The sequence below is a fragment of the Tenacibaculum sp. M341 genome, from assembly GCF_004337695.1.
In the GTDB taxonomy this organism is placed as follows: Bacteria; Bacteroidota; Bacteroidia; order Flavobacteriales; family Flavobacteriaceae; genus Polaribacter.
This window is the reverse complement of record NZ_SJXJ01000004.1, coordinates 57,672-173,014: the sequence shown is the minus strand read 5'-3', so window position 1 is coordinate 173,014 and position 115,343 is coordinate 57,672. Positions and strand designations below refer to the sequence as shown.

General features: G+C 30.2%; 107 protein-coding genes and 1 tRNA gene (2 of these 108 cut by a window edge). 53 read left to right on the top strand and 55 right to left on the bottom strand.

Going from position 1 to position 115,343, the window contains the following annotated elements:
- Positions 1-177: the 5' portion of a PorP/SprF family type IX secretion system membrane protein gene (locus EYW44_RS06035; RefSeq protein ID WP_132722774.1), read on the bottom strand. 762 nt of this gene lie to the left of the window's left edge; only the first 177 of its 939 coding nucleotides appear in the window; its start codon is at positions 175-177; the stop codon falls past the left edge of the window.
- Between the two features lie 615 nt (positions 178-792).
- Here EYW44_RS06035 and EYW44_RS06030 point away from each other — a divergent pair.
- The 18 genes from EYW44_RS06030 (at position 793) to EYW44_RS05950 (ending at position 24,049) form a co-directional block, all read left to right on the top strand.
- Positions 793-2,631 (top strand): glycosyl hydrolase family 18 protein, encoded by a 1,839-nt coding sequence (locus EYW44_RS06030; RefSeq protein ID WP_132722773.1) that lies wholly within the window; start codon positions 793-795, stop codon positions 2,629-2,631.
- 14 nt (positions 2,632-2,645) lie between these two features.
- Complete coding sequence (locus EYW44_RS06025; RefSeq protein WP_132722772.1) at positions 2,646-2,969, top strand: hypothetical protein; 324 nt, start codon at positions 2,646-2,648, stop codon at positions 2,967-2,969.
- A gap of 6 nt (positions 2,970-2,975) precedes the next feature.
- Complete coding sequence (locus EYW44_RS06020) at positions 2,976-3,554, top strand: DUF4255 domain-containing protein (RefSeq protein ID WP_132722771.1); 579 nt, start codon at positions 2,976-2,978, stop codon at positions 3,552-3,554.
- 6 nt (positions 3,555-3,560) lie between these two features.
- Complete coding sequence (locus EYW44_RS06015; RefSeq protein ID WP_132722770.1) at positions 3,561-4,589, top strand: hypothetical protein; 1,029 nt, start codon at positions 3,561-3,563, stop codon at positions 4,587-4,589.
- Between the two features lie 21 nt (positions 4,590-4,610).
- Positions 4,611-6,272 (top strand): phage tail sheath family protein, encoded by a 1,662-nt coding sequence (locus tag EYW44_RS06010; protein ID WP_132722769.1) that lies wholly within the window; start codon positions 4,611-4,613, stop codon positions 6,270-6,272.
- Between the two features lie 202 nt (positions 6,273-6,474).
- On the top strand, positions 6,475-6,936 hold the full coding sequence (locus EYW44_RS06005; protein WP_132722768.1) for a phage tail protein: 462 nt from the start codon (positions 6,475-6,477) through the stop codon (positions 6,934-6,936).
- 5 nt (positions 6,937-6,941) lie between these two features.
- Positions 6,942-7,388 (top strand): phage tail protein, encoded by a 447-nt coding sequence (locus EYW44_RS06000; protein WP_132722767.1) that lies wholly within the window; start codon positions 6,942-6,944, stop codon positions 7,386-7,388.
- Positions 7,389-7,390: 2 nt separating this feature from the next.
- Positions 7,391-7,549, top strand: coding sequence for a DUF5908 family protein (locus tag EYW44_RS22115; RefSeq protein ID WP_165872165.1), 159 nt, complete (start codon positions 7,391-7,393; stop codon positions 7,547-7,549).
- Positions 7,549-8,229 (top strand): CIS tube protein, encoded by a 681-nt coding sequence (locus tag EYW44_RS05995; protein ID WP_132722766.1) that lies wholly within the window; start codon positions 7,549-7,551, stop codon positions 8,227-8,229. Before EYW44_RS22115 ends, EYW44_RS05995 begins: the two co-directional genes overlap by 1 nt.
- A gap of 9 nt (positions 8,230-8,238) precedes the next feature.
- A complete protein-coding gene (gene vgrG / locus EYW44_RS05990; RefSeq protein ID WP_132722765.1) occupies positions 8,239-10,041 on the top strand; it encodes a type VI secretion system tip protein VgrG in 1,803 nt (600 codons plus the stop codon).
- A 3-nt stretch (positions 10,042-10,044) separates the two neighbouring features.
- Complete coding sequence (locus tag EYW44_RS05985) at positions 10,045-10,560, top strand: GPW/gp25 family protein (protein ID WP_132722764.1); 516 nt, start codon at positions 10,045-10,047, stop codon at positions 10,558-10,560.
- A 28-nt stretch (positions 10,561-10,588) separates the two neighbouring features.
- Complete coding sequence (locus EYW44_RS05980) at positions 10,589-14,182, top strand: hypothetical protein (protein ID WP_132722763.1); 3,594 nt, start codon at positions 10,589-10,591, stop codon at positions 14,180-14,182.
- A gap of 23 nt (positions 14,183-14,205) precedes the next feature.
- On the top strand, positions 14,206-14,958 hold the full coding sequence (locus EYW44_RS05975; RefSeq protein ID WP_132722762.1) for an adhesin: 753 nt from the start codon (positions 14,206-14,208) through the stop codon (positions 14,956-14,958).
- Between the two features lie 15 nt (positions 14,959-14,973).
- Positions 14,974-17,841: a hypothetical protein gene (locus EYW44_RS05970; protein ID WP_132722761.1), complete on the top strand. Its 2,868-nt coding sequence runs from the start codon at positions 14,974-14,976 to the stop codon at positions 17,839-17,841.
- Positions 17,842-17,844: 3 nt separating this feature from the next.
- A complete protein-coding gene (locus tag EYW44_RS05965) occupies positions 17,845-21,969 on the top strand; it encodes a contractile injection system tape measure protein (protein WP_132722760.1) in 4,125 nt (1,374 codons plus the stop codon).
- A complete protein-coding gene (locus EYW44_RS05960) occupies positions 21,951-23,291 on the top strand; it encodes an ATP-binding protein (protein WP_132722759.1) in 1,341 nt (446 codons plus the stop codon). The genes EYW44_RS05965 and EYW44_RS05960 overlap by 19 nt, the downstream gene beginning before the upstream one ends.
- Before the next feature lie 10 nt (positions 23,292-23,301).
- Positions 23,302-23,691: a DUF4280 domain-containing protein gene (locus tag EYW44_RS05955; RefSeq protein WP_132722758.1), complete on the top strand. Its 390-nt coding sequence runs from the start codon at positions 23,302-23,304 to the stop codon at positions 23,689-23,691.
- Between the two features lie 112 nt (positions 23,692-23,803).
- Positions 23,804-24,049, top strand: a complete 246-nt coding sequence (locus EYW44_RS05950) for a hypothetical protein (protein WP_132722757.1) — start codon at positions 23,804-23,806, stop codon at positions 24,047-24,049.
- A 130-nt stretch (positions 24,050-24,179) separates the two neighbouring features.
- Here the strand turns inward: EYW44_RS05950 and EYW44_RS05945 are convergent, their stop codons facing one another.
- From EYW44_RS05945 to EYW44_RS05920, 6 genes are all read right to left on the bottom strand, one after another.
- Entirely contained in the window at positions 24,180-25,031 is an 852-nt protein-coding gene (locus EYW44_RS05945) for an eCIS core domain-containing protein (RefSeq protein WP_256369370.1), read from the bottom strand.
- Positions 25,032-25,908: 877 nt separating this feature from the next.
- On the bottom strand, positions 25,909-26,196 hold the full coding sequence (locus tag EYW44_RS05940; protein WP_132722844.1) for a YciI family protein: 288 nt from the start codon (positions 26,194-26,196) through the stop codon (positions 25,909-25,911).
- Positions 26,197-26,262: 66 nt separating this feature from the next.
- Positions 26,263-26,892: a hypothetical protein gene (locus EYW44_RS05935; RefSeq protein WP_132722755.1), complete on the bottom strand. Its 630-nt coding sequence runs from the start codon at positions 26,890-26,892 to the stop codon at positions 26,263-26,265.
- Positions 26,889-27,848: a hypothetical protein gene (locus EYW44_RS05930; RefSeq protein WP_132722754.1), complete on the bottom strand. Its 960-nt coding sequence runs from the start codon at positions 27,846-27,848 to the stop codon at positions 26,889-26,891. Before EYW44_RS05930 ends, EYW44_RS05935 begins: the two co-directional genes overlap by 4 nt.
- A complete protein-coding gene (locus EYW44_RS05925; RefSeq protein WP_132722753.1) occupies positions 27,845-28,582 on the bottom strand; it encodes a hypothetical protein in 738 nt (245 codons plus the stop codon). The genes EYW44_RS05930 and EYW44_RS05925 overlap by 4 nt, the downstream gene beginning before the upstream one ends.
- A gap of 68 nt (positions 28,583-28,650) precedes the next feature.
- Positions 28,651-29,532, bottom strand: coding sequence for an AraC family transcriptional regulator (locus EYW44_RS05920; RefSeq protein ID WP_132722752.1), 882 nt, complete (start codon positions 29,530-29,532; stop codon positions 28,651-28,653).
- A 148-nt stretch (positions 29,533-29,680) separates the two neighbouring features.
- On the opposite strand from EYW44_RS05920, the gene EYW44_RS05915 reads away from it, so the two are divergent.
- Positions 29,681-30,871, top strand: a complete 1,191-nt coding sequence (locus EYW44_RS05915) for an MBL fold metallo-hydrolase (RefSeq protein WP_132722751.1) — start codon at positions 29,681-29,683, stop codon at positions 30,869-30,871.
- A gap of 205 nt (positions 30,872-31,076) precedes the next feature.
- Here the strand turns inward: EYW44_RS05915 and EYW44_RS05910 are convergent, their stop codons facing one another.
- Positions 31,077-32,030 (bottom strand): 2OG-Fe(II) oxygenase, encoded by a 954-nt coding sequence (locus tag EYW44_RS05910; protein ID WP_132722750.1) that lies wholly within the window; start codon positions 32,028-32,030, stop codon positions 31,077-31,079.
- Between the two features lie 191 nt (positions 32,031-32,221).
- Between EYW44_RS05910 and EYW44_RS05905 the strand changes: the two genes are divergently transcribed.
- The 6 genes from EYW44_RS05905 (at position 32,222) to EYW44_RS05880 (ending at position 37,513) form a co-directional block, all read left to right on the top strand.
- Complete coding sequence (locus EYW44_RS05905) at positions 32,222-33,088, top strand: GNAT family N-acetyltransferase (protein WP_132722749.1); 867 nt, start codon at positions 32,222-32,224, stop codon at positions 33,086-33,088.
- Between the two features lie 98 nt (positions 33,089-33,186).
- Entirely contained in the window at positions 33,187-34,128 is a 942-nt protein-coding gene (locus tag EYW44_RS05900; protein ID WP_132722748.1) for a hypothetical protein, read from the top strand.
- A 40-nt stretch (positions 34,129-34,168) separates the two neighbouring features.
- Entirely contained in the window at positions 34,169-34,588 is a 420-nt protein-coding gene (locus tag EYW44_RS05895) for a hypothetical protein (protein ID WP_132722747.1), read from the top strand.
- A 60-nt stretch (positions 34,589-34,648) separates the two neighbouring features.
- Entirely contained in the window at positions 34,649-35,185 is a 537-nt protein-coding gene (locus EYW44_RS05890) for a helix-turn-helix domain-containing protein (protein WP_132722746.1), read from the top strand.
- Between the two features lie 105 nt (positions 35,186-35,290).
- Positions 35,291-36,802 carry a serine hydrolase gene (locus EYW44_RS05885; protein WP_132722745.1) on the top strand — a complete coding sequence of 504 codons (1,512 nt, stop codon included), beginning with the start codon at positions 35,291-35,293 and terminating at the stop codon, positions 36,800-36,802.
- 99 nt (positions 36,803-36,901) lie between these two features.
- A complete protein-coding gene (locus EYW44_RS05880) occupies positions 36,902-37,513 on the top strand; it encodes a hypothetical protein (RefSeq protein WP_132722744.1) in 612 nt (203 codons plus the stop codon).
- A 4-nt stretch (positions 37,514-37,517) separates the two neighbouring features.
- Here the strand turns inward: EYW44_RS05880 and truB are convergent, their stop codons facing one another.
- The 15 genes from truB to EYW44_RS05805 all read right to left on the bottom strand — a co-directional run bounded on the left by truB (position 37,518) and on the right by EYW44_RS05805 (position 51,600).
- Positions 37,518-38,210 carry a tRNA pseudouridine(55) synthase TruB gene (gene truB / locus EYW44_RS05875; protein ID WP_132722743.1) on the bottom strand — a complete coding sequence of 231 codons (693 nt, stop codon included), beginning with the start codon at positions 38,208-38,210 and terminating at the stop codon, positions 37,518-37,520.
- 4 nt (positions 38,211-38,214) lie between these two features.
- Complete coding sequence (locus EYW44_RS05870) at positions 38,215-39,009, bottom strand: undecaprenyl-diphosphate phosphatase (protein WP_132722742.1); 795 nt, start codon at positions 39,007-39,009, stop codon at positions 38,215-38,217.
- Positions 39,010-39,011: 2 nt separating this feature from the next.
- Positions 39,012-39,257 (bottom strand): DUF3098 domain-containing protein, encoded by a 246-nt coding sequence (locus EYW44_RS05865; protein ID WP_132722741.1) that lies wholly within the window; start codon positions 39,255-39,257, stop codon positions 39,012-39,014.
- Between the two features lie 3 nt (positions 39,258-39,260).
- Positions 39,261-40,139: a cell division protein FtsX gene (locus tag EYW44_RS05860; RefSeq protein ID WP_132722740.1), complete on the bottom strand. Its 879-nt coding sequence runs from the start codon at positions 40,137-40,139 to the stop codon at positions 39,261-39,263.
- A gap of 165 nt (positions 40,140-40,304) precedes the next feature.
- Positions 40,305-41,171: a DUF4349 domain-containing protein gene (locus EYW44_RS05855; protein ID WP_132722739.1), complete on the bottom strand. Its 867-nt coding sequence runs from the start codon at positions 41,169-41,171 to the stop codon at positions 40,305-40,307.
- Between the two features lie 18 nt (positions 41,172-41,189).
- Positions 41,190-41,741, bottom strand: coding sequence for a hypothetical protein (locus EYW44_RS05850; protein WP_132722738.1), 552 nt, complete (start codon positions 41,739-41,741; stop codon positions 41,190-41,192).
- Between the two features lie 113 nt (positions 41,742-41,854).
- Positions 41,855-42,583, bottom strand: a complete 729-nt coding sequence (locus EYW44_RS05845; protein ID WP_132722737.1) for a LytR/AlgR family response regulator transcription factor — start codon at positions 42,581-42,583, stop codon at positions 41,855-41,857.
- 2 nt (positions 42,584-42,585) lie between these two features.
- Positions 42,586-44,340: a histidine kinase gene (locus EYW44_RS05840; RefSeq protein ID WP_132722736.1), complete on the bottom strand. Its 1,755-nt coding sequence runs from the start codon at positions 44,338-44,340 to the stop codon at positions 42,586-42,588.
- Positions 44,340-46,019, bottom strand: a complete 1,680-nt coding sequence (locus EYW44_RS05835; RefSeq protein WP_132722735.1) for a tetratricopeptide repeat-containing sensor histidine kinase — start codon at positions 46,017-46,019, stop codon at positions 44,340-44,342. The genes EYW44_RS05840 and EYW44_RS05835 overlap by 1 nt, the downstream gene beginning before the upstream one ends.
- A gap of 143 nt (positions 46,020-46,162) precedes the next feature.
- Entirely contained in the window at positions 46,163-47,656 is a 1,494-nt protein-coding gene (locus EYW44_RS05830) for a GH3 auxin-responsive promoter family protein (protein WP_132722734.1), read from the bottom strand.
- Between the two features lie 35 nt (positions 47,657-47,691).
- A complete protein-coding gene (locus tag EYW44_RS05825; RefSeq protein WP_132722733.1) occupies positions 47,692-48,561 on the bottom strand; it encodes a M23 family metallopeptidase in 870 nt (289 codons plus the stop codon).
- Between the two features lie 48 nt (positions 48,562-48,609).
- Positions 48,610-49,194 carry a nicotinate (nicotinamide) nucleotide adenylyltransferase gene (gene nadD / locus EYW44_RS05820; protein WP_132722732.1) on the bottom strand — a complete coding sequence of 195 codons (585 nt, stop codon included), beginning with the start codon at positions 49,192-49,194 and terminating at the stop codon, positions 48,610-48,612.
- 13 nt (positions 49,195-49,207) lie between these two features.
- Positions 49,208-49,798 carry a guanylate kinase gene (gene gmk, locus EYW44_RS05815; protein ID WP_132722731.1) on the bottom strand — a complete coding sequence of 197 codons (591 nt, stop codon included), beginning with the start codon at positions 49,796-49,798 and terminating at the stop codon, positions 49,208-49,210.
- A 3-nt stretch (positions 49,799-49,801) separates the two neighbouring features.
- Positions 49,802-50,668 carry a YicC/YloC family endoribonuclease gene (locus tag EYW44_RS05810; protein WP_243643608.1) on the bottom strand — a complete coding sequence of 289 codons (867 nt, stop codon included), beginning with the start codon at positions 50,666-50,668 and terminating at the stop codon, positions 49,802-49,804.
- A gap of 32 nt (positions 50,669-50,700) precedes the next feature.
- Positions 50,701-51,600 carry a DMT family transporter gene (locus EYW44_RS05805; RefSeq protein ID WP_132722730.1) on the bottom strand — a complete coding sequence of 300 codons (900 nt, stop codon included), beginning with the start codon at positions 51,598-51,600 and terminating at the stop codon, positions 50,701-50,703.
- Positions 51,601-51,845: 245 nt separating this feature from the next.
- Between EYW44_RS05805 and EYW44_RS05800 the strand changes: the two genes are divergently transcribed.
- From EYW44_RS05800 to bioA, 6 genes are all read left to right on the top strand, one after another.
- Positions 51,846-52,280, top strand: a complete 435-nt coding sequence (locus EYW44_RS05800) for a hypothetical protein (RefSeq protein WP_132722729.1) — start codon at positions 51,846-51,848, stop codon at positions 52,278-52,280.
- A gap of 107 nt (positions 52,281-52,387) precedes the next feature.
- Positions 52,388-53,530 (top strand): aminotransferase class I/II-fold pyridoxal phosphate-dependent enzyme, encoded by a 1,143-nt coding sequence (locus tag EYW44_RS05795; RefSeq protein WP_132722728.1) that lies wholly within the window; start codon positions 52,388-52,390, stop codon positions 53,528-53,530.
- A 12-nt stretch (positions 53,531-53,542) separates the two neighbouring features.
- Positions 53,543-53,923, top strand: a complete 381-nt coding sequence (locus EYW44_RS05790) for a DUF2007 domain-containing protein (RefSeq protein ID WP_132722727.1) — start codon at positions 53,543-53,545, stop codon at positions 53,921-53,923.
- The gene (gene bioD, locus EYW44_RS05785) at positions 53,920-54,534 is read left to right on the top strand and encodes a dethiobiotin synthase (RefSeq protein WP_132722726.1); all 615 of its coding nucleotides are present in this window, start codon (positions 53,920-53,922) and stop codon (positions 54,532-54,534) included. Before EYW44_RS05790 ends, bioD begins: the two co-directional genes overlap by 4 nt.
- Complete coding sequence (locus EYW44_RS05780) at positions 54,531-55,271, top strand: carbon-nitrogen hydrolase family protein (RefSeq protein WP_132722725.1); 741 nt, start codon at positions 54,531-54,533, stop codon at positions 55,269-55,271. The genes bioD and EYW44_RS05780 overlap by 4 nt, the downstream gene beginning before the upstream one ends.
- Complete coding sequence (gene bioA, locus EYW44_RS05775) at positions 55,271-56,536, top strand: adenosylmethionine--8-amino-7-oxononanoate transaminase (RefSeq protein ID WP_132722724.1); 1,266 nt, start codon at positions 55,271-55,273, stop codon at positions 56,534-56,536. The genes EYW44_RS05780 and bioA overlap by 1 nt, the downstream gene beginning before the upstream one ends.
- Before the next feature lie 193 nt (positions 56,537-56,729).
- Here bioA and EYW44_RS05770 read toward each other — a convergent pair whose 3' ends face one another.
- The 8 genes from EYW44_RS05770 to EYW44_RS05735 all read right to left on the bottom strand — a co-directional run bounded on the left by EYW44_RS05770 (position 56,730) and on the right by EYW44_RS05735 (position 66,241).
- A complete protein-coding gene (locus EYW44_RS05770; protein ID WP_132722723.1) occupies positions 56,730-57,047 on the bottom strand; it encodes a hypothetical protein in 318 nt (105 codons plus the stop codon).
- 19 nt (positions 57,048-57,066) lie between these two features.
- Positions 57,067-57,549: a GNAT family N-acetyltransferase gene (locus tag EYW44_RS05765; protein WP_132722722.1), complete on the bottom strand. Its 483-nt coding sequence runs from the start codon at positions 57,547-57,549 to the stop codon at positions 57,067-57,069.
- A gap of 102 nt (positions 57,550-57,651) precedes the next feature.
- Positions 57,652-58,578, bottom strand: coding sequence for a malate dehydrogenase (mdh, locus tag EYW44_RS05760; RefSeq protein WP_132722721.1), 927 nt, complete (start codon positions 58,576-58,578; stop codon positions 57,652-57,654).
- A 120-nt stretch (positions 58,579-58,698) separates the two neighbouring features.
- Entirely contained in the window at positions 58,699-60,552 is a 1,854-nt protein-coding gene (locus EYW44_RS05755; protein ID WP_132722720.1) for a hypothetical protein, read from the bottom strand.
- A gap of 98 nt (positions 60,553-60,650) precedes the next feature.
- Positions 60,651-61,700, bottom strand: a complete 1,050-nt coding sequence (locus EYW44_RS05750) for a DUF6588 family protein (protein WP_132722719.1) — start codon at positions 61,698-61,700, stop codon at positions 60,651-60,653.
- 160 nt (positions 61,701-61,860) lie between these two features.
- Positions 61,861-63,798: a DNA topoisomerase (ATP-hydrolyzing) subunit B gene (gene gyrB / locus EYW44_RS05745; protein WP_132722718.1), complete on the bottom strand. Its 1,938-nt coding sequence runs from the start codon at positions 63,796-63,798 to the stop codon at positions 61,861-61,863.
- A 426-nt stretch (positions 63,799-64,224) separates the two neighbouring features.
- Positions 64,225-64,851 carry a leucyl/phenylalanyl-tRNA--protein transferase gene (gene aat, locus EYW44_RS05740; protein WP_132722717.1) on the bottom strand — a complete coding sequence of 209 codons (627 nt, stop codon included), beginning with the start codon at positions 64,849-64,851 and terminating at the stop codon, positions 64,225-64,227.
- A gap of 10 nt (positions 64,852-64,861) precedes the next feature.
- Positions 64,862-66,241: a short-chain fatty acid transporter gene (locus tag EYW44_RS05735; protein ID WP_132722716.1), complete on the bottom strand. Its 1,380-nt coding sequence runs from the start codon at positions 66,239-66,241 to the stop codon at positions 64,862-64,864.
- 64 nt (positions 66,242-66,305) lie between these two features.
- Between EYW44_RS05735 and EYW44_RS05730 the strand changes: the two genes are divergently transcribed.
- The 4 genes from EYW44_RS05730 (at position 66,306) to EYW44_RS05715 (ending at position 70,058) form a co-directional block, all read left to right on the top strand.
- Positions 66,306-67,862, top strand: a complete 1,557-nt coding sequence (locus EYW44_RS05730) for an NAD(P)/FAD-dependent oxidoreductase (protein ID WP_132722715.1) — start codon at positions 66,306-66,308, stop codon at positions 67,860-67,862.
- Between the two features lie 87 nt (positions 67,863-67,949).
- Positions 67,950-68,561 (top strand): YqaA family protein, encoded by a 612-nt coding sequence (locus EYW44_RS05725; RefSeq protein ID WP_243643607.1) that lies wholly within the window; start codon positions 67,950-67,952, stop codon positions 68,559-68,561.
- Between the two features lie 82 nt (positions 68,562-68,643).
- Entirely contained in the window at positions 68,644-69,804 is a 1,161-nt protein-coding gene (locus EYW44_RS05720) for an MFS transporter (protein WP_132722713.1), read from the top strand.
- Positions 69,805-69,824: 20 nt separating this feature from the next.
- The gene (locus EYW44_RS05715; RefSeq protein ID WP_132722712.1) at positions 69,825-70,058 is read left to right on the top strand and encodes a DUF1456 family protein; all 234 of its coding nucleotides are present in this window, start codon (positions 69,825-69,827) and stop codon (positions 70,056-70,058) included.
- 7 nt (positions 70,059-70,065) lie between these two features.
- On the opposite strand, the gene EYW44_RS05710 is transcribed toward EYW44_RS05715, so the two are convergent.
- Both EYW44_RS05710 and EYW44_RS05705 read right to left on the bottom strand, forming a co-directional pair.
- Positions 70,066-71,676 (bottom strand): Ig-like domain-containing protein, encoded by a 1,611-nt coding sequence (locus tag EYW44_RS05710; RefSeq protein ID WP_132722711.1) that lies wholly within the window; start codon positions 71,674-71,676, stop codon positions 70,066-70,068.
- A 39-nt stretch (positions 71,677-71,715) separates the two neighbouring features.
- Entirely contained in the window at positions 71,716-72,408 is a 693-nt protein-coding gene (locus EYW44_RS05705; RefSeq protein ID WP_132722710.1) for a ComF family protein, read from the bottom strand.
- A 54-nt stretch (positions 72,409-72,462) separates the two neighbouring features.
- Between EYW44_RS05705 and EYW44_RS05700 the strand changes: the two genes are divergently transcribed.
- From EYW44_RS05700 to EYW44_RS05685, 4 genes are all read left to right on the top strand, one after another.
- Complete coding sequence (locus EYW44_RS05700) at positions 72,463-73,026, top strand: class I SAM-dependent methyltransferase (RefSeq protein ID WP_243643606.1); 564 nt, start codon at positions 72,463-72,465, stop codon at positions 73,024-73,026.
- 36 nt (positions 73,027-73,062) lie between these two features.
- Positions 73,063-74,253: a GTPase HflX gene (gene hflX / locus EYW44_RS05695; protein WP_132722709.1), complete on the top strand. Its 1,191-nt coding sequence runs from the start codon at positions 73,063-73,065 to the stop codon at positions 74,251-74,253.
- Between the two features lie 179 nt (positions 74,254-74,432).
- On the top strand, positions 74,433-75,146 hold the full coding sequence (locus EYW44_RS05690; protein WP_132722708.1) for an energy transducer TonB: 714 nt from the start codon (positions 74,433-74,435) through the stop codon (positions 75,144-75,146).
- 99 nt (positions 75,147-75,245) lie between these two features.
- The gene (locus EYW44_RS05685; RefSeq protein WP_132722707.1) at positions 75,246-78,107 is read left to right on the top strand and encodes a TonB-dependent receptor domain-containing protein; all 2,862 of its coding nucleotides are present in this window, start codon (positions 75,246-75,248) and stop codon (positions 78,105-78,107) included.
- Between the two features lie 127 nt (positions 78,108-78,234).
- Here the strand turns inward: EYW44_RS05685 and EYW44_RS05680 are convergent, their stop codons facing one another.
- The 3 genes from EYW44_RS05680 to EYW44_RS05670 form a co-directional block, all read right to left on the bottom strand.
- The gene (locus EYW44_RS05680; protein ID WP_207893755.1) at positions 78,235-78,489 is read right to left on the bottom strand and encodes a hypothetical protein; all 255 of its coding nucleotides are present in this window, start codon (positions 78,487-78,489) and stop codon (positions 78,235-78,237) included.
- 65 nt (positions 78,490-78,554) lie between these two features.
- Positions 78,555-79,517 (bottom strand): succinylglutamate desuccinylase/aspartoacylase family protein, encoded by a 963-nt coding sequence (locus tag EYW44_RS05675; RefSeq protein ID WP_132722705.1) that lies wholly within the window; start codon positions 79,515-79,517, stop codon positions 78,555-78,557.
- Positions 79,484-80,386 (bottom strand): RimK family alpha-L-glutamate ligase, encoded by a 903-nt coding sequence (locus tag EYW44_RS05670; protein ID WP_132722704.1) that lies wholly within the window; start codon positions 80,384-80,386, stop codon positions 79,484-79,486. The genes EYW44_RS05675 and EYW44_RS05670 overlap by 34 nt, the downstream gene beginning before the upstream one ends.
- A 144-nt stretch (positions 80,387-80,530) precedes the next feature.
- Between EYW44_RS05670 and EYW44_RS05665 the strand changes: the two genes are divergently transcribed.
- The 3 genes from EYW44_RS05665 (at position 80,531) to EYW44_RS05655 (ending at position 83,845) form a co-directional block, all read left to right on the top strand.
- Complete coding sequence (locus EYW44_RS05665; protein WP_132722703.1) at positions 80,531-83,362, top strand: VPS10 domain-containing protein; 2,832 nt, start codon at positions 80,531-80,533, stop codon at positions 83,360-83,362.
- Positions 83,362-83,724 (top strand): dihydroneopterin aldolase, encoded by a 363-nt coding sequence (folB, locus tag EYW44_RS05660; protein ID WP_132722702.1) that lies wholly within the window; start codon positions 83,362-83,364, stop codon positions 83,722-83,724. Before EYW44_RS05665 ends, folB begins: the two co-directional genes overlap by 1 nt.
- Before the next feature lie 50 nt (positions 83,725-83,774).
- Positions 83,775-83,845: transfer RNA gene (locus EYW44_RS05655), tRNA-Cys, on the top strand.
- Between the two features lie 608 nt (positions 83,846-84,453).
- Here EYW44_RS05655 and EYW44_RS05650 read toward each other — a convergent pair.
- From EYW44_RS05650 to EYW44_RS05625, 6 genes are all read right to left on the bottom strand, one after another.
- On the bottom strand, positions 84,454-85,512 hold the full coding sequence (locus EYW44_RS05650) for a CNNM domain-containing protein (protein ID WP_132722701.1): 1,059 nt from the start codon (positions 85,510-85,512) through the stop codon (positions 84,454-84,456).
- A 75-nt stretch (positions 85,513-85,587) separates the two neighbouring features.
- Complete coding sequence (locus EYW44_RS05645) at positions 85,588-86,514, bottom strand: DUF3078 domain-containing protein (RefSeq protein ID WP_132722700.1); 927 nt, start codon at positions 86,512-86,514, stop codon at positions 85,588-85,590.
- Between the two features lie 73 nt (positions 86,515-86,587).
- A complete protein-coding gene (locus EYW44_RS05640; protein ID WP_132722699.1) occupies positions 86,588-87,496 on the bottom strand; it encodes a DUF3078 domain-containing protein in 909 nt (302 codons plus the stop codon).
- A complete protein-coding gene (locus EYW44_RS05635) occupies positions 87,444-87,959 on the bottom strand; it encodes a DUF2480 family protein (RefSeq protein ID WP_132722698.1) in 516 nt (171 codons plus the stop codon). The genes EYW44_RS05640 and EYW44_RS05635 overlap by 53 nt, the downstream gene beginning before the upstream one ends.
- A gap of 1 nt (position 87,960) precedes the next feature.
- Positions 87,961-88,281 (bottom strand): DUF59 domain-containing protein, encoded by a 321-nt coding sequence (locus EYW44_RS05630; RefSeq protein ID WP_132722697.1) that lies wholly within the window; start codon positions 88,279-88,281, stop codon positions 87,961-87,963.
- Between the two features lie 12 nt (positions 88,282-88,293).
- The gene (locus tag EYW44_RS05625; RefSeq protein WP_132722696.1) at positions 88,294-88,719 is read right to left on the bottom strand and encodes a SufE family protein; all 426 of its coding nucleotides are present in this window, start codon (positions 88,717-88,719) and stop codon (positions 88,294-88,296) included.
- A 138-nt stretch (positions 88,720-88,857) separates the two neighbouring features.
- Between EYW44_RS05625 and EYW44_RS05620 the strand changes: the two genes are divergently transcribed.
- The 7 genes from EYW44_RS05620 to EYW44_RS05590 all read left to right on the top strand — a co-directional run bounded on the left by EYW44_RS05620 (position 88,858) and on the right by EYW44_RS05590 (position 97,335).
- Positions 88,858-89,784, top strand: coding sequence for a PfkB family carbohydrate kinase (locus EYW44_RS05620; protein WP_132722695.1), 927 nt, complete (start codon positions 88,858-88,860; stop codon positions 89,782-89,784).
- Between the two features lie 66 nt (positions 89,785-89,850).
- A complete protein-coding gene (locus EYW44_RS05615) occupies positions 89,851-91,752 on the top strand; it encodes an amidophosphoribosyltransferase (protein WP_132722694.1) in 1,902 nt (633 codons plus the stop codon).
- A 141-nt stretch (positions 91,753-91,893) separates the two neighbouring features.
- On the top strand, positions 91,894-93,273 hold the full coding sequence (locus EYW44_RS05610) for a tail fiber protein (RefSeq protein WP_132722693.1): 1,380 nt from the start codon (positions 91,894-91,896) through the stop codon (positions 93,271-93,273).
- A gap of 94 nt (positions 93,274-93,367) precedes the next feature.
- The gene (locus EYW44_RS05605) at positions 93,368-94,738 is read left to right on the top strand and encodes a hypothetical protein (protein WP_132722692.1); all 1,371 of its coding nucleotides are present in this window, start codon (positions 93,368-93,370) and stop codon (positions 94,736-94,738) included.
- Positions 94,739-94,883: 145 nt separating this feature from the next.
- Entirely contained in the window at positions 94,884-96,068 is a 1,185-nt protein-coding gene (locus EYW44_RS05600; protein ID WP_132722691.1) for a peptidogalycan biosysnthesis protein, read from the top strand.
- Between the two features lie 40 nt (positions 96,069-96,108).
- Positions 96,109-96,975 carry an acyl-CoA thioesterase gene (locus EYW44_RS05595; protein ID WP_132722690.1) on the top strand — a complete coding sequence of 289 codons (867 nt, stop codon included), beginning with the start codon at positions 96,109-96,111 and terminating at the stop codon, positions 96,973-96,975.
- 15 nt (positions 96,976-96,990) lie between these two features.
- Positions 96,991-97,335, top strand: coding sequence for an SdpI family protein (locus tag EYW44_RS05590; protein ID WP_132722689.1), 345 nt, complete (start codon positions 96,991-96,993; stop codon positions 97,333-97,335).
- A 2-nt stretch (positions 97,336-97,337) separates the two neighbouring features.
- Here the strand turns inward: EYW44_RS05590 and EYW44_RS05585 are convergent, their stop codons facing one another.
- Positions 97,338-98,012 carry an SCO family protein gene (locus tag EYW44_RS05585; RefSeq protein WP_132722688.1) on the bottom strand — a complete coding sequence of 225 codons (675 nt, stop codon included), beginning with the start codon at positions 98,010-98,012 and terminating at the stop codon, positions 97,338-97,340.
- Between the two features lie 153 nt (positions 98,013-98,165).
- On the opposite strand from EYW44_RS05585, the gene rseP reads away from it, so the two are divergent.
- Positions 98,166-99,509 (top strand): RIP metalloprotease RseP, encoded by a 1,344-nt coding sequence (gene rseP / locus EYW44_RS05580; protein WP_132722687.1) that lies wholly within the window; start codon positions 98,166-98,168, stop codon positions 99,507-99,509.
- A gap of 12 nt (positions 99,510-99,521) precedes the next feature.
- Here rseP and EYW44_RS22110 read toward each other — a convergent pair whose 3' ends face one another.
- A complete protein-coding gene (locus EYW44_RS22110) occupies positions 99,522-99,686 on the bottom strand; it encodes a hypothetical protein (protein WP_165872162.1) in 165 nt (54 codons plus the stop codon).
- Positions 99,687-99,888: 202 nt separating this feature from the next.
- Positions 99,889-100,761 (bottom strand): cupin-like domain-containing protein, encoded by an 873-nt coding sequence (locus tag EYW44_RS05575; protein ID WP_132722686.1) that lies wholly within the window; start codon positions 100,759-100,761, stop codon positions 99,889-99,891.
- Between the two features lie 121 nt (positions 100,762-100,882).
- On the opposite strand from EYW44_RS05575, the gene EYW44_RS05570 reads away from it, so the two are divergent.
- The gene (locus EYW44_RS05570) at positions 100,883-101,476 is read left to right on the top strand and encodes a methyltransferase domain-containing protein (protein ID WP_373681047.1); all 594 of its coding nucleotides are present in this window, start codon (positions 100,883-100,885) and stop codon (positions 101,474-101,476) included.
- Positions 101,477-101,520: 44 nt separating this feature from the next.
- Here EYW44_RS05570 and bioB read toward each other — a convergent pair whose 3' ends face one another.
- Both bioB and EYW44_RS05560 read right to left on the bottom strand, forming a co-directional pair.
- Positions 101,521-102,636 carry a biotin synthase BioB gene (gene bioB, locus EYW44_RS05565; protein ID WP_132722685.1) on the bottom strand — a complete coding sequence of 372 codons (1,116 nt, stop codon included), beginning with the start codon at positions 102,634-102,636 and terminating at the stop codon, positions 101,521-101,523.
- Between the two features lie 52 nt (positions 102,637-102,688).
- Complete coding sequence (locus EYW44_RS05560; protein WP_132722684.1) at positions 102,689-103,840, bottom strand: beta-ketoacyl synthase N-terminal-like domain-containing protein; 1,152 nt, start codon at positions 103,838-103,840, stop codon at positions 102,689-102,691.
- Positions 103,841-103,975: 135 nt separating this feature from the next.
- Here EYW44_RS05560 and EYW44_RS05555 point away from each other — a divergent pair, with 135 nt between their 5' ends.
- A complete protein-coding gene (locus EYW44_RS05555) occupies positions 103,976-104,416 on the top strand; it encodes a cytochrome c oxidase assembly factor Coa1 family protein (protein WP_132722683.1) in 441 nt (146 codons plus the stop codon).
- A 60-nt stretch (positions 104,417-104,476) separates the two neighbouring features.
- Positions 104,477-105,361 (top strand): hypothetical protein, encoded by an 885-nt coding sequence (locus tag EYW44_RS05550; protein ID WP_132722682.1) that lies wholly within the window; start codon positions 104,477-104,479, stop codon positions 105,359-105,361.
- A gap of 15 nt (positions 105,362-105,376) precedes the next feature.
- Here EYW44_RS05550 and EYW44_RS05545 read toward each other — a convergent pair whose 3' ends face one another.
- From EYW44_RS05545 to EYW44_RS05510, 8 genes are all read right to left on the bottom strand, one after another.
- Positions 105,377-106,279 carry a 2OG-Fe dioxygenase family protein gene (locus EYW44_RS05545; protein WP_132722681.1) on the bottom strand — a complete coding sequence of 301 codons (903 nt, stop codon included), beginning with the start codon at positions 106,277-106,279 and terminating at the stop codon, positions 105,377-105,379.
- 81 nt (positions 106,280-106,360) lie between these two features.
- The gene (locus tag EYW44_RS05540) at positions 106,361-106,897 is read right to left on the bottom strand and encodes a hypothetical protein (protein WP_132722680.1); all 537 of its coding nucleotides are present in this window, start codon (positions 106,895-106,897) and stop codon (positions 106,361-106,363) included.
- Between the two features lie 47 nt (positions 106,898-106,944).
- Complete coding sequence (locus tag EYW44_RS05535; protein WP_132722679.1) at positions 106,945-109,671, bottom strand: AAA domain-containing protein; 2,727 nt, start codon at positions 109,669-109,671, stop codon at positions 106,945-106,947.
- Positions 109,672-109,797: 126 nt separating this feature from the next.
- Positions 109,798-111,693, bottom strand: coding sequence for an AAA family ATPase (locus EYW44_RS22455; RefSeq protein ID WP_207893754.1), 1,896 nt, complete (start codon positions 111,691-111,693; stop codon positions 109,798-109,800).
- Between the two features lie 134 nt (positions 111,694-111,827).
- Complete coding sequence (locus EYW44_RS05525) at positions 111,828-113,288, bottom strand: hypothetical protein (RefSeq protein WP_132722678.1); 1,461 nt, start codon at positions 113,286-113,288, stop codon at positions 111,828-111,830.
- Between the two features lie 81 nt (positions 113,289-113,369).
- Positions 113,370-114,179, bottom strand: a complete 810-nt coding sequence (locus tag EYW44_RS05520; protein ID WP_132722677.1) for an ABC transporter ATP-binding protein — start codon at positions 114,177-114,179, stop codon at positions 113,370-113,372.
- A gap of 2 nt (positions 114,180-114,181) precedes the next feature.
- Entirely contained in the window at positions 114,182-115,153 is a 972-nt protein-coding gene (locus EYW44_RS05515; protein WP_132722676.1) for an ABC transporter permease, read from the bottom strand.
- Positions 115,153-115,343 carry the 3' portion of a phosphate ABC transporter substrate-binding/OmpA family protein gene (locus EYW44_RS05510; protein ID WP_132722675.1) on the bottom strand. It continues 1,366 nt past the right edge of the window, so the window shows 191 of its 1,557 coding nt (coding positions 1,367-1,557); its start codon lies off the right edge, out of view; the stop codon is at positions 115,153-115,155. Before EYW44_RS05510 ends, EYW44_RS05515 begins: the two co-directional genes overlap by 1 nt.

Below are 115,343 nucleotides of genomic sequence, written 5' to 3'. Positions count from 1 at the left end.
TTGTGTCCGTCCTAATACAGTAATCACCGTATGATCATTAGATCCTGCATAAGCTGGATTTACACTCATTGTATTATACATGTAATAGGTATAATGAGGGTCTTGCTGTGCACTAATAAGCTTAACAATTAACAACAAAAACAATAATAGCCCCCTATCAATTAATTTTTTTTCCATAATGATATTACTCTAGCTCCTTATTTGGTACAATAAAGTATGCATACAAAAAGAATTTGAACATAAAACTCATTAAATCCTAAAATATCGTCTGTAAATAAGCATGTCAACTAAAAAATTGACACATATAATTACTAACATTAAACTTATTTAGTAGTAGGTAGTTTTGTTTGGGTTTAGGAGGTAACAAATTTCAGCAAAAAACAACTTAAACACACTGTTATTTAATTACATACAAAAGATAGTAATTCCTATTAAATTAACAAAATAAATTAATCTCAATGTAACATTAATAGCAATTATTACTCCGTTATGAGTGTTAACAAACAGAGTAAATACTTAAAAAAGTAAGCTTTATAAAATATTTACATAAATATTAGCTTCAAATAGTCGGTTTTTTATTTTAAATATGTTAATTTGTGGTATTAAATAACCAAACAACTATTAAAATCAAAAAAATCTTAACTGTATAGAAACACTCTTTAAACGCTACTACTAAACTTAATACTTCCAAATAATTGTAAAATCTTTACAAAGTATTTCTCGTGTACTTGTTGAGCTTTATAGGCTACTTCTTACATATTGATTTTTAAGATATGTTTTAAATCATTTTTAATGAACTATAAAAGTGTCTTTTCTATTCTACTTTTACTTTTTATAGTAAACACAACTGCTTTTGCACTTCAGGATATGCCTAAAGAAGTAAAAAAAGAGAAGAAGATAGTGAAGTTCTTTAAGAATCTATTTAAACATAATGATTCTGCTAAACAAGCTAGAAAATTCATACATCAGCATCATAAAATACTTAAGGACAAAAAAGCACATGTATTTTCTTCTGTTGACGTTAAAAAAAGTAACCTAAAAAAATTCTTTACACCTAAAGATTTTAAACTGAACTATGAAGTTTTTGGTTGGTACCCGTATTGGGAAAAAGACTATTATAAAAACATTAATTTTTCTTTGCTTTCTACTGTCGCCTACTTCTCTTATGAATTAAATCCTAAGACAGGCGCCCCCATTACCACACATGATTGGTCAACGACTCCTTTAATAGATTCAATAAAAGCTAAAAATAAAAAGGTACTCCTTACGGTGAGTAATTTTGGTGATAAAAACAATCGAATATTTTTAAAAAACGCTAATGCTGTTGAAACCTTGATTGACAACTTGGTTAAGTTAGTAAATAAACGACAAGCAAATGGTGTTTGTATTGATTTTGAAGGTGTAGAAAAAAGAGATAAAAGTCATTATACTAGCTTTCTGCTGAGCTTATCCAACAGATTAAAAAGCGCTAATAAAGATTATCAAATTTATGTTACAGTTCCTAGTGTAAACTGGAGCGAATCTATTGATTTTGGTTCGGTAAACAAAGCTGTGGATTGCTTTGTAATAATGGGATACGATTACTATGGAAAAGGAAGTAAAGTAGCAGGTCCTGTATCACCTTTAAAGAGTGAAAAATTTTGGGAACCGTATAACTTAACCACATCTGTAGATTATTATAAAAGTCATTTACCTAGTAATAAAATCATTTTAGCTTTACCTACTTATGGTACGCTTTGGGAAACTAAAAATTTAGATGTTAAATCGAAAGTAAAAAAATATATAGGTAGTAGAACTTATAGTTATATAAAAACCAATATTGAAAAAAACGAATCTATTTACATTGATGATATTAGTAAAAGTGCTTATAGTGTTTATAGAGTAAAAGGAGATAAAACTACCTACAGACAATGTTGGTTTGAAAATGAAACCAGTTTTAAGTTTAAAACCCAACTAATAAAACAACAAAAGCTAAAAGGACTTGGAATTTGGGCTTTAGGTTATGATAAAGGCTATGATGGTTTTTGGCAATTAATTTCTGATGAATTTGGTCAGTCTCCTAGTATGAATCTTCCCGGAGATGGAAATGGTAGTGGAAGTACAAGTCAAAACAACAGCAATGGATCTAACCAATCAAATTCAACAGATAATGGAAGTGTAAATGGAACAGCAGACTCTAATAGTAATGGTTCTGGAAATAATTCAACTTCTAACGGGGGGAATAATGGTAGTAGCAGTTCGAGCACCTCACCTTCAGTAGTAACAAAAATCGTAGACAACTTAGGTTTAACAGACCCCAACAGTAAAATCAATAAGGTTGAGAAAAAATTAGTACACATTACTAATTACAAAACCATTTTGTTGTACATCATGTGTTTTGTACTGTTTTTTGCTTGTGTTGGTTTTGTTATTGCCATGTTATCACCAAACACCCGAAACAACTTTTTTAATAATAAAGCTTTGCGAAACTATTATATAGCTTTCATGCTAATATTAGCTATTATAATTTTTAGAATGCAAAATATTATAAGTGACGGAACTGTATTTTTAATAGTAGGCTTCTTGCTTGGAATATCCGCCTATTACTTGGCTGATAAAATGATAGAAAGAAAGGAGAAAGATTTGCCATAAAATCTATATTAAAAATGAATGAAAAGAGTATAAAGAAAGAATCAGATAAAATAAAAAAGATATATGCAGCAGTTAAAAAAGCGATATCTAAAGAATTCCTATGGCTGCTGTTTGTAACACTCATATGTATCCCTATATCATTAACTATAGCTTATATCATAAGTGTAGATGCCGAAATTATCAATAAAAAACTGGCAGAAGAAATTGAAGGTATTTCAGAGATTATTACAATTGATCAACCTGCCTTTAGAGTATTATATGCCATCTGTTTTCTAGGTATTTATTTTTCAAGAATGGTTGTTTCAGCTATTAAAACCCAGTTAGGGGATAAAAAATAAAGCATAATGTTAGACAAAGTACTTCTATTTATAAGCGATTTACTAAACAAAGAGTTAAAAATGACTTTTGGCTTAGCTGATGATATAGTTACGGTAAGTAGTTTGATAAACTTAGATGGTAGTATTTCAAAAAATATTGAAAACAAAGTCATTTTATCAGTTATAAATCTCGAACAAGAAAAAACTGTAAAAAACAGAGAAGAATATGTGAGTTCTGGAAGTAGTGCTTTTAACAGGGTAAACCCGAGTGTACATTTAAATCTATATTTATTAATCTCCTCTAATTACAATTCTGAAAATTATATGGAGGCTTTAAAAATGCTTTCAACTGTAATTGGTGTGTTTCAAGCTTCTAGAGTTTTTAAACCAGAAACACATCCTGAATTAGATCCAAGCATAAAAAGACTCACATTTGAAATTTATAATGTTCCTGTGCAAGAACTAAGTCATGTATGGAGTGGAATAGGCGCTAAATATGTTCCGTCAATGGTATATAAAATACGTATGGTAACAATTCAAAAAGGACAAGCAAGAGAGCGAGTAGCAGGAGTTGGAAGTTTAAATACAAATGCTCAAAAACAATAATTAAGTATGCATAAAGAACACATACATTGGTTTACTTTTTTAATAGAACATCTTTATTTTAACAATAAAGAATGTACTGTTTTTGACTTAGTTCCTTTGCAACAAACACAACGTACTTTAAAGAATTACGGAATAAGATTTCAAAAATTAAAAAATCAATTTTTAGCCTATGCAGAAGTAGCTCCTTCAAAAAAAATATGGGATGAATTAGCATATGCAGATGATCTATTTTTTCAATTGATTAATACAGATGCAACTTTTGATAATTATACAGATGTAACCTTGCCCAAAAAAGCAAATACAATCCTTTACGCTACTAATGAAAAAGTAGTCAATCGTTTTGCTGATCAACCAATTATTACCGTAAAAAATACTTTAACTGTTGGAACACTACGATTTTCAGTTCCAGTACCAAAAGAAAAGAGTGTTTCAATAATAATTAAAAATAATGGTGAAGAGATTTTTAATCAAATATCACCAGAAAAACAATCAACTGCTTTTATTAATATACAAGTACACGGAACTGGTGTATATGAATTATGGATAGATAACGAATTAGTAAATACTTTCTTCGGAACCTCAGAAAGATTATCAACAAACTGTTATGGTATTTTACATATAAATATGAGGAATGCTGTAGAATCTTTAAGAGAAAACGCATTGCCTATTGTGCAGTTACATTTTGATGCTAGAGCCACTTTTAGAGAATATGTTGTCATTATTCCGAAGGAAAAAAAGATTGATATTAAAAATATGGAAATTGAAAGTGCTAATAATGAAAAGTACGGTGATGTAGAACAGAAAAAAGTACTTGGTAATGAAGAAGCATCGAATGTATTTACCACAACCAATGCCATTCCCTTGTATCAAAAAGCTAAAGAGCATTCTGTATTAAAAATTCAGTATGCAAATCAATTTTCAGATGTTGTTACAGAACTAGACATTCCAATGCCTGTTCCTTCTGCAACATCACTCATAACCAAACAAGTAAATAATGAGAATGTATACTATTCTCAAACAACAATTTATGTTTAACCTTTTTTAAATACTAACTAAATGTCAGTAACAGAAATGAAAACACCCGGCGTTTATATTCAAGAATTAGACGCTTTTGGTAACGCTGTTGTACCAGTACCTACTGCAATTCCTGCATTTATTGGATACACAGGACAGACTAGTTACAACGGTAAAAACCTGGTAAACAAACCTGTTAGAATTACTTCATTAGCAGAATTCAACGCTATTTTTGGAAGTAAACCTCCACAAATTCAGTTTACCGTAACTCAATCATCAACTGCAGCAACACCTGCTCCAAAGCCAGCATCAGCTGATCCTAAGAAAAAATCTGGAGATACAAAAGCTGCTGACACTTCAGCAACAGCTACACCAGCACCTGCAGACTTCCATCTTGGAGATACAGGAGTAAGTTTAGCTACTAGTACTGTAAATTATAGATTGTACAGCGCTATCAAATTTTTCTACGAAAATGGTGGAGGAACTTGTTATGTTGTATCAACAGGAGGATATGATTACTCTTCAACTGGTTTAACTTCTACTGATCCTTTTACAAATGCTTTAACAGTATTAGAAAAAGAATCTGAACCAACAATGATTGTAATTCCTGATGCTGTAGAATTAATGGATCCTACAGAAACAGATATGGCTAAAAAATATGCTTTATGTTACACATTACAAGGAGAGTTAATTAATCACTGTGGAGAATTAACTACAAGAGTTGCTCTTTTAGACATTCCTGGTGGATACCAAGAACCTTTAGTTGGTACTACAAGTGTTGAAGCATTTAGAAATGCTGTTGAGCCTACATTACCTAAATTTAATAGTTATGCAGCTGCTTACTATCCTTGGTTACACACTACTGTAAATCAATTAACAGACATCTCTTACAAAAACATTGCTTCTGCAAGTTACAATACTGTAAAATCAATGTTGAATGCTGAGTTTCCTAATGTAATTGATCCAAAAACAAAAAATAGCGTTCCAAACCCTATTACAAAATACATTACAGCTTTATTTGCTGCTAAGCCAGCTGCAGATGGAATTACTCCTGATAAAGCAGATTCAGTACTTAAAAATTTAAGTGCTACTTATAAGTTATTATTAAAGCACATGTTAGAGAAATTAAACTTAATGACTCCTAGTGCTGCAATGGCTGGTATTTATACAGTTGTAGATAATAACGAAGGTGTTTGGGTAGCTCCTGCTAATGTAGGTGTACAAGGTGTTGTTTCTCCAGCTATTAAAATTGATTTAAAGGGACAAGAGGATTTAAACATGCCTTTAGATGGAAAGTCTGTTTGTGCCATTAGATCTTTCCCAGGAAAAGGAGTACTTGTTTGGGGTGCTAGAACTTTAGACGGTAACTCTAACGACTGGAGATATATTAACGTAAGAAGAACCTTAATTTACATTGAGCAGTCTGTAAAAGAAGCAGCAAGCGCATATGTATTTGCTCCTAATGATGCAAAAACTTGGGTTTCTGTAAAAAGTATGATCACTAATTTCTTATTAGGATTATGGAATCAAGGTGGATTAGTAGGACCAAAACCTGCAGATGCTTTTACTGTAACTGTAGGGTTAGGAAGCACTATGACTCCGGACGATATTTTAAACGGACGAATGATTGTCGCTGTAAAAGTTGCAGTATCTCATCCTGCTGAATTTATCGAAATTACATTCCAACAAGAAATGCAAAAGTAGATTGAAACTTGAAGTTTGAAGTCAGAAACGAGGAGTAATTCAAACGCTTTCAGCTAACGATTATCATCTTCTAAATTTCAACTTAAAAAACATAAGCTTGAAGCCTAAGATTAGAAGCTCGAAGAAATTAAAAAACTTCTGGCTACCAACTCATAACTTCTAGCTAAAAAACATTTAACCAAAAAATTAAAAACATCATATTATGGCAGATGACGGATCAGCACAAGGATCAATTTGGCCGTTAACTAAGTTTTATTTTACTGTAAGCTTAGGTTCACAAGATAATACGGCCTCTTTTCAAGAAGTATCTGGTTTAGATACAGAAACACAAGCAGTTGAATACAGACATGGAGATAGTAAGACATTTAGTACTATTAAAATGCCTGGTTTAGCTAAATTTAGTAATGTTACTCTTAAAAAAGGAGTATTTGTGAAAGACAATAACTTCTGGAAATGGTACGATGCTATTAAAATGAATACTATTAAAAGAGAAACAGTAGTTATCAAATTATTAGACGAATCAGGTTCTCCAACAATGACATGGACATTAACAAATGCATGGCCTACTAAAATTACTGCTACCGATTTAAAATCGGATGCTAACGAAGTAGCCATTGAAACATTAGAACTTGCTCATGAAGGCTTAACTATTGCTAATAGTTAATATTTATGAGTGATTACCCATTACCAAGTTTTTATTTTAGACTTACATTTCCATTAGAATTAGGCTTATTTGACACCTCTTTCAAAGAAGTGTCAGGTATGTCTATGGAAATGGGTATTGAAGAAATTGCAGAAGGTGGGGAAAACCGGTTTAAACACCGGGTTCCTACTGGAGCAAAATATCAGAATTTAGTATTAAAACGTGGAGTAACATCAAGTATATCAGCACTATCATTGTGGTGTGAAGCTACCATTGGAGGCGGCTTATCTTCTAGTATTATTACGCAAACCGTTATTTTAAGTTTGTTAGATGAAGATAGTTTTCCTATAAAAAACTGGAGTTTTGTAAATGCTTGGCCTGTAAAGTGGGAGTTTTCTCCTTTAAACTCTATGAATAATGAAATTCTGATAGAATCTTTAGAATTAGCATACGATTATTCATTAGTAATTTAATTATGCCCATAGAAATAAGAGAGTTAGTTATAAAGGTAAAAGTAGAGGAAACCATAGCATCTAAACAAGAGACTTTAGACATGAGTCAAATAAAAGAAACCTTGGCAAACCTTTGCGAAAAAGAAGTTAAAAGACAGTTACAAAAACTTAAAGAACGTTAATGTCAAAAGATTTAATGACCATAACTGCGTATTCAGACAATGAATATTCTAGCGAAACAGGAGATAGCTGTACTGTACAAATAAATCCTGCTTCCTATACGCATGAGCATACTATTGAGTACAATAAATTTCAACCTGTAGGTTCTCCAGGAACTTCAGTTTGGTATAAAGGTACACCTCCAGAAAAAGTGTCATTTGATATTTATTTTGACGCAACAGGTGCTATTAGTACCAGTAGTATTAGTAGTTTATTATCATCATCAACTTCTGTTTCTGACCAAGTTGACACTTTTAAAAGTACTTGTTTTACGTATAACGGAAGTATACACGAACCTAACTACTTAATTCTATCTTGGGGTACATTAGTTTTTAAATGTAAACTTACTTCTTTAAACATATCGTACACCTTATTTCAAAGTGACGGAACACCATTAAGAGCAAAATTAAGTGTTGCTTTTGAAGGCGCTATTTCTGCAGATGATATTGCTGCCGAAGCAGATAATCAGTCACCAGACTTAACACACTTTATAGAAATTAAAGAAGGAGATACGTTGCCTTTAATTTGTTATCAAATTTATGGAGACAGTAGTTATTATACTGATGTAGCTAGCTATAACAATATTTTAAACTTTAGAAATTTAGAACCAGGAACAAAACTATATTTACCACCTTTAAAGTAACAATGAATTATGGCAAGTTCACCCATTATTAGTGGCAATAATTTAGTATCATTTACCATTACCTCAGAAGGTGATGCAATTCCGGACACCTATGGTGTAATGAATGTAAACATTACACAAGAAATAGATACCATTGCACAAGCAAGCATTACTATAAGAGATGGAAATCCATCTACTCAAATGTTTGAAATTGCAGATGCTGATACTTTTAAAACAGGAAATGCTATTGAAATATCATTAGGATATGCTACTAGTACTGTTACTATTTTTTCTGGTGAAGTAACTAAACAATCTGTTAAAATAGATGATTCTGGTACTACTTTTCAAATTACTTGTAAAGATAGTATTGTAAAAGCTGTAAAAAGTAAAAGTCAAGTAGTGTTATCTGACTCATTAGATAGCGATGCTATTAATCAAATTGCTGATAATTTAGGATTAGATACTGATGTTACTGACACAACAGTAACCAAAGAAAAAATTATACAATATCAAGCCTCTGACTGGGATTTTATTGTCAGCAGAGCACAACGAAACGGAATGGCTGTAGTAACCGATAACGGTACTTTAGTTGTGAGTGCTATTTCTGTAGATAGCGAAGCCGTTTTAGAACTAGAATATGGTAGAGATATCATGGAAATGGATATTGAACTAGAGTCTGTAGACCAATTAAACTCTGTTAACTATAACTCATGGACTCCTTCTGAGCAAGATTCTGTAAGTTCAGAAGCCAGCGAACCAAGTACTAATGAACAAGGAGATGCAGACGAATCAGACCTAGAAGCCGTAACCGACGCAGATGAAACACTGTATACATCGGTTCCGTTAACTCAAGATGAAACACAAGAACTTTCAGACGCTATGCTACTGCGTTTACGAATGTCTAAATATAGAGGAAGTATTAAATTCCCAGGATCGGCAGAGGTAAAACCAAACACACTGATCTCATTAACAGGCTTAGGCGAACTTTTTGATGGTGATGCCTATGTATCAAAAGTAGCACACAGTTTAACTGGCGGAAAATGGACTACTGAAGTTGAAATTGGTATGATGCCAGAATTTCATAACGAAAAAGTAAAAAATTCTCCATCTGAACCCAATATAAAAGACACTTTAATTGATGTAAAAGGACTACAAGTTGGTATTGTACAAGATGTATATGATGAAGATGGCGGAGAGTACAGAGTACAAGTAGAAATTCCAATGCTAAATGACACTACGGAATTTGTATGGGCGCGTTTGGCTTCTTTTTATGCGAGCAATAGTTTTGGTGCTTTCTTTTATCCTGAAGTAAATGATGAGGTAATACTCGGTTTTATAGATGGTAATCCTGCTTATCCTGTTGTTTTAGGAAGCATGTACAGTAGTGCTTTACCTCCTGCTGACACGTTAATTCCTGCTGATAGTGATAACAACTTAAAAGGACTTATTACCAGAAGTCAGTTACAAATGCAATTTGATGACGAAAATGTTGTAATGACATTTCTTACACCACAAGGAAATACAATTGTTTTAAGTGAACAAAATGAAGGCATTACAATTACTGATCAAAATAGCAATCAAATACAAATGAATGGAGATGGTATTACCATAGAAAGCCAATCTGCCATGACAATAAAAGCGGCTGATGCATTAACCATAGAAGCATCTGGTATATCAATGACTGCTACTAGTGATGATATTAGCCTTACCACAAATTCAGGATCAATTTCGGGATCAGCAAATGACTCGGTAACCATTAATGGTAATAGTGGAGCTACATTCAGCAGTAGTGGAACGACTAGTGTTAGTGGTAGTTCAGTAAATCTTAATTAAGATATGAAAATAAAAAAACAAGACATACGTAATCATAATTTATTCTTAGGAACTGGTTGGAGCTTTCCTCCTACTTTTCATAAAGAAAGTTCTTTAGGTATTGAAATGGTTTCTAATGAAATGGATATACAACAATCGTTACACATTTTATTAAATACAAAGCTAGGTGAACGTATTATGAATCCGAGATATGGTTGTGATATTTACACTTATTTATTTGAGTCTATTTCTAATTCAAGATCGCATGTAATTGTAGAAACTATTAAAACTGCTATTCTTAGATACGAGCCAAGAATTAAAGTAATTAAAATTTACTTAGATGAATCGCAGTATTTAGATGGGATTATAAAAATCAATATCGACTATAAAATACCACTAACCAATACCCGTTTCAATTTAGTATTTCCATATTATAAGATTGAAGGAACTGATATACCTGAATTATATAAGAAAACACCAAAAAGACCTACAAGTATTTCAGACTTAGTAGCGCTAAATAAATTAAAAAACAACAAGTAATTGTATTGTTTATGCAGTGCATAGAATGATGGAAAGACGGAAAGGAACCATACAAAGACAACGAATAAACACCACGTTATTAAACCCAGATTTTCAAATTGACGATCGCTCATTTGATGATCTGTTGGCTTATATTGTATCATATTTAGAGCAAATTAATTATTTTACAACCGAAAATGTTATTGATGGAAATTGGAGAGCTTTAGTTGAACAAGATCCTGTTATTTTTATTATTGGTATTGTAAAAGAACCTATTGACAGTCTTCGTATTGATAGTTATTCGCTTGCTGAAAAAATTAATGTTTTACTAAACTGGTATCGAAAAATAGAACATTGGTACCATACTCTTTTATACTTTAAAGAGCCTATTCTTGCTGATAAAATTAGCAATGTACTATTAGACGTACTTGAGCATAAAAAACAATTATTAGAAAATGTTATTGCACACAACCAAGACAATGGCAATTTTGATAACTCTGATTTTGATGTAGACGAGGTTACACATACGTTTAGAAAAATGATCGTATATATTCAGAATTTCACACGTGAATATTTACAAAAAACCATTTTTTCTAAAAACAACCATATGCCTAACAATGCAATGTATATTACATTTGCATTGTTATTTAAAAAAATTCAAGATCAAATAAATAAGCTTGGTCAACGACATTTAGATTTTTACTATAAAGATGTTTTACAACAAACTCCTCGCAAAGGAATACCTACTAAAACAGTGGTATATTTTGAGGTACTTCCAAACTCTAAAGAAATTTTAATTCCAGAAAACACAGAATTAATTGCAGGAAAGTTGTTTAATAGGAAAAAAAATGTTTTATTTAGAACCGAAAAACCTTTATTAACCTATCCTATACGAGTAAACACTTTACAAACCTTATATTTTAATAAAAGCCCATTTATTAAAATCGGCACTAACGACGCCACAATTTCAAACATTGTTAAAAACAACCTTGTTCTTAATGAGAAAGTAGCCAAAGAAATCGAAAATTATTCCATATTTGGGGCAGATGAAAACTCTATTGTCGACTCAGAGCTTTCTGAAAATAGCTTAACAGATATTGGTTTTATGATTGGTTCAAAAGCACTTTTTCTTGAAGAAGGAGAAAGAAATATCCAACTTACCTTTAACCTCCAACAAGAGTCCTCTGAAGTGACATTTTGGAAGCTATTGAAAGAAATGGCAACCAATTTAAACTTACCTTTAGACGTTGTTTTTAACTCTGTTTTTGAAGAAGCTTTTATCATTTCGTATACCACTACTAAAAAATGGAGAACACAAAAAAAGTATGAACTTTCTTTTAATGAAGAAGACAATTCTTTTAGTCTACATTTTATCATAGAGAAGTCAACACCTCCTGTAGCACCTTTAGCTTCAGAAGCCAGTAAACTTCCTATGGTTAAGATATTATTAGACGAATATGCACCTATTTACGCTTATTCATTTTTAAAAGGTTTACAATTAGAAACAATACAAATAGAGGTATCTGTAACAGGTGCTAAAAATTTAGCTGTTTACAATAATATTGGTAAAATGCCACTTACCAAACCTTTCAATTTATTTGGTACATCGCCACAAATAGGAAATTATTTATTAATTGGAAAAAGTGAATTATTTAAAAAAGAATTATCTGAGCTAATTTTAAATATTGAATGGGATCAAGTTCCTATGGAATATGGTGGTTTTGAAACTTATTATTCAGCTTACACAGAACGTTTTTTTAACGATTCTTTTCGCATAGATATTTCTGCTTTATCTAATGGTTATTGGTTTCCTAGAGAAGAAGAGCGAAGAACACAATTATCTCTTTTTAAAAGTAATGCTGCCAAAACTCCCGAAGGATATGACACTGTTTTAATTGATAAAAACACCAAAGTAATTGTTGATAATTTAAAAAAATATCAACTTACTAAAAACTACAAACTGCAAGATCCAATTGCATACGATATACATACTAATAGTGGATTTTTTAAATTCACATTTACAACCCCTAAATACGGATTTGGAAATGATGTTTATCAGAAAAACTATGTAGAAATAGCTACTCATAATGCTAGAAATGAAGATACACTACCATTACCAAACAAACCGTTTATACCTAAAGTTAAGCAACTTACTTTAAACTACACTGCTAGCGACACTATTTACTTTAACAACACCTATGATGGGAGCCCAGAAGATATTGTAGGTGACTATATTCATATTACTCCTTTTGGTATAGAGAAAATTGTAAATAATAGCAAAGTGTTTAAAAATAGTATAGTTGCCGATTTCAAAGGAGAAGGCTATCTGTTTTTAAAACTTTCTAAAGCAATTCCAAGTAGTACTGTTTCTTTATTTTTCGACTTAAACAATCGTTTTCCAGAACACATACACTACAATAATAATATTTTAATTGAGTATGAAGTTTTAGACCGTTGGATTCCTTTGCCTAAGAAGAATATAATTTCTGACGGAACAGATCAACTAACTAAATCTGGAATTATAGAAATTCTTTTACCACATGCTTATAAAGATGAGGAAAAAGGAGAGTTCAGTTTACGCTTTATTGCTAAAAAAGAAGCCTATAAATATCCAATAATTAATGCTATTCATCCGAATGCAGTAGTAGCCAGCTGTACAAGCGATGATGAAAACATTATTGGTAAACAAATAGCTGCAAATAGTATTACCAAAATGGCAAAAAAAATGCCTAACCTAAAAAAAGTAATACAGCCTAAAAACTCTTATGGAGGAAAACTACCTACTTCATCAGCACTATTTTATACAGAAGTCAGCGAACGATTGCGTCATAAAGACAGAGCATTAACTATCTGGGATTATGAACGTTTAGTTCTTTCTTATTTTCATGATGTTAGAGTAGTAAAATGTACCAATTTAAACGCTCTTTTTAAACCTCAAGCGGGTAAGGTTACTTTATTAGTACTTTCTAGTAAATGGAGATATGATCAGCACCATTACTTTAATAGAAATGAATTGGATAGTATTTATGATTTTATTAAAAGTAAAGCCAATTCTTTTATAAAAATTAAAGTTCAAAACCCTGTTATTGAATGGCTATTAGTTACTTGTATTGCAACTTTTGAGGCAAAAGACCAAGGAGGTTATTATTTAAATGCTTTAAATAAAGAAATCAACGAATACTTATGCCCTGTATCTCAAAAAGATAATAATGGACTTAATAATGTTGTAGTACCAAGAATGCTTAAAAGTCATTTAGAAAATTTACCCTACATAGAATCTATTCAAAAAATAGATATAGAACATATTATTAAAAAAGGATTGGATAATTTTTCAGCAAAAATATACGAAGAGAATAATGAAATAAAACCTTCAAAACCTTGGTCTATGTTAGTACCAAAAATGAAGCATAATATTTATTCATCTGGTATTTTAGAAGATGAAACAATTGAAGAAATAGAAACTCAAAATTTACAAATTGGAGTAGATTACATTATTGCTGGTGATTATGAGGATGAGGAAGAAGAAAAAACAGTTAATAAAAATGAGGTAGTTGTTGTTAAGGAAGAAAAAACTCCTGAAAAAACAACCACTGCATTAAGCTTACAAAAAGCAAAAACTATTCTGACTTTTAAGACAGAATAATCGTTTAACCAAATATAAAGACATTGAAAATAAAGTTATTAAACAGACAGAGTCTTAAAACATTATTTGCCGCAGGAGCCAGACCTAAAGAAAGTAATTTCTTTAGCTTAATAGACTCTATGCTAAATAAAGTAGATGATGGTATTTCGAAAGACGAAAAAGATGGCTTACAACTGGCTCCTAAAGGAAAGGAGTCTGATAAACTTATTAGTTTTTATGAAAATGTAGAAGACGAGTTACCACAGTGGAGTATTGAAGTAGATCAGCAAGATGACAAACGTTTATCTATTGTTGCTCCAGTTACAGAAACTGAATCAACCACCGCTATCACGTTACAAAAAACAGGACAAGTTGGTATTGGTACTTCACAGCCCAGAACTACATTAGAAGTAGATGGTGTTTTAGGTGCTGATACACGTATTGGAACCTACAAAATAGATACCGTACCTGCTGATGGTCATTGGCACGATGTGATTACTGATTTAGATGGTTGTGTAGCTTTTGAAGTTGTAGCTCAAGTTGGTAAACATAAAGCAGGGAGATATGCTTTATTACATGCACACGCATTGAGTACCTTTGGAAAATCGCATCATAAAATTCGAAAAACACAAGCACATTACGGCTGGTTTTGGAATAAAATAGACATTCGTTTTACAGGAAGCACCTACAATTATAAACTTCAATTAAAAACAAAATCGAACTACGGAGCTGATGAGCAAATACATTTTCACATCACAAAATTATGGGATAACGATATGACCAAATTTTTTAAGTAATAGGGGCGCTATTATATGGATACGAATAAAGGATATATTTCTAAACGAAAAAAAGGTGATAGTTTATATGAAGAACTGCATCAAGAAGCTTTAGAACTACTTCAAAAGTTAAGTGGTGGTATTTGGACAGATTATAATGAACATGATCCAGGTATTACACTACTTGAAAACATATCATATGCTATAACTGAAGTAGCACATAAAGTAAATATTCCTATTGAAGATCTTTTACAATCCTCTAAAAAAGCTACTTTAAACTCTGGTGATAATGGATTATTTACTGCATCAGATATTTTAACAACAAATCCGGTTACTTTTAATGATTATAGAAGAATTTGGATTGATCAAATAGAGAATGTAAAAAATATATGGGTATACCCTATTGATGATTACCAAGAAGAATTAGATAACATAAAAGGACTGTTACATGTTTTTGTTGAAAAACATGAATATCATCACAAACCAGAAAATGAAGCAACAGAAAATGAGGCTTTGAAAGCAGAAATTGCACGTTTATATCACGAACATCGTAACTTATGTGAAGGTTTATATGCTATTGAAATTTTTAAACCCTTACCTTTAGTTGTTAATTTTAAAATCATGCTGTCTGATATTGCTAATGCCGAAGAGGTATTGGCTAATATTATACATGCTGTAAATGATTATTTGGCTCCAGAAGTGAATTTTTCATCGTTGAGTCAATTACAAAACGAAGAGCTTTCTGTAAATGAAATTTTTAATGGTCCTAAACTAACAAACGGGTTCATTAAAGAAGAAGATTTAAGAGACCCTGTTGCTACAATTAAAATTTCAGACATACTTAAAATCATTTCTAAAATAAAAGGGATTATCAACATTAGTGATTTCTCGTTAAGTTATGTCGATTTAAAAACAAAAGAGCTTCATGTTATTAAAGAAAGTTTTGACATTCCTAAAAAAATGACCGCTCGTGTATTGTTTCCGAAATCTAATAAGAACTTAATTTTTGAGAATGCTGGTATTTCTTTTCAGCCCGATTTAAGAATAGCCAAAAAACAACTATCTTTTATACAAGCCTTAGATGCAAGTAAATTTAAAGCTGCTTCTAATTCGGAAAATACTATTGCCATACCAGAAGGAAACCTTTTAGATATAGATTACCACTTCCCTATTCGAAAACAACTACCAGAAATTTATGGTGTTGGTGATAGAGGAATCAGTAATGCTGCTACTCCTTTACGAAAAGCTCAGGTAAAACAATTACAAGCATATTTATTACCTTTTGATCAGTTAATTATTAATTTTTTAGCGCAAATATCTAATATTTATACTTTGTATGATATTGATAGTAATCAAGACACCTCTTATTTCACCAACAGTTTACCTGATATTGAAGAGCTTTTAGAGTTATTACAACCTGTAGGAAGTGATTACAGTATAGAAGAAACTAAAAATTATTGGAATGAAATTACTAAAGGTTTAAATGCTTTTTTTGATTCGCATGCATCTGACAGATTAAATAGCATTGCCACACAATTGTTAGCTAGATACAATGAAGCCTTTCAAACCTATACATTACTTAAAATTAATAATATTAGTTATGGAGACGCAGTTAATGAAAAAGGATTTGAAAAACAATTATTAAAAGCAAAACAAAACTATATAAAAGAGTACGCTACTATTAGTTACAACAGATCAAAATCTTTTAACTACAGCGATATTGATACGCTATTAAACGAAAATGATAAAATAGCTATTACTGGCGTTTTAAAAAAGATTGCCATACTGGTTGGCTTAAACAATTCTGAGATAAAATCGTTTACACGATCGGTAGATGAACTAGGAATACATATTCATCCTCAAACATTAGAACTTGATGTAACTATTAGTCATATTGACATTTACACACCAGAAGATCATTACGATATTTTGGAAATTGACGATATAGAAATACATGAAGATATTAAGGAGAATTTATATGAAAGCATGCATTATGTTGGTGAGGAAGACACTATTTTAAACGATGTATTAAAATATGGTATTATTCCTGAAAACTATACCATTATAAAAGATCCTAATAAAGAAGATCATTTTTACATTGTACATAAAAGAGATCACAAAACCTCAAACATTGTTCATATAGCCACTTCGGCAGAAGAAGCTAAAAAATCGGTATATAAAGCTATTCATTTCTTAACAGATTTTAGTCAAAAGAGTGAAGGTTTTCTGGTACTTGAGCATGTATTACTTTTACCTTCTTATTTTGAAGATCATTTCGGATTTGAAATGGATTTTTCATTGTTAGATTCGTCGTTAGATCTAATATTTACCCATGTAACCCAATCTCCTTTTGCAGATAGAGATAAAACTGTAGACGCTTTATTAAATAATTTACTGGCAGATACCATTCAATATGAATCTGTTTTTATTGATGGGCAACATCAAATAGCGTTATGCTTACCTAATGAAGAAGCTATTGCTGTATCTAGCACTAATTTCAGATCTAAAATTGAATTAGAAAAAGCCATTAGTGAACTTAAAGAAGTTTTAAAAAAATGTGATATAGAAGATTTAAAAGCCATAACTAAATGTTTGGTTTTTTATGCGGAATATGCCGTTGATGAATTATTCTTTTCATTTAAAATGAGCTTTATATTACCTTCTTGGCCTGTACGTTTTCAAAATAGAAACTTTCAACAGTTTTTTAAAAACACACTGTATACAGAAATACCAATTCATATTGTCGCCGATTCTTATTGGCTTTCTTATAGAGAGCTTTATGGTTTTGAAAAGGTATATTTTAAATGGTTAAAATTAGTATTAACAAACGATACTAGTAAAGAACGAATGCTTTGTGCATATCAATTAATACGAATGCTACAAAAGTTTGATAAAGGTTATTAATTTTTGAAAGAAGATCAAACACATATTATTAAACGACAACGATATGAGATTGAACTTACCAACGCTTCTAAGAGTTACGAATATCAATCTAAAATAAGTCGATTACAAGAACAAAGCATTCAGTTTGTGCTTCAAAAAGTAATGGATCAACATCATTCTACCAATCATTTAGATCAATATGATGAAATTACGCTAGACTTAGGTTCTATAACTGCTGCTAATTTTGAGCATGAAATTGCTTACAAAATTGAAGAAGCTTTTGTTCAATTTTTTAAAAGCAACACTTACAGTAACGGAAGCTTAATAAAAGGGAAACGAAAATCTATTCACAAAACACAAATAGATCAATTTGTTTTTTTTCTTAAAAACGGTCATCTACATTGGGACACTCCATCAGCTTTATCGCCTAAAGTATTACTATCAGAGGCTTTTAAAAACAATAAAGAAGCATTAATTACTGCTTTAAAGTTAGAAGGGAAAAAAGAATATATAAGAACTCGATTAATTTCTCAATTAAAAGATGATTCTTTAGAGCAGATTGTACTTGCTGTTAAAGAAGATGAAGGGAAATACATTAACGAATCGAGAAAAGAAATTATACAACACCAAGAAGAACAACCTTTGGTGGAAACTAACAAACAGTATTTTAGAAATGCCGTTTGGGAAATTATTCTTGCATATATTTTCACAGAAGTAGCTGGCTATTCAAATCAGAAAAGTTTTTTACAATACCTAATTCGAAAAATAGCTGCTAAATACAATCTTACTTATAAAAACTTACTTAAAAAGATTGTTTTAGGTATTAAAGAGAATAAAAATAAACGTACTGGTTATGCCAATTTTGGCAAACTGGTTTTTCAATTACAAGAAGAGGAAGAACAAAAAGAATTTAAAACTGTACATCGTATAAAAAAGCATGAAACATTACAGTTTCATCAAACATTAAAATATTATTTAGAACACAATTCATTACCCCTAAGTAGTGCAATTAAAACTTACACTTCTTTTGAAGAGTATTTGAAGATATTTATAATTAAAGAACCAGTAGCTTTTCAAAATGTCTTTTTTAATTTTTTACAGCAAAATACGATCAAAGCATTGCAGCTTGTGGACTCTTTTTCCAATGAAATTAGCACCTATATTATTAGTAACACTAATAATGCAGTATTAAATCAGCTATCACAATTTATTAAGGAATTACAAAGTACTGCTAACTCCATTAATAGCGACTCAAACACCTTTAAACAAATTGAAAAACAGTTAGGAAAGTTTTCTTTAAGAGTGTACATAAAAGCGCATCAATCGGGAACCAAACCTGTTGATGAATTTTTGTTAGAAGTATTAAAAACAAGTACACTAGATGATAATTTTATACAGATTTTAAAAAACTTTGCTCAACAAAACAATTCAACAACTGCTAAAAGTAGTAATCAGTTTATTACTAGTTTTATTACTGCTGTTAGCTCGCAACAGTTGCATTCAAACACAAAATTATCAACAGAATTAAAAAGATTTAGTGAAAAATTATATCCTTTCTACGCTAAAAAGGAAACCAAATCATTAGCTATTTTTCAATCTACTATAGCTGCCTCAAATTATACAATTCCTACATTGCAATTAACTACCGTTTTTTTGGATGTTTTCTCTAAAAATACTAGTAGTTCTAAAGAAGTATTAGCAGATTGGTTACATAAACGTTTGTTGGAGTTAGATAAAAAGGGAACAGATATTTTTATTACTATTCATCAAATACTAGAGCTAACCAAAACGCTTACTGTAAACACTAAAATTATTGAAGCTGTTAATCTTGCTAAAAACATCTATGAGCATCAGAAAAAAGTTGAAAAAACACTTTCTAAAGAAAATATTAAAAGTGTTGTAAAATTATATAACTATCATAAGCATACCTCCACTATTTCATTAACGCAGTTTCAAACTAGTTTAATTGATAATAATTTCAAAAAAGCTTCTATTAACTTGTTAATAATATTACTTGATAATTTTCAACAGCATGGAAATTATAGGCAACAAACTATAATTGAAAAGATTCAATCAGAATTATTGTTGTTACATGAGAAAGGAGAAAATATCCCATTAATTTTACACCAAATTAATCAAGTTAGTACTGTTTTAAACATCAACAATGCTATTATTGACGCTATTTTAACCCTTGAAAAATCATATAACAACTCAAAAGAAACGTCAGATTTCTCCAAAGAAACTAGCTCTAGCAAAGCTATTGAAATAAGTGTTTATGAAGAGTTTGTTAAACAAACAAAAACGATACTTTTAAAATACACTCAAGAAAATATTTATACCAATTTAGAAAATCTATTGCGTACATTTTCTAAAAAAAACCATGTTTCTAAAGCACATATTTTAAAAACGCTTCAAGAAAAAAAGCTTTTAACTGATACTCCAGATTTTATTACTGTTATTTTACAACGTTTAGTAAAAAGTGACGTAACTAAAATAGCACCTAAAAACGACCAATATCATTTAGATAGCGTTCAATATTTTTTTAAAAATAATAGGTTACCATGGTGGATTAAAGATAAAACCTCTATTTCATTTAGAGAAAGTATGTCTTTGGTGTTACAAGAATATCCTGATCTTTTTATACAATGGTTTAAAAAATCAAATCAGCAAAAAACAATTGTTGACTTAATGGATGCTAACATCTATCAAACATTTATAAAACAAGTAAATACCAATGTAACACAAACTACATTGGTTACTAAACTACTATTTGAAAAAGTACTCGAAAAAGATCTTAAAGGAATAAAAAACAGCATTCCTAGCTATCAAAAAGAGCTTCAATATTTATTTTTAGAATATGCGGTTCTACATCAGCAAATAACCATTGAAAAAATAGCCGATTTTATAACTCAAAAATTAGCTCAGAAGCTAAGCATTACTAAAGAAGATTTGTACGTGTTATTATTAGGACGAATTCAGGTAGATATTGCTAGCTTTAAAAATTTACATTCTTTAGAAAATTGGTTAAGAAGAAAGATAATTCCCCCTTCGAATACACATACCGATGCCATTGAAAAAATTGAAACTAAAAGACCATGGGCTGCATCTATTACCATTAATAACTCTAAAGAGATAATTGCATCTGTACAAACATTACTTAAAGAACAACCTAAAGAGTTGTTATTCCATTTAAAAAGAGCTTCGTTTAGATCGCAATTAAAAAGTAAACTTAGAGAAAGAAATCAAAAGGAAGTAATTCGTTTGTTTTTTTCTACTGAAAGTCAATCGAAATTGATGACGGTCTTTGAAATTTTCAAACAACTTCAAAAGATCATCAGTGCTAATAATTATGCCGCTATCTGGAGTTACTTTATTGATAAGCTTTTATTAAAAATAGCAATGAGCACTAACACTAATTGGCGTGCTGAATCTTGGAGTTTGTTATTGTTAGATAGCATTACATCGGTTAAACATACCTTATCAACTACACAATTGATACATAAATTAGTAATACATAATCATTCTTTTTCTGAAAAGCTGGTAACATACATGAGTGCCATTCAAAAAGAACGCTCTACTATTTTAGAGGAAATACAAAATGACATTGTTCCTGAGGTAATCGAAAAAGAAACTATTGAGGGAACTGTTTTTATAGAGAATGCAGGAATGATCATTTTAGGTCCGTACATTCCAATGTTATTTCAACGCATGGGATTAGTAGAAAACAAAGCTTTTAAAGATGAAGCTAGTAAGCAAAAAGGAATGTATGTATTGCAATATGCTGTAACAGGAAAAACCGATCCGGAAGAACATTCATTGTTTTTAAATAAAATTATTTGCAACGTAGATTTTCAAACGCCATTATTACCGCTAATGGAATTAACTTCTGAAGAAAAAGAATTAATTGACGGCTTATTACAAGCTTTAATTGGACACTGGAAAGCCTTAGGAAAAACATCTGTAGAAGGTTTTAAAGTTTCTTTTTTAAGCAGACCTGGTAGTATTGTTGAAGAAGAAAAAAAGTTTACACTAGTTGTTGAAGAAAAATCTTATGATATGCTACTAGATCATATTCCGTGGTCTATAGGACAAATAAAGTTAAGTTGGATGGAAAAATTAATAGACATAACATGGAGAACAAACAAATAACGTTACAAAATGATATTTTATGGCTTGAAGCAATTATTGATGCAGCTTTGGCACTATATTTTAAAAATGAAACTCCTTACAGTTCTATATATGAAATACAACCTCCTGCTCTTATTGAAAATGATAACTCTGGATATGCACAAGCTTTAAAAGAGCATTCTTTTTCTTTTGAAGAACGATTGATTTTAATTACCGGATTGGTTCGGTATTTAAAGCCTCAAAGTTTAGATTTATTTTTAATCAAGAATAAAACTTTAGACACTCATTTTTCAGAGTTTGGCGGTGCTCATAACGACAAAGAAAAAGGTTTTACTCCTACCTTAAATACTGTTTGTTTTTTATTGGGTGGTGCTGATAACATGCAAGTTCGAATGAACTTTATGCGAGTTATTTACGACAATAATGTTTTGTACAGAGAGCGTATTTTAATTGCTCAAAAACAACCTGTAGAACTTTCAGAAACCATACAACTATCAGAAGATTTTTTAAGTGTGATTATTACCAATAAAAAATATGTACCTAAATACAACTCAAAGTTTCCGGCAGAAAAAATTACAACTAAAATGAACTGGGAAGATTTAGTACTAGAAATAGGTATTAAAAACCAGTTAATGGAAGTAAAAGAATGGTTACAACATAGTGATCTTATTTTAAACGAATGGAAACTAGATAAAACACTAAAACCTGGATATAGGGTTTTGTTTTACGGACCTCCGGGAACCGGAAAAACATTAGCTGCTACTTTGTTAGGAAAGTCTATCAATACTCCTGTTTTTAGAATTGATTTATCGATGATTGTTTCTAAATATATTGGTGAAACGGAGAAAAATTTAGGACAGTTATTTGATGTTGCTGAATCTAAGGGATGGATTTTATTTTTTGATGAAGCAGACGCATTATTTAGCAAACGAACGGATACAAACTCCTCTAATGACAGGCATGCGAATCAAGAAGTTGCCTACTTACTCCAACGTATTGAAGCTTTTGATGGTTTAATAATTTTAGCTACGAATTTGCAAACCAATATTGATGAAGCGTTTTTAAGACGTTTTCAAAACACTATTAATTTTCCAAAGCCAAAATACAAGGAACGTAAAATTTTATGGAAAAACATGATTCGTAATACCTTTGAAATTGAAGAAGGTCCTGAGGTATTAGATACAATTTCTAAAGAATACGAATTATCGGGTGGTGAAATGATTAATGTAGTACGCTATTGTGCTATCAAAGCTGCTACTAAAGGAGAGAAAAAAGTTAATTTTAGTACTATTATGACTGGAATTAAAAGAGAATATCAAAAATCAAATAAAACATTTAATTAAAAATATTATTATGGCAAATTTAGCTTGTACTGGCGCTTCTATTTCGTGCTCTTTTGGGTCGGCTTCTTCTACATTTACCGTGTTACCTGTAAATATGGTAAATACTGATAGTATGCCTGCTGCAACTATTAACGATTATATTCCGTTAGTTAACATCATGTCTTTTGGAGAATGTTCGTCTACTACAAACCCAACAGTATCATCAATTATTGCTTCTACTAGTGGAGCTACTACTACAGCACCTTGTGTACCTTGTACTGTTACACCTTGGAGCCCTGGAATTTCTGATGTGTTTATTAATAACATGAACGCTTTAGATGATGGTAGCACTTGTAAATGTTTGTGGTTAGGATCTATTTCTTTTGACAATGCTAGCGAAGAGGATGTGAATATTTCTTAATTCCAAAGTTTGAAATTACCTTTTATTAATAATTGTTTTATTTTTATACTTTTAACATTTATTTTTTTTAAGAACCTTCATTAAAATTAAAAACTGATAACCAAACTACTACATGAAAAAAATAATCCATACTATTTCTAAAATTATTGAAAACCCTTACGTTAAGTTAGCTGTTTCTATAGGACTTATTGTTATTGGAATTGAAGAGGTATATAAAGCAGATGTACCTAATATAGAGATTCATTGGAAACATGGTATTAGTTTTTATGCTATTCTAATTTTAATTGAAGCTGTTTTTAAAATTGTGAAAGGAACAGTAAATGCGTATCAGTGTAAATTTCGAAAAGAAGCAGAGTAATTTTAATGCTAAAATGGTTTAAAAGTAAACCATTAAATATGATTGCTAATTGATTTTCTTTTTAGCTTATATTTATTACAATACTTATGCATACTTTAACCAAGTATACATAAGTTTGTTTTTATCAATTTTAATTTCCTAAAATAGCATTTATAAACTGTTGTCTATTATTATAAGTAGTACCAGATTGATTATCATAAACTTCAACCGCAACTATATGCGCTCCTGAATGTAATTTTATTTCATCAGCATCATCTGGATTGGTTAAAAAATCATTTCCTGTAAGATAATCTGTATCAGCTGGTATACCAAGCCCTACAAGTCTTCTTGGTACAACCTGACCAGTTAAATTACCTGTTACTCTATATCTAATGGTAAATCTTGCTTGACCATATACTTCTGCTCCTCCTCTCGTTTTATGAGTATAAAATCCAGCTCCTAGAGCTCCTCCTCCCCAGGCATTCTGAACTTGTCTAACACCATCTGTCATTAAACTTATAGCACCATCTTGTCCGGTGTTATGATATAATGTGGTGCCACTTGCACAGGCAGCAGCAGTCCAACCTACTACTCTTTGAATAATACTTCCTTCATTATTAACTGTGCTTTGCAATCCTTCATTTGATTTCTTTTGCAATGGTACTGAAGCAGCTTTAGCACCCATAACATCTGCTTCTCGCTCTAAACCTGCATCATCATTAATCAGTGTTTTACCTTTTAACTGTGTTGTGGGTTTTACTCTTCCTTGTTTTTGTTGTACCACATGCCAAGCTTCATGAGGTAAATGTTGTTCCTGACCTGGAGCTATATGAATATTATTACCTTGTGCAAAAGCATGTGCTTGCAATTGTGCTGGCTCTGATGAATTGTAATGTACTCTAGTATCACTCATATCAATACCTGATAGTGATTCTATTCCTGATTTTAATTGATCAGGTAAGCCTGTATTATTTTCTTTTCTCTGTACTGTTTTATCAGAAATAGCATCTACTTTATCTTTTTGTTGAATAACTTTAGTGCTATTATTTACAGAATCTTGAAGTCTATCTAACTTTGTATTATCTGCTCTATTATTTTTTAATTGATAATTTTGATTATCAGCCTTTGTATGTGCAAGATTGTGATTTTTATCTGCATCATTTTTTTGTATTCACCCATAATTTTTGGAGGTTAAGGTTATTTTCAAAATAATTCTCATATCAAATATACCTATTTCAAAAGAATATTACCTACTCAATATCATTACATAAAAAGACTTATGTTTAAATTAAAATCAAAAAAAGATCCGATACTGCACTAACATTTAACTAAAACAAAATATTTTACTGCAACTATAGATACAACCAATCACTATTCATTTTTAAAGTTGTATTAATTGTTACTTTTGATTCAAAAGAAAATAAGTTATGATTAATACATTAAGATTTGAAAAAGTTACTTGGTTAAATATTACGAAACACGTATGTCTTTACTTAAATTCGAATACAAATAATCTATACGATTTAGTATGACTGTAACGATTTATGAAATCTAATAAATAAAACTTTTAATTAGAGTTTCTACTAAAAAACCTCAATAATACTCAGGTATTATTGAGGTTTTTTAATGCTTTTTTATAAAAATTGCTGCTGCTGCAATTTTTTTTTGCTGCTTTGCTCTTCACTAACTGAAGCTTTCCTCTTGACTAACTGTAAAGCTACAACTATCCAAAAGCACTTCTGCTCTTAAACAACTGCACCTTTGGAAAAAAATAATGGTACTACTGCCTTTTTTTGAACTCCAAATTGCTTTTTTTCACTGTTACTACAGCAGTTTTATATAATCTTTTTTAGTGTTTTTACTGCAATCAGTTCATGATATTACGGCAGTAAAAACTGTAATTCTTTACAAGTTTTGCTTGGTATAAATTCTGTAAATTCATAGTCAGCTACACCATTTATTTTGAATGGATCTTTGGCTATTATAGCTTCTAATTCTGTTTTTGATGGTATGTTTGATAAAATAATTCCTCCTGTTCTTGGTATTTTTCGTCCTGATGCTAAAAAGTTACCTAACTCGTATTGCTCATTCAAAAATTCAATATGATCATTTAAGAATTGATCTACTTTTTCTAATGCTATTTTATAAGTTAAATCGATAATAAACATTTGGTTTTGGTTGTTAGTGTTAGTAATCATCTTTGATAAGATAGAGATATTCGTCTTTTCTAAAAGCTAACAAGTTTGATGAAAATAAACATACTCCTTGCCATTCCAATAAATTTGTCCACCGCCTAGCTCAGATTTTTCAATTTGTAATGATGGATTCTTAAGAATTAATTCGCCATTTTTTCCAGTTCCCGTATTTTCTTCTAAACCTGGTTCATTAACCTTTTCTCTATTGATCTTCCATATATCAATATAATCCATATTCTCTGAGAGTCCATTTTTTATATTATTCCCTGCTCCAATAATATAAACTTCTTCAGTATTTCCATGGACAATAACAAATCCTACTTTTTTAGATTCAATATGACGAACTGGAAATGTTACATCGAGATGACCATCTCCATTAAAATCTTCTTCAAAATAAAGAGGATTCATTCTGTTATCTATTTTGAATTTATCTTTTATTATAAGATTATCAATGACATTAGATTTTAAATATTTGTCGGGTAATCTATCAATAATATAGTAACTACTTTGAATATATTCATTGGTTTTTGTTACGTAAATAGTATCAACTACAACTTTTTTAATTTTTATAGTGTCTTTGATAATCTGAACTTTCTCTTTACAGCTTTCTTTAGAACTACAAGAAGCAAAGCTCCCAATTATTATAATCCATTTTAATATATTTTTCATTTACTTTTTAGCTTTTTTAATTTAATTCGTTTTCCTGTAAGTATAATTATAGCCACAAAAACACTAAACATAATTCCAGCAATTAATATAAAAAATAAGATTTTATAAAAATGCGGGCTGTACTCAACTTTTTGATATTCATTTAAAACTATTATATACAAACAAGTAATAACTGTAGTAATGTAAATTAAATAGTTAAAATAGAATAACTCCTTAAAACCATATTTATCTTTCCTTTTTCTAAAACAAAAAAGGCTTGACACAAATAAAACTCCTAATATTATAAGAACATTTATAATTCTGTTATCTTTCAATTGCAGAAATAAATCTGAGCTAATAAACAAATAATATAAAAATCCGCTAATTATTCCTATGCAAACACTAAAACCTAACAATTTTAAATTAAACTTGTAACACATTAAAAGGAATAAAAAAAGCACCACTAAAATGAATATATTTCTCAATAAAGGAACAAATTTTATAAACTGAAAACTAACTATCATTACATTGTTAGTTATTCTATTTTCTAAAAAATCAATTTCAAAATCCCAGTCTTGTTTAGAAATGTTATAATCTGTGTCTATCAATACTTTATTTTTTAAAGCAACTCTAGTACTTTGATTACATGCATGCTGATCATTAATTAAACCATAATTGGGATTAGAGTAAATCAACCATTTTTCACCAAGTTTATATGGATAATTACAAATCCCTCCACAGTTATTGAAACCAGAAACAATTTCTGTAATTTGACCTTTGAAAAGTCTTTCAACCTTAAAAGTAAACTCTTGATACCCCCAATTGTCACAATCTTCAACTTCGATTATTTCTCCTATAAAAATCAAAGAATAATTATCATATTCATCCTGAGTAATTTTATCATAACCACAACTACAAGCAATAGCATTACTAGAAATTAAGAGTAATATTATTAATATTAGAATTGTCTTTTTCATTGGTACTTGTATTCAAATACTTTTTTCCTTTTTGTAATTAAATTAGTTATTTCTAACGAATCTATAAGTCCTTTATCTGTGTAGTAATAGATCAATCTATTTTTCCCCATCATAGATTCTCCACAACAAAGAAAAATATTTTCCTGATAATTCAAAATCATCTCTTTTTTAGAATTTACTTTAAACTCTTCTGCATTATCAACCACAAAAGAAAACTGATCATCGGTATTATCTAACACTGTTGATATCTCTCTACTTTCAACTTCATTCTGTTCATTATAAATAGTGTTTATCACTGCTACCAAACTATCATTCTCTACAAACTTATATTCAGTTTCAGCATACGTTTTATTATTAGAACGTAACTTATTAGAAACTTTAATCAAGTTTTCATTCTTATCATAAATAAATTCGAAATAGTTATTCGTTATATTCTCTATTTTAGTAATTAAACCTTTTTTATTAAATTCAAATGAACTATGACCTGAAATATTAAGCTTTGAAATATTATTTTTAATTAAGCTCTTTTTTTTACCTATTAAAAATCCTGAATAAACATAATCTTTCAAGTCTATTGAATAAAATTCGTCTGAATTAAAACTCTCGTCTTTTACCTCTAAAATTTCGGATTCATTTTGTTCTTTTTTAGACTCTTTTTCTATATGCTTTGATTTATCAGTTTGTTTACATTCTGTAAAAACTATAAAAATCGATAAAATTAACAAAGTTCTCATTAGCTATTTTTTATTGATCAAGAATTGATGTTAATGGTTTTAAATTTATAAAAAATGAATATTAAATCTTATTTATTCATTTTGGCTTTCTCTCTTCTGTATTCTTTTGGTGTTAAACCTGTTGCTTTTTTAAAATACTTTGTAAAATAAGAGTTATCATAAAAATTAAAAATAAAAGCTATTTCTTCTATTCTATTATCAGTATAAATCAAATATCGTTTGACTTCTAAAAGAATTTTTTTATTGATGAGTTCACTTGCTGACAAACCTGTTATATTTTTACAAATACGATTTAAATTTTGAGGTGTCATATGAAGCATATCTGCGTACTCTTTTACTAACTTAATAGATCTATAATGTTGTTCTATTAAAGTTTCAAAATCAAGTAACACCTTATTACTATTTGAATTATTTTTTAATTTTAATTGGGCATATGAACGAGATAAATAAGCTAGAATAAGCATAAGATTTGCTTTAATTATATCGTATTTATATTCGTTTTTAGCTTTATATTCACTAATAATTTGATTTATATAACTCCTAAATAATATTTGATCTTTATCCGATAATTTAAGGCTAGGAGTACTATGAACTCTATGAAACAAAGGAAGTGTTTTTAACCAATCAGTTGGTAATAGTAAAAATTCCTTTTTAAAAATAATTCCAAATGCAAGTTCAACATTATGATCATCAACATCAATTACTTGATTTGGGCTTATAAAAACAACATGTTGCGATTCAATAGAATGGTTTTTAAAATCAATAGTTATATTCATTTCGCCTTTCAAAACAAAAATTAAACTGTAAAAATCATTTCGAAAAGGATTTTGTTGTTGGAGCTGTTTAGGCACATGACTTGAATCAAAAACATAAAAATTAGTATTATCAACAAAAAAAGTATCCAAATTTTGTTTTAGTTTACTAATCTTATTAAGATTTATATTTTTCATAGAGACAGTACTTTACTCATAAACTTCTATTATTGACTAAAGTTTTAATAAAGATATTTCAATTATACCATTTTATACATAATTAATACCATTTTTTCTTAACTCTCAACAATAATTTTGCCAGTAACTTAATCTTAAACAATATTTTATGTCTGTAAAATCTACAAAAACAAGTTGGTTTATAACTATAGTTGCGGTTATCGGAATGTTAGTAATGTATTTCCTTCAAGATAAAGATATAGCTCAAGGAGAATATACATTTCGTCCTGTATCTCCATTAACTTCAAAAACAAAACCTACACAAGGAAGAGAAATGATATCTATTTCTGAAGTTAAAGCTTTAAAACCAAATCAAATGATTGATATATCTGAATATCCTGTTGGTGAAATTAATATACAAAAGCTTACTGAAAATAGTTATTGGATAATGCATAATTTACATGTAATAACCATGTATATTGGAGAAAAAGAGGTTTTATTGGTAGATGCTCCTGAAGATTTATTTGCTGATCGTTTACTGAAACGAATTGCAAAGCTTACTGATAACCCTGTTACTACACTAGTTTATTCTCACCCACACTTAGACCACATTGGTGGAGCTCAAAATTTAGTTGATGCTTTAGCAAAAAAACAACAATCTTTAAAAATTATTGCTACAGATCAATTTGTAAAAGCATCTACTTTATACAAACAAAAAATTCCACAACCTACCGAAATAATTCCTACTCCAGTAGGGTATTTTGAATTTGACAATAAAAAATTTAAAGTAGGAACTCCAATGACAGTTGCTCATAGTATTGCAGACAGTTATATTCTTTTTCCTGACAAAATAATAACTTTTATTGATTTCATTTATGCTGGTAGATTACCTTTACACGGATATAGTGGCGTTCAAAACATGACTGGATATGTTAACTTTTTACGTCATGTTGCCGGTGAAGATTGGATTTTTGCTAATACTGGACATAACAATGTTAGTTCTCCTCAAGACTTAGATTTTATGCTTCAATACACCAAAGATATTTACGATGCTTGGTTCAGAGCTATTAATGATAACTGGGGATTACCAGAATATTTAAGAGGAAAAGTTAAAGGGGATTATGTTGCTGTTTGGTTACGAAATGTTTTTGATAAAGTTGCATTTCAAATTGCTAAAGAATTAGAACCGAAATATGGGCACTATCCTCAATTTGAATTAGCTATAGATCATGCTTTAAAAGTACAATGGGATGGGTTTTTACATTATGATTTTACACATCATCCTGATATTCGACCTGATTTTTCCCCAATTGATCCGCTCGAACCATTACTAGTTACAACTACTAACCTAATAAATTAGTCTTTTTAACTGTAAATGGTAAAATCAAAATCTTAGTCATGTAAAATTACTTAATACATGACTAAGTGTTTATACTATAAAAAAATATCACTTCTAAACACTAAAAAACCAAAACACTTAAAACAACCTCTAGTGTTGTATTTAAAAATTGTTTTGGTTTTTTATAAAATTACCTTAAAAGAAGTATTGATAACTAAGTTATCTTTTAAAATGGCGCAAATGAATCTTTGGGTCCTTCTGGAAGACTCCAACGTTCACGAGCTGTAATATTTTCTGGTGTATTCACCTTAGCTTCTGAATTATCAAAATTACCATAACTACTTGCATCACCTCTTGGAATTTGCATACGATCTCCGTATAACCATACCACTAAATTACTTCGTTGTCCGCTAGTGATTGGATGTGTTGCGTGCGGAACATTTCCACGGTGAATGATTGCTTTTCCTGGTTCAAAAATAGTTTGCACAGTTTTACCTGAGGCTTTGTCATAAAAATCTACTTGCGATCCTGTAAACTCTTCGTCTAGTAAATTAATATTTATATTTAAAGTTGCAGCTGATGCATCGGTATGCGCTCGTAAATCTTTGTCTTTATCTGCATTATACTGAATTGAAAAACCAAAAGTTTGATTATCATATCCGTATGTACCGAGCAATAAACGAGCTACCGGACGCATATAACGATCCATAATTGCATTGTAAAATGTTTGAAAATTAGGCGCTCCAAGATGTCCTTCAGATCTAGGATCGAGCATTACACCATAACGATTTAACTGTATACCATACGGCGGACGTGCAGGAATTTCTGAATTTGCTGCTGCTTCTAAATATTTACGAAATTCCGCTAAGCGTTCAAGATCAAAAAACTGTACTGTATATACTCCAGGAATTATTTCTTCCCATAAATCGGCTACAGCATTTTCTTTCTCCGGATTTTCCCATGCATCGTTAATTGCTTTTCTCAAGCGCGGGGCTAACAATGTTTCATCTGGAATTAGTAAACTATCTTTATTTTCTATTTCCCATTCTGCCCAAGCTGCTTCTAATAATTCTCTATTACTATTCCAAAAATGTGAAACAGACGGATCACGTTGTAAAGAAGATTGACGTGATGGTAAAGTGAGCGCACGTGCTTGTGCGAGTGCATTATTATGTTTCATTTTTATTTCTCTTTAATTATAGTACAAAGATAAAATGAGCCCTTGCCTCACTTTAGGTAAGAAAAAAGTAAATTTTAGTAAAAAACAAAGATTTGGGTAAGATTATAAAAAAAACTCTCAACATCTAAAGTTTGATTATCTTTAAAATCGAATAATATTCCATATTGACCAATTAAATAGAAAAAAGAATAGTGAAACTAAATTTAGACACCTTAGAATTAAAGAAACTCAATAAATCCGAATTAAAAACGCTAATCAGTTGGGCTAAAAAAGAAGGTTGGAATCCGGGAGAAAATGATGCAGAAGTATTTTGGAAAACCGATCCTGATGGTTATTACGGATTTCATTATGAAAATGAACTAATTGCTGGCGGAGCTATTGTATCATACGATCAAGCTTTTGGCTTTATGGGATTGTTTATTGTTCGTTCAGACTTTAGAGGTCAAGGTATCGGAACTAAACTATGGTATTTAAGAAGAGATCGTTTACTAGACAGACTTAAAAACGGTGCTTCAATTGGTATGGATGGCGTAGTTGCCATGCAAGATTTTTATGCAGAAGGCGGTTTTAAAATTGCGTACACCGAAGAACGTTATGAAAGTATTGGTAAAGAAATGCTTATAAACTCTGGTATTTCACCAATAAAAATAGATGATTATGAAAATATAGCCAAGTATGATTTAGCCTGTTTTGGCTTTAAGAGATCTGAATTTTTACAAAGCTGGCTAACTATGTCTAACAGCAAATGTTTTAAATATACTGATGCTAATGAACTTGCTGGTTATGCTGTTATTAGAAAAGTAGCTAGTGGTTATAAAATCGGTCCTTTATTCGCTAACAATTATGCTATTGCCGAAGAATTATACAAGGCTTGTTTGAATTCAGCTGTTGGTTCATCTGTGTATTTAGATATCCCTGTTATCAATGAAGATGCAGTTCAGCTTGTAAAAAAATATAACGGCACCTATACTTTTGAATGTGGTAGAATGTATTATGGTGAGCAACCTAATTTACCTACAGACAAAATATTTGGTGTTACTACTTTTGAATTAGGATAATCTTTAGAAGTCTTTACTGTAACTCTAAGCTTTATATTTTGTACCTTGTAGTCTCTTTTTTAAGATAAAAATTGATCTAGAAATTAATACTGCGAGTTATGAAAAAAATTAAACTTTTAATTATACTAATAATTACATTTCAAAGTGTATTACACGCTGAAACATGGAGTGAACCTTGGCAAAAAGAAATTATTCAAAAATCAGAATATTTTATTCTTGGTAATATTATTAAATTGGATAGTCTTGGAGTTCATGTTGAGGTTAATCAAAACTTTAGCAATAAAAAACTATCTGACAAAATATTAATTAATGGATTTTCCTTACTAAAATTAAGAAGTGCATCTGGACATGGTGTTCATTTTGACTTTAAAAAAGGAGAGAATTATTACCTTCTTCTTACCAAAAGAAAAGATGGAAATTTTGCAATCCCTACCCCGACCTCTGGTTTTGCAATGTTAGATGAAAAAGATAATGTTAGGGCGACATATAGACATAGCTATCATCAGGCTTTAATTCCTAAAGATATTTATGAACTTACTTATAAAGCAATCTGGAATTACTATCATAAAGCTAACTATAATAAAAACGACATACAAAAATTTATAGATGACTTAATTGCAAAAGAGCCTGCTGGATTTGAAGAAGATGAAATTTCTACATTCTTCCTACAACATGCCGCGTTAGAAACAGCCTATTTATTAGACATTCCTATCGAACTAAATAGAATTATAAAATTTGCAAAGTCTACTAATTTCCATTCACGAGTTTCTACTGTTCAACTAATGTCGTTACTTAAAGATAAAGAGACTAAAAAATTCTTATTTGAGTATATACAAAATGATAATAATGGGAATTTTGATAAAGTGATTGCTATCCGCTCACTCATAAAAATAGGAGACAAAAAGTATATAGATAAACTTATTAAAATTGCAGATACACTTTCTGATGAAGAAACTGGTTTTGGTGGCAATATAATGGATCCTAGAGTAGCAACTAGTTTCCCTAGTCCTAGAGAAGCTGTCAAAGAAATTATTGAATAAGAGCTTAAATTATGATTCTTCTTAAAAAAGTATAATCATTATGAAAACCAGAAAAAAATTAAGCTATTTGAGTTTGTTCATAATTGTATTTTTAAGCATTATTAATTGTTCTAAAAATAAAACACCCAAAAAGCTACCAATTAATAAATCTGAAATACCTTTAAAAACAACATCTTTAGATTTTAAAGACATTTTGCAATTAACTCCGCAAAAAGCAATTGAAAAATATGGAATTCCAATAGCTAATTCAGAGTTTATTTTACATGACGCTCATGGTGAATTTAGAAATAAAATAACGTATGCTTTTACCACAGAAGAAAGTAGAAAAGAAAACATTCAAATTATTGAGTTTACCTGGCAAAAAGATTCAGTTAAAAACATCACCGTATGGTACCATAAAAACAATCAAAAAGAAATAGCTAAAGATTCTTTAATTTGGTATCGTGATAGTGAGTTTTAAAATCTCCTTAAAACTATTACCACAACTTACATCAAAAAATACAACTGAATTAAAAATACGATGTCTAATCTTTTAAAATATCGAGAAAAATTAAATCTAACTCAAGAAGAACTTGCTGAAAAATCGGGTATTTCTGTTAGAACCATACAACGAATTGAAGCTGGAGCTAATTTAAAAGGACATACATTAAACGCTATTGCAAAAGCTTTAGATATTAGTAAAGAACAACTAACCGAAAAGGATATTGAAGAAAAAACGAACTTTCAATTAATAAAATTGATTAACTTCTCTTCCTTTCCATTTATTATTATTCCGCTTGCTAATATTATTGTACCCGCAGTAATAATGTACTTTAAAAAAGAGTATAATTTGTTAACCAAACAATTAATTACTATTCAAATAATGTGGTCTCTTATTTCTGGTACTCTTATATTTCTAAGTCCTTTTTTTCACAGAGTTTTTGAAACACAAATTAGACTAACATTACCTGTTTTAATAATTGCTGTTATATCAAATGCGCTTATTATTATTTTGAATGCTATTTCTTTAGATAAACACAAAAATATTCGTATCAAACTAAATTTCAACCTCATATAAAAACTGTCGTGATATTGTCGCCTTATTTTCGGGGCGTTTTCGTGTTACTTCACCTTCAATTTATAGAATATTGCATCATTGTTAAACACAAAAAAATAATCAACAATGAAGCAATTAAATATTCTTTTTACCATCATTTTTATTTTAATCTTCGGAAATATTCATTCTCAAGTTTCTAAAAATTCTGCTCTTTTCAAAAACTTAAAAAAAATGGACAGTATCTTTTTTGAAGCAGGTTTCAATAATTGTGATTTTAATGTATTAGAAAAATATATTGCAGCCGATTTTGAATTTTATCATGATGAAAATGGTATTCAAAATAGAACTGATTTTTTTAAGAGTTTTAAAGAAAGTATTTGTTCTAACAATCAGAAGAAACCTATTAGAAAAATCGTTCCTGAAAGTTTGGAGGTTTTTAGATTAAAAAATGAAGGAGAAACATATGGAGCTATTCAAAAAGGCACACATTTATTCTATATTAAAGAGCCTAATAAAAAAGCATACTTAACAAATATTGCAAAGTTTACTTCTGTTTGGAATCTTGAAAATAATCAGTGGAAATTGTCACGAGTTTTAAGTTATGACCATAAAGAACCAACTACAGATTATGATGAAGGTTTTAATGCAAAATATCCTATGCCCCTTTTCGATAATGACTCAAAAATAGAAAATCTACTTAAAAAACATAAAATTCCATCTATTTCCATTGGTGTAATCACTAATGGAAAAATAAGTCAACTTAGAACATTTGGTTATCAAAAAGATACTATTAAAGCAGGCATTCATAGTTTTTACAAAGTAGCTTCTTTAACCAAACCTGTAGTTGCTAACATTGCTTTAAAATTAGTAGATATGAAGCTGTTAAATTTAGATGAATCTTTATCTAAATATTATGTAGATACTGATGTAAAAGATCATCCTTTTTTAAATAAACTAACAACACGAAATATACTATCACATCAATCTGGATTTCCTAATTGGCGATATTTAACTACCTCTAAAAAATTGTCTTTTATCAGACAGCCAGGAACAAAATGGGAATATTCTGGAGAGGGGTTTGAATACTTGAGAAAAGCTATTGAAAACAAATTAAAAAAACCTTTAGAAACCATTGCTCAAGAAATACTTTTTACTCCTATTGGCATGACAAACACTTCTTTTTACTGGACTTCTAAAACTGATGATCATTTTTATGCTTTTGAACATGATGAGTACGGTAAAAAGATTCCTCTTGAAAAACATGTGAAAGTAAATGCGGCTGCTAACTTACTTACAACAGCTGAAGATTATGCAAAATTCTTAGTACATATTTTAAATGGAGCTGGAATTTCTAAAAGTTTATATCAAGAATTTATTACTCCGCATTCAAAAGAAAAAACTGGTATATTTTGGGGATTAGGCATGCAAATTTTACCTAAAGTAAACACAAATGAAACTGTTTTAATGCACACTGGTGGGGATTACGGAACTAAAACACTTGCAATTGTATCTTTAACTTCTAAAAAAGGATTAGTTGTTTTTTCTAATTCTGAAAACGGAATGAGGTTATGGAATAAATTATCGAATGAATATTTACCAAATTTAGGAGCAGAAATAGTGAGTAGAAATATGAAGTAATATTTCTTATGTTTATACTAAAGGATTAGTTTTCTAACCTTTAGTATAATTCGTTATTTTATAAAAATATGATTATTTTTCTGCTTCAATTTTAAAGTGATGAAATTCTTTTTCTTTTCTATAATATTTAGCATAGCTTTTAGCTACTTCTCGTTTATTCATAATCAAGAAAGAACATTTGAAGAAAAAGTAACCTTTGATCCAACAATTGATGCTTCAATTTTAAAAGAATTACCGCTGGATATTGTTTTAGGTAAAACTTCTTTCACTAATTTTAATGAAGGAACATGCATTACTAAAAAGTACAACTGTAAAACCTGCAATTGCAATACTTTTAAACTTAAAAAGTATCAAGCAAACATTAGTTTAAATAATGAATGTTTACCGTTAAACATAAGATTTAGCGAAGGTATTTTTGATTTAAAAAAATCTAGTTCCTTTCCTAAGGCATGGAACAAATTAGGTATGTACATTAGACAAAACGATACTGAAAAAAGTACTTCCATTATAGAATTTGAACAAATTTTAAAAACATTAAAGATTAATGAATTTAAAAAAGAAACCACAAAGGATAATTTAAACACCTATTTTTTCTTTCAAATAGATAATTATTATTTCTATGCTCTTTTTAGAAACAAAGACCTTGGAATGGGCTTAAAAAGTGGATTAAGAAGCTTTAGTGTAAGTTTAAATCCTTCTTCTTTTGAATAAGATACTACACAAGTGCCTCCACAAATCCCTCAATACTTTGAGCATTTGCTACGCTATAATCTCCAATTTTAGTTCTTCTTAATACCGATAAATGTGCTCCTGAAGATAATGCCTGACCAAAATCATGTGCTAGTGATCGTATATAAGTTCCTTTACTACAAACTACTCTAAACTCAACATTAGGCATACTTATTTTAGTAATCTCAAATTCAAAGATTTCAATTTCTCTCGATTTGATTTCTGTTGTTTTTCCTTCACGCGCTAGTTCATACAAACGCTTACCATCTTTCTTTATCGCTGAAAAAATAGGTGGTTTTTGCTGAATTTTTCCTGTGAATTGTTTCGTTGTATCGTGAATTAAATCTTCTGTAATATGATCTGTAGGATACGTTTCGTCAACTTCTGTTTCTAAATCATAACTCGGTGTAGTAGCTCCCAATACAAAAGTTCCAGTATACTCTTTTAATTGTCCTTGATACGTTTCTATATTCTTTGTTTGCTTTCCGGTACAAATAATTAGCAAACCAGTTGCCAACGGATCTAAAGTACCTGCATGTCCTACTTTTATCTTCTTAATATCAAAGTGTTTTCTAATATGCCAACGCAATTTATTTACCACTTGAAAAGAAGTCCAATTTAAAGGCTTGTCAATTAATAACACTTGCCCATTTTTATAATCGTCTACCGTTTTTGACATTAACCTAGTTTGTTAAAGAATAAATAATAGCAATTAAGCCTACTACAGCACAATAGATAGAGAAGTATGATAATTTACTTTTTTTAACTAAAGCTATCATCCAACTACATGCAAATAATCCTGATACAAAAGCAGCTACAAATCCCGCAGAAATAGCAACTATTTCTGATGATTGAAAATTTAGGTCTCCTCCTAAAATATCTTTGGCAATCTTTCCAAAAATTAATGGAACTACCATTAAAAAAGAAAAACGCGCCGCTTTAGTTCTGTCAATTCCTAATAATACAGAAGTAGAAATAGTAGCTCCTGATCTTGAAATACCTGGCAACATTGCTATGGCTTGAGAAACTCCTATAATTACAGAGTTGGTAAATGATACATTTTTATCAGTACTTTTTGCTTTGTCTGCCAACAATAATAAAAGTGCAGTTACTAACAACATCATACCTACTAAAAATATTTTTCCTCCAAAGAAAGACTCTAATTGCTCTTCAAATAACAAACCTATAATTACAGCAGGAATCATAGATAAAATGATTTTCACAGAAAACTGTGTTTCTTCATTCCATTTAAACTGAAATAATCCTTTAAATATTTGTAATACTTCTGCTCTAAAATAAACTAGTGTACTTAATGCTGTTGCAAAGTGTAAAACTACGGTAAAGGTTAAACTTTCTTGTGGTACTGAATTGTTTCCTAATATTGCTTTTGCTAATTCTAAATGTCCACTAGATGATACAGGTAAAAATTCAGTTAAACCTTGAATTATACCTAGAATAATTGCTTCTAATAAATCCATTATTATTTTTTAGGGTTTGCTAAAATGGCGTAAATCTCTATTCCTAATCCTATAATTACTAAAGTTGGAGCCAATCTAATTCGTCTCCAGCTATAAATTTCAGGGTTAAAAACGTTTGGATCTTTACTACCTCCACCCGACATTAGAATAAAACCTAATGCTATAACGGCTAAACCGATTAGCATTATCTGATAGTTTTTTTTACCAAATAAAAATTCTGACTGATTTGAATTCTTATCTTTCTTCATAGTTTAATAATATAAATCGTTAGTTTGTAGATTTAAAAATCGTTGTGTTGCAAAATAAGTACTTAACCAAGTAATAATAAATGAAGCGGTTAATATACCTACTGCAAGATATGTTAATGATAAATAATCTTTAAATAGTTCTAAGGCTGGTACATTTTGATCTATGTAATAAATTACAATAGCTAAACCTACTAAAGCTAAAAACGCACCAACTATTCCTAATTGTATACTTTGCCAAATAAATGGTTTTCTAATAAATCGTTTTGTAGCACCTACCATTTGCATTGTTTTAATATTAAAACGCTTAGCATAAATAGATAAGCGAATAGAACTATTGATAAGTATTACAGATACAACTACAAAGAAGGAACTGATTATTAATAACCAAAAACTTATTTTTTGTATGTTTTTGGTTAATTGTTCAACCAATGGTTTGTCGTAAGAAACATCTGCTATAAAAACATTTTTACTGAACTTTTCTTGAAGTTCTTGCATTTTTTCAGGAGTAACATAAGCTGCTTTTAAATGTAAATCAACTCCGTTTTTAAGAGGATTTGTACCTAAAAATTCTAAAAAATCTTCTCCTAAATCTTCGCTATATGTTTTTGCTGCATCTTCTTTCGATATAAAAACTAAATCTCTTGTAAAAACTTCTTTAGATAACTCTTCTCTAAAAGTTGTAATTTGTTCTTTGGTTACCTCATCTTTAAAAAATAGCGACATCACCACTTCTTGTTTAAAGTGATTTGCTACTTTGGTTGATTTTAACACGATGAGTCCTAAAATACCAATCATAAACAAAACCAAAGCAATACTTATAATTACAGAAGCATAAGACGATCGCAAACGGCGTTTTTGAAAAGAATCGAAAGAATTAGTCATTCGTTTTATTTTAAAGTGCAAGTTACAAATATTTGCTGTATAGCAGTAAAGCTTTGCGTTTTTTAAGGTATTTTTTACAAAACCAACATATGGTTGTTTTAAAAAACATCAAAACGTATAGGTTCATCTATTTATTGCACACAAAAAACTCAATACTTACCAAGCTTAATCACGGTCTTCAAAAACACGTTGTAATACTTTTAACTTATCAATTATCACAACAAAAAAGTAAGCTGCTAGTGTTATAAAAAATAACGATGTTATCATTCTTAAATACATTTTAACAGTCCATTCTAAAGCTACTTTTACACGTTGTAAAATCCCTATTTTAACTTCTTTTCCTTCTAATAAAGAAAATTTAATTGTACAAAACTCATTCTCATTATCAAAATCACCCAAACTTACTCCTAACTCTTGCAATTGTTGCTCTATATTTAAAATCCTATTTTCAAGCTCAACATATTCATTAATTTTTCCTTGTTTCGATTTTAATTCAATTAATGAAGCTCTTATTTTTTGAAGTGATTTTTGTTTAGCATTCAGTTCTTTATATTCGTTTGTTTTGTCTTTTTTGGTAATCTGTTTTGCTTGTACTTTTCCTATTTTGGTAAGATGATGATATAACGAATCAAAATTTTGCGGTGGTACTCCAATAAGTAAATCTAACTTTCTACGCCCCTTATTTCCGCTTTTTTGTTCAAACTGAATTAATGCATTAAAACCTGAAACTTTTCCTCTAACTGATTTTTCTTCTGCTTCAAACTTCGATGATTTAGTTCGGATTTCTGCTACTTTTTCATATTTCTGATCTACTTGAGTATTCACCTGGTTACCAGAAGCATTTGCTTGATACTTTTTTGAAGCGTAATTTTTTCTTACTTCAGATATACTTTGAAAAAATGAGATTTCATTTGATGATTGATCTATCGTTTTTGTGTAACCGTAAATAAATCTGAAGATAAATAAGGCTAGAAAGAGTATTACAAACCTAAAAACTATCTTTTTTATCCTTTTTTTGAAATACTCATTCATGCCTATTTTTATTTTAATTTAATTGATTTCTTGTTTGACTAAATGACCTTGTAAATTGTAGTAATCGCATATTTTTTTCTCACCAGAAACACATTCGATAATGTATCCTAATTTTGTTTTTTTTCCTTTATTAGGAGAAATAATCTCAATCCGTTTCAATTTTAAATCACCTATATCACCGTTAAAAATAGTACTTAAAGTTTTTTCTACCAAAAAACCTATTTTCACAATATTCACCTGATCTTGAATGGAGTATAAATAATCTTTAATATCACCGTTTTCTAGTTCTAAATCTACCTCTGTAACTTTTTTCCACTTTCCGTTTTTGTAGTTCCATCCAAACATTTTATAATTGTATGGATTATCTGTTACTAATAAATTTACCTCTAATTTTTCTTGCTCATTTACATTTATAATAAAATCTGTGAAGTAAGACTTTTTTCCAAATTTGCTTATAAGATCACTTTCTAATTGGCTAAAACCGTTTATTGTATTGTCATAGACTTCCTTTTCACAGGAAGTAAGTGCAATACAAACTAAAATAGCCAGAATTAAAAACCTGATTTTCATCACAATATTTTACAGAGATATATCTGTAAAAGTAGGTAACTACACATGATTTATAAATCGGGAATATATATTCGCGCTAACTTCGTAAATATTTGATTTTTTTTTAAGAATCGTTATTTAAATAAACGTGCTACAAACTCTTCTTTCTTTCTTGTTGAAACAGGAATTTTTTGTCCTGATTTTAAGAAAATATAGCCCGTTTTATCAAACTTATCAACGTACTTTAAATTTACCACGTATGATTGATGAGTTCTTACAAACATTTCATCAGGTAATTGCTCTTCGAATTCTTTAATTGGTTTCGATGCGATGTATGATTTTTTATCTTCTAAATAAAAAGTAGTATATCCTTTATCTGACTGACAATACATTAACGTATCAAATCGTATTATTTGATATCCTTCTTGTAATCTAAGTACTAAATGTTCTTTTTTATTCCCTGCAAATTGGTCTTTTACAATTTTTAGATGTTCGGTTCTATCTTCTTTTACATCCTTTACCTTATCAATTGCTTTTTCTAGCTCTTCTATATCTACAGGTTTTAGAATATAATCTAATGCCCCATTTTTTATAGCTTGTAAAGCATATTGATCATAGGCAGTTATAAAGATAATTTGAAAAGATAAATCTTCTACTTTTTCTAAAAAATCAAATGCAAGTCCACCTTTTAAATTAATATCTAAAAAAATTAAATCTGGCTTACAAGCTTTGGTTACTGTAACTGCTTCTTGTACACTTTCGCATTCACCTACAATATCTATGTTTTTATCAAGCGATTCAATCATAGAAATTAATCCTTTTCTTATGTACAGTTCGTCTTCAACAATTAATGCTTTAATCATGGTTAATTGATTTTATAAGGTATCTTAATTTTGATGTTTGTTTGTTGATTTTCTTCTTCACCTACATAGCTAACACTGATATCTGATGATACACTGGTTTTTTTAGAAAATACTTCTAGTACTTTCTTTGACTTTTCCATTTCTTCTTCTAACAACTTATGAAACGTCTCTTCTCTTTTTAAATTGCTTGTAAAAACAGAATATAACTGATCGTTTTCAAAAATAAAATCTATTTTCAAATTTAATACTCCTTCTTTTACCTCATCTATTCTTTGAATGCTATGTTCTAAATACTTCTGTAATAACATTGGCGGAATTTGAGGTTCTAAAAACTCTGATTCTTCATCTATTGTAATCTGAAAAGTAAACTTTGAAGTTTGTTCTAACTCTTGAACTTTTAAATAGTATTCTAATATATTCTTTTCTTCTGTCAGTGGAATAAATATTTTCCTTGAACTTTCTAAAACAGCTCTTAAAAGCTTTGAGAACCTTGATATAAAGACAACTGTCTTCTTATCTTTTGAGTCAATCATGTTTTGCATTACTTGCAAAGAATGCGATATATTATCTGGATTCAATTTTACCTGTCCTAATTTTTGATTCACTAAAACTTTTTCATATGATGCTTGAATACTTCTGTTTTTAAAAAAGAAAAACAACAATATCAACACAAAAATTAACGATAATAAAAATAAGGTTCCTCTTAAAATATTCTTCTTGGTATCGCTTAACTCATCTCTAACATACTTAACTCTTTTCACCAATAAACCTTCTCTTTTATTGGCTGCTTCTATCATTTGAATTTTCTCTTCATACCGATCTTTTAAAATCGATTCATTTAATAGAAACATCTTATTTAAGTAATCATACGCTTCTTCTATATCCCCTTGTTCTCTGTAGAGATCATAGTAGTTATCTAAAATCGTTATTTCACTTGCTTTCCTGCTTCCATCTTTTATGGAGGCATAAGCTGAATCTAGATAAATTTTAGCATTTTTAAAATCTCTCTTTTTTAAATATATAGAGGCTATATTGTTGTAATATATATTTAAATCTGCATAAATATCATTTCTTTTTTTTGCTATTTCTAAAGATTCTGATATGAGTTCAACAGCTTCATCATACTTCTTTAAATCAATTAAAATAATTCCAAAATTATTTTTAAAGAGTGTGAGTTTTCTGTATTTCTCTAATGTAATTTTCTTATAAGATTCATATGCTTTCTGTAACTTCCCTTCGTACTTATAGAACAAACCACATTTAAAACATAATCTCATAAACAATACAGAATCTTTTTTTCTGAAAAAAGGCGTAATTGAATCGCAATAACGAGATCCTTTTTTTATCTGATTTAGGTCAATCATGTGTTCTGCCTTTAAATTTAAGGCTTCTAACAAATTAAGAGTATCATTTTGTTCTTGTGCTTTTTTTATCATCTCTTCAGTAAGCACATATCCTGTAACATACTTTTTGGTCCTTCCGTAGGATCTTGACAATAAAATATACTCTTCAAAACTAAGTGTGTCTTTTAGCTGCTTTTCCGATAGAATATCTATAATATCTTTAAAAGCTCTTTTAGCAAATAAAGTATCTAAATAAGCAACATTTAATGTTGAATCTTTTTTGAATTTAGTAGGAAGCTTTACAGCATTATCTTGAATAATTCTAACAGTATCTTTTTGTGCTACTAATGAAAAACTATAGAGTAAACTCATTAGAAGGAAAATAATTCTTATATGCATATAATCTCTTCTCATTAAATACTCTTATTTTTTTGATAAGGCAATTGTAAGTTTACTAATGTCCCTTTTTTATTTTGAAATTTTAAGTCTTGAATGGTAACGAAAAATTCGTCATTCAGCTTTTGGGATAAAATTTCAAATCTATCTTCTACTATTTGAGTAGCTAAAGACGTTTTATCTTTTATTTGTTTTTTCTCACCAGATAAAAGTCCAACTCCATTATCTGTAATAGTACAATCAATAATTTTATCTTTTAATTTAAAGTTGATCGTAATTGTTGGATCTTCAATATGTTCTTTAAATCCATGAATAATCGAATTCTCTATAAAAGGCTGTAATATCATAGACGGAATTAACACCTCTGCTTCAAACTCTTTCTTTATAATAAATTGAATGTTCTTTTTAGTACTGAGATTTTGTAAATCAACGTAATCTTTTAATATTGATATTTCTTGTTGTAAACTGATAAAACTTTTACCCGAACTGTTAGTAATGAATTTTAAAATATTGGAGAATTTAGACACATACAATGATGCATTTTTTTGTTCTTTATTCAGCACCATTCCTTGCAATATTGACAATGCATTAAAAATAAAGTGTGGCGTCATTTGAGACGATAACAACTCCTGTTCATTAACAACTTGTTCATACTTCAATTTTGTATTTCTATAACGAATAAACAACACCCAAGATGTTAGTATCATTACAACAGTAATTAATAAAATAAAAATAATCAGTCGTGTTTCTTTTCTTGTTTCTAATTCAGAACTAATAACTGACACTCTTTTATTTAAAACATTTTTCCTACTATTTATTGTTGCTAGCTCCTTAGTTCTTCTATCTATTCTTTTTGTATAGATTCGTTTATTTAGTTCATCTATTCTTTCTAAAACTATTTTACTTTTAACAACTTCTCTTTGATGTAAAAAATAGTTGTAATACGTGATATATAGTTTTTTTCGTTCATTTACATCTCCCGATTTCCCTATAGGTAATGATGCAGAGTCTAAATACTTACGAGCTTCTTTCCACTTTTTTTGCTTAATAAAAACTCTGCCTATATTGTGTAAAATAATACCTGCATACTTTTTATCATCTGTTTTAAAACTTATGTCAGCGGCTTTCTTTAAATACTGTAAAGCAGTATCAAATCTTTCTGTGTTTACCAGAATGAAAGCATAGTTACTCACATAATTCATGGTTTCTTTGATTTTCTTTCTCTCTATTTTTTGAAAGACATCATATGCTTTTTCATACGCTCCAGATAAATTATACAGAATTCCACATTTAAGACACAGTTCTTGTACATATGGAGCTTCTTTTTCTTCTAGCTCTGTAATTGCATTACTACAAAAAACAGCTCCTTCATCTGCTTTATCAAGATCAACTAAGTTCTCAGATTTTAAATTATAAGCAATTGCTAAATTTGGAATATCATTTAGCACTATTAATTGAGGTATAATGTTATTTAAAATTAATAAACTCTCAAACTGTCTATCTAATTTACTATACGATTTAGACAAGTAAAAGTATTCATTAATAGTCAGTTTTTCATTACGCTCTTTAGCTATAACTCGTTCAACTAACTCGTTATACTTTTCTTCTTTAAATAAAATTTCAAATGAAGATTGTGCAACAATTATATTACACCAAAAAAGGAAAAAAAGTAATTTATAACTTATATTAAAACTCATTTTAGGGATCACAGCTTTAAAACTTTCATGTAATAATACGTAAAAATAGCTACATAAATTGTTTTAGTGTAACTCTAATTCTTAATCTAAGCACATAATCAAGTTTAATTGTAGTTATTAATAAAAAATTGGTCTATAATAATCTACACTAAAAACCCTTCTAATACATCGGCTATTTTTCGATTATCTGAAAGTTGTGGAATCTTATTTTGTCCTCCAAATTTACCAATCGACTTCATGTATTCATGAAAACCACCTTTTTTAACTTTTCTAATAATTAACGGACGTAATACTTTTCCTTCAATTAAATCTTGATAATAAATGTTCTGCTCTTGCATAGATGCATCTATTTTTTGAGCCATTTCTTCTAAATTATCTGGTTCATTTTCAAACTCGATAAACCATTCATGATAAGGTAAACCATCTGTAGGATTCACTTGTGGTGCTACAGTAAATTCACTAATATTGGTCGTGGTTCTTTTAATTGCATCATTCAAAGCTTTTTCTACTTCCTTACCTATTACATGTTCTCCAAAAGCAGAAATAAAGTGTTTAATTCTACCTGTAACTTTTACACGGTATGGCTGTAAAGAAGTAAATTCTACCGTATCTCCAATATTATACCCCCACAGCCCAGCAGTAGTATTTAAAATGATCACATAATTTACACCTAGTTGCACGTCTTTTAAAGAAATACGCGTTGGATTTTCATCAAAAAATTCATTCGCAGGAATAAATTCATAAAAAATACCCGAATCTAGCTGCAATAACATTCCTTTTTCTTTCTGAGAATCTTGAAAAGCTATAAAACCTTCTGATGCAGGATACAATTCTATATAATCGATTTTTTTACCGATTAAAGCTTCAAATTTATTCTTGTAAGGCTCAAAATTCACCCCTCCATAAATGAAAAAGTTAAAGTTTGGAAACAACTCTGAAATTGTTTTTCCTGTTTTATCTATTAACTTCTCAAAGTACATCTGTACCCAAGAAGGAATTCCGCTTATTACCGTCATGTTTTCAGGTAACGTTTCCTCAACAACCTTATCTACTTTAGTGTCCCAGTCTTCAATACAATTTGTCTCCCAACTTGGCAATCTATTTTTCAATAAATAATTAGGCACATAATGCGCTACAATACCACTTAATCTACCTAATTTAATTCCGTTTTTATTTTCAAGTACCGGACTACCTTGTAAGAAAATCATTTTACCATTCACAAATGAAGCATCTTTGGTTTCATTTATATAAAATAACAAGGCATTTCTTGCCGATTTTATATGTGTTGGCATTGATTCTTTTGTAATAGGAATATATTTAGCTCCAGAAGTAGTTCCTGATGTTTTTGCAAAATAAATTGGTTTCCCTTTCCAAAGTATATTCTCTTCTCCTGCAACCATTCTATCTACATAAGGTCTTAATCCTTCATAATCGTTAACAGGTACACGCTTTTTAAAATCTTCATATGAATTTATAGAGACAAAATCATGATCTTTTCCAAATGCTGTTTTGCAACCCTCTGTAACTAAATACTGAAAAACTTTTTGTTGAGTTTCGTGAGGTTTGTCTGCCCATTTACGGACTTTTTTTACTGCTTTTTTTGCAAAAGGAATGGCTAAAAAAGATTTTAAAGACATTTATAAAATTTTAAGTTTTTAGTACTGCGTATTGTTTATTGAAAATTGATGTAATTTGTTGGATTTACAGGATAGCCGTTATGCCATAACTCAAAATGAAGATGCGGACCTGTAGTTAACTCTCCTGTAGAACCTATACTTGCAATAGCTTCACCAGACTTTACAAAATCTCCTTGTTGCTTTAACAACTCTCCATTATGCTTATAAACAGAAATATAATTATTGGTATGCTGAACCGTAATGGTATAACCTGTTTCGGTTGTCCAACCAGATAAAATTACGGTACCATCTGCAATGGCTTTTACAGGAGTTCCTGTAGTTGCTACAATATCAATAGCAAAATGTTTATTGGCTGCATTAAATGACTGTGTTAGATTTCCTTTTACAGGAGCAAAAAACACAATTTTTGCTTTATTAGTGTTCCCTGCCGATAAAGCATATCTATCTTTATTTTGTATTTCTTCTCTAAACTTTAAATCTTTGGCAGACGGTTCTAGCTTTTCATAATCTATCACGGTATTTTTACTTACTTCTGTTTTGATAGAATCTATTGCTTCTGGTTTAATTTCTCCTGTTAACACAGGACGAATTGCTTTGGTAAAATTTTCTAAAACAGCTAAACGTGTTCTTAATGAATCTGCCTCATAAGTTAACCTACTTGCATCTTTTTTTAGTTTAGTTGATGAATACCCAGGGATATATTCTTTTAAAGAAGTAAATGCAATTAAAAAAGTGGTTAATGTAATTAATATGATTGAAAAAATACCTCCAAAAACAAACACGTTCAATCGCGATAATTTTAAAGAGAAACGCTCTTGAAAAGTATCTTCATTTAAAACTACCAATCGATATTTATCGGTCAGTTTTTGTTTTAGCTTACTAGGTTTTTTCTTGTTTTTAGCCACTATTACTATGTTTGGTGTTCTCAAATATACAACGAAAAAATAGGAAGACTATTTTTTGTAAAAATTCATCTCGTCAATATATTTCCAAACAGCATCAGATAAAAGCGGTTTCATATTCTTTTCATCTTTAATTCCATTACGAATCATTGTTGATGAAATTTCTATAATAGGTGCTGCTACACGATGAATTTTAGGGTGATTATCAAATTGAGTTTCTACAATTCCTTCAGAAATTCTAGGATACACATATACATTATGATTTTCTAAAATAGTCTCATAATTTTTCCACTTCTGCAAACTTTTCAAATTGTCTTCTCCCATTATCAAATTAAACTGATAAGAAGGATACTTTTCTGAAATATGCGCCAAAGTATGAACTGTATAGTTTGGTTGTGGCAACTTAAATTCAATATCAGAAGGGTGAATTTTTTCGTAAGCCTCGGTTGCTTTATAAACCATTTCTAATCGATGATGATTATCTAACAACGAACTTTTTTTCTTAAAAGGATTATGAGGTGTTACTACCATCCAAATTTCATCTAAATCTGAATGCTCTACCATATGATTAGCAATAATCAAATGCCCTATATGAATTGGATTAAATGTACCGAAATACAATCCTATTTTTTTCATGTATTTAAAACAGTTAGTTCTTACTCAACCCTAAAAACTCATCTACTAAATCTTCAGTTTCCTGTAAAGCAACTTCTAAATCGTAATTTTTAATTACTTTATCAAACATTGGAGCTGTTGCTAATTCTATCGGAGCTTTTGCAATTCTTGCTGCTATTTTTTCTTCGCTCTCTTCTCCTCTATTCTTTAAACGTCTTAATAACTCATTAATATCTGGTGGTTTTACAAAAACAGCTAAAGTTTCTTCTGGAAATTTTTCCTTAATACGTAAACCTCCTCTTACATCAATATCAAAAATAACATGCTTTCCTTGCGACCAAATACGCTCAACCTCTGTTTTTAAAGTTCCGTAGAAATTATTCATATATACTTCTTCCCACTCTAAAAACTCATCTTTCTTTATTTTTTGGATAAAATCATCTTTAGAAATAAAGTAATAATCTTTTCCATCAATTTCTTTACCTCTTGGTTCTCTAGAAGTTGCCGATATTGAAAACTCTAAATTAAATCGTTCTTGCGCTAATAAGTGACGTACTATAGTTGTTTTTCCTGAACCAGAAGGTGCTGAAAACACAAATAATTTCCCTTTAAAGTCTTTCGTCATTTTTTATAATACGTTTAAAATTTGTTCTTTAATTTTTTCTAGTTCGTCTTTCATTTGAATTACTACTTTTTGTAATGGTGCATAATTTGCTTTTGATCCAGTAGTATTTATCTCTCTTCCTATTTCTTGAACTATAAATCCTAGTTTTTTTCCGTTAGATACATTGCTCGCCAATTCTTGTAAAAAGTAATCTAAATGATTTGCCAATCTTACTTTCTCTTCATTAATATCTAACTTCTCTAAATAGTAAATCAACTCTTGCTCAAATCTATTTTCATCAATCTCAACCTTCAACTCATCCAATGCTTTAGCAATACGTTCTTTTACATTTTTAATTCGCTCACCATCCATTCCTTTTACTTCCTCTAAACAACTTTGAATATTTACAATACGTTGTTTAAAATCTTCCTCTAAAGAAGCAGCTTCATCTGTACGATATTGAATGATTTCTTTTAAAGCAATATCAATATGCTTTTCAATCTCATTCCATTCATCTTCATTTAACTCTTCTCTTTCAGTTTTTAAAGCGTCTGGCATTTTAACTGCCATTGCCAACAATTCAGCATCTTTAGATCCATCAATAACAGCTACCTCTCTAAGCTGATTCATATAATTGCTAACAACTCCTTTATTTATGGTAGTTGAAGTTTCGTCCGCAGTCATTTCAACATAAATAGAAAAGTCTACTTTACCTCTTACCAAAGCACTTGCTAACTTTTTTCTCATAGCCAACTCTTTCCCTTTGTAATAAGAAGGTATACGAGTATTTAAATCTAAATTTTTACTATTTAGAGATTTTATTTCTATGGTTACTTTTTTGGTTGGCAATTGTAATACGGATTTACCGTAGCCTGTCATTGATTGTATCATAACTGGATTTTTTATAGACTGTAAAGATACATTTATTTAGATATACTATTACTAGGTTGTTTGGTTACTAAGTACACCCCTGCAAATATTAAAATAGTAGCCACAATTTTTACAGTATTTAAATTATCACTCCCAACTAAAAGAGCATATAAACTAGCTACTACTGGCTGTAAATAAATAAACACACTTACTGTAGTTGGTTTTAATTTTGAAAGCGCAAAAAGGTTGAATAAATATGTTATACAAGAAGCAAAAACAATTACAAAACCTATTCGTAAATAACCTCCTGTTGATATGGTTTGCCATTGAACTTCTTGTAATTCGGTAAAACCAAAAGGAAGCACAAAAATAAATCCGAATAAATACATCCACCTAATAAAAGTTATTGGCTTGTATTTTACAATTACCTTTTTAACAATTACTAAATACATTCCATAAGAAGCAGCATTAATAAACACTAAAAAGTTTCCTAGCATCATATTTTTTGCATCTCCTCCGGCAGAACTTCCGTATACTATTAACACAATAGCACCGATAAGTCCTATAATTACTCCAGAAACTTTAATAAGTGTTAACCGCTCTTTTATTAAAATACTCGAAAAAATAAGTACCAAAATAGGAGATGTAACCATCATTACAGATGCACTAATTGGTGTAGTATAATTTAACCCTTTAAAAAAAGTTAGCATGTTTAATGCAATTCCAAAAAATGCAGAAAGCGCTATGGTTTTATAATCGCTTTTTTCAATTTTATCATTCTTAATAAAAAGACTTACCGTCCAGAATATTAACATAGCAGAAAACACACGTAATAATATAAATCCGAATGGTTTTATATAGTGAGGCATTACTTCTTTAGCCACTGTAAAAGTTACTCCGTAAATAATGGTAACTATTGATACTGCCAAAAGTGCTATAACTCTTGTATTCATTATCAAGCTATTTAAAAATGAATCTGCAAAGTTCGGACAAATTTTCTATTTAATATGCTTTTTGAAGTTGTAAAGATTAATAATTTGTAAGCACACTATCAAAGCGTATTAAGTTTGCAATTACCTCAACTATTTTCTCTTGAACAAAACCTCTAATATATCTTCATTCTTAGCGAATATTGTTTAACTCTATAAAACTCCATACCTCTGATTTATTTTTACACTATAATTAAAAACTAGAACTAATGGACACTAATACATCGATAGAAAACAACGAGCAAGAAGAAGTAACTTTTGAGATTATTGAAAAGGTTCCTAAAGAAAAACTGCAAGTTCCTTTAGATCATTATGGAAAATCAGCAGCAATGGAAACTTATGTAAAAATTCCTTTTTTACTGATTGGTGTTGGTGTATTGCTGCATAATGTATTTTTAGCTGGTAGGTCTTTCAATTATGAAACTTATGAAAATATTAAAACTTTTGAGCTTTCTGTTGTGGGAATTATTGTTTTGGTTGTTTTTGTGTTAGCCGGAATTGCAATTAGCAACAACCTATCTGTTAAAAAAGAATTGAACGAGATTTCTAAAAGATATCATATAAAGCCTGAAATAGTACAAGAGGAGTTTAGTGCTTTAGCAATTCATTTATACGGAGGTAGAGGCGTTGTTTTGAAAAAATAGCTTCCATCCATGTGTATGTTTTTATGTAGAGATTTTAAAACTGACCAAGAACGTTAATTTATTTCAAAAAATAATTCGCATAAAAAATTTGTTATTAATTTTACTGCGTGAAACATTTTCCAGAAAAACTTCAGCATAAGCTCAATCAAAGAATAGCTTCTAATTCACTACGTCATTTAGATACAAACTCTAATGGCGTTGATTTTTATTCTAACGATTATCTTGGTTTTTCTAAGTCTGATGAAATTTTCAACCAAACTCATCAATTGCTGGTTGATCAAAACATTACAATAAATGGAGCCACCGGTTCTCGTTTAATTTCTGGGAATCATTCGCTGTATAAGGAAACCGAATCTTTAATTGCTGAATTTCATAATAGTGAAAAAGCAATCATTTTCAACTCTGGTTACGATGCCAACCTTGGTTTCTTTTCTTGTGTTCCACAACGTGGTGATATTATTGTGTACGACGAACTAAGTCATGCTTCTATTAGAGACGGTATTCAACTTTCTAATGCAAAAGCATACAAATTCAAGCATAACAATACAGAACACCTAGAAAAAGTTCTGAAACTTCATGCTAATAATACTACTACTCAAGAAATTTATGTGGTTACAGAAGCTGTTTTTTCTATGGATGGAGATCATCCTGATTTAGAAAAAATTGCTGAGTTAACTCAAAAATACAATGCAAATTTAATTGTAGACGAAGCACATGCTTTAGGTGTTTTTGGAAATAATGGTGTTGGGTTAACACAAAAACTTCAATTAGAACACAAGGTTTTTGCTCGTATTGTTACCTTCGGAAAAGCATTAGGTTGCCACGGAGCAGCTATTTTAGGAAGCGAAAATTTATATTCGTATTTAGTTAATTTTGCTCGAAGTTTTATTTATACCACTGGTTTATCGCCACATTCCATTGCTACTATACAAATAGCTTACAAACAACTATCAAACAATATTACAGAAGAATTACACACCAATATTGCTTTCTTTCTTTCAGAAATTAAGCGTTTACAAATAAATCATTTATTTATACCTAGTAATTCATCTATACATTGTTGTATTATTTCAGGAAACGAAAAAACTAAGCAAATAGCTCAACAAATTCAAAACAAAGGTTTTAACATTAAACCTATTTTATCACCAACCGTAACAGAAGGTAAAGAGCGACTGCGTTTTTGTTTACACATCTATAATTCTCATCAACAAATAACCAATGTTTTAGAACAACTTGCTACTTTTGTGTAAAATACTTCTTCTATGAGAGATGATTTTACCATTTTAGCGATTTTTGAATACTCAACCGAAGCGCATTTAGTTAAATCTAAATTAGATGCTGAGCATATTCGCACCATGCTTATGGATGAAAAAACGATAGATTCAGATCCATTAATTAGTCAAGCTATTGGAGGAGTGAAACTATTAGTAAAAAACGAAGATTTAGAAAAAGCTTCTAAAATTTACGATGAGATACGAACCTATCAAAAAGATGCTTTTGGCAATGACATTCATTGTCCTAATTGCAACGCTACCCAAATATTAACCGCCGACCTTCAACGAAAAAACATATTTTACATGCTTTTTCCTTTTTTCGAATCACAAAAATTTATTTGTAATAATTGCAAAACAATATTTAAATGAGCCAATATTTTATAACAGGAATATCAACCGAAGTTGGAAAAACAGTAGCTTCTGCTATAATTACCGAAGCTTTAGAAGCAGATTATTGGAAACCGATTCAATCGGGCGATTTAGCATATTCTGATACTGACAAAGTAAAAGCACTTATTTCTAATAAAAAAACGGTGTATCACTCAAACAGTTACGCATTACATACACCAATGAGTCCGCATGCTTCTGCTGAAATAGATGGAATCACTATTGATATAAACGCTATTAAAGAACCTGAAACAGCGAATCATTTAGTTATTGAAGGTGCTGGCGGATTACTAGTTCCTTTAAATGACACTCATACTGTTTTTGACATTATAAAACCAACTCATAAGGTAATTGTAGTTTCTCGTCATTATTTAGGTAGTATTAATCATACTTTACTAACTCTAAACCTATTAAAAGAAAAAGGATTTGACATTTCTCTTATTTTTAGTGGAAAAGAGCATCCTACTACAGAAAGCATCATTAAAAAAATGAGTGGTGTAAATGTAATTGGACGTATTGACGAAGAGCCTTATTTTGATAAAAATGTAATTAAAGAGTACGCCGATTTATTTAGAGATAAACTACCAAAATGATTTTAGCATCTGCTCAAATAAAAGCTGAAGTAGGTAAAATTGAAAAAAACCTTGAACAGCATATAAAAATGATTTGGTTAGCTACTGAACAAAATGCTGATATCATCATTTTTCCTGAAATGTCTTTAACTGGTTATTGTAGAGAAGAGGCTAAGAGGTTAGCTATTAGTATCAAAAGTAAATACATAAACCTTTTAGAAAATATATCTAAAGAAAAACAAATCATTATTGTTGTAGGAGCTCCAGTTGTAATAGATAACGAACTTTATATTGGTTCCTTTGTGATACAACCAAATAAACCAACAGAAATATATACCAAACAATATTTACATGATGGTGAAGAACTATTCTTTAAAAGTTCTTTTGACTATAATCCTACAATTACAATTAACGATGATCAGTTACATTTTGCTATTTGCGCTGATATAGATAATGAAAAACATCCTGAAAAAGCTGCATCAAACAATTGCAACATCTATCTTCCTAGTATCTTTTTCTCTGAAAACGGTATTCAATCAGGTCATAAAACTTTAGAAGATTACAGTAAGAAATACAATCTACATATTTTAATGTCTAATTTTTGTGGCGAACACTGGAATATCAATGCTGGAGGTAGAAGTGCTTTTTGGAATAACAACGGAAAGTTATTGTGTGAACTAGATAATAACTCACCAGGAATTATAATTGCTGAAAAGAAAAACAATGAAACATGGAACACTAAAAGTATTCAAGTATAATGACATTAACCGATAGAGATAAAAAACACATTTGGCACCCGTTAAAACAACACCAAACACATCCAAACAGTTTAGGAATTGTAAAAGCTAAAGGTTGTATACTTACTGATGAGCACGGAAATGAATATATTGATGCTATTTCATCTTGGTATACTTGTATGTTTGGGCACTGCAACGATTATATTATTGAAAAAGTACACACACAAATGCAACAGCTAGATCAAGTTATGTTTAGCGATTTTACGCATCCTGCTGCGGTGGAACTTTCGGAGAAATTAATCGATATTTTACCAGAAAATCAAGCTAAAATTTTCTTTAACGATAATGGGTCTACTGCGGTAGAATCTGCCATTAAAATGGCTTTGCAATATTATTTTAACAAAGGCGATAAACGTACTGCTTTTATTGCTTTTGAAAATGGCTTTCATGGAGATACATTTGGGGCAATGTCTACTTCTGGACTTTCAGTTTACAATGGTCCTTTTGAAGATTTTTTAATCGATGTACAACGAATTGCTTCACCAAACGGAAACAATAATGATGAAATTTTAAAACAATTACAGCAGATTGTTTCAGAAAATAATGTAGCAGCATTTGTTTATGAACCTTTGGTACAAGGTGCAGCAGGAATGAAAATTCATGACAGTAATGGCTTAAACGAAATTTTAAAATTCTGTAAAGCTCACAATATTATAACCATTGCAGATGAAGTTATGACTGGTTTTGGTAAAACTGGTAAAAACTTTGCTTCTGATCATGTAGAAACAAAGCCTGATATTATTTGTTTGAGTAAAGCTTTAACCGGAGGAATGGTACCTATGGCAATTACTTCTTGTACTCAAGAAATTTACGATGCTTTTTTAAGTAACGATATCGCCAAAGGATATTTTCACTGTCATACTTATTCTGCAAACCCAATGGGCTGTGCTGCTGCCATTGCTAGTATTGATTTGTTAACTTCGGATGAAATTCAGGAAAACATTCAAAGAATCAGTGGAAAACACCAAAAGTTTAGCGAACATATTAAAAATCACTCAAAGGTAAAAAGTACACGAAACTTAGGTGTTATTTTTGCTTTAGATTTAGACACCAACATGGAACGTTATGGAACTTTAAGAGATTTATTATTGAGTTCTTTTATGAAAGAAGGCGTATTTCTAAGACCTTTAGGGAATACCATTTATATTCAAGTTCCTTATGTGATTACAGACACTCAACTTGAAAAAGTATATACAACTATAGAAAAAGTTCTTGATACTATTTAATTTATAATCATAAAAAACCCGCTTCGTAAAGAAGCGGGAAATTGCTATGAAAAACTATGAAAAAGAAACTTTAAATACGTCTCTTTACCAGTAGACGATATAAATTCTATACTCTTACAGCATTAAGAGTTTTTTAACATTTTTGTTTGTTATTTAGATAAAGTGAAGAAAAAAGGCAATCTTTTTAATAAAATTACCTTCCTCGTGAATACTTTAAATAATCTAAGATCTCTTCCCATTCTTGAGACTTTGACAAAGAATGATGTCCTTCATCAATTTGTAAACCTCTAACATGAAACCATAGATATAAAGAATCTAATTTTTCTTGATGAGATGAATTATTATTTTCCCTATTTAAAACCAACTCTTTAGCATATTTATGATACAAACGTCTATTTTGTTTAATGTCTTGATTTGAAGTTTCCTTAAGCAATAAATAATGACATAAATTTGGAATAAAAACATATCCTAGCATCAAAAGCACTACAATAATTCCAATCAATTTTTTCATTTGTTTTTTATAAATAGCCTTACAACTCCTTTACCATCCAAACATTACAACTTGAATGACCTGAGCATCCTAATTGAACTTCCAATTGTTTGAATCCTGATTTTTCGTACATAGAAATGGCTTTTGAAAAATGAGGCAAGCTTTCTAAATAAATATGCGTATATCCTAACTCTTTGGCAGATTCAATGCTTTTTAGCATTAACTCTTTACCTACTCCTTTTCCTCTAACAGAATCAGAAATATAAAATTTCACTAACTCACAATAACCATCTTCTAAACCTTCTGTAGGAAAAATACCACAACAGCCAATTGTTTCTCCATTTACTTCAGACACCCATAATATAGATTTTTCTTCCTGAAAAAGCTCAAAAAGTGTGTCTGTAGAACTATCTGAATACACAGTTCCTGTTCTTGGTGCCTCAAACTCTTCGATAACACCTCGAATCATTGTTGCTAATGAAAGATTATCTTCTTTTTTTACTTTTCTATAAATAATATCCATGGACTTTTACTTTTTGAGTCACTCTAAGGTAAGCTTATATTTAAAATAAAAAAAGCAATCTTAAATAAGACTGCTTTTTAAATATTATATGAAAGAACTAGCTTATAGCTCTAAGTTTCCGTTGTTATTTTTAACTGCCGCTGCAGAAGCTGCTAAATGCTCTTTTTCAGCATCGCTTAAGTTAATTTCAACAATACGCTCAATTCCATTTTTACCTAATACTACTGGTACACCAATACATAAATCAGACAAACCAAACTCACCATCTAATAAAGCAGAACATGGGAAGATTTTTTTAGTATCACAAGCAATTGCTTGAACCATACCTGAAACAGCAGCACCTGGTGCATACCAAGCAGAAGTTCCTAATAAACCAGTTAATGTAGCACCACCAACTTTAGTATCTTGCTTTACTTGCTCTAATCTTTCTTCAGATAAAAATTCAGATACTGGTACAGAGTTACGAGTAGCTAAACGAGTTAAAGGCACCATTCCTTTATCAGAGTGACCACCGATTACCATTCCGTCAACGTCAGAAATTGGCGCTTCTAAAGCCTCAGCTAATCTGTACTTGAAACGAGCAGAATCTAAAGCTCCACCCATACCAATAATTCTGTTTTTAGGTAAACCAGTTGTTTTGTGTACTAAATATGTCATAGTATCCATTGGGTTAGATACTACAATGATAATAGTGTTTGGAGAGTGCTCAATTAAACTAGCAGATACTGCCTTTACAATTCCTGCATTAATTCCTAATAACTCATCACGAGACATACCAGGCTTACGAGCAATACCAGAAGTAATAACACAAACGTCTGAACCAGCAGTTTTACTATAATCTCCAGTAGTACCTGTAATTTTAGTATCAAAATTATTTAAAGAAGCAGTTTGCATTAAATCCATTGCTTTACCTTCTGCTAAACCTTCTTTAATATCTACTAATACTACTTCAGAAGCGAAATCTTTGATCGCAATGTACTCAGCACAACTAGCACCTACTGCACCTGCTCCAACAACTGTTACTTTCATTTTATATATATTTTTTTGAAATTTATTTAATAAGTTGTACAAAAATAGCTATTTGCATATTGATATAAAACAAAAACTCATGGTAATTACCATGAGTTTTTAAAGATTTGTTGATTTTTTTTAAAACTTGTGAGCAGATATTAAATGATTCTTTTCATTTAAGAATACTACATTATCTACTACATCTATTACGTAATTAGGAGTTTTGTCCATTAAATCTATAGAAAATTCTGCCTTACCAGTCTTCTTATTAATTTTTAAAATCTTGTGAATCGTAGGTAAATCGTCTCTCTTAATTTTTGTAACTATAAACTGACTATCTTTTGTTTTTTTAGAGTTAAAAAATCTTCTTGATGATACTTGAAATATTTCATTCTCTTTTTTAATTTCTCCAGCATATAAACCTATAATATTTGAACTTTCAGAAGTTCCATCTGTTTGATCTAAAGATGTTCTATACGCTCCATTCGACAAGCTACTTAACGCTTTTATATTATCAATAGACCCTTCAATATCAAAATCTACACCTGCAATAGCTAAACCAAATTGAGCTACACTTGCTAATCCTTCAATAGAAGATGCTGGTTTGTAATAATCAGAATACTTTACAGTACCATCTGGCTTTAACAATGACATATGTTGATCTGTGTACAACAAATACCCTTCTCCTTTAACATATTCAGCTACTAAAGGTGTTTTTCTTTTTACTTTAGTTAACTCTACATCTTCTGCAAATAACTCAATTTCTCCAGTATTTAAATCGAATTTATATCCTTTTTCATTTTCAAATAAAACTACTTTTTTCTCCTCTTCATCAAATGTTACTGCCGGAATTGCTTTAAACTTCACATCTTTTTTCCAAACATCTTTACCTTTCTCAAAGTCTAAAATATTTGATCTTTCTGTTGAAATATATAAAACTCCTTTTGAGGTTGGTGTAATATAGTATGGATAACCATCTACTCCTGTATCCCAGATTTTTTCACCATCATTAGAAACTAAAGCCACTTCTCCTTCTTTCTCTTCTTTACCAATAGCAATCAATCCTTTCTCATGAGGAATCACCTCTGCCAAAGCATCAATTTTAAAACTCTTTTTCCATTTAAATTGATTTGTTTTAGGGTCAATAATATTAAAACCTTCAGTTTCTACTAAAATTAAATTACCTGCATTATCAGGCATTACATCTATTAAAGTTCCTCTTAACTTTAATTTTCCAGGTGTAATATCTTCACCGTTTTCAGGATTTAAAACTTTTAATTTTTTAGATTTTTTAATTCCAACATATAAACTATTGTTCTTATCTGAATACACTAAAGCATTCACTTTCTTTTTTGCTTCATGCTGCCAAAAAAGCTCTCCACTGGCAAAGTTTATAGCATAAATATTTTCTTTTACACCAACAATCATATTGTTTTCACTAGGAAAAATAGGACCATGATCAATAAATGACCTTCCAAAAAACTTAAAAATCCCACCTACTTTTCCTAAATCGATAATCCAATTTACTTTTGTATTTGCAACACCAAAGCTCATTAACTTACGATTTTTGTTTTCTAATAATTCAAATAAAATAACACCTTTATCGTTTAATGTAGTATAGTTTTTTATTCTGTAACCTTTTTCTTTGGTATCAAAAACGATCTCACCTGTATTTGAATTCATCAAAATCCCTCTAGTTTTACCTACTACAGGACTATATTCTACATAAAAAAACGGCAACGCTTCTATTGCTAAAAAAGTATTTTTATTCACCGCTTTTAATTCTTTATTATGCCATATAATTTCTCCATTTGTTGGATTCATAGCTAATAAACCTTTTGCCCCTGAGGCAATGATATTTCCTTCGTTAGATTGTTTGATCCAACCTACCTCATAAAGTTCCTTTTTTAAGTCTCTTTCCCATAATTTCTCTTGAGAGAAACCTGCAATTGCTGTTAAAATAAAAATTAGATAAATTAATTTTGCTTTCATTGTTTTCTTTTTAATTCTCTCAAAAATAACCAAATCAATGAGATAAAAAAAACTCGCAATAATTGCGAGCTTTATATACTATTAATATTTTCTGATGATTATCTGAAACTAAAAGCAATACCACCACTAAAAGCATTATACTCTTGTAATGTATAATCAGCAAATAACTTGAAAAACCCTAAACTTAATCTTGCACCTACAGTAGCTCTCATACTACCTGCAGAAAAATCTTGCTCAACTGGATTCGTTACTGTTCTTTGGATTCTTTGACCTCCAGATCCGTCATAAAAAGCTGTGTAGCGACCTAATAAATTAATTGAAGAATTTCCTCCTCCATAACCAACTCCTCCATACACGTTGATGACAGGGAAATTTAACGATGCTAATGCTTGAATACTATAGGCATTTAATCTGAACTGTGTTTCTGCATTTTGAACCTCAAAATTAGCGTCTACAGAATCTTCAATTTTCCAATCTACATTCATATTTGTGTAAGTAGCCATTACTGATAAGTGTAATGGTAATTTATCTAAAGGACCTAAAAGATCTGTTAACTCTTTCTTTATACCAATTCCAAAAAGCCCACTTTGAACATCATCTATATTCACTTCAGGTACTATTCTCAATACAGTTTCTAATTTCCAAGGTAAACCAACAGCTACTTGTAAAACCGGAACTGGAGCTATGTTCCCTGGTAAATCATCTTTAAAACCTTGAGGCAATTCAACATCAAACTCAACTGTTTCAGTAACTGTTGTACTTGTACCTGGTATAGTACCTGTTACTTCTGTACTCAATGTTAATACACCTCCATTACCATCACCAAAAAGAGTTGGAGCAGATTCTGGTCCACTAATTATAGTGGATCTCAATCCTAATTGAGAAATCTGATATCGTTCTTTCTCAGAAGGCACAAAAGCTCCTGATAAACCTAAAGTTACATCAAAACCAAACTTTTTATGCACTTTTGCCGTATGATACCAACCACTATTCATACTATAAATAAGTCCTTCTAATGCAGGTGCAGAATAGGCATTTGCTATTTTATTTGCATCGTCTACTGCTCTAATTACATCTTCAATATCTTGTGCTTTAGCAACATTTATAAATAAAACTGTTGCAAAAAATGTGATGATAAGTTTCTTCATAATACTAGTATAGTTTTTTATCAAATTTAATAAAAAAGAAAATGGTATGCTTTTATTTATCAATAAGCTTATAATAATTAACTACAAGTAAGTAATTTTTAACTATCAAAAAAGCCTTTACTTTCGTAAAGGCTTCAGGAACTTTATTTAAATAATTGACTTATGCATCTATATTCGCATATTTTGCATTCTTTTCTATAAAGTCACGTCTTGGCGGTACTTCATCACCCATTAACATAGAGAAAACACGATCTGCTTCTGTCATATTTTCAATAGTAACTTGACGTAACGTTCTAAATTCAGGATTCATAGTTGTATCCCATAATTGCTCAGCATTCATCTCTCCAAGACCTTTATAACGCTGGATGCTTGCTCCACCGCCCATTTTTTGGTTAATTATATCTCGTTGATTATCATCCCAAGCATATTCTCTTTTTTGTCCTTTTTTAACTAAGTAAAGAGGTGGTGTAGCAATATAAATATAACCTTGCTCTACCATTTCACGCATGTAACGGAAGAAGAATGTTAAGATTAATGTTGCAATGTGCGATCCATCTACATCGGCATCACACATAATTACTACTTTATGGTAACGTAATTTTGATAAGTTTAAAGCTCTTGGATCTTCTTCTGTACCTACAGTTACTCCTAAGGCAGTAAACATGTTTTTGATTTCTTCATTCTCAAAAACTTTGTGTTGCATTGCCTTTTCTACGTTCAAAATTTTTCCTCGTAGTGGAAGTATTGCTTGGAAGTTACGGTCTCTACCTTGTTTTGCAGTTCCACCTGCCGAGTCTCCCTCGACTAAGAATATCTCACATTGAGCCGGGTCAGTTTCTGAACAGTCGGATAATTTACCAGGTAATCCTCCAATACTCATTACAGTTTTACGCTGTACCATTTCTCTAGCTTTTTTAGCTGCATGACGTGCTTGTGCCGCTAAAATTACTTTCTGAACAATGGTTTTTGCATCGTTAGGATTTTCCTCTAAATAATCAGTAACCATTTCTGCTACTGCCTGAGAAACTGCAGATGTTACTTCTCTGTTTCCTAACTTAGTTTTTGTTTGCCCTTCAAACTGAGGTTCTGCTACTTTTACAGAAACAATTGCTGTTAATCCTTCACGGAAATCATCCCCAGAAATTTCAAACTTTACATTTTTAAGTAAACCAGACTCGTCTGCATACTTTTTTAATGTATGAGTCAAACCACGACGGAAACCAGATAAATGCGTTCCTCCTTCGTGAGTATTGATATTATTTACATATGAATGTAAATTTTCAGCATATGAATCATTATAAATCATAGCCACCTCAACAGGAATACCATTTTTCTCACCTTCCATTGCAATTACATGCTGAATTACAGGAGTACGAGTACTATCCAGATATCTTACAAATTCAGATAATCCTTCTTCACTATTAAAAGTTTCAGAGATAAAGTTTCCTTCATCATCTTTATTTCTCTTGTCTGTTAATGAAACAGTAATTCCTTTATTTAAGTACGCTAATTCACGCATACGTGTAGCCAACGTATCGTAATTATATTCAATCGTTTGCTGAAAAATCGACTTATCTGGCATAAAAGTTACTTCTGTTCCTGTTTTATCAGTACCTCCTACTGTTTTTACAGGATATAAAGTTTTACCTCTTTCGTATTCTTGCTGCCAAATTTTTCCGTCTCTATATACAGTAGCTTTTAAATGATCTGATAATGCATTTACACACGATACACCTACCCCGTGTAAACCTCCTGATACTTTGTAAGAATCTTTATCAAACTTACCTCCTGCACCAATTTTAGTCATTACAACTTCTAATGCAGAAACACCTTCTTTCTTGTGTAATCCAACAGGAATACCCCTACCGTTATCTCTAACTGTAATAGAGTTATCTTCATTAATGTCAACTGAAATTATATCACAATGACCTGCTAAAGCTTCATCAATAGAGTTATCTACTACCTCGTACACTAAATGGTGTAATCCTCTAACACCTACATCTCCAATATACATGGATGGACGCATACGAACATGCTCCATTCCTTCTAGTGCCTGAATACTATCGGCCGAATAATTGTGCTTTTTTTCTTCGCTCATATTTTGAGATTATATTATCAATAATTATTAGGGTCACTTTTACCTTCACAAACATATAAATGCTATCTAAGTGTGAATGTTACTTTTAGTAAAATGTAAAAATGTTTTCTTCCCCCCTTAAAGAATATGGCTGCATATGTTACAACCAAAACATAGTTCACAAATCTAACACTTTATCACCTTAAAACAAAGCATTTAAGCTCATTTGTTGATTTTTTATTAACAATGATTTAAAATTAAAAAAACAGCTTAAATCAAATAAAAAGTAGTTTAAATTAGAAATATGGCTTTTTTTGATGTTATGCCAAAATAGTTATTTGGTTAATAAGCCGTTAAAAAGGCTTTTTTTTAATTATCGAATATTAAATACAAGCTAGGCAGCAGCAAGTAGCGTAAGAGTTCTTATAATTATAAGATCCTTCTTTTTTACATTAACATTTCTAAAAACTCTTCTCTTGGTATTTCTCTAGCTCCTAAACTAACTAAATGATCGTTATAAACTTGACAATCGATAACATCATAGCCACATTTATCTGACAAGAAAATAAATGCAATTTTACTCATGTTGCTTTTTTTACTAAACATACTCTCACCACAAAACACTCCATTTTGCAAGTCCACTCCATACAAACCACCTACTAATTCGTCATTACTCCATACTTCTATAGATTTCGCATAACCTTGTTTGTGTAAATTAATGTATGCTTGCTTCATTTCATCTGTAATCCAGGTACCTTCTTGCCCTTTTCTGTAGATATTTTTACAATTCTGAATTACCTCTTCGAAAGCTTTATTTACAGTGATACCATAATTTTTTTTTCGAAGAACTTGCATCATAGATTTTGAAACTCGTAATTCTTCAGGGTACAAAATCATTCTTTCAGGTGGACTATACCAAACAATAGGTTCATCTTCATTAAACCACGGAAAAATTCCATTTTTATACGCAAACAGCAATCGTTTCACAGATAAATCACCTCCTAAAGCTAAAATACCTTCTTCTGTAGCCAACTCATGAGGTGGAAATTCTATTTCTTCTCCTAGCCAAATCATTTTAATTGTTTTAAAAAATTAATAGACCCAGCAAATATACAGCACTTCCTACTACCATAGCTATTAACGTATACGGTAATATTTCTTTAGCCTTTAATTTTGTAATCCCTAATAATGGTAACGCCCAAAATGGCTGTAACATATTTGTTATTTGATCTCCATATGCCAATGCCATAATTGCTTTAGGAAGCGGAACTCCCAACTGTAAAGCACTTTCAACAACTACTGGACCTTGAACTACCCATTGACCTCCACCACTTGGCACAAAAACATTTACTAAACCAGCACTAAAAAAAGTGAATATAGGTAAGGTTTCTGCATTTGAAACAGCTACAAAAAAACCAGAAATTAAAGCCACCATACCAGTACTTTTCATTATTCCCATAATTCCAAAATATAAAGGAAATTGAATTAAAATCCCCGATACATCAGCTATAGATTCACTAACTGCATTCATGAATTTTTTAAAACTCCCGTGTAGCAGAATACCTAATCCTAACATAAAAAAATTAATTAGATTAGGTGTTATTTTCAACTCCTTTATATCTTCAAAATATCGTGTAAAAAATGTTATTAAAATTAGTACTCCAAATAAAATAGCTAGCCATTTAGAACTGTCTAACTTTTCTGCTTTTGTTACCGCTTTTTCATTAGTATGTAATGCATATTCTGGTAAATCTATTTGTGTTGGAGCTGCTTTCTTTCCTAAAAAATAAAATGTAGCTGAAACAGTAACCACTACCATAAAAAACACAATTAAATTCCACCAACTAAATACTGTTTGTGAATAATCAATAATTTCAGGAATTTGAGCTAAAACACTTTCAGAAGAAACAGTATTCATAATACTTTTTATATGTCCTGTTTCATTTATTTTAATTGGAGCTGACCCAGATATACCTCCATGCCAAACCATTAACCCTGTATAACCAGCTGCTCCAATGATAGGATAATTCAATTTAATCTGATTTTTTTGAGCGTGCTCCGCTACTTTTCTAGCTAATAATGCTCCAAATATGAGCCCCAACCCCCAGTTGAAAAAAGCTACCAACATAGTGGTGCTACTAACAATTGCTGCACTACTTGCCGTATTTGTACAATACTTTGTTACTTTTAGTATTAACCGACTTACTGGTTTACTTAACACTAATACATGACCCAATACTAAAATTAACATCATTTGATAAGCAAACACCAACAAACCATCAGTCCAAACTCCTTCCTCCCAAAACTGCATCACATCTATAAAATAACTCCCTACCGAAGCTGATGCGGGTTTTGTAAAAACTAAAGCCAATACCAAGGTAATAAGTGTTAATAAAATAGCAATGGTAAAAGGAGATGGAAGATATTTTTTGAAAATATTCTCTATAACCGAAGTTAATTTCATGTTGGTTGGTTTATTTGCTAAAATAAAAAAATAGTATCAATTGAAATTTGCATAGTTTTGCAGTATGGTTAAAGAAATTCAGCTTCGTGTTAATCTTTTTGAAGAAAAACAAACAAGTATTCTTGAAAGAAAGGCTGCCAAACAATTGGCAATTGATATCAACGAAATTTCAGGAGTTAAGGTATTACGTAAATCTATTGACGCTCGTAAGAAACAGGTAATATTTAATTACAAAGTAGCCGTTTACGTAAACGAGCCAGTACCCACTGTACCTGATTATGTTTTTGAATACAAAGATGTTTCAACTGCAAAAGATGTTCATATTGTTGGTTTTGGTCCCGCAGGAATGTATGCTGCTTTGCGTTGTATTGAACTTGGTTACAAACCTATAGTTTTAGAACGAGGTAAAAATGTACAAGATAGAAGAAGAGATTTACGAGCTATTAACCAATTTCATGAAGTAAACGAAGACTCTAACTATTGTTTTGGTGAAGGTGGTGCAGGAACTTATTCTGATGGTAAACTTTATACTAGAAGTTTAAAACGTGGTGATGTACGCCGTATTTTTGAAAACTTAGTATATCATGGTGCCACAGAGCAAATTTTAATAGATGCTCATCCTCATATTGGAACAAACAAACTTCCTAAAATTATTCAGAATATCCGTGAAACGATTTTAAAATATGGTGGTGAAATTCATTTTGAATCGAGAGTAACTGATTTTGTAATTAAAAACAATAAGCTAAAAGCTATTCAATTGCAAAACGGTAAAGAAATGGAAGTGAATGCTGTAATTTTAGCTACAGGTCATTCTTCAAGAGACATTTACGAATTGTTACATAAAAAAGAAATCCTATTAAAAGCCAAGTCTTTTGCAATGGGAGTTCGTGTAGAACACCCTCAAGAGATTATAGATCAAATTCAATATAGTTGTTCAGGAGCTAGAGACGAATTATTACCAGCAGCGGCATATAGTTTAGTACATCAAGTTAGAAATCGTGGTGTATATTCGTTTTGTATGTGTCCAGGTGGATTTATCGTTCCTGCTGCAACTGCAAATGGTGAAGTAGTTGTAAATGGTATGTCTCCTTCACGAAGAAATAACAAGTTTGCCAATTCTGGAATTGTTGTTGAAATTGATGTAGAGAAAGATTTACCAAAGTATGAGCAATATGGAGTTTTGAAAGGGTTACAATTTCAAAAAGATTTAGAAAAACTAGCTTTTAACGCTGGAGGAAAAAGTCAAGTTGCACCTGCACAACGATTGACTGATTTTGTTGAAGGTAAATTTTCTGATACTTTAAACGAAACTTCATACCAACCAGGACTTAATTCTTCACCAATGCACTCTATTTTACCTAAACATATTGGTTATAGATTACGAAAAGGATTTGATGCTTTTGGTAAAAAAATGTATGGTTACTATACCAAAGAAGCTAATATTATTGGTGTAGAATCTCGAACTTCTTCGCCTGTTAATATTCCTAGAAAAGATAATTTAGAGCATCCACAAATTGAAGGTTTATTCCCTTGTGGAGAAGGTGGTGGCTATGCTGGAGGAATTATTTCAGCTGCCATGGATGGAGAGCGTTGTGCTGAATCTGCAGTTAATCTATTATAAATTAACTTATTTTAGTTTGCTTTTATACAATTACCTCGTATTTTTGCACCTCAAAATTTTACATGCTGATAGACAATGAGCAAGAAAATGAAAAAGCCTTCAAAAAAACCGCATTACGAACGTTTGCATAATTATTATCAACGTACTGGTTTTTACATGTTTATATGGGAAAGTTTAAAAAAAGCTTTTTTACCTATTGTAGCGGTTGTTATAGCGTTAGTGTTATTCAATAAATTTGTTTACGACATTAACAAAGGTCTTCAGTTAATGACAGAAACATTTTCTAGAACTAGCTTATTAATTGTATTCTTTATTTCTGAAACTATTTTAGGATTGATTCCGCCAGAGATATTTTTAGCATGGTCTAAAAAAACTGACGACCCGATTTTAAATGTATCTATTTTAGCTGTACTTTCTTATTTCGGTGGATTGGTTGCTTATTTCTTAGGAAAAGCTTCTCTTAAAATAAATGCTGTTAGAGAATATTTAGAAGTTAAAATGGCACAGCATTTAAAAAACACTAAAAAGTGGGGCGGTATTTTAGTTTTAGTTGGTGCTTTATTACCATTACCTTTTGCTATTAGCTGTTTAACTACTGGTATGATTAAATACCCTTTTAAAAACGTAGCACTGTACGGTTTATTTCGTTTTTTAAGATTTGCTATTTACGCTTGGGCTATTTTTTCTATGGTGAATTAACTTTTTCAAAACGATTATTTCATATTATAAAATGCATAAAACCTTATATTTTTTCTGTAAAAAGTAAGGTTACTTTGTATGTATGAATAACTTGTTTTCAATAGTTAGGAAACCCACATACTTTGCGCCCTTATTTGTTTTTGCTTCTATCAACATTTTAATGGGGACATGGGTTTTGTATATTCCTTTTATAAAAGAAAAGCTAGGCTTAGATGACGGTCAAATTGGTGTTGCTTTATTTTCTTTTGCTGCTGGTGCACTGGTAAGTATTCCATTTGCTCCAAAAATAATTAATTACTTTGGAACTGGTAAAACAACAGCCTTAGGCATACTTTTTTTTACTACTTTATTTATACTACCAATTACTGCTACTACTTATTTTCAATTGTGTTTATTTCTACATTTAATAGGAATATTCTCTTCTGTAACAAACATTGCAATGAATGCATTGGTTGCTGAAATTGAAAAAAGAAATGAAATTAATTTTATGACTACGGCTCATGGTTTTTTTAGCTTAGGAGGCGTTATTGGTGCTGGTTTAGGAACGTTATTAATAAACTTTATTGATATTCCTTTATATCACTTCTTAATTATTGTAATAGCTGTAAATACCGTTAATCTTTTATTTGTAAAACAATATTTCACTATTAAAACACATATAAAAGAAGAAAAAACAAAGTTTTCTATTTCTAAATACAAATCGCTATTACTACTTGCTTTCTTAGGTATTATTATTTCTGGAAATGAAGGTGCTATTGAAAATTGGAGCTCTCTATTTTTAAAAGAGAGAGTAAATGTTGCAAGCGATAATTTAACTGGTTTAGGCTTCTTATTCTTCTCTTTCTTTATGATGTTTGGTCGCTTTTTTGGAGATCAAATAAGCGCTAAGATTGGTTCTTTTAAAATAATCTTCTTTGGTTTCTTTATTGCTATCGGCGGACATTTATTAGTTTTAACTCAGTATTTCCCAACCTCTATCATAGGTTTTAGTTTGTTAGGAATTGGACTCTCTGTAATTTTTCCTGAAATTATAAGGCTTGCTAGTAAAAGCAAAACACATTCGCCACCCGTTGCTATTTCTTTTGTTTCTGGAATTGGTTTTTTAGGCTTTTTAGGCGCCCCTATTTTAATGGGATATATCTCTAAAATCAGCAATCTTTCCTATAGCTTTGGTACACTTACTTTTGCTTGTATTATAGGAACTTTACTAATTTTAAAACTTAAGAACACTTATAACAGTTAAATTAGTGATACCTTTGCAGTATGGCATTAACAAATAACGATATTTTTAAAAAGTTACGTGTAGCTCACAAATTAAGAGATACTGATATTATTGACATTTGTGCTTTAGTTGATTTTAAGGTATCAAAAGCAGAGCTTGGAGCATTTTTCAGAAAAGAAGACCACCCTAAATACATGGAGTGTGGTGATCAGATTCTTAGAAACTTTTTAAATGGTTTAATTATTCATTTAAGAGGTCCTATGCCTAAAAAGTAAAATAACGTTACTCTTTATCTATTTCAAAAACTTGGTTAATTGACCAATTCGCTCGTAATTGTAAAACTTCTTCTAGATAAATAATTCGTTCTGGTTGCTTTTTACCTAATAAAACTCCAGTATCCCATTTACCATTTTCATTTTCATCAACTACAGCTTTAATAACATATTCTTTTGGTTCTAATAAAGTAAACTCCAACTTTTTTGAACTCTTTACATACTCTTTTTTCACCACTACATCTTTGTCTAAAATCTCGATAATAACTGGAGATTTCACTTTCTTTTTTATATCCAAAATAATCGTCCCATAATCTTCTTCTTCCTTTGTATTAAAAGAATAAACTAAGGTATCTTTACTTTGCACTTCATAAACATCTTTTATAGCATTGGGTAATCCTGTAAAAGTATATTTAGATTTTTGTTTCTTATCAAACATTAATCCTATTTCATTACTTGTAAGTCCTTTCAATTTAAAAGGCACAGGAATTGAGTCTGACACAACCAAAGAAAATTTAGTTGTATCAATTTCCACAACCGGATTATTAGTTGTTAATTTAAAAGTATCTGTTAAATGCAATACATTTTTAATGTTATTAGAAACTACTAAAGAATCAATTTTCTTCTTTCTTAAAAAAACGGTTGCAGTATCAATTTCTTCTTTATGAGTTATTATGTACTGAAGAGAATCTGCTTCAATATCTGTATACCATAAATTTAAAGTATCTTTTTCTTCCTCAAACAAAGTGTAATCTTTGTAATTTTCAGGAGTTTTAGATAACAATTTTACCTTAAAATCTTTTTTATTTCCTCCTGTAAACCCAAATTGAATCTTTCCTTTTTTAATTTGCTTAGCCCTTTTAAATTTATAAGGTTGTTTTTCTTGAAATAAAATAATTGACTTTTTAATAACACTATCTTTAGGTAAATAGATAGTATCATTTAAGAATCCTATTTTTTCTGTGGCTGAACTAAATTTGTAATCAGGATTTTCCTCATCAATTGCCATTAAAAAATACTTTCCTTCTTTAATGTTAGAAAAATTATAATTTACAGAATCATATGTTTTTGTAACATAGTCTGGCTTTCTTCTATAAGGTACAGAATCATTAAATGTAGTATCTGCTTTATACAATAAAACACTGTAATTTTTTGAAAGTTCTTTAGCCTTTATATCTCTAACACCACCTTTTATTGTTAGTGAATCAATATAATCTCCTGTAGAAAATACATACTTAAAATTCTCTAAAGTATTTCCTTCGTTGTTATCCTGTACGGCATCACCAAAATTAAAAGTGTAAGTAGTATTCCCTTTTAAAGTATCTAAAATTTTAATATTAATGTATTTACTTGGAATACCTTGAGGTGTAATTAAAGGATTGTTTTTTAAAGGCGGAGAAATAATTAATTGTTTACTTAAGTCTTTTAAAACAATATACTCATCAAAATAAATTCTAATATTCTTTTCATCAAAATTTAAGCTACCGTTGCTTGGTTTTGCAATGACCATAATTGGTGCGTCTTCATCTTTTGGACCTCCCTCTGGACTACCTTTTCTGGCACAGCTTTGAAAAATTACCGAACAAACAGTTATTAAGAAAATAGAATATAAAAATTTCACGTATAGATATTTTACAGGAATCAAAAGTAATAAAAACAACTATGTTTTTTTAGTGTAAGCCATAGTTAGAATACTTATTTTAATATTTTTAACTTTTTGCAACTCATTACAACATACTTGCAAGGTTGCTCCTGTAGTAACTACATCATCTATCAACAATACATGCTTTCCTTCTAAAGCGCTAACATCTTTCACTTTAAACTTTGTATCTGAATTGTGAAAGCGATCAAATCTACTTTTAAAAGTTTGAGTCTCCGACTTAGAAACTCTAACCAAAGAATTCTTTAAAAAAGCCACATTTAACTTCTTACTTAATGTTTCTCCAAAAGAAGTTAACTGATTGTATCCTCTTAACTTAAATTTACTTTTGTGTAAAGGAACTGGAATTACGAGATCGAAACCAGAAAAATTTTGATGCTTTTTTAAATAAAACCACATCCAATTTGCCAAGAAAACGCCTATATCTTCTCTATTTTTGTACTTTAAATTATGAATTAACTTTTGAGTTATATTATTTTTTTGATAAAACAAGAAACAAAATCCTTTCTCAATCGTTGACTTACCATAAAAGATATTAGTTATAAAATTGTTTTCTATATCTTTTAGGTCTGTTATTGGCACTTCATTTACACAATTAGAACACAACACTTTCTCTGATTGATATAAATGTTTCTGACAATTAACACATAAATTAGGATAAAAAATGTTTATAAAATCTTTAAAAAAACGCATATTTGCTGAGCAACTTTTTTAAAGTAAAAATACAAAACAATTAAAAATATATTTTTGGAGAAGAAATTTAATTTTTTAAAAGAAGCAATTTCAACAGTAAAAACCTCAGGAACAATTATTCCAAGCTCTCGTTTCTTAGCAGAAAAAATGCTAAAAAATATAGATTTTGATAAAGCAGAGGTTATTGTTGAGCTAGGTTCTGGTAACGGTGCAATAACAAAACACATTTTAAATAAAATGAATAAGCAAACAAAATTGGTTTGCTTTGAAATTAATGAATCGTTTCACCAAGAACTATCTAAAATTAAACATTGTCAAATGACAATTTTAAAATCTTCTGCGGAAAATATAAACGAAGAGCTAGATAAACTTGGTTTTAAAGAAGCTGATTATGTAGTATCTGGACTACCCTTAACAATGATTCCTAATGAGATTTCTGAAAATATTTTAATCGAAACTCATAAATCACTGAAAAAAGGAGGTCGTTTTGTACAATTCCAATATAGTTTAGACTATTACAAAAAGCTAAAAAGCATTTTTAGTAAAGAAAATGTATCTCTTAATTTTGAACCTTTAAACTTTCCACCTGCATTTATATATAGTTGTATTAAAAAATAGAACGTTACTTTTTTAGAATTTGTATTTTTGCCCTCTATGATAGAAACACGCGAAGCAATATCAGAAAAGGTAGTTTTAATAGGAATTATTACTCAGCACCAAAACGAAGACAAAGCCAAGGAATATTTAGATGAATTGGATTTTTTAACTGTTACTGCTGGAGGAGTTCCTGTAAAAAGATTTCTTCAGAAATTAGACAAACCAAATCCTAAAACTTTTATTGGAACAGGTAAACTAGATGAAGTAAAAGCTTATGTTGAAAGCAACAATATAGGAACTGCTATTTTTGATGACGAGTTATCCCCTGCACAATTACGAAATATCGAAAGAATTTTAGATTGTAAAATTTTAGATAGAACTAACCTAATCTTAGATATTTTTGCCAGTAGAGCGCAAACTAGTTCTGCTAAAACTCAAGTAGAACTTGCTCAATACGAATATATTTTACCTCGTTTAACAAGAATGTGGACTCACCTTGATAAGCAAAAAGGGGGAATTGGTATGAGAGGTCCTGGGGAAACAGAAATAGAAACAGACCGTCGTATCATTAGAGATAAAATTACTTTACTTAAAAAGAAATTAGCTACTATTGATAAACAAATGGCTGTTCAAAGAAAAAACAGGGGGAAATTAGTAAGAGTAGCTTTAGTTGGATATACCAATGTTGGAAAATCTACTTTAATGAACTTAATTAGTAAAAGTGAGGTTTTTGCTGAAAATAAGTTATTTGCTACATTAGATACAACTGTTAGAAAAGTAGTGATTCAAAACATTCCTTTTTTACTTACTGATACCGTTGGTTTTATTAGAAAACTACCAACTCAACTTGTAGAATCATTCAAATCTACCTTAGATGAAGTTAGAGAAGCTGATTTATTATTGCATGTTGTAGATATTTCTCATCCAAATTTTGAAGACCATATTGCTTCTGTAAATAAAATTTTAGATGAAATTGACAGCGGAAATAAACCTTCTGTAATGATTTTCAATAAAATTGATGCGTATACTCATGAAACTATTGAAGAAGACGATCTTGTTTCTGTAAAAACAAAATCTCATTACACTTTAGAAGATTGGAAAAAAACTTGGTTTAACGATTTAGGTAAGGATGTTTGTTTTATTTCTGCACAAGAAAAAAACAACATCAACGAGTTCAAAGAGCTTGTGTATGAGAAAGTTTTAAACATACACACTAAAATTTTCCCGTATAACAATTTTCTTTATTAGAAAACGTTCAATTTAAATACAGGCGAATATATAAAGATAAATAACCCATGTAAAACTCACAAAAACAGAAAGTTATTTTTTTTTCATATATTTGCTAACATTTAGTTTTTCTAATTTTAAAAAAGTTTAAATCTAATCATGATGTTTTTAAGCTTTATTAATCGTTAAAATCCCCGTATATGAAAAAAATATTAACTGTTTTATTAGTTATTTTTTCTTTATGCGCTTTTTCTCAAAGCCACAAGGAGACCTGTAAATCGCCAGATGATGCTGGATTGGATTTAAACAGTATTACAAAATGTACTGTTAAGTCCTCAAAGAAGACTGACAATAAAAAAGCGAGACAAATTACAGTTCGAATTTCTGCGCCAAAAAAGAGGTTCTTAAAGAAAAGAAAGAAACAAGTAGCTTCTGAAGCTAATAGTATGAATAGTTCTGGTGTAACAATAAACAATGCACCATCTATTTCAAACTCTGTGAAATTAAAGACAAACTTAGCAGCATTAAAAAACACTTTATCTAAAGAAGAAGTAAGAAGTGCTCAAAAGTTTAGTGCTATTGACAAAATACCTGCATTTCCTGATTGTAGTTCTGATGATCAAGTAGATTGTTTCAATACTGAAATGATAGAACACATTCAAGAACATTTTGAATACCCTAACAAAGCTCTTTTAGAAAAAATTGAAGGAGAAGTTTGGGTACGCTTTATCATTGATAAAGAAGGAAATGTAACAAATATTAAAGCATTAGGACCAAAAGGAGGTAATATATTAAAAGATGAAGCTATTAGAGTGGTTTCAAATTTACCCAAATTCAAACCTGGTTCCAAAGACGGAAAACCAATCTCAGCGAAGTATGGTTTCCCTATCAACTTTTCATTAGAAGATAACTAATTTGCCAAAAGCCTGCTATATTTTTAAAAAATAGCAGGCTTTTTTAGTAATAAATTGTTATTTTGTCACATAATTTAGATTAATAAAAATAATATTAGTATGATTAAAAGACTACTTATTCTATTTCTTATTACTAGTAATTATGTGTTATTCGCACAAACAGAAGTCTCAGGTTTAGTATTTGACGAATACCTGGAACCATTCCCCGGAGCTGTTATTACTATAAACAAATTAAAGGTTGCAACATCAGACTTTGATGGCGCCTTTGAAATTAAAGTTGAAAAATTCCCCGTAACAATAACTGTTTCTGCAGTTGGTTATCAGGCAGAGAAAGTCATTCTAGAAAGCGCTTCACAAGATATCAATGTGATTTTAAAAGAATCACAGATATTAGATCAAGTTGTACTTTCTGCATCGAGAACCCCTGAACGAGTTATGGAATCTCCAGTAACAATTGAGAGAATTGACCAGAAGTACATTGGTAAAACTCCTTCTCCTAACTTTTATCAGAGTTTAGGAAACTTAAAAGGAATTGACATTTTAGACAATAACTTAATCACAAAAGCTATTGCTTCTAACAGAGGTTTTGTGAGTACAGATAACGTAAGAACCGTACAGTTAGTTGACGGGGTAGATGTAGCTGTACCCGTTTTTGACTATGCCTTAGGAAATACTTTTGGACTAAATGAGTTAGATGTGAAAAACGTCGAGATTCTTCCTGGTGCTGCTTCTGCATTATATGGTGCGAACGCATTAAACAACATTGTATTAATGACAAGTAAAAGTCCTTTTGATGATACAGGTATTAGCATGTACACAAAATCTGGAGTAACTACTCAAGAAAGTAGAGGAACTTACGGTTATTATGATGTTGGAGCTAGATTTGCTTATAAATTTAACGATTGGATTGCTGGTAAGGTAAACATGACTTACTTTGAAGGCGAAGATTGGCACGCAAATGACATTTCTGATGTAAATGGTACACTTAGTACTGATCACTCTACAAGCACAAGTTATGATGGAGTTAATGTATATGGAGACGAAGTAGGAATTAATTTAGTAGATTTAGCTTTACTTGCTGCTCCTGATTTCGCTGCATTTGGTATTAATACATTAGGTTTAATCTCTACTATTCCTAATGCTCAAAATCAAAGAATTACTAGAACTGGTTACAGAGAAAGAGATATTTTTGACTATGGTTTAAAAAACACCTTATTTGATGCTGCTTTACATTTTAGACCTTGGGGAGAAAATGAAGCTGAAATTATATTAGCTACCAAGTTCAATACAGGAAACAACATCTCTCAAGCAAGTAATAGATATTTACAATCTGGCTCTTATATGGAGCAATATAAAATTGAAGTAAAGGGTAAAAATTACTTTGTTAGAGGTTATTACAACGAAAATAATGCTGGTAGAACATTAGATTCAAGACTAGCTGGTATTTTTGTTATCAACGACTGGAAAAGTCATGGTGACTACTTTGGAGAATATGCTCAAACATATTTTGGCGCATTAGCTGCAGGTATTCCAAATCCTGATGCTCATGCCGCTGCTAGAAACGCTGTAAATACTGGATTACCAGTACCTGGTTCTGCTGAATATCAAAGTCGTTTAAATTTAGCTGGTCAAACTAACTTATCTGAAGGAGGAGCTAGATTATTTGAAAACTCTGGTTATTATCATGCTGATGCTAACTTGAATTTAGCTGATTATATCGATTTTGCAGATATACAAGTTGGAGGTAGTTTTAGAAGTTACGCACTAGACTCACAAGGTCAAGTATATACAGATGACGATGGAGTAATTAGATACAGACAATTTGGTGTGTACACACAATTACAAAAGAAATTTTTAGACGATCGTTTAAAATTTACAGGTACATTACGTTATGACAAGTCAAGAAACTTTGATGGAAATTTCTCTCCAAGAGCTACCTTATCTTACGCTGTAGGAGAAAAAAGAGATCATAACTTTAGGGTTGGTTTCCAAACAGGATTTAGAAATCCTACATCTCAAGATCAATATATTGGTATTAACTTAGGAAATGCAGTGTTAGTTGGATCTGTGGAAGAAAATTTAACTCGTGAAACTGTTACTAGAAACTTTACAGCTGGTGGTGTTGCACAATCTGTAACTCTAAATGGAGTAGATGCTTTTGAAAACGCTTACACTGCTGAATCTGTAGCTGCATTCCAGAACAACTTTAGAAACAACGCTGTAACTGGTAACATTGACCCATCTACTGGATTACCTGTTTTCACTCCTACTTTATTACAAAAATCTACTGCAAAATTAGTCCAACCAGAAATTGTAAGATCTTTTGAAGTAGGTTATCGTGGTGCAACTAGTATTGGTAGTAAACTTTTAGAATTTGATATTGTCGGTTTCTATAACTTCCATGAAGATTTCATTACTCCTATTGATGTTGAAGTTCCTTTATTTGGAGATGTTGACGACTTAAGTTCTGGTGTTGTAAACGCTATTGCTTCTGGAAACACTCAAACATTTAGTATAACTACTAATAGTGAATCAAAAATTGAAGCATATGGATTTACAGCAGGGTTTAACACTAAAATATTAGGAGATTTTGATTTAGGTGCTAGTTATGCTTTTTCAGATTTTACGATAGAAAACAATGATGCTTTTACATTTAAGCCGTTTTTTAACACCCCTAAACACTCAGTTAAAGCTCAATTTGGTCACGAACGTTTATTTAAAAACTTCGGGTTTAACACTAACTTAAGATGGCAAGATACTTTCTTATATCAAACACGTTTCGCAAATACTATTCTTGATGCAAGATTTGTTTTAGACGCACAGTTAAACTATGCTATACCTTCTATCAAATCAGTATTTAAGGTTGGAGGAACAAACTTAACAGGTAAAGAATACAACAGTGTTCCTGAAGCAGGAACAATAGGTTCTCAATATTACATTTCTTGGACTATTAACAATTAATATTTAAAAGTTCAATTAATTAAAAAGACCAAATTACTTAAAAGTAATTTGGTCTTTTTCTTTTAAATTATTCTTATTTCAAAAGTCACTATATAAAAAATATCTGACTCCAAAACAATCAGAATATTTATTTACCTAAAGCATTTTTAATTATACCTATAACAACCATTAACACACCACCTCCGGCAGTTCCTCCGGCTATACTGCCAATAAGCTCTCCTAAATCTAAGCCTAGCATTCCTAATAATTGAGCTCCAAGTCCACCTCCTAAAATACCAACTACAGAATTCCATAAGGTTCCCATAGAAAACTTTTTTAATAATGCTCCTGCAATATTACCACCAAGTGCTCCAGTAAGTAAACTAATAATTAAATCTGTCATAATTTTTGTTTTTTTGATTTGTTAAATTCAGCTTAATTTAACAAAAAACGAAAAAATAAACAAAATTAATAACCAATATGAAACAACGGATCTCCTAAATTAACTACAGGAAAGTTGTTTTTTGCTATAATATAACCATCTTTAGGAGCTTTTACGGGAAATTTTGTTTCTCCATAAGTATCCATAATAAATCCGATAATAGCTCCTTTTTTAATCATTGCTCCGTTTGCAACCTTCGCATTGAAAATTCCTGCAGCTCTTGCTCGTAACCAACTCTTTTTTTCTATTAAAATTGATTTTTTTTCTTCAGGAATTAGTACATCATCGCTTATCATATTAAAATGCTTCAATACTCTAAGTGTTCCATAAATTCCTTCTTGAATAGCATATTCATCTAACCTCAAAGACTCACCACCTTCATAAACTATAACAGGAATTCCGTACCTAAAACATTCATTTCTGAATGATTTTGCAATCATTTTAGAACCAAATCTAAATGGTGAGCCAAAAATATCAGCTAACATTTTGCCATTTTCATCTTCTGGAGTATATCTAATCTGTGGATAATTACTTCTTTGAGCTCCTCCAGTATGATAATCAATAGCAAAATCAACATTTTTCGTAATCTCTTTCATTAAATAATACGCTAATCTACTCGCCAATGAACCTCTTTTAGAGCCAGGGAAACTTCTATTTACATCTTTCCCGTGCATTTCTCTAGAAAAATCTAAAAAACCAAAAATATTTAGTAGTGGTAACACAATAACACAACCTCTGTGAATCTTGTACGATTTGTCTATTAACATTCTTCTTACCAATTCCACACTATTTACCTCATCTCCATGCAAGCCACCTTGCAACAAAATAGTAGGTCCTGGCTTTTCGCTATTAAAAACATACACTGGAATCTCAATTAATGTTCCTGTTGGCAACCTATCTAAAGGTATTTTAATGAGTTTAGACTCTCCTAACCCAACTCTTTCTCCTCTTATTATTACTTCCTCGTTCTTGAACTCTTTGTTGAACATTTTTTTTCTAAAAATTTTATCATTCTTTCGGCAACATTCACCTTTGTATATGCTTCTATTCCTTGTAAACCTGGTGTAGAGTTTACCTCTATTAAAAGCGGACCTCTTTTAGAGCGAATTAAATCAACACCAGCAACAGGTAGTCCTAAATAATTTGCTGCTCTAATTGCCATTGATTTTTCTGCATCACTAATTTCTTCTTTAAAACCTGTTCCTCCACGATGGATATTCGATCTAAAATCATCTTCCAAACCTTTTCTTCTCATGGAAGTAATTACCTTATCTCCCGCAACAAAAACACGAATATCCTCACTATTACTTTCCTTTATAAATTCTTGTAAAAGAATGCTCATATTCATTCTATAACAGGTATCAATAATTGATTTTGCAGATTTTTTACTTTCAGCAAGCATTACTCCCATTCCTTGAGTACCTTCTTGAAGTTTTATTATTACAGGTGCGCCTCCTAACAACTCTATTTGCTCTTCTATATTTTCAGGATTTACTGAAAAAACAGTATCAGGAATCGGAATTCCTTTTCTATTCATTATTTGTAGCGTTCTTACTTTATTCTGCGCACGAGTTATACCTAACGAACGTGATGTGCTGTAAACTCCATTCATTTCAAACTCCTTTACTACAGCAGCTCCATGTCGGGTAGCAGATGCTCCTATTCTAGGAATAATTACATCAGGCTCATCTATTATATCTTCGCCTTCATAAATAATTTGACGTTTACCTCCACTTAACTTAATTGAACAACGCATGTGATTGATAATACTAACTTCGTGTCCGCGTTTTACCGCTTCATCATAAATTCGTTTGGTGGAGTAAATATTCTCACTAACAGATAAAATAAAAATATTCATTTTTTAGACGCCTTTTTACAAATCTAATCAAAAAGTAGATAAACTTTAGTTAAGTTTTACACACATTTTTACAGTTCTAAAATTCAATAATAAAAATGGAAAGTATTTTTTATTTTTGAAAGTGTATTCAATCAAACCAAATCCATGAAAAAAATATTTTTAAGTGCGCTACTTATTTCTTCTTCAATAATCGCACAACAAATGCCTACAGGTGCTTTAAAAGTTAAAGAGGCTTTGCAGTTAAAAGAAAAAATGACCAAAAACTCTTTAGTTAAAAATATTCCTTTTGAAAATATTGGTCCTACTGTAATGAGTGGCAGAGTTGTAGACATTGATGTGAATCCACAAAACACTAATGAATTTTATGTAGGATACGCTTCTGGTGGATTATGGCATACAAAAAATAATGGTAACACGTTTACTCCTATTCTTGATAATGCTGCTACGCAAAATATTGGCGATATAGCTGTAAATTGGAAAAATGGAACTATTTGGGTAGGTACTGGTGAAAATAATTCTTCTAGATCTTCTTATGCAGGAATTGGTATTTTAAAATCGGAGGACAAAGGTAAGACATGGAAAAATGTTGGACTTTATGACTCTCATCATATTGGTAGAATACTAATTAACCCTAACAATCCAGAAGAAGTTATTGTGGGAGTTTTAGGACATCTATATTCTAACAATGAAGAAAGAGGTATTTATAAAACTACAGACGGTGGTGCTACATGGAATAAAACCTTATTCATTAATAATGCAACTGGAATAATTGATATACAAGCATCTCCTAACAACTTCAACACGCTTTATGCTGCTTCTTGGGAAAGAGATCGTAAAGCATGGAATTTTGATGGTGATGGAAAAAATTCTGCTATTTATAAATCTACGGATGCAGGAACTAACTGGATTAAAGTTTCTGAAAACAATGGTTTTCCGAATGGTGACGGTGTAGGTAGAATTGGTTTGGCTGTATATGATGATAATACAGTATATGCTTTTCACGATAATCAATTCCGAAGGGAAAAAGAAAAGAAAGATAAAGATTCGTCAAACGCTTTAGATAAAGAAGATTTTAAAACCATGTCTGTAGACGAATTTTTAAAACTAACAGACAAAAAACTAAACTCTTATTTAAAAACGAATGGTTTTCAGGAAAAATATAGAGCTGAAAATGTAAAACAAATGGTACGATCAGGTACTGTTAAACCAATTGATTTAGCAAAGTATTTAGAAAACGCTAATTCATTGTTATTTGATACACCTGTTATTGGAGCTGAAGTTTTTAAGACCCTAAACGGAGGAAAATATTGGAAAAAAACTCACGATGGTTATTTAGATGACTTATACTATTCATACGGTTACTATTTTGGTGAAATTCGTGTTGACCCACAAGACGTAAATGGTATTTATGTAATGGGAGTTCCAATTTTAAAATCTAAAGACGGAGGAAAAACATTTGTTTCTATTAGTAGAGAAAACGTACATGCTGATCATCAAACACTTTGGGTGAATCCAAAAGTTCAAGGACATTTAATTGACGGAAACGATGGTGGTTTAAATATTTCTTATGATGATGGAGAAAGTTGGTTAAAATTAAATACACCTCCAGTAGGTCAGTTTTACGCTGTATATGCCGACAACCAAACTCCGTATAATGTATATGGAGGTTTGCAAGATAATGGTGTTTGGACAGCCAAACATACAGCAAAAACAGATAAATCGTGGCTACAATCTGGTAAAAACCCATACCAATCTCTTATGGGAGGTGATGGAATGCAAGTTCAGGTTGATGATAGAAATCCTGATATTGTTTATACAGGATATCAGTTTGGAAATTATTTCAGAATAAATAGAAAAACTGGTAAGCAAACTTACATTCAACCAAAACATACACTTGGAGAAAATCCGTATCGTTTTAACTGGCAAACACCAATTTTGCTATCAAAACACAATCAAGATATTTTATATTTAGGAGGAAATAAACTACATAGATCTTTAAACAAGGGAGATAAATGGGAAACTATTTCTGATGATTTAACTAAAGGTGGTAAAAAAGGAAATGTAGCCTATGGAACATTAACAACTATTAACGAAAGCCCTTTTCAATTTGGATTAATTTACACTGGTTCTGACGATGGATTGGTTAAAATCACCAAAAATGGCGGAGGAAGCTGGGAAACCATTTCTAATTCGTTACCTGCCGATTTATGGGTTAGTAGAGTAATTGCTTCTAAATATAAAAAAGAACGCGTATATGTAACTTTAAATGGCTATCGTTGGGATGATTTTGGTTCGTATGTATACGTATCTGATAATTATGGAAAAACTTGGAAAAATATTGGTAAAAACATTCCTTCCTCTCCTGTAAATGTTATCAAAGAAGATACTGCTAATGAAAATGTTTTGTATGTAGGAACTGATAACGGCTTATATGTTTCATTAGACCAAGGAAATACATGGGAAGCTTTTTCTAAAAACTTACCTAATGTAGCAGTACATGATTTAGTTATACAGCCAAAAGCTAAACATTTAATAGTAGGAACACATGGTAGAAGCTTGTACAAAGCTGATATTTCAGCTTTACAAGCATTCTCTAAAGAGATACAGAATAAATCAACACATGTTTTTCCTGTTAAAAATATGAGAAAAAATAAGTTTTGGGGAAGCTCATGGAGTAAGTGGCTAAAACCTAACACTCCTGAAATGGGAATACCTTTTTACGTGAATAGCAGTAAGAAAGTAGTTTTAGATATTTTTGCAGATAAAATAAAGGTAAATACTATTACTTTTGATGCTGTAAAAGGCTTTAACGAAGCATTCTTTGATGTATCTTTTAATGAAAAAGGATTGAAAGACTATAAAAAAGAACACAAAGACAGCATCTTAAAGGAAGCTAAAAACAAAAAAACATACCTACCTAAAGGAAAGTACAAAGTAACCTTAAATAACGAAACACAAACTTTTGAAATAAAATAATGGGAATTATAAGAGTTAACGATATAAAAATATTTACCAATCACGGTTGTTTAGAAGAAGAAGCTAAAATCGGATCAGAATATAGAGTCGATCTTGAAGTGAAAACAGATTTGAATATTTCGGCAAAATCTGACGATTTAGACGATACAGTTGACTATGTTTTACTAAATAAAATAGTAAAAGAGGAGATGTTAATTAGATCTAAGCTATTAGAACATGTAGCACAACGAATTTTAGACAGAATTTTCAAAGAATCTCAAATGGTTGAAGAAGCGACAGTTAGTGTATCTAAAATTAACCCTCCTATTGGTGGTAATGTTGGTGAAGTAACTATTATTATGTCTCAACAAAGTAAAAGTTAAAAAAAGCTTGCTATAAAGAAGAAAAAGTTTAAATTTGCATTCACCAATTAGGTGTCGTGGCCGAGTGGCTAGGCAGTGGTCTGCAACACCATCTACAGCGGTTCGAATCCGCTCGACACCTCAAAACCTGTAATTTTTTACAGGTTTTTTTATTTTTTGTGACTTTTGAAAAATTCACGTGTCAGAACGATATACATATGGGTTTAAATTTTAAAAAATGAAAAACCGTAAAAATGCTTGTTTACATGTTGGGGGACAGTAAATAAGAAAATATGTAATAAGGGAGTGAGAATATCACTCCTTTTTTTATACCTGAAACTTTAATGACATTAATTTATTTTCAAAAAGCATACCGTTTTTTTTTATTAAACAAAATAAAGGTAGACACCTTAATTTCAACATATAATTCATTCTTTTAAAGAATAAAAAAGCCTTTCCTAAAAAAGGAAAGGCAGAAAGGTCTTTAATATTTAAAGTAAAATCAGTCAATCCCCCAATTTACTAATTACTAAAAAATATCTTGGTTAGACCATCCAATAAAATTATTAAAAAAAAAACAAAGACAACCCTAAAATTGTATGATCTACAATTGCTTAAATGTTTTTTACTTGAAAAATTGTGTTAGAAACAATACTAAGATAACTTAGTCAGTTTTGACATATATTATAATTAAAAAATGCTTCCAATTAAAAAACTGAAAGCATTATTTATATAAAAAAAGATTTTTTATTATTCTATAATTCCTAATCTTTTAGCCCTTTGTTCCCAACTTTTACGGGCTAAATTCTGTAAATCTTCAACATTATCACTCTCATCCATAATTTCTAAACCTAACAATGTTTCAATAACATCTTCTTGTGTTACTAAACCACTTACAGATCCATATTCGTCTACTACTAAGGCTATATGCTCTCTTTTTTCGACTAATTTTTCAAATAATTCAGGAATTGGTAAATCTCTTTTAGTTACAATAATTTCTCTCTTAATTGTCTCTAACTTCTCCTCTCCTTTTCCTCTAATTATTGCTTCTAACAGTTGATCTTTTAAAAAATAACCTACAATATTATCTGATTTTTCTGAATATAATGGAATACGTGAAAAACGTAACTTTGAATTAGCTTCAAAAAAAGATTGGATTGTTTGATTTGCATCTGCTGTAACCAATACAGTACGAGGTGTCATAATATGTTTTGTTGCAATTTCTTTAAAACTCAACATGTTTTTAATCACCTTACTTTCACTTTCCTGAAAAACACCTTCCTTTTCTGCTATTTCAGTCATTGCTGAAAAATCTTCTCTACTTAATACACTTTCTCCGTGTCCTCCTTTACCAAATAACTTGGTAAAAAGCTGTAATACCCAAATAAGTCCAGTATACTTACAAATAAAAATTAAAACGTTTAATGCTTTGGTTGTAAAACCTGCTAAAGATTTCCAGTAAGTAGCACCAATAGTTTTAGGAATAATTTCAGAAGCAACTAAAATTAACACTGTCATTACTGCTGAAACAATAAATACACCGTTACCCTCATCATTAAAAACATTCTTTGCTTGCGCACCTACTAAGATTGCTCCAACTGTATGTGCTATTGTATTTAATGTTAAAATTGCAATTAAAGGTTTATCTACGTCATTCTTTAAAATTTCTAAACCTTCTGCAAAAGCTTTACCTTCTTTCTTTTTTACATTCACAAATGTAGGGGTTACACTTAACAAGACTGCCTCTAAAATAGAGCACAAAAAAGAAAAGAAGATTGATAAAACCGCGTAAATTATAAGTAATGTCATTTTGTATTTTTTTTGTAAAAATAAAAAACCTCAAGATTATTTCACTTGAGGTTTTATTTTTTATTTACTTTTTTATTAGAATCCGTAGCTTAAACCAACTAACCAGTATGATTGAATAACACTAGGTGTAGCATCTAAACTAGAATATAATTGATTTCCTGCTCCATCTAAAGCAAGGTTAAACGTTTCTTGCTTGTTAACACGTAAACCAGACTCTAAACCTACTCCAATACCTTTCCAGATATTAAATCCTAAAGAGTTAATCCAAGTTGCATTTGATAAATCTGAAGATTCATAACTTTGGAATGTAGATAAATTAGATCTGAACTTAAACTTACCAACAGTTTTGTTGTACTCAGCAACAATTTTAGCCCCTAATGAAGATTGGAAATCTACACCAGTACTACTAAACACTAAGTTATAGTTTAAAGGATGTGCAACTACTACTAATTCTTTAATTGGCGTCCAAGTAATACCAACCCCTAAATCTAAATATCCAGGATCATTGAAATTACTAATAAATGACGTTCTATATTCTCCTAAGGTAGAAACCGCTAACTTATCTGTTAATTTATACCCGAATAAAGATGTGATGGTAAATACATCTGTAGTTCCTCTAAAACTTGTATCATCAGTTGGATCATTTTTGTCATCTAACTTTACCCAACCTAAATTTAAATTCCCAGAGTTTCTCCAAAAATATTTTTCTCTATCTAAGTTAGCATATCCATTTACAGTAACACCAATGTTACCAGCAGATGAATTAGGTACTGCATTTGAATACCAATCTGCAAATCCTGAAAAATTAGCACCAATAGTACCAAAAGCACCAAACTTCCATCCTGGAAACGCATCAATCTTTGCTTGTAATGCATCTACTTCACCTTGAATCTTTGCTACTTCAGCTGCTTTCTTTGCTTTTTCTGCTTTTAACTCTTCAACTGTTTGAGCAAATGAAATACTACTTAATAATAAGGCTGCAGCTATAACTACTTTTTTCATGTTTCTTATCTTTTGATTTTTATTAAATTCATTTTCGTAAAAGGTTAGACAAAAATAATTCTAAAAAGTCACATTAAATAATATAATTTACCCCTAATCCAAATAATTGTCTGAATTGTATTTTACTAGATGCATTATCATCTACAATAGTGTGAAAACCTAGGTTAGTAGATAAGTGCTTATTGATTTTTAAAAGAAAATTTAACTGATAATCTACATCAACATTCTGAGGCTTATCTAGATAGTCAGAATATAATGCTAACGTATTTTCCATTTCAACATCTTTAGCTAGCGTAAATTTGTAATAAGAAGATAGATTAAAACCTAGGCTAAAGCTGCTATTTCTTCCTTCATCTACTCCATATTTTCCAGAAAAAGTATCGGAAACAAAAGTGAATCTTGATGAAGACGGAGCAATGTTTACATATTTAGTTTTTGATTTTTTCCATAAAAAACCTGGTCCAAAACTTAAATACGCAGGTGAGAAAAAGTTTGACACTTCTTCTTTGGGCGTTTTACTATAATCATAACCTTTTGTGTATTGAGTTTTTAAATTATCGTAAAATGAAAAGAACCAATCATTTTTTGATTTGTAACTCAATATAGAATTGTATTCAAATCTATCATCGGTTTTTCTTGTTCCTTGTTCATCAACATAACTTAAACCGAAGCCTGAAGTTACTTTATTATCCCAATTCCAATTATCTTTATTGTAATTGAACTCGTAGTTTAAATTAAGATTACCTGCAACGGAATTACTTCCTCCTGCAATCCAGTTTGAAAATGTTGATTGATTTAATAAAAAGGTAAGTTTAGTGTTAGTTTTCCAAATTTTAGGTATACTATCCTTTTTTTCATCTTCTTGAGCAAAAGAAGAGAAACTACAACATAAATAGAGTAATGTTGTAGCTTTAATAATACTAGAATAACTAGCTATTCCTTTTTTTCTTGAATAGTGGCACAGTAGAACACGCTTCTCCATACATAATAGTTTTTACTACAGGTTGAAGCTTTTCTATAAGAAAAATATATGCACTTTCTGGTATAGGTTTATTGCTACAACCTTTAATTATTATTGGTTTGTCTGCATAAATATCAATTTCCATACCATTTATTATTTCGTTAAAGATAACTGTTTCAAGCAATTCTAAATTTCCAATAACAACTTTCTTTGCAAACGCAGCTAATTCAGTTGTTATTAAAAGGTAGGCCCAAGAAGGAATAATTGCATCTGTAGAACAAGATAATGCTACGTAACAATCATTATACTTTGACCAATCGTGATTTTTAACATGCTCTCTAAAATCTTTTTCGCGTAAGAGTAAACCTTCAAACAGCCAGTCTTTAATATCTAAAACTACACGGTTACCATTTGGATATAATTCTTCCAAATCTAAGGTTACCAATTTGCTATTTGCTACTCTATTTATAATTTCGTCTGCCATTTTAAAGCATTCCTAATTCTAATTTTGCCTCTTCACTCATCATTTCTTGTGTCCAAGTAGGATCAAAAGTAATTTCTACTTCACAATCATTAATTTCCTTTAATGTTTTCACCTTATCCTCTACCTCTACTGGTAATGTTTCTGCTACAGGACAATTTGGTGATGTTAAAGTCATTAATATTTTGGCATTGTATTCCTCAGATATAAAAACATCATAAATTAAACCTAATTCATATATATCTACAGGAATTTCCGGATCGAAAATAGTTTTTAAAACACGAACGATCTTATCTCCTAATTCTTCTAACTTTTCTTCTGTCATTGTTCTTCTTAATTAATTTGTCAATTTCGACTGTTGCGCAATAGCATACATTTTAATTTGCTTTACCATAGATACCAATCCATTTGCACGTGTTGGACTTAAATGTTCTTTTAAACCAATTTCATCTATAAAATTGGTATCAGCATCTATAATATCTTTTGGTGTTTGGTCGGAAAAAACACGTAATAATAACGCTACAATCCCTTTCGTTAAAATCGCATCACTATCAGCAGTAAAAACAACTTTATCAGCCTCAACCTCAGAGTGCATCCATACTTTAGATTGACAACCCTTAATTAAATTCTCGTCTAATTTATAATTTTCAGAAATTAATGGAAGTGATTTTCCTAAGTCTATAATATACTCATAACGCTCCATCCAGTCCTCAAACATTGAAAACTCATCAATAATTTCTTCTTGTATTTCTTTGATAGTCATTTTTTAGAACTATTTTTGCACTTTATAATTTATTTTGTGCATTTGAATATGCAAAAATACTGATAAAAATTAAGATAAACGTCATCACGAATAAAGGTAAGTCATTCGCTTTTCGTGTTAACTAAAGAAAATTTTAAAATGAATAAATTATTAGCAGTAGGAACTGTTGCTTATGATGCAATTGAAACTCCATTTGGAAAAACAGATAAAATTTTAGGTGGTTCAGGAACTTATGTTGGTTTGGCAGCATCTCAATTTGGTGTAAAAACAGGAGTTGTATCTGTTGTTGGAGGTGACTTTTCTCAGTCATACATTGATATGATGGAAGCAAAAGGAATTGATACTTCTGGAATTGAAATTGTAAAAGATGGTAAAACTTTTTTCTGGAGTGGAAAATATCATAATGATATGAACTCTAGAGATACTTTAATTACTGAATTAAATGTATTAGAAACTTTTACTCCAGTAGTACCAGATTCTTTTAAAGATGCTGAAGTAGTAATGTTAGGTAACTTACACCCATTAACTCAAGCATCTGTATTAGATCAAATGAATGAGCGTCCAAAATTAGTAGTTTTAGATACTATGAATTTTTGGATGGATATTGCTTTAGCTGATTTACATGAAGTTTTAAAAAGAATTGATGTGATTACTATTAATGACGAAGAAGCTCGTCAGTTAAGTGGAGAATATTCTTTAGTAAATGCTGCTAAAAAGATTCATGAAATGGGACCTAAATATGTAGTGATTAAAAAAGGAGAGCACGGAGCTTTATTATTTAATGATGATAATATGTTTTTTGCACCTGCACTTCCTTTAGCTGAAGTTTTTGATCCGACTGGTGCTGGTGATACTTTTGCTGGTGGTTTCTGTGGTTATTTAGCTAAAACAGAAAACTATTCATTTGAAAACATGAAAAATGCTATCATTTATGGTTCAAACTTGGCTTCTTTTTGTGTAGAAAAGTTTGGTACTCATAGAATGGAAGATTTAACCAAAGAAGAAGTTCAAACTCGCTTGAACTTATTTAAACAACTAACACAATTCGACATAGAGTTAGCATAACACAAAATCCGCGCTTTTTTGCGCGGTTTTTTTATACATAAAAACAACACAACAAGGAAACAAAGAATGAGTGACGAGTTAAAACATGAGTGTGGTATAGCACTTGTAAGATTGTTAAAACCTCTAGATTATTACAAGAAAAAGTATGGTACTGCTTTTTACGGATTAAATAAGTTGTACTTACTTATGGAAAAGCAACATAATAGAGGTCAAGATGGTGCAGGTTTAGCTAGTATAAAATTTAATGTAGACCCTGGCACTAGATATATTAGCAGAATTAGATCAAACAAAACACAACCTATTCAAGATATTTTTGGTCAAATTAACAACAGAATTAATGATATTTTCGAGAAAAATGAAGATAAAATTAATGATGTTGCTTGGCAAGAAGAAAATATGCCTTACATCGGTAACTTGTTTTTAGGTCATGTTCGTTATGGTACTTTTGGTGGTAATAGCATTGAAAATGTACACCCTTTTTTACGTCAAAGTAACTGGAAACATAAAAACTTAATTGTTGCTGGTAATTTTAACATGACAAATTCTGGTGAATTAATGAAAGAATTAATCACCTTAGGGCAACATCCAAAAGAAGCTACTGATACAGTAACTGTTATGGAAAAAATCGGTCATTTCTTAGAAGATGAAGTTGCCGATACTTACAAAAAAGCAAAAGCAGCTGGTTTTAACAAAAAACAAGCTTCTCCGTTTATAGAAGAGCATTTAGATGTTCAACGCATTTTAAAACGTTCTTCAAGAAATTGGGATGGAGGTTATGCAATGGCTGGTTTATTAGGTCATGGTGATGCTTTTGTTTTAAGAGATCCTTCAGGAATTCGTCCTGCCTTTTGGTATAAAGACGACGAAGTAGTAGTAGTTGCTTCTGAACGTCCGGTTATTCAAACTACATTTAATGTACCTATTGATGAAATTAAAGAAGTTCCTAGAGGGAAAGCTTTAATTATAAAGAAAAACGGAACAACATCTGTAGAGAGAGTTCTTAAGAAAAGAGAGAAATTATCATGTTCTTTTGAAAGAATTTATTTTTCTAGAGGTAGTGATGCTGATATTTATCAAGAGCGTAAAAATTTAGGAAAATATGTTTTTCCTGAGGTATTAAAAGCTATTGATGATGATATTGCTAATACTGTTTTTACTTACATACCAAATACTGCTGAAACTTCTTATTACGGAATGATGGAGGCTGCTGAAGATGTATTGAACCAGCAAAAAACAGCAGATATTTTAGCTGGAAATGGTAAATTATCAGCAGAAAGAGTTACTGAAATCTTATCGCAAAGACCAAGATTTGAAAAAATAGCTATTAAAGATGCTAAACTAAGAACTTTCATTACCGATGATAGCAGTCGTGATGATTTAGTGGCACATGTATATGATGTTACTTACGGAGTTGTAAAACCTACTGATAATTTAGTAATTATTGATGATAGTATTGTTAGAGGAACTACTTTAAAGAAAAGTATTATCAAAATTTTAGATAGACTATCTCCGAAGAAAATAGTGGTTGTATCTTCTGCTCCTCAAATTAGATATCCTGATTGTTATGGTATTGACATGGCTAGAATTGGTGATTTTATTGCTTTTAAAGCTGCTTTAGCATTGTTAAAAGAAACTGATCAGTATCATATTGTTGACGAAGTTTACAAGAAGTGTAAAGAACAGCAGTTGATTGAAAATAACGATAACATTATTAATTTTGTAAAAGAAATTTACGCTCCATTTACAGATGAAGAAATCTCTAAGAAAATTGGCGAAATGTTAAAGACTGAAGAAGTAAACGCTGAAGTTGAAATTATCTATCAAACTGTTGAAGGGTTACATAATTCTTGTCCAAAAAACAAAGGTGATTGGTATTTTACTGGTGATTACCCTACAAACGGTGGTCATAGAGTAGTTAACCAAGCTTTTATTAATTTTTACGAAGGAAATAATAAAAGAGCTTATTAGTGTTAGATATTAGTATTGAGATTTTTCTTTACTTCTTTAATCTAAAAGATTCTTTTTTAGAACTATAGTATAAAAGGTGCAAAAAATAATTTATTTTTTTGCACCTTTGCGCTTCTTAAAAAAATTAAACCTTAAATTATTATGAAATTAAAAATTGCATTTTTTGCTTTAATGGGAGTGACTCTTATTTTAAATGCTCAAATAGTATCTAAAAATTTTAATGTGCCAATAGCTAATAGTTATGTTAAGGTCTACCAAATAACAACAAAAAGTCGTCAATTAGCTTCTAATGTTAAAATTTCTGCAACTAGTCATACTGGTAATCATGTTGGTAATTTTACAGCAGAAATTTTAGTAAACCATCATAAGGATATATTTGTTAAAACAACATCAGGAGGATATACTCAAGGAACCATAAAAATTGAGAGCGATAATAACGGGAGTTATTTTATGTCTTATAAAACTACAAGTCCAAATGCAGGAAGGTATTACTTTACAATTGAAGCATTGAGTAGTGAAATAAACATAGTTACTCTACCTACAGGCGTTGCACCAACTCAAACCGTTCATCAACATAATACAAACTTTGGAACTCATGAGAGTAGTACTAAAACTGGTACAGGAAAAGTGTTAACATCTATTTATGGCGGCGATACCAAGTTTTCTGACTTATATCTTGCTTCTGGTAATGTAGAACAAAAAGGGAGTAAAATATACCAAAAGTTCACAGATAACAACGGAGGTGCAGAAGCCAATATACAATTCTACAGAAATAAGAGTAGTCGAGGTGGAGGGATTAGATCATCATCAGAGATTCGATTTGCTACTACTTCCAGTTCTTATAGAGCAGACAACTTAGGTTTATCAACCAAAATGATTGTGAAGGGTAATGGTAATGTGGGGATTGGGGTTACTACACCTTCTAATCCTTTACACATTGTAAGTAGTTCTAACCACCATCAGTTAAAATTACAAGGAGCAAATGGGAAACACTCTTGGATTCAGTTTTATCCTAATGGTACTAATTTGTTGAATTGGCAAGTTGGAGCTAATACTAATGGTTTTAGTATTTATGATATAACTAATTCTAAGTATAACTTTACAGTATCTAACTCAGGTAACGTGGGTATAGGTACCATAAAACCAACTGCTAAACTAGCTGTAAATGGTAAAATTCATACCAAAGAAATTCGTGTTGATTTAAACTTAACCGATTGGGCTGATTTCGTTTTTTACAACGATTACAAACTTCCTACACTTACAGAAGTTGAAAATCACATTAAAGAAAAAGGTCATTTAAAAGATATTCCTAGTGCTAAAGAAGTAGCACAAAATGGTATCTATTTAGGTGAAATGGATGCTAAATTATTACAGAAAATAGAAGAATTAACTCTGTATACTATTCAGCAAGAGAAAAAGATTAAAACTTTAGAAGCTGAAAAAACGAAGACTGAGAAACTAGAGAAAGAAGTTGAAACTTTGAAAAAATTAGTTTCTCAACTTTTAAAAGACAAAAAATAATTTAAAACACTATTTTAAAAACGATTATATACAAAGGAACAAAAATATTTTTTGTTCCTTTGTGCTTTTAAAAAAATTGAAAACACAAATTATTATGAAATTACAATTTAAAATTGCATTTGTTGCTGTGATCTTTTTATCTATTGTAGATGTAATTTATGCACAAGAAGATTATAATTTTGATCCTGGTTCTCGTGGTCCAAATGAAAACACTTACTACTATAAGTTTGCAGAATTACCTATTTCTAATTCCGCTTCAGGTGAAATACTAACTGTAAAATTAATAGGAGGTTCTTTTTTTAGTTCTGCAAAAAAAACAGAAGAGATGTACTTTGCAAACAGAGGTGGATTTAAAGGCTATTTAACAAACAGGCATGGTAATTTATGGCATAATGTTAATATTGAAGCATATTCAGAAAGCAGTGGGAGTATAGGTATATATCTAGTAATGAAGAGCTCTTGGTCTCATGGAAAAGTAATTGCATCTGTATCAGGAGCTAACAGTCAGAACATTTTAAAAAGCAACCCTCCAAGATTAATAAACCTTCCTTCTGGATCCAAACTTTTCTCTAGCACTGATGCAAATAACAAAGGATTGCAAATGTTAGAAAATGGTAATCTTGGTATTGGAATTACGAATCCTGACGCTCCGTTAGAAATTCGACAAAAAACTGATCCTAATAAAGATAGAGCATTAGTAATTTCTGAATCAGGTAATACTCAAAAAATATACATGCATTTAGCTAATAATACTGCTGGGCAGTATGGTTTTTTCTCATTAGGAAGTAAAACCAATTTACGAGGTAACGGTCAAGTTTCTTCTTTTGGTGGTGATTTAGGTATTGGAATTACAAACCCTGAAGCGCCATTAGAAATTCGTCAAAAAACAGATCCTAATAAAGATAAAGCATTAGTAATTTCTGAATCAGGTAATACTCAAAAAATATACATGCATTTAGCTAATAATACTGCTGGGCAGTATGGTTTTTTCTCTCTTGGATCTAAGACAAATTTAAGAGGTAATGGGCAAATGTCTTCTTTTGGTGGGGCATTAGGTATTGGAACTACAAATGTCGGTGATTGGAAATTAGCTGTAAATGGAAAAATTAGAGCAAAAGAAATTAAAGTAGAAACAGACTGGGCTGATTTTGTTTTTTACAACGATTACAAACTACCTACACTTACAGAAGTTGAAAATCACATTAAAGAAAAAGGTCATTTAAAAGATATTCCTAGTGCTAAAGAAGTAGCACAAAATGGTATCTATTTAGGTGAAATGGATGCAAAATTATTACAAAAAATCGAGGAGTTAACCCTATATACAATTCAGCAAGAGAAAAGTTTACAATCACAAAAAGAAGAAATTGAAGACTTAAAAAAAGAAAATGAATTGTTAAAAACATTAAATTCTAAATTATTAGAAATTCAGAAAAGACTTGATAAATTAGAAAATAAAAAAGACTAATTTAAAGTTCATATCTAAAAACTATTTGTCTGTTTAAGTATTAATGACTTAAACAGACATTTTTATTTTAGTTCTTTACATCTAAAATTGAAATACAAATTCTTAAATTGTACTCCGCAACAAACATAACCAATTAATTAGCTATTTGAACTTTTGCAAAACAGTACATAACGCTCAGTTTTACAATTCGATTTATGATATTCCTGAAGAAATATGGAAGAATCTAAATTGTACCAATAATTTGTATTTTGATCCAACTTATTTGTCTTCCATAGCAACTCATCATCCAGATATTGAATTTTGGTATATTATTTTACTTGATAATCATCAAAACCCGATTGCATTTGCAACTGTTCAAATAGTAAATTTTTATCTAGATAGCATTAAAAACGAACTACAAAGTTTTGTTGATAAAATAAAAACGATTGGTAGAAAACTAAGAATACTTTCTTCAGAAAAACCTTTAAAAATTCTTACTTGCGGAAACACTTTTGTAAGTGGTGAACACGGAATATTTATTAAAGAAAATGAGTCAAAACAAAAAGTAATTCAAGAGTTGGCAAAATCAGTTGTCCATTTTGTAAATGTTGAGAGGCAATCTAAACATAAAATAAGTGGATTTATGTTAAAAGATTTTGAAAAAGAATCACTGTCTAGTACTAATGAATTATTAGAATACAATTACCATTCTTTCAATGTAGAACCTAACATGGTGATGCATATTCATTCAGATTGGAATCATTTTGATGATTATTTAGCTGCTGTAAAAACAAAGTTTCGTGTAAAAGCTAAAAAAGCCATAGAACGAAGTTTTACTTTAGAAGAAGTAATTATTGATGAGCATAATTTTGATGAATTTTCTGATCAAATTAAAAAATTATACAAGAATGTATCTTCTAAAGCTGGGTTTAATTTAGGTATGTTTAATGTTTTAACTTACAAAAGCCTAAAAGAGAACTTAAAAGAAAATTACATCATAAAAGGTTATTTATTAAAAGGAAGATTAGTTGGTTTTTTATCAGCTATGATCAATCAAAAAAGTTTAGACGCTCACTTTGTTGGAATTGACTATCATTTAAACAGAGAATACGCTATTTATCAAAGAATGCTATATGATTATATTAAAATAGCTATTGATCAAAAACTACATCAAATAAATTTTGGTAGAACAGCTAGTGAAATCAAAAGTTCTGTAGGAGCTATTCCGCAAGATTTAACAATTTACTTTCGTCATAAAAACAGTATTCCTAATAAAATATTAAGCTTTTTTACACATAAAATTCAACCTACATCTTTCGCACAAAAGTTTCCATTCAAAAAAGTTAACTAACTTAGCAAATAAACTATTTAATCCTAATTGAGTACTCGTTATGAAAAACGTACAAGACCTTTTAGACATACTTTTATTAGAAGAAGAAGGTAACAATAATTTTAAAGGAATTAGTAGAGCTATTGGTAGTCCAAATGTTTTTGGCGGACAAGTTTTAGCTCAAGCATTAAATGCCGCCAGTAGAACTATTAAATCAAATAGAATATTACATTCACTTCATGCCTATTTTTTAGAAGCTGGTAAATTAGATACTCCAATAAATTATCATGTTGATGAAGCTAGAGACGGTGGAAGTTTTTCTACTAGAAGAGTAACTGCTACTCAAAAAGATGAAACCATATTTATTTTAGCTTGTTCTTTTCATAAAAAAGAAGAAGGTTATGAACATCAAATTGCAATTCCTAAAAACATAAAACAGCCAGAAGAATTATTAAGCTGGACTGAAATGCTTATTAAATTCAATGATTTTTTACCCAAAAACTTAAAAGCTTTTTTAAGTATTGACAGACCAATAGATTTTAAACCTGTTGAAGTTAAAAACTTCTTAGAAAGAAAAGATACCACTCCATTAGTAAATGTTTGGTTTAAATTAAAAGGAAATGTTGCTGATATTTCACTGGATATAAAACAGCAAATATTAACGTATATTTCTGATTATAATATTTTAACCGCTTGCTTAAACCCAAATGCTAGTAAAGCAAACTTTATGAATACTCAAATGGCGAGTTTGGATCATTCAATGTGGTTTTATCGTGATTTCGATTTTAACGATTGGATGTTGTTTTCTATTGAAAGTCCAAGTACCTTTGGCGCCAGAGGTTTTGCTCGCGGAAACATTTTCACTAGAGATGGTAAATTAATCGCCTCTGTTGCTCAAGAAGGTTTAATGAGACCTATGAAAAATTAATTTAAAAACATTTAAATGAACCCATTTTATTACGTATTATCTGTAAACGGATTATTATTTGCTCTTAGTTTAGTTTTTTATTTTTTCCCTCCAAAGAAAATAAATGCATTGTATGGATATAGGACGAATAGAACTATTATTAATGATAAAATTTGGGAACAAGCCAATACATTTTTCAGAAAGCAACTTTTAATATATGCAAGTATTACTTTAGTCGCTAGCTTGTTTTTTGCCTATATAAAACCAGATATTACTTGGCAACCAATGGCTTTAATGTTACTTTCATTAGCTGTTTCTGTTATTAAAACTGAACAAGAACTTAATAAAACTTACGATAGAGAAGGGAATAAAAAGAAGTAGTACTATTCATACTCTTCTTTTAGCAACTCAATATCTTTAACTATTTTTTCGACGTTTTCAAACTTTGTTCCATCATACATACCTCTTATTCGTTTGTCCTTATCAATAAGGATAAAGTTTTCGGTATGAATAAAATCTTGCAAACCTCCGTCTCCTTCATCTAAAACGGCAAAATAACTTTTTCTGGCAAGCTCATAAATATGCTTTTTACTACCTGTTGTAACATTCCATTTACCATCAATAATTCCTTTTCTTGTTGCGTAATCTCTAAGTACAGGTACACTGTCCATTTCAGGAATTACAGAATGTGATAAAAACATAATATCATCATCTTTTTCAAATTTTTTCTGAAGCTCTTTCATATTATTTGACATCGGAATACAAATTCCTTTACATGTCACAAAAAAGAAATCTGCCACATAAATCTTTCCTTCATAGTCTTTTTGAGTAATTGTTTTACCATTTTGATTTGTCAATTCAAAATCTGCAATTGTATGGTTTTTAGTAAACATTCTAATTGATTTATCTACTAGTTTTGGGTTTACATCTGCTGGATTATAAATTGGTAACTTATAATCAGTACGAACCAAAAAGTAATAAAAAGGTAAGCAAACTATAGTAAAAGTAATTAAAAAGAAAAAAGTGTATTTAGATTTTTTAAAAAAGCGAAAATTCATTTCAATAGTAATTGGAACTACAAAAATACTGCTTAATAAAAAGCTTTCCTAAAATCTTTGTTAAAACATCCAACTCATAATGATAGGCGTTTTTACAACTCTTTATAAAAATGTACATTTGCACCTTATAAATTACGACACAAAAAACCATTTATGGAAATTTTAATAAAGGCATCGCAATTCATTTTAAGTTTATCATTACTTATTGTTTTACACGAGCTAGGACATTTTATTCCTGCTAAATTATTTAAAACTAAAGTTGAAAAGTTCTACTTATTCTTCGATTACAAATTCTCTTTGTTCAAAAAGAAAGTTGGAGAAACTGTTTATGGTATTGGTTGGATTCCTTTAGGAGGATATGTAAAAATTGCAGGAATGATTGACGAGAGTATGGATACCGAGCAATTAAAAGAAGATCCAAAACCTTGGGAGTTCCGTTCTAAACCAGCTTGGCAACGTTTAATTATAATGTTAGGTGGAGTTATTGTAAACTTTATATTAGGTTGGTTAATTTATGTAGGTGTTACTGCTTATTGGGGAGATACTAATATTGCACCTGACGGAGTAAAAAATGGTTTTGCTGTTGCTGAATTTATGAAGCCTTATGGTTTTGAAAGTGGTGATAAAGTTTTAAAAATAAATGGTGAAACTCCAGAAGATGTATCAGACATCAATAAATTCTTATTTCTACGTGATGTAAAAACTGTTGATGTACAACATACAAATGGTACTACTGAAACATTATCTGTTCCTGAAAATATAGGATCAATCATGTGGAAAAATGGAGACATGCAACCTTTTAGAGAAAGAATTTTTCAACCTGTTATTGATACTGTTATAACAGATCAACTTGCAGAAAAAGCAGGTATTTTAAAAGGAGATAAAATCGTTGCGGTAAATGGTACTAAAATTGATTACTGGGAAGAATTTATGAAGCTTACACAAGGTTCAAACGAAAAGCTTTCTTTAGAAATTGAAAGAAAAGGCGAAGATGAATGTAAAAAGTTTGAAATTTCTTTTAAAAACATTGAAGAGAAAAAGATTGGTGTAGCTCCTAATTCTGATATTGAAGTTTACAAAGCAGCTTTAGAAACATATCATAAAGATTATTCTTTAGGTGAATCTTTTGCTGTAGGTAGTAGTAAAGCCTACTGGACTTTAAAAGATTATATTTCTCAATTTAAGTATGTATTTACTAAAAAAGGAGCACAAAGTGTAGGTGGATTTATTTCTATTGGTAAAATATTCCCTTCTATATGGAGCTGGAAATCATTTTGGAATATCACAGCTTTACTATCAATTATGCTAGGTTTTATGAACTTATTACCTATTCCTGCTTTAGATGGTGGACATGTTGTGTTCACTTTATGGGAGATGATTACAGGAAAAAAACCAGGGGATAAGTTTTTAGAATATGCTCAAATGGTTGGTTTTGTTATTTTAATAGCTTTACTACTGTTAGCAAATGGAAACGATATTGTGAAGCTATTTAAATAAAATTAATTGTTCTTAAGAAGCTTTAGCTTTTAAAGGAACATTTAAAAATGAGAACCAATAATAGTCTTTTCTACAATCTAAACAATTATATCGTTTTATAAAAGGTAAATGTTTGGTAAAATTAGTTCTTCTTCTTCTTATTCTGTTTGAAGAACCACAGTGAGGACATGTTTTCATGAGGTTGTTATTTTGTATCTAACAATTTAAAAATAAAAACAATACTATTTAAAAATAAAGAAGGGGGGTTTTCCCCCTTTTTGTTTTTCTGTAAAAAATTTAAAATTTATTTACACTTAGTTTACCCAAAAAAGAAGCATAAAAAACACCTGCAAATTCAAATTTGCAGGTGTTTTTTTATTTAAAATATTACATCAATTTCTTAAGAAGAAATATTATTTACTTTATTAGTTCTTACAATTGCTTGCTCATTTTTCCAGTCAATCCAATTCTGACCTTTGATACGACGCATGATATTATCAATTGTTCGCATGACAAACACGTTGTAAATAGCTTTTCCTAAGTTTTTAGGCTTTCTTGCTATTGCACGTAAGCTCATAGAAAAACCTGGCGTTATATAGCGCATATAATGCCAATATCCTTCTGGCATGTATAAAACATTTCCATGCTCTAATTCTGCTACAAAACCTTGGGCTTGTTTTAATGCTGGCCACTTTTCAAAATCAGGATTATTAAAATCAATATCCTCTCTTGTAATTAATGAATGTGGAATTTTATACAAGTGTTTATTCTGTTTTTGATCGAATAAAATACACTTCTTTTTTCCTTCAAAATGAAAGTGAAAAATATTTGCTAAATCTATGTCGTAATGCATAAATGTATAAGAATCCGTTCCTCCAAAAAACAACATTGGTAAACCTTTCATTAAACGTAAACCAAAATCAGGATACGAAAAGTCTTTTTGTAAAATAGGAACTTCTTTAAGAATATTCCATAAGAAAATTCTAAATTTTGTAGGCTCACGCTTCAATAAATCTACATACTCACTCATTTTCATTTTTGCATGAGGCTCGTTAAACCCATCCTTGTAATCTACAGGACGATCATCATATAAAGGCACTGTTTTATCACCAGCTACCTCTTTCATATATTCTAAAGACCATTTAGAATATGCAGGCCAATCTTCAATAAATCGCTCTATAACCACAGGTTTCTGCGGCTTAAAATAGTTTTTGATAAAGTCTTCTTTAGTAATAGTTTCAACTCTATCTATTTGTTGCAATTGTAATTTCATCTGTTAATATTAGATAATCGCAAAGTTAAGAAAATGTTACGATCTAATTTGGAATCATTCTCCCTAACGAAAGTTAAAAAAACTACAAATTTATTAAATTTAACGACAAAATTAATTTTACATGATTGATTTATCTGAAGATTTTTGGACTAACAAATATAAGAGTCAAAAAACAGGCTGGGACTTAGGTGAAATTTCAACTCCTTTAAAAGCGTACTTTGATCAATTAGCAAATAAAAATCTTAAAATATTAATTCCTGGAGCTGGGAATTCATACGAAGCTGAATACTTATTTCAACAAGGATTTAAAAATGTTTATATTGTAGATATTTCAAGAGAACCTTTGATTAACTTTAAAGAGAGAGTTATAAATTTTCCTGAAGAACAACTTATCCATAAAAACTATTTTGATTTAGAGGGTCGTTTTGACTTAATTATAGAACAAACATTCTTTTGTGCAATTAATCCTGAAAAGCGAGCGACATATGTTCAAAAAACACTCGATTTACTCAAAAATAATGGAAAATTAGTCGGGTTGTTATTTGATGCTAAATTAAATAGTGATCATCCTCCTTTTGGAGGAAATAAAGCATCGTACCTTGAGTTATTTAAACCCTATTTTGAAATTGAAACAATGGACAAATGTTATAATTCACTTGGTAATAGACAGGGAATGGAACTTTTTATTAAACTAAAAAAGTACTTAAAAATGTAACTTTACACTTTTAAGTACTTTATAGTTTTTATGATAAAGGGAATTTAGCTTTTTTTCACTTCTAAAGCTCTCTTCTCTTTTGCTTCTTGCTTCTTCTGCTCGTTTCTTTCAATCTTATGCTCAGGTCTGGTCCATTTTGGCTTTTCACCTAAGTTCTGGTATTTTGAATCTTCAGCTTCAACTGTTTCTGGTTGCATCTTTTTAATAAATGGTTTTTGAGGATTTAAGCCTAACAACTTAAATAACTTCATATCTTCATTTACATCAGGATTTGGCGTAGTCAATAATTTATCACCAGCAAAAATTGAATTTGCTCCTGCAAAGAAACACATTGTTTGTCCTTCTTGACTCATTGTAGTTCTACCAGCAGATAAACGAACTTGCGTTTCTGGCATTACAATTCTTGTAGTAGCTACCATACGAACCATTTCCCATATAGAAACTGGTGTTTGATCTTCTAATGGTGTACCATCAACCGCTACTAAAGCATTAATTGGTACTGATTCTGGTTGTGGATTTAATGTAGAAAGTGCCACTAACATTCCAGCTCTATCTTCTATAGCCTCACCCATACCAATAATTCCACCAGAACAAACTGTTACATTTGTTTTACGAACATTATCAATAGTCTCTAATCTATCTTCAAAACCTCTAGTAGAGATTACCTCTTTATAATACTCTTCAGATGAATCTAAATTATGATTGTATGCATATAAACCTGCCTCTGCTAAACGGTGAGCTTGATTTTCGGTTAACATACCTAAAGTACAACAAACCTCCATATCAAGTTTATTAATGGTACGTACCATTTCTAAAACTTGTTCAAACTCTGGTCCATCTTTTACATTTCTCCATGCAGCTCCCATACAAACTCTAGAACTTCCTGAAGACTTAGCACGTAATGCTTGTGCTTTTACTTGTTGAACAGACATTAAATCGTTTCCTTCAACATCGGTATGATACCTAGCTGCTTGTGGACAATAACCACAATCTTCTGGGCAACCACCAGTTTTTATAGATAATAACGTAGATACTTGTACTGTATTCGGATCGTGATGTTTGCGATGAATAGTTGCTGCTTCATACAATAACTCCATCATCGGCTTATTATAAATCGCTAAAATTTCTTCTTTCGTCCAATTATGTCTAGTCTCGCTCATAAAGTCATTTGTTTACTTCACCAAATGTAGGAAAAGTAATTGTATTATTATATTATTTTGAAATTAAAACTGAAACAGCATTACCACCAAAACCAACAGCATTTACAATAATTTTTTTCAGTTGTTTTGGTTGTTCTTGTTGTTCAGCATAAGGCACTGCAATTACTTCTTGATTTGTTAGCATTAATAAACCTAACTCTAAATTTAATAACCCTGAAGCGCCAAAAGTATGCCCTATCTTCCACTTATTTGTTGTTAAAAAAGGGCTATGATCACCAAAAACAGCTTTGATTGCATTTACCTCAGATGTATCTCCTTTCATTGTACCAGGAGCATGCATTACAATGGCATCAACTTCATCTAAAGCTATATTTTTGCAAGCCATTTTCATCGATTTTTGAAAACACTCTGCATTGGCTGTTACCGATGTATTGTGTTTTAAAATTTCAGTAGCATATCCAATTCCTTCTATTTTAGCAATTGTTTTGTTTGAGATTTCATTTTCTAAACAAACCACAGCAGCCCCTTCTCCCAAAACCATAGTGTTTTTTGTTTTGGTAAAATCGAAAGCTTTACATGGATACTTTCCTGTTTCTTTTGAATAAACTTTTAAAGCCTTCATTTGAGCCAGCGTAAAATCTGTTAACGGAGCTTCACTTCCGCCAACTAAAAATTTATCACATAAACCCGATTGAAGCCATGCAACTCCGTTTAATAATGAATGTAAAGCCGTGGAACAGGTTATTGAATGTGAAACCTCTGGTCCTTCAGTTTGCAAATCGTGCGCTACCCAAGATGAAATATTACCCAACGTCGTTGTAGGTGAGCTTAACGTTGATGAATTCCCCGTTTCTAAAAATTCTTTATGATATTTTTCAAATAAACTAGTGGCTCCTCTTGAAGACCCAATGTTGATTCCAAAATTATCATGTGTACCCCAATTCGATTTTTTTACTGCTTCTCTTGCACAAAACAAGCTAAATAAAACAGTATCATCTAAATTCTTGTACTTGTTGTCAGAGTTTTTAACTTCATCAAGTAACTTTCTATCTTCCTCAGAAATAGCTGCCGTCCAAGCAGAAAAATTTTCAAATTCTTGCTGCTTAATTCTATGATCATCATCGCTATAACTTTCCCAAACATTCTCTGTATTACTTCCAAGTGCAGATATAGAAGCAAAAGATGTTATTGATATTGGTTTCAATCTGTAAAAATTTTTCGCAAAATTAAAAACTAAATAACATATAACCTGTTTTTTGACCTGTTATTTTAAAAAGCTTTCTTTGTTCAACTCTTCTATGAATCTAAAATTTTATATCTTTCAAATTAAAACATACGTATGGAAAATAGAAACGAAAAAAGTTGGATTGGTAAAAATTGGCCTTGGTTATTACCTGTTGGTTGCTGTTCTGGGTGCTTAATTATGATTTTAGTTTTTGTATTTGGAGTAGGAACTGCTGCTTTTGGAATTTTTAATGCACTTGTAGATTCTTCCCCAATGGAAGATGCTGTAATTTTAGCTAGTAATAATGAAAAAGTTGTTGAATATTTAGGTGATGATATTGAGTCTTCTGGATTTCCTAACGGAGAAATATCAATAAACAATGATGATGGGCATGTAGATTTTTCTATTGGAATACATGGTACAAAAGGTGAAGGTGTTTTAGTAGTTAAAGGTATTAGAGTAGATAAAAAATGGGTGTATGAAGATTTGTATGTTACCATTAAAGAAACAGGTGAAGAAATCAATTTATTAAACAACAATACTGTTTACGAATAACGCAAAACATCTTTTAAACAAAGAATAAAAAGTGCTACTTTTACCTCAAATTTAATATGTATGATTGATAAATTACACCACAACATTATTGATAATTACGATAATTTAAAGTATAGTTTATTAAAAGCTCAAACCTTTGACGAAGAACATTACGGTTTTCCAGAAATTTATTACAAAATAATGGAAACTGACTTACAACGTGTTAATGCGTTTAAAAAAGCTTTTCAAATTCATAATAATTTTAAAGATGCTGTTGTTTGTGAAGTTGGAGTTGGCACACTTCCACTTACCAAGCTTTACATGCCTTTTGTTAAAAAGGCTTATTTAATTGAAAATAATCCAGATTTAATTCCTTTTATTAAAGAGGAAATTGCAAAATACGATTGGGCAGATAAAGTAGAAGTTATTTTTGCTGATGCATTAACTGTTGAATTACCTGAAAGAGTTGATCATGTAATTGGTGAACTTATGAGTATTTATTGTGCTAATGAATTTCAGGTACAGATATTTCAACACATGCGCGATTATTTAAAACCTAACGGGAATTTATTTCCAAATAGAATTGTAAACTTTGCTCGTTTGTGCGAAGCTCAAATTGATGATAACATTCATCACTACCCTGTTATGTTTACCAGACATCAACCAATGTTTTTAACGCAACAATTTTTAGTAAATGAAATTGAGTTGCTTAAAGAAAAGAAACAAGGAGTCCGTTTAAGTTTTTCCGTACCTGTTTTATTTTCTGGTACAGTAAATGCGCTGTATTTAGAATCTTATGTAGAAGTTACAGAAGGAGCTAATTTTACAGGAACCGATAGTTTAATGCCGCCTACAATTTTAAAAACTACCAATACTCAAGAGGTAAAAGCTGGTGATTTAGTACATATTGATTTTAACTTTGATTATGGTTCTTCTTTAGATAAAATAAGTTGTGTTTTATCCTAAACAAACAGTGTTATATTAGAACATTTCAATATCTAAACCAATAACATCTCTAATTCCTTTTTCATTTATGTTAACAGGACTTATTGGTGTTACATAATGCCACAAATCATTTCCGAATGTTTTTTCTTCACCGGTATCTGCTTGAAATGCAAACTCACCCTGATTTAAAACCTTACTAAAAATCAATTCATTCCCCTCTTTTACCTGCTCATATATTTGAGTTTCACCTCCAGATATATTTTTTCTGTTTATAACTAAAGCTGACATAATGTAAGGTGTTCCATCTTCATGAACTCCTTCCGGGGAATTCTCTCCTTTTATTTTTCCTTGACTAATAGTACGCATAAAATGGCTAGTGATTTTAAGCTTCGTTATTTCTGGATGAATACTTTGTACCAAGTTAAAAACATTACAAAGTAATTCTTTAAATAATTCATTATCTACAACTTCCTTCTCCGCTTGCTTAAACACACGTTCCCAACTTCTAAAATCAGCAACTTCTTGATTGAATGATTCTGGATATATTCTTTTTATCTCAATACTTTCTTCTATTTTTTCTACTAAAAAAGATGAAATATTTCTTTGTCGAGTTATTGTTGAAATACTTGAAAAAAGAGTTTTCTGTTCCTCTGATAACTTCTCTAACCAAGGCGTTAATACTTCTTCTCCTACTCTTTTTTCAAAATAAGATTTATGAATACTTTCAATTGATTCTATATCTGTAGTAAAATGCTTTTTTAGGAAATCAATTTGTTTTTCTCTCACCAAGTAAACATCATCTTCAAGATCATTAAAAAAAGGGATAAAAGCTTCTAAAAAAGTAGCTGAATCTATATTTAAATCATTTAAAGAACCAATTCTAATTGGTGATTTAATCGTTTTATTAATATCTCTTGAAATATCCTTCTCGGTAATCATTTCTCTATTTTTTGCGAAGATAGTTATCGTTTTTATTAATCAAACAAATATCTAATTCAAGATCTAAGAAACTTATTTAAGTTATATTCTTTTCTTTATTAAGCTTGCTAGTTTAACACCTAACATACCAGCTTCTTTTGAATATTTTTCATCAACTTGAAAATTAAATATTCGAAACTCAGTATTGTCATTTATCAAATACAATTCAATATTTCTAAAATAAGATCCAAAACTTGATTGTGAACTAACATATTGGGTTTCTCTTTTCAATTTAATCTTCATATCTGAATTAAGAAGAAATACTTTCACTTTAAACCCATCCATGAATCTAATTTCATTATTTGTTACTTCAACAAAATCTATTATCTGTTTTATAATCACATATAATGAAAACACAACCATAATTCCACCTAAAATAGTACCAAGAATTATAGAAAGTAAATCATTCCCTTTTAAAAAAGACACTAATATTAAAAACAAGCCACCAACTAAGAAGAAAAGAATACCAAAATTGAATTTATTAAAAAGCTTAAATTTTGATTGAATTAATAATCTTTCTTCTGTATCTGATACAGATATACTAGCTGTATTTATTATATCTTTTAATTCTTCTTTCATTACTTTATGTAACAATCAATACAAACTAAAAAGGAAATCTAAACTGGTTACTTTAACTTACCTTTTAAATAATCAATACAAGCCTGTTTATTTAACGACCAGTATGCGTATGGCATTGCTATAATTTGAATATTTACACGCAACAATGTTCTGTATTGATCTAAAGAAAAAGCATCTCCCATTTCTCCAGGATATCCTATTAAATCAATACAAATTGTTTTTGTTTCAGTTGCTACTACTATATCAAAAGTATACCCAGCAATATCATAATTTACAATCATATTATCTTTTGCTACTCCTAATTCAGTTAAAGCTTCACAAACTTCATCTGCAAAACTATCTGCATAAGTGTTCTCGGTTAACTGACTTAAGTAATTCTTTGTATCGGCATAATAATCAACTAATAAATGAGAATTACTAAAGTTTTTTGCTTCGAAAGAATAATATAAAAACTGTTTTTGTTTTGCTCTTGTAATACTTACATTAAAAACGTCTTCTCTATTCAAATAATTAAAAACAGCTGAGCTAGTTTCATTATCTATAGTAAAAGTTAAAAACATAAAATCTCGTTCTTCTCCCTGAAAATCATAAGGAGAACCTATTAATATTTTATGTTTTTTTATTACAGACAAATCAAATGTTTCTAATTTTCGCTGTAAATAATTCACCTGATCTCTAAACGGAGATAAAATTCCAATAGAAGTAGCTGCAGAACTTGGTATATCGCTTTCCTCTTTAATTAATGTCTCAACATCTTCTAACAACTTAATAGCTTCTGCTTCATTAACACCTCTTTTGTTTTTAGTTCCGTTACATTGTACCCAATGAATTCCATGTGAGGTATCATGAATACTAATCGTTGACATTACCTTTAGCTTTTCATCATAAAACTTAGCATTGCTATATTTAATAATTTCAGGAACACTTCTGTAATGCTCATCTAAAAAATGAAAGTTCTCTTGCTCAGTTACTTTTGAAGTAATAAAATCTAAAAAACTATTTTTCCTGTAGTTTACAACATCAATTTCATGAATTAAACCTAGATCTGAGGCTGTTTTCTCCATTATTTCAGAAGAAAGAAATGAAATATGTTTCAATTGTTTAGGATCACCTACCACCACTATTTTTTTAGCTCTAGCCAATACCGGAATCATTGTAGCAATATCACATTGTGAAGCTTCGTCAACTATTGCCACATCAAACAAATCATTTTCTAACGGAATAAATGTGTTTAAATCGGTGGTTTTAGAAATCCAAATTGGAAAACAATCTACAATCTTTTTAAAATTAATACTTTCCAACAATCCATCTTTTACCTCTGGATTTTTAGACTTTGCTATCGTTAATAATTCTGATAATGTAGCTCTATCAGTTCGTAATGATTGCTGAATTTTATAAGAAGCTCTTTCAGTTACGATCTTCTTAATAATACTATTTCGTTTTTGAAGATAATGCCCTAACAATTCTATTAAATTCCAAAAAGGAAATTCTTTTAATACCTTTTTAGAAACATAATTCTTCTTAATTCTCTTAAAAAAAGAAGGTTTATAATCGAGTAACAACTCTGCTTTTTCAATTTCTTTTTTCTCTCGACTTTTAATTTCCTCTTCTAATTCTCTAATTTTATCTTTTGTTCCCGAAAGTTCTTTCTCTCTTTCTTTTATGTAGTTACTACTAGCTTCTATCGGATTATTATAACTTAAAATAGAAACTAACTTGTTTTTTACCTTGGTTTTATAACTTCTACCTGCTCCTACCCTTAATGTTAAACCTTTAATACCTAAATCGGTACTTATTTTATGATTTAAAACATTCACTGCTTGCTCCGATTTAGAACAAATTAATACACTTTTATTATTATATACCAAATCAACAGCAATAGAAGCAATTGTGTATGATTTTCCAGTACCTGGCGGTCCAACTACTACCGTACAAGGACTTTCGTTTTTTACAGATTTGATAATAGCACTCTGAGGCGCACTTAAATTGGATGGTACGTAAGCCGCAGAACTCAGTTGTTTTTTTGAACTAGTGTTCTTTGAACCACTTCTTGAGAATAATGCTTCTAAAGTATCATTGTATAAATGATTTTCTTTAATAGTTTCTAATTCTGTTAAAACATCTCGATTAGATTTCGACTTTTCTATAATTCCTAATGCAATACTCGGATGTATTTTTAATGAAGCCTTTTTTAAATCTTTCTTTAAAACTTTATCATCTACTAAAACTGGCAATTCCTCTAAAGAACTGCTATCAATAGTTATGTATTCTTGTATTTTTTTAGCAATTTCCTGAATCTCTACTTTTTGTATTTGAGTTTCTTTTAACAGTGATTTTACCTCTAATACAAAAGATTCATTTAAATTAAAATTACTTTTTAAATTGGTTAGTAACGTTTCATTAATTCTGTTTTCACTAAAATGATACTCTAAATAATAGATTCCACTATTATTGAGTTTTAACTCTACAGGAGTAAGAATTAAAGGCGCACAAATAGTTCTTTTTTTGCCTAAAAAAGTAATAGAGCCTGTAATAAAAAAGCTACACGCTAATAATGACTTTGTTTTTTTATGAATCTCGATATACTTGTATAACTCTTCACCAAAATCTAAGTTTAAAAAAGTAGTATCTTCTTCCTTAAAAAGTTCATTTTCATTTTTAAGAAAAATTCTCTTATCAATATTGGTTCCGAAAAAGTTTAAAAAATCTTGATCTTTAAACTCATGTTTGTAACAATTTTGATAATATGATATTACTTTTTCTATATGCAGCATAGGGATTATTACTTTTTTAAGATCTCTTATTTATTTGACCACTAGAATAACAATTAGCAGATTACTTCTTCCGCTATCGCTTCATCATAATGGCTTTTATTTTTTTATAACACAAACTTCAGAGGATTATTCGCTCTCTTGAAACTGTAAATACTTTTCTATTGTTTTATTTACTGGCGGAATATCTTCTTCTGTAATTGTTTTTAAGATTTCTGCTGTTATCGGTGTTATTGATACAATTCTATTTGCTTGATACTCTATTATTTTCTCGAATAAATTTCTTGCTACCCTAGCATTTCCAAAGTTTTTATCTTTCTTTTCATAAAACTTATCGAAAATAAATAACATCTTTTCCTTGGCATCTTCCGTGAGTACAAAATCATTTTTCCTGCAATACAACTCAAAAATTCCTAAAAGCTCACTTGGCTTGTAATGTTCAAAAGTAAAATACCTATTGAAACGAGATTGTAACCCAGGATTTGAATTGATAAAATCTTTCATCTCATCAGGATACCCCGCTACAATAACTACTAATTCTTTACGATGGTCTTCCATCTTTTTTAGTAGAATCTCAATAGCTTCATTTCCAAAATCCTTCTTATTATCTTTACTCAAAGCATACGCTTCGTCAATAAACAAAACCCCATTTATAGAAGTATTTATCACCTCTTCTGCCTTTAATGCTGTTTGACCAACATACCCTGCTACTAAACCACTTCTATCGGTTTCAATTAAATGTCCTTTTTCTAAATATCCTAAATGTTTATAAATTCTAGACACCAAACGTGCAACCGTAGTTTTACCCGTTCCAGGAGGTCCCATAAAAACAGAATGCAGAGAGTTATTTACCGCTTTCAATCCTTCTTCTTCTCTTAACTTTTGAACTTTTAAGAAGTTTGCTAATTCTTGTACGGCTGTTTTTATATTGTTTAGCCCAATTAATTCATTTAATTCATCTAAAACATCGTTCAGTGTTTCATCTTCATCTACTTCTGTTGTTTTTACACCTTGTAGTTTTTGTTTTGGATGATTTATTTTTTCATTAATCTGTTCTAATACTTTTTCTTCTTCCTCAGAAATAGCTCCATCTGCTTTAGCTATGAGTGAAGCTACACGATATAAAAACGCTCCAGAGTTTATAAAGTGTTTATTTTTTAGTTTTTTAAGAATTGATGGCAATAAAAACTCCTTTTTATAATCTTCTCCTAAATCAAATAATTTAGCATCTTTTATAATTTCAATGTTTTTATCAAAACTATCAGAAGTTACAAATTTATTGATACGCTCAATAGTTAAAGAGCTTATCATATCATTCCCTTGAAGCTTTTCAAATAAAAAGGCTAAAATGAATTTTACTTTGTAATTAGCAGCTACATTTTTCGAATCATTTAAATCAGCAACATTATTGTAAACTTTAATGATATCTTGTAAAATTACATGTTCAGCGACAAATTTTACGGCATCGTCCGATGTATTTACAATAGTATTTATAACAGTAGAGAATTGTTTGTTTCTATTTAGATCTTCTGCTAATAGTTGAATTTTTTCTCCTTCGTTTTTTAATATTTCTAAAAACTCATAATCAATTGCAAAGTCTTGTTCTGTATCTTCTTTCTGATTTACAAAGTCTTTAAACTTATTGGTAAAATATTCTAAATTCTTTTTTTCTTCTTTTTCTTTTAAAGCTACTTCAGATACTACTTCTTTTAACCATTTTACATGCTCTTTTGTAAAGTTTACAAAATACTCACTATCAAAAGAATTTTGCCATAAAGCCAATTTTTCTTGTTTTGTATGTACAAACTTAGAAGTAACTATAATGTCAAAACTTTCTCTATTTCCTTCGGAAGAATATAATACTAATATATCTTCATCTTTAATTTTTACCGATGGAAAATTAGACGATACTTTAAAAACATGTAATGGATTTATTGATTTTCCTTTAAAAAAATGCTGTTGATCTGTAGGTGATAGCTTTGTAAATAGCTGATCTATTATTTGGTAGTTTTTTTGAGTGTACATAGCTTTAAAATAAAAAATGTTGCATAATTATGGTGTTATTTGAAACTTAACCATTAAAAATGCAACACTTATTGCAGTAACCAAAAATAAGATATTTTTTTGATTACCTTAATTATAATATCAAGAGTAATAGCTTATTTGGTAGCTTTCTCTAATTTTTCAACTCTTTCTAATAAAGACTTTAATACTTTATTTTCTTCTTCTAGTTTTTTGATTTTATTTTCTTGTTTTTTTAGCAATTCAATTTCAGAATTTTGCTTTTCTAACTTCTTTTCTTGTTGAATTGTATAAAGCGTTAGTTCCTCTATTTTTTGTAATAATTTTGCATTCATATCTCCAAGAAAAATTCCATTTTCAGCAACTTCTTTAGCACTTGGAATATCTTTTAAATGTCCTTTTGCTTGAATGTGATTTTCAACTTCTGTTAATGTTGGCAACTTATAATCGTCATAAAAAACAAAATCTGCCCAATTATCGTGTAATGCAACCTTAACTTCTTGTGCAGCTATTCTTCCTTTAACTCCTAATTTGAAACCTTTAGTGTCATTTGTACCAATACCCACGTTACCTTTTTTAAGCCCTAATGCGATATCAGCATTTCTTCTAATAATAAAAGGCATTGATGCAGAAGTAGCAGAATACACATATAAATCTCCTTCTTCTGTACCATAAAAAGAGCTCACTCCATGTGCAACACCTAATCTCATTTCTCTGTCACTTGTAGGTGTTTGAAATCTTATTTCAGGCCACTCTTTAGAGGCTATTTTTAGATACCTTCTAGTACTTAAATTTCCTACAAAGGCATCACCATAAACTAATAAATCTGACTTTTTATCATTCTTACCAATCACAACATCTGTACCTGTTCCATAATTAAGATATAAACTAGAAAAAGCATCACTATCTGCAGCCTTACCATTTACATGTCTAACTTTTAAAGAACCGTTTCCTTTCCCCCCAATATTAACTGTACTTTTTACTGTTAAGGTTTCTGCCCCTAAATCGGTAGTACCTATACCCATTTTTCCATTTAAAATTAATCTAGCTACATCATGATATTCTATCATATTTAGAGAAAAATCTTGAATACTGTTTGCTACTTCTGCATTTAAAACATTTCCAGATTTTTCATATGGAATCACCTTCATATTCTCAGCAGTAGATTTAGTCCATCCTTCAAACTGAAAACCTAAATGATGCCAAGAAGCAGAATAAGGAACTTGTAATGCCATGTACTTTTTGGTATTGTACATAACTGTTATTAATTTCCAAGTACTATCTGTATTTATACTGGTTATAGCTCCACTTGTACCTGTATATGCACTAGATGTATTTACATTAACTACATTTGTTCTATTCCATGCACCAGTACCACCACGCATAGCTGTTATTTTACCTATTGCATAATTTTTACTTATTTTAGTTCCATTATACATTTCATGCAAAAGAATAATACTTTTTGTATAATCTCCTTGACCATGATTACCAATATTAATAGCTTTAAAGTTTACATCGGCTAATTCTGTTACTTGTGCTAGTAAGTTAATTGTTGTGCATAGAAAAAATAACAACAACAGTTGAGAAAGTTTTTTCATAATAATTTTTTAAAAAAATAAAATAGTTTTACTGTCTGCAAAATTATTAATTTCTAACAGACTAGCAAAACTATTCTAAAACTAACTCTCAGAGTCAATTTGCATCATAGCGTCTTCTACTTCGTGAACTAATTCATCAAAGTGAGAGAGTCTTTTGGTTTCTCTATTTCTATTAAAAGGTAAGTCTACATTAATATGTTTTACAAAATTGGAAGGTGCATGCTTCATTATAAAAATATCATCAGCTAAATACACTGCTTCTTGAATATCGTGTGTAACAAATAAAATAGTAGGACTAAATTTTTCCCAAATACCAATTAATAAATCTTGCATTTGTAATCTAGTTTTAATGTCAAGTGCTCCAAAAGGCTCATCCATTAATAAAATTTCTGGATTCGACATTAAACTCCTAGCAATAGCAACTCTTTGTAACTGTCCTCCTGAAAGATTTGGATATTGTGCATATTTCTTTTCGTGTCCATCCAAACCTACCAACTGTATCATTTCCATGGAACGCTCATCACGCTCTTTTTTAGAAACACCTTGAAACTGTAAACCTAGTCCTACATTATCTAAAACAGTCATCCATGGCAAAGAAGAGTATTGTTGAAATACCATACTTACCCTATTCTCTTTACTTACAGGTTTTCCTTTTACTAAAACAGTACCTTGTGTAGGCTGTTGTAACCCTGCAATATATCTTAACAAAGTAGATTTTCCACAACCAGACATTCCTAAAATAGCCGCAAATTGCCCTTGCATAGGTTTGTCTTCTACCAGAAAATTTAAATCTTTGATAATTTCTACTTTTCCATTGTCGTATGACTGATGGATATCGCGTAACTCAATAATATTGGTTGTTTGCGGATTGTCAAAAAATTCCAGTCCCATAGTTAGTGTTTATTTCCTTTGTTAATGTGTTTGTGCGGAAAAAGTAACTTGTCAATCATTACAAAAAGTCGATCTTGCAACACACCGATTAAAACAATTATAATTAAAATAGCAAAAGCCTTATCTATTCTACTTTGTCTTTTTGCTGTCCAAATTAACTCTCCTATTCCACCACCTTTATTTAACATTTCAGCAATCGTAATATACGTCCATGAAATAGCTGTAAGTACTCTAATGTCATCAATTAATTTTGATAAAACATACGGTATGTATACTGTTCTAATCGTTTGCCAAGGTGTAGCTCCTAAGGTAAAAACAGTATTTATGTATACTTTTTGTACCTCATCTATACGCTGTACTACTACAGGAATTAAATACACTACAATACCAAAAGCTAAGAAAGCTACTTTCATTTGACTTCCTAAACCCAACCACATGATAAAAATACCGGTTACGGCAGTTAAAGGAATAAATCGATATGAATCTATTATTTTGCTAAATAATCCTCTAAAAAGAGGAATTAGCCCTAATAAAAATCCGAACGGAATAGCTATTACTACTGCCAATAAATATCCTAATACATTTAATTTGATAGAAAAAAATGTATTTCCTATTACATCATCTTTTTCATTTAACTCAGGAAAAGCTTTAATTACTTTTATTGGAGATGGTAACAATGGATACACCTTGTTTTTTACCAATCCATAATTATTTAATTCTTCAGTAGACAATGATTCTAACTTGTCATAGTTAGCAACTAAGATCGAATCATTTTCATAGTACAGCTTATTCTCTTCACTAAGCGATGTTATATCAATAGTTTCGTTTTGCGAGATTACTTTTTTCGATAATACTTCAGCAAAAACAAACCACATTAAAACAAGAATTACGCTTCCCAAAATGGTAAGCGTAATTTTTTGTTTTTGTTCTAGCTCTCCTCTAAGCTCAAATAAATTTTTAAAACCGTTACTCATTAGTCAACTACTAATTCAAAATCAGTTCTTCTATTTTTCGCTTTACAATCTGCATTTTGGTTTCTTTCGCAACCAGCAACAGGTTTATCAGGACCATTACCAACAATAATAAATCTATTTTTTGGCATGTGATGTTCTTTAATTAAATAATCAGCAACTGATTGTGCTCTCTTCTTAGATAAAGCAATAT

Excerpts from the sequence above, each read along its gene's own strand:
- EYW44_RS06030 (WP_132722773.1), top strand. The coding sequence starts at position 793 with ATGAACTATAAAAGTGTCTTTTCTATTCTACTTTTACTTTTTATAGTA.
- EYW44_RS06025 (WP_132722772.1), top strand. The coding sequence starts at position 2,646 with ATGAATGAAAAGAGTATAAAGAAAGAATCAGATAAAATAAAAAAGATA.
- EYW44_RS06020 (WP_132722771.1), top strand. The coding sequence starts at position 2,976 with ATGTTAGACAAAGTACTTCTATTTATAAGCGATTTACTAAACAAAGAG.
- EYW44_RS06015 (WP_132722770.1), top strand. The coding sequence starts at position 3,561 with ATGCATAAAGAACACATACATTGGTTTACTTTTTTAATAGAACATCTT.
- EYW44_RS06010 (WP_132722769.1), top strand. The coding sequence starts at position 4,611 with ATGTCAGTAACAGAAATGAAAACACCCGGCGTTTATATTCAAGAATTA.
- EYW44_RS06005 (WP_132722768.1), top strand. The coding sequence starts at position 6,475 with ATGGCAGATGACGGATCAGCACAAGGATCAATTTGGCCGTTAACTAAG.
- EYW44_RS06000 (WP_132722767.1), top strand. The coding sequence starts at position 6,942 with ATGAGTGATTACCCATTACCAAGTTTTTATTTTAGACTTACATTTCCA.
- EYW44_RS22115 (WP_165872165.1), top strand. The coding sequence starts at position 7,391 with ATGCCCATAGAAATAAGAGAGTTAGTTATAAAGGTAAAAGTAGAGGAA.
- EYW44_RS05995 (WP_132722766.1), top strand. The coding sequence starts at position 7,549 with ATGTCAAAAGATTTAATGACCATAACTGCGTATTCAGACAATGAATAT.
- vgrG (WP_132722765.1), top strand. The coding sequence starts at position 8,239 with ATGGCAAGTTCACCCATTATTAGTGGCAATAATTTAGTATCATTTACC.
- EYW44_RS05985 (WP_132722764.1), top strand. The coding sequence starts at position 10,045 with ATGAAAATAAAAAAACAAGACATACGTAATCATAATTTATTCTTAGGA.
- EYW44_RS05980 (WP_132722763.1), top strand. The coding sequence starts at position 10,589 with ATGGAAAGACGGAAAGGAACCATACAAAGACAACGAATAAACACCACG.
- EYW44_RS05970 (WP_132722761.1), top strand. The coding sequence starts at position 14,974 with ATGGATACGAATAAAGGATATATTTCTAAACGAAAAAAAGGTGATAGT.
- EYW44_RS05960 (WP_132722759.1), top strand. The coding sequence starts at position 21,951 with ATGGAGAACAAACAAATAACGTTACAAAATGATATTTTATGGCTTGAA.
- EYW44_RS05955 (WP_132722758.1), top strand. The coding sequence starts at position 23,302 with ATGGCAAATTTAGCTTGTACTGGCGCTTCTATTTCGTGCTCTTTTGGG.
- EYW44_RS05950 (WP_132722757.1), top strand. The coding sequence starts at position 23,804 with ATGAAAAAAATAATCCATACTATTTCTAAAATTATTGAAAACCCTTAC.
- EYW44_RS05940 (WP_132722844.1), bottom strand. The coding sequence starts at position 26,196 with ATGTTTATTATCGATTTAACTTATAAAATAGCATTAGAAAAAGTAGAT.
- EYW44_RS05935 (WP_132722755.1), bottom strand. The coding sequence starts at position 26,892 with ATGAAAAATATATTAAAATGGATTATAATAATTGGGAGCTTTGCTTCT.
- EYW44_RS05930 (WP_132722754.1), bottom strand. The coding sequence starts at position 27,848 with ATGAAAAAGACAATTCTAATATTAATAATATTACTCTTAATTTCTAGT.
- EYW44_RS05925 (WP_132722753.1), bottom strand. The coding sequence starts at position 28,582 with ATGAGAACTTTGTTAATTTTATCGATTTTTATAGTTTTTACAGAATGT.
- EYW44_RS05920 (WP_132722752.1), bottom strand. The coding sequence starts at position 29,532 with ATGAAAAATATAAATCTTAATAAGATTAGTAAACTAAAACAAAATTTG.
- EYW44_RS05915 (WP_132722751.1), top strand. The coding sequence starts at position 29,681 with ATGTCTGTAAAATCTACAAAAACAAGTTGGTTTATAACTATAGTTGCG.
- EYW44_RS05910 (WP_132722750.1), bottom strand. The coding sequence starts at position 32,030 with ATGAAACATAATAATGCACTCGCACAAGCACGTGCGCTCACTTTACCA.
- EYW44_RS05900 (WP_132722748.1), top strand. The coding sequence starts at position 33,187 with ATGAAAAAAATTAAACTTTTAATTATACTAATAATTACATTTCAAAGT.
- EYW44_RS05895 (WP_132722747.1), top strand. The coding sequence starts at position 34,169 with ATGAAAACCAGAAAAAAATTAAGCTATTTGAGTTTGTTCATAATTGTA.
- EYW44_RS05890 (WP_132722746.1), top strand. The coding sequence starts at position 34,649 with ATGTCTAATCTTTTAAAATATCGAGAAAAATTAAATCTAACTCAAGAA.
- EYW44_RS05885 (WP_132722745.1), top strand. The coding sequence starts at position 35,291 with ATGAAGCAATTAAATATTCTTTTTACCATCATTTTTATTTTAATCTTC.
- EYW44_RS05880 (WP_132722744.1), top strand. The coding sequence starts at position 36,902 with ATGAAATTCTTTTTCTTTTCTATAATATTTAGCATAGCTTTTAGCTAC.
- truB (WP_132722743.1), bottom strand. The coding sequence starts at position 38,210 with ATGTCAAAAACGGTAGACGATTATAAAAATGGGCAAGTGTTATTAATT.
- EYW44_RS05870 (WP_132722742.1), bottom strand. The coding sequence starts at position 39,009 with ATGGATTTATTAGAAGCAATTATTCTAGGTATAATTCAAGGTTTAACT.
- EYW44_RS05865 (WP_132722741.1), bottom strand. The coding sequence starts at position 39,257 with ATGAAGAAAGATAAGAATTCAAATCAGTCAGAATTTTTATTTGGTAAA.
- EYW44_RS05860 (WP_132722740.1), bottom strand. The coding sequence starts at position 40,139 with ATGACTAATTCTTTCGATTCTTTTCAAAAACGCCGTTTGCGATCGTCT.
- EYW44_RS05855 (WP_132722739.1), bottom strand. The coding sequence starts at position 41,171 with ATGAATGAGTATTTCAAAAAAAGGATAAAAAAGATAGTTTTTAGGTTT.
- EYW44_RS05850 (WP_132722738.1), bottom strand. The coding sequence starts at position 41,741 with ATGAAAATCAGGTTTTTAATTCTGGCTATTTTAGTTTGTATTGCACTT.
- EYW44_RS05845 (WP_132722737.1), bottom strand. The coding sequence starts at position 42,583 with ATGATTAAAGCATTAATTGTTGAAGACGAACTGTACATAAGAAAAGGA.
- EYW44_RS05840 (WP_132722736.1), bottom strand. The coding sequence starts at position 44,340 with ATGAGAAGAGATTATATGCATATAAGAATTATTTTCCTTCTAATGAGT.
- EYW44_RS05835 (WP_132722735.1), bottom strand. The coding sequence starts at position 46,019 with ATGAGTTTTAATATAAGTTATAAATTACTTTTTTTCCTTTTTTGGTGT.
- EYW44_RS05830 (WP_132722734.1), bottom strand. The coding sequence starts at position 47,656 with ATGTCTTTAAAATCTTTTTTAGCCATTCCTTTTGCAAAAAAAGCAGTA.
- nadD (WP_132722732.1), bottom strand. The coding sequence starts at position 49,194 with ATGAAAAAAATAGGATTGTATTTCGGTACATTTAATCCAATTCATATA.
- gmk (WP_132722731.1), bottom strand. The coding sequence starts at position 49,798 with ATGACGAAAGACTTTAAAGGGAAATTATTTGTGTTTTCAGCACCTTCT.
- EYW44_RS05810 (WP_243643608.1), bottom strand. The coding sequence starts at position 50,668 with ATGATACAATCAATGACAGGCTACGGTAAATCCGTATTACAATTGCCA.
- EYW44_RS05805 (WP_132722730.1), bottom strand. The coding sequence starts at position 51,600 with ATGAATACAAGAGTTATAGCACTTTTGGCAGTATCAATAGTTACCATT.
- EYW44_RS05800 (WP_132722729.1), top strand. The coding sequence starts at position 51,846 with ATGGACACTAATACATCGATAGAAAACAACGAGCAAGAAGAAGTAACT.
- EYW44_RS05790 (WP_132722727.1), top strand. The coding sequence starts at position 53,543 with ATGAGAGATGATTTTACCATTTTAGCGATTTTTGAATACTCAACCGAA.
- bioD (WP_132722726.1), top strand. The coding sequence starts at position 53,920 with ATGAGCCAATATTTTATAACAGGAATATCAACCGAAGTTGGAAAAACA.
- EYW44_RS05780 (WP_132722725.1), top strand. The coding sequence starts at position 54,531 with ATGATTTTAGCATCTGCTCAAATAAAAGCTGAAGTAGGTAAAATTGAA.
- bioA (WP_132722724.1), top strand. The coding sequence starts at position 55,271 with ATGACATTAACCGATAGAGATAAAAAACACATTTGGCACCCGTTAAAA.
- EYW44_RS05770 (WP_132722723.1), bottom strand. The coding sequence starts at position 57,047 with ATGAAAAAATTGATTGGAATTATTGTAGTGCTTTTGATGCTAGGATAT.
- EYW44_RS05765 (WP_132722722.1), bottom strand. The coding sequence starts at position 57,549 with ATGGATATTATTTATAGAAAAGTAAAAAAAGAAGATAATCTTTCATTA.
- mdh (WP_132722721.1), bottom strand. The coding sequence starts at position 58,578 with ATGAAAGTAACAGTTGTTGGAGCAGGTGCAGTAGGTGCTAGTTGTGCT.
- EYW44_RS05755 (WP_132722720.1), bottom strand. The coding sequence starts at position 60,552 with ATGAAAGCAAAATTAATTTATCTAATTTTTATTTTAACAGCAATTGCA.
- EYW44_RS05750 (WP_132722719.1), bottom strand. The coding sequence starts at position 61,700 with ATGAAGAAACTTATCATCACATTTTTTGCAACAGTTTTATTTATAAAT.
- gyrB (WP_132722718.1), bottom strand. The coding sequence starts at position 63,798 with ATGAGCGAAGAAAAAAAGCACAATTATTCGGCCGATAGTATTCAGGCA.
- aat (WP_132722717.1), bottom strand. The coding sequence starts at position 64,851 with ATGATTTGGCTAGGAGAAGAAATAGAATTTCCACCTCATGAGTTGGCT.
- EYW44_RS05735 (WP_132722716.1), bottom strand. The coding sequence starts at position 66,241 with ATGAAATTAACTTCGGTTATAGAGAATATTTTCAAAAAATATCTTCCA.
- EYW44_RS05730 (WP_132722715.1), top strand. The coding sequence starts at position 66,306 with ATGGTTAAAGAAATTCAGCTTCGTGTTAATCTTTTTGAAGAAAAACAA.
- EYW44_RS05725 (WP_243643607.1), top strand. The coding sequence starts at position 67,950 with ATGAAAAAGCCTTCAAAAAAACCGCATTACGAACGTTTGCATAATTAT.
- EYW44_RS05720 (WP_132722713.1), top strand. The coding sequence starts at position 68,644 with ATGAATAACTTGTTTTCAATAGTTAGGAAACCCACATACTTTGCGCCC.
- EYW44_RS05715 (WP_132722712.1), top strand. The coding sequence starts at position 69,825 with ATGGCATTAACAAATAACGATATTTTTAAAAAGTTACGTGTAGCTCAC.
- EYW44_RS05705 (WP_132722710.1), bottom strand. The coding sequence starts at position 72,408 with ATGCGTTTTTTTAAAGATTTTATAAACATTTTTTATCCTAATTTATGT.
- hflX (WP_132722709.1), top strand. The coding sequence starts at position 73,063 with ATGATAGAAACACGCGAAGCAATATCAGAAAAGGTAGTTTTAATAGGA.
- EYW44_RS05690 (WP_132722708.1), top strand. The coding sequence starts at position 74,433 with ATGAAAAAAATATTAACTGTTTTATTAGTTATTTTTTCTTTATGCGCT.
- EYW44_RS05685 (WP_132722707.1), top strand. The coding sequence starts at position 75,246 with ATGATTAAAAGACTACTTATTCTATTTCTTATTACTAGTAATTATGTG.
- EYW44_RS05680 (WP_207893755.1), bottom strand. The coding sequence starts at position 78,489 with ATGACAGATTTAATTATTAGTTTACTTACTGGAGCACTTGGTGGTAAT.
- EYW44_RS05675 (WP_132722705.1), bottom strand. The coding sequence starts at position 79,517 with ATGTTCAACAAAGAGTTCAAGAACGAGGAAGTAATAATAAGAGGAGAA.
- EYW44_RS05670 (WP_132722704.1), bottom strand. The coding sequence starts at position 80,386 with ATGAATATTTTTATTTTATCTGTTAGTGAGAATATTTACTCCACCAAA.
- EYW44_RS05665 (WP_132722703.1), top strand. The coding sequence starts at position 80,531 with ATGAAAAAAATATTTTTAAGTGCGCTACTTATTTCTTCTTCAATAATC.
- folB (WP_132722702.1), top strand. The coding sequence starts at position 83,362 with ATGGGAATTATAAGAGTTAACGATATAAAAATATTTACCAATCACGGT.
- EYW44_RS05650 (WP_132722701.1), bottom strand. The coding sequence starts at position 85,512 with ATGACATTACTTATAATTTACGCGGTTTTATCAATCTTCTTTTCTTTT.
- EYW44_RS05645 (WP_132722700.1), bottom strand. The coding sequence starts at position 86,514 with ATGAAAAAAGTAGTTATAGCTGCAGCCTTATTATTAAGTAGTATTTCA.
- EYW44_RS05640 (WP_132722699.1), bottom strand. The coding sequence starts at position 87,496 with ATGGAGAAGCGTGTTCTACTGTGCCACTATTCAAGAAAAAAAGGAATA.
- EYW44_RS05635 (WP_132722698.1), bottom strand. The coding sequence starts at position 87,959 with ATGGCAGACGAAATTATAAATAGAGTAGCAAATAGCAAATTGGTAACC.
- EYW44_RS05630 (WP_132722697.1), bottom strand. The coding sequence starts at position 88,281 with ATGACAGAAGAAAAGTTAGAAGAATTAGGAGATAAGATCGTTCGTGTT.
- EYW44_RS05625 (WP_132722696.1), bottom strand. The coding sequence starts at position 88,719 with ATGACTATCAAAGAAATACAAGAAGAAATTATTGATGAGTTTTCAATG.
- EYW44_RS05620 (WP_132722695.1), top strand. The coding sequence starts at position 88,858 with ATGAATAAATTATTAGCAGTAGGAACTGTTGCTTATGATGCAATTGAA.
- EYW44_RS05615 (WP_132722694.1), top strand. The coding sequence starts at position 89,851 with ATGAGTGACGAGTTAAAACATGAGTGTGGTATAGCACTTGTAAGATTG.
- EYW44_RS05610 (WP_132722693.1), top strand. The coding sequence starts at position 91,894 with ATGAAATTAAAAATTGCATTTTTTGCTTTAATGGGAGTGACTCTTATT.
- EYW44_RS05605 (WP_132722692.1), top strand. The coding sequence starts at position 93,368 with ATGAAATTACAATTTAAAATTGCATTTGTTGCTGTGATCTTTTTATCT.
- EYW44_RS05595 (WP_132722690.1), top strand. The coding sequence starts at position 96,109 with ATGAAAAACGTACAAGACCTTTTAGACATACTTTTATTAGAAGAAGAA.
- EYW44_RS05590 (WP_132722689.1), top strand. The coding sequence starts at position 96,991 with ATGAACCCATTTTATTACGTATTATCTGTAAACGGATTATTATTTGCT.
- EYW44_RS05585 (WP_132722688.1), bottom strand. The coding sequence starts at position 98,012 with ATGAATTTTCGCTTTTTTAAAAAATCTAAATACACTTTTTTCTTTTTA.
- rseP (WP_132722687.1), top strand. The coding sequence starts at position 98,166 with ATGGAAATTTTAATAAAGGCATCGCAATTCATTTTAAGTTTATCATTA.
- EYW44_RS22110 (WP_165872162.1), bottom strand. The coding sequence starts at position 99,686 with ATGAAAACATGTCCTCACTGTGGTTCTTCAAACAGAATAAGAAGAAGA.
- EYW44_RS05575 (WP_132722686.1), bottom strand. The coding sequence starts at position 100,761 with ATGAAATTACAATTGCAACAAATAGATAGAGTTGAAACTATTACTAAA.
- EYW44_RS05570 (WP_373681047.1), top strand. The coding sequence starts at position 100,883 with ATGATTGATTTATCTGAAGATTTTTGGACTAACAAATATAAGAGTCAA.
- bioB (WP_132722685.1), bottom strand. The coding sequence starts at position 102,636 with ATGAGCGAGACTAGACATAATTGGACGAAAGAAGAAATTTTAGCGATT.
- EYW44_RS05555 (WP_132722683.1), top strand. The coding sequence starts at position 103,976 with ATGGAAAATAGAAACGAAAAAAGTTGGATTGGTAAAAATTGGCCTTGG.
- EYW44_RS05550 (WP_132722682.1), top strand. The coding sequence starts at position 104,477 with ATGATTGATAAATTACACCACAACATTATTGATAATTACGATAATTTA.
- EYW44_RS05545 (WP_132722681.1), bottom strand. The coding sequence starts at position 106,279 with ATGATTACCGAGAAGGATATTTCAAGAGATATTAATAAAACGATTAAA.
- EYW44_RS05540 (WP_132722680.1), bottom strand. The coding sequence starts at position 106,897 with ATGAAAGAAGAATTAAAAGATATAATAAATACAGCTAGTATATCTGTA.
- EYW44_RS05535 (WP_132722679.1), bottom strand. The coding sequence starts at position 109,671 with ATGCTGCATATAGAAAAAGTAATATCATATTATCAAAATTGTTACAAA.
- EYW44_RS22455 (WP_207893754.1), bottom strand. The coding sequence starts at position 111,693 with ATGTACACTCAAAAAAACTACCAAATAATAGATCAGCTATTTACAAAG.
- EYW44_RS05525 (WP_132722678.1), bottom strand. The coding sequence starts at position 113,288 with ATGAAAAAACTTTCTCAACTGTTGTTGTTATTTTTTCTATGCACAACA.
- EYW44_RS05520 (WP_132722677.1), bottom strand. The coding sequence starts at position 114,179 with ATGGGACTGGAATTTTTTGACAATCCGCAAACAACCAATATTATTGAG.
- EYW44_RS05515 (WP_132722676.1), bottom strand. The coding sequence starts at position 115,153 with ATGAGTAACGGTTTTAAAAATTTATTTGAGCTTAGAGGAGAGCTAGAA.